General features: G+C 66.3%; 113 protein-coding genes and 4 tRNA genes (2 of these 117 running past the window's edge). 70 read left to right on the top strand and 47 right to left on the bottom strand.

Annotation, left to right across the window (positions count from 1 at the left end; all coding sequences use genetic code 11):
* Nucleotides 1-773, bottom strand: partial view of a bifunctional UDP-N-acetylglucosamine diphosphorylase/glucosamine-1-phosphate N-acetyltransferase GlmU gene (glmU, locus tag GC146_RS15065; RefSeq protein WP_291840421.1) — the 5' portion only. The gene continues 571 nt to the left of window position 1, outside the view; only the first 773 of its 1344 coding nucleotides appear in the window; its start codon is at nt 771-773; its stop codon lies off the left edge, out of view.
* A 117-nt stretch (nt 774-890) separates the two neighbouring features.
* Here glmU and GC146_RS15060 point away from each other — a divergent pair, with 117 nt between their 5' ends.
* Nucleotides 891-1562: an HAD-IA family hydrolase gene (locus tag GC146_RS15060; protein WP_291840418.1), complete on the top strand. Its 672-nt coding sequence runs from the start codon at nt 891-893 to the stop codon at nt 1560-1562.
* On the opposite strand, the gene GC146_RS15055 is transcribed toward GC146_RS15060, so the two are convergent.
* Entirely contained in the window at nt 1544-2851 is a 1308-nt protein-coding gene (locus GC146_RS15055) for an MmgE/PrpD family protein (protein ID WP_291840415.1), read from the bottom strand. The two genes, GC146_RS15060 and GC146_RS15055, sit on opposite strands and share 19 nt — an antisense overlap.
* A 117-nt stretch (nt 2852-2968) precedes the next feature.
* Between GC146_RS15055 and GC146_RS15050 the strand changes: the two genes are divergently transcribed.
* The 34 genes from GC146_RS15050 (at nt 2969) to GC146_RS14885 (ending at nt 35435) form a co-directional block, all read left to right on the top strand.
* Nucleotides 2969-4174: an aminotransferase class I/II-fold pyridoxal phosphate-dependent enzyme gene (locus GC146_RS15050; protein ID WP_291840413.1), complete on the top strand. Its 1206-nt coding sequence runs from the start codon at nt 2969-2971 to the stop codon at nt 4172-4174.
* Nucleotides 4175-4242: 68 nt separating this feature from the next.
* A complete protein-coding gene (locus GC146_RS15045) occupies nt 4243-5406 on the top strand; it encodes an isovaleryl-CoA dehydrogenase (protein WP_291840410.1) in 1164 nt (387 codons plus the stop codon).
* Complete coding sequence (locus tag GC146_RS15040; protein ID WP_291840407.1) at nt 5406-6956, top strand: AMP-binding protein; 1551 nt, start codon at nt 5406-5408, stop codon at nt 6954-6956. The genes GC146_RS15045 and GC146_RS15040 overlap by 1 nt, the downstream gene beginning before the upstream one ends.
* On the top strand, nt 6953-7351 hold the full coding sequence (locus tag GC146_RS15035) for a hypothetical protein (protein ID WP_291840405.1): 399 nt from the start codon (nt 6953-6955) through the stop codon (nt 7349-7351). Before GC146_RS15040 ends, GC146_RS15035 begins: the two co-directional genes overlap by 4 nt.
* A complete protein-coding gene (locus GC146_RS15030) occupies nt 7348-8934 on the top strand; it encodes a carboxyl transferase domain-containing protein (protein ID WP_291840403.1) in 1587 nt (528 codons plus the stop codon). The genes GC146_RS15035 and GC146_RS15030 overlap by 4 nt, the downstream gene beginning before the upstream one ends.
* A 100-nt stretch (nt 8935-9034) precedes the next feature.
* A complete protein-coding gene (locus GC146_RS15025) occupies nt 9035-10966 on the top strand; it encodes a biotin carboxylase N-terminal domain-containing protein (RefSeq protein WP_291840401.1) in 1932 nt (643 codons plus the stop codon).
* Nucleotides 10963-11853 (top strand): hydroxymethylglutaryl-CoA lyase, encoded by an 891-nt coding sequence (locus GC146_RS15020; protein ID WP_291840399.1) that lies wholly within the window; start codon nt 10963-10965, stop codon nt 11851-11853. Before GC146_RS15025 ends, GC146_RS15020 begins: the two co-directional genes overlap by 4 nt.
* The gene (locus tag GC146_RS15015; RefSeq protein ID WP_291840397.1) at nt 11850-12632 is read left to right on the top strand and encodes a crotonase/enoyl-CoA hydratase family protein; all 783 of its coding nucleotides are present in this window, start codon (nt 11850-11852) and stop codon (nt 12630-12632) included. The genes GC146_RS15020 and GC146_RS15015 overlap by 4 nt, the downstream gene beginning before the upstream one ends.
* Entirely contained in the window at nt 12632-13018 is a 387-nt protein-coding gene (locus GC146_RS15010; RefSeq protein ID WP_291840395.1) for a hypothetical protein, read from the top strand. Before GC146_RS15015 ends, GC146_RS15010 begins: the two co-directional genes overlap by 1 nt.
* Before the next feature lie 152 nt (nt 13019-13170).
* Entirely contained in the window at nt 13171-13536 is a 366-nt protein-coding gene (locus GC146_RS15005; protein WP_291840393.1) for an NADH-quinone oxidoreductase subunit A, read from the top strand.
* On the top strand, nt 13536-14060 hold the full coding sequence (locus GC146_RS15000) for an NADH-quinone oxidoreductase subunit B (RefSeq protein ID WP_291840766.1): 525 nt from the start codon (nt 13536-13538) through the stop codon (nt 14058-14060). Before GC146_RS15005 ends, GC146_RS15000 begins: the two co-directional genes overlap by 1 nt.
* Before the next feature lie 5 nt (nt 14061-14065).
* Complete coding sequence (locus GC146_RS14995) at nt 14066-14677, top strand: NADH-quinone oxidoreductase subunit C (protein WP_291840392.1); 612 nt, start codon at nt 14066-14068, stop codon at nt 14675-14677.
* Between the two features lie 3 nt (nt 14678-14680).
* Nucleotides 14681-15583: a sulfotransferase gene (locus GC146_RS14990; protein WP_291840390.1), complete on the top strand. Its 903-nt coding sequence runs from the start codon at nt 14681-14683 to the stop codon at nt 15581-15583.
* On the top strand, nt 15580-16818 hold the full coding sequence (locus GC146_RS14985; protein ID WP_291840388.1) for an NADH-quinone oxidoreductase subunit D: 1239 nt from the start codon (nt 15580-15582) through the stop codon (nt 16816-16818). Before GC146_RS14990 ends, GC146_RS14985 begins: the two co-directional genes overlap by 4 nt.
* A gap of 115 nt (nt 16819-16933) precedes the next feature.
* Complete coding sequence (locus tag GC146_RS14980; protein ID WP_291840386.1) at nt 16934-17209, top strand: hypothetical protein; 276 nt, start codon at nt 16934-16936, stop codon at nt 17207-17209.
* A 74-nt stretch (nt 17210-17283) separates the two neighbouring features.
* Nucleotides 17284-18333, top strand: coding sequence for an NADH-quinone oxidoreductase subunit NuoE (nuoE, locus tag GC146_RS14975; protein WP_291840384.1), 1050 nt, complete (start codon nt 17284-17286; stop codon nt 18331-18333).
* Nucleotides 18334-18486: 153 nt separating this feature from the next.
* Nucleotides 18487-19134, top strand: a complete 648-nt coding sequence (locus tag GC146_RS14970; RefSeq protein ID WP_291840382.1) for a hypothetical protein — start codon at nt 18487-18489, stop codon at nt 19132-19134.
* A gap of 43 nt (nt 19135-19177) precedes the next feature.
* Nucleotides 19178-19393, top strand: a complete 216-nt coding sequence (locus GC146_RS14965; protein WP_291840380.1) for a DUF5337 domain-containing protein — start codon at nt 19178-19180, stop codon at nt 19391-19393.
* Between the two features lie 3 nt (nt 19394-19396).
* Nucleotides 19397-20683, top strand: coding sequence for an NADH-quinone oxidoreductase subunit NuoF (gene nuoF / locus GC146_RS14960; protein ID WP_291840378.1), 1287 nt, complete (start codon nt 19397-19399; stop codon nt 20681-20683).
* Between the two features lie 68 nt (nt 20684-20751).
* Nucleotides 20752-21213: a DUF3291 domain-containing protein gene (locus GC146_RS14955; RefSeq protein ID WP_291840377.1), complete on the top strand. Its 462-nt coding sequence runs from the start codon at nt 20752-20754 to the stop codon at nt 21211-21213.
* 48 nt (nt 21214-21261) lie between these two features.
* Entirely contained in the window at nt 21262-21657 is a 396-nt protein-coding gene (locus GC146_RS14950) for a DUF5333 domain-containing protein (RefSeq protein WP_291840375.1), read from the top strand.
* A gap of 144 nt (nt 21658-21801) precedes the next feature.
* Entirely contained in the window at nt 21802-23823 is a 2022-nt protein-coding gene (nuoG, locus tag GC146_RS14945; protein ID WP_291840373.1) for an NADH-quinone oxidoreductase subunit NuoG, read from the top strand.
* A 43-nt stretch (nt 23824-23866) separates the two neighbouring features.
* Nucleotides 23867-24229, top strand: coding sequence for a hypothetical protein (locus GC146_RS14940; RefSeq protein ID WP_291840763.1), 363 nt, complete (start codon nt 23867-23869; stop codon nt 24227-24229).
* Between the two features lie 16 nt (nt 24230-24245).
* Nucleotides 24246-25286, top strand: coding sequence for an NADH-quinone oxidoreductase subunit NuoH (gene nuoH, locus GC146_RS14935; RefSeq protein ID WP_291840371.1), 1041 nt, complete (start codon nt 24246-24248; stop codon nt 25284-25286).
* Between the two features lies 1 nt (nt 25287).
* The gene (gene nuoI / locus GC146_RS14930) at nt 25288-25782 is read left to right on the top strand and encodes an NADH-quinone oxidoreductase subunit NuoI (RefSeq protein WP_291840368.1); all 495 of its coding nucleotides are present in this window, start codon (nt 25288-25290) and stop codon (nt 25780-25782) included.
* Nucleotides 25779-26189, top strand: a complete 411-nt coding sequence (locus GC146_RS14925; protein ID WP_291840366.1) for a carboxymuconolactone decarboxylase family protein — start codon at nt 25779-25781, stop codon at nt 26187-26189. The genes nuoI and GC146_RS14925 overlap by 4 nt, the downstream gene beginning before the upstream one ends.
* Entirely contained in the window at nt 26186-26791 is a 606-nt protein-coding gene (locus tag GC146_RS14920; RefSeq protein ID WP_291840364.1) for an NADH-quinone oxidoreductase subunit J, read from the top strand. Before GC146_RS14925 ends, GC146_RS14920 begins: the two co-directional genes overlap by 4 nt.
* Before the next feature lie 55 nt (nt 26792-26846).
* Nucleotides 26847-27152, top strand: coding sequence for an NADH-quinone oxidoreductase subunit NuoK (nuoK, locus tag GC146_RS14915; protein WP_291840362.1), 306 nt, complete (start codon nt 26847-26849; stop codon nt 27150-27152).
* Between the two features lie 5 nt (nt 27153-27157).
* Nucleotides 27158-29251, top strand: coding sequence for an NADH-quinone oxidoreductase subunit L (nuoL, locus tag GC146_RS14910; RefSeq protein ID WP_291840360.1), 2094 nt, complete (start codon nt 27158-27160; stop codon nt 29249-29251).
* Nucleotides 29251-30792 (top strand): NADH-quinone oxidoreductase subunit M, encoded by a 1542-nt coding sequence (locus GC146_RS14905; protein ID WP_291840359.1) that lies wholly within the window; start codon nt 29251-29253, stop codon nt 30790-30792. The genes nuoL and GC146_RS14905 overlap by 1 nt, the downstream gene beginning before the upstream one ends.
* A 12-nt stretch (nt 30793-30804) precedes the next feature.
* A complete protein-coding gene (gene nuoN, locus GC146_RS14900; protein ID WP_291840357.1) occupies nt 30805-32241 on the top strand; it encodes an NADH-quinone oxidoreductase subunit NuoN in 1437 nt (478 codons plus the stop codon).
* Nucleotides 32231-32986, top strand: a complete 756-nt coding sequence (locus GC146_RS14895; protein ID WP_291840355.1) for a biotin--[acetyl-CoA-carboxylase] ligase — start codon at nt 32231-32233, stop codon at nt 32984-32986. Before nuoN ends, GC146_RS14895 begins: the two co-directional genes overlap by 11 nt.
* Before the next feature lie 11 nt (nt 32987-32997).
* Nucleotides 32998-33771: a type III pantothenate kinase gene (locus GC146_RS14890; RefSeq protein WP_291840353.1), complete on the top strand. Its 774-nt coding sequence runs from the start codon at nt 32998-33000 to the stop codon at nt 33769-33771.
* On the top strand, nt 33768-35435 hold the full coding sequence (locus tag GC146_RS14885; RefSeq protein ID WP_291840348.1) for a ribonuclease J: 1668 nt from the start codon (nt 33768-33770) through the stop codon (nt 35433-35435). Before GC146_RS14890 ends, GC146_RS14885 begins: the two co-directional genes overlap by 4 nt.
* A gap of 14 nt (nt 35436-35449) precedes the next feature.
* Here the strand turns inward: GC146_RS14885 and GC146_RS14880 are convergent, their stop codons facing one another.
* From GC146_RS14880 to GC146_RS14855, 6 genes are all read right to left on the bottom strand, one after another.
* On the bottom strand, nt 35450-37744 hold the full coding sequence (locus GC146_RS14880) for a S8 family peptidase (RefSeq protein ID WP_291840345.1): 2295 nt from the start codon (nt 37742-37744) through the stop codon (nt 35450-35452).
* 90 nt (nt 37745-37834) lie between these two features.
* On the bottom strand, nt 37835-39340 hold the full coding sequence (locus GC146_RS14875) for a DEAD/DEAH box helicase (protein ID WP_291840342.1): 1506 nt from the start codon (nt 39338-39340) through the stop codon (nt 37835-37837).
* Nucleotides 39341-39511: 171 nt separating this feature from the next.
* On the bottom strand, nt 39512-40276 hold the full coding sequence (locus GC146_RS14870; RefSeq protein WP_291840339.1) for a hypothetical protein: 765 nt from the start codon (nt 40274-40276) through the stop codon (nt 39512-39514).
* 149 nt (nt 40277-40425) lie between these two features.
* Nucleotides 40426-41019, bottom strand: coding sequence for a hypothetical protein (locus GC146_RS14865; protein ID WP_291840337.1), 594 nt, complete (start codon nt 41017-41019; stop codon nt 40426-40428).
* A complete protein-coding gene (locus GC146_RS14860; RefSeq protein WP_291840334.1) occupies nt 41016-42611 on the bottom strand; it encodes a peptide chain release factor 3 in 1596 nt (531 codons plus the stop codon). The genes GC146_RS14865 and GC146_RS14860 overlap by 4 nt, the downstream gene beginning before the upstream one ends.
* Before the next feature lie 35 nt (nt 42612-42646).
* Nucleotides 42647-43660, bottom strand: a complete 1014-nt coding sequence (locus GC146_RS14855; protein ID WP_291840330.1) for a Hint domain-containing protein — start codon at nt 43658-43660, stop codon at nt 42647-42649.
* Between the two features lie 149 nt (nt 43661-43809).
* Here GC146_RS14855 and GC146_RS14850 point away from each other — a divergent pair, with 149 nt between their 5' ends.
* Entirely contained in the window at nt 43810-44589 is a 780-nt protein-coding gene (locus tag GC146_RS14850) for an SDR family oxidoreductase (RefSeq protein WP_291840327.1), read from the top strand.
* 3 nt (nt 44590-44592) lie between these two features.
* Here the strand turns inward: GC146_RS14850 and GC146_RS14845 are convergent, their stop codons facing one another.
* Nucleotides 44593-45282 (bottom strand): YafY family protein, encoded by a 690-nt coding sequence (locus GC146_RS14845; protein ID WP_291840324.1) that lies wholly within the window; start codon nt 45280-45282, stop codon nt 44593-44595.
* Between the two features lie 195 nt (nt 45283-45477).
* Here GC146_RS14845 and GC146_RS14840 point away from each other — a divergent pair, with 195 nt between their 5' ends.
* From GC146_RS14840 to GC146_RS14825, 4 genes are read left to right on the top strand one after another with little or no spacing between them, the layout of a single operon-like run.
* Entirely contained in the window at nt 45478-45684 is a 207-nt protein-coding gene (locus tag GC146_RS14840) for a twin-arginine translocase TatA/TatE family subunit (protein WP_291840321.1), read from the top strand.
* Nucleotides 45685-45733: 49 nt separating this feature from the next.
* Complete coding sequence (gene tatB / locus GC146_RS14835) at nt 45734-46324, top strand: Sec-independent protein translocase protein TatB (RefSeq protein WP_291840316.1); 591 nt, start codon at nt 45734-45736, stop codon at nt 46322-46324.
* The gene (tatC, locus tag GC146_RS14830) at nt 46321-47175 is read left to right on the top strand and encodes a twin-arginine translocase subunit TatC (protein ID WP_291840313.1); all 855 of its coding nucleotides are present in this window, start codon (nt 46321-46323) and stop codon (nt 47173-47175) included. The genes tatB and tatC overlap by 4 nt, the downstream gene beginning before the upstream one ends.
* Complete coding sequence (locus tag GC146_RS14825) at nt 47172-48008, top strand: ATP-binding protein (RefSeq protein WP_291840310.1); 837 nt, start codon at nt 47172-47174, stop codon at nt 48006-48008. The genes tatC and GC146_RS14825 overlap by 4 nt, the downstream gene beginning before the upstream one ends.
* Before the next feature lie 6 nt (nt 48009-48014).
* Here GC146_RS14825 and GC146_RS14820 read toward each other — a convergent pair whose 3' ends face one another.
* From GC146_RS14820 to GC146_RS14800, 5 genes are all read right to left on the bottom strand, one after another.
* Nucleotides 48015-49238 carry a LysM peptidoglycan-binding domain-containing M23 family metallopeptidase gene (locus GC146_RS14820; RefSeq protein WP_291840307.1) on the bottom strand — a complete coding sequence of 408 codons (1224 nt, stop codon included), beginning with the start codon at nt 49236-49238 and terminating at the stop codon, nt 48015-48017.
* Nucleotides 49239-49306: 68 nt separating this feature from the next.
* Nucleotides 49307-49951: a protein-L-isoaspartate(D-aspartate) O-methyltransferase gene (locus tag GC146_RS14815; protein WP_291840304.1), complete on the bottom strand. Its 645-nt coding sequence runs from the start codon at nt 49949-49951 to the stop codon at nt 49307-49309.
* A complete protein-coding gene (gene surE, locus GC146_RS14810; protein ID WP_291840301.1) occupies nt 49948-50745 on the bottom strand; it encodes a 5'/3'-nucleotidase SurE in 798 nt (265 codons plus the stop codon). The genes GC146_RS14815 and surE overlap by 4 nt, the downstream gene beginning before the upstream one ends.
* Before the next feature lie 81 nt (nt 50746-50826).
* A complete protein-coding gene (locus GC146_RS14805) occupies nt 50827-51468 on the bottom strand; it encodes an SDR family NAD(P)-dependent oxidoreductase (RefSeq protein ID WP_291840298.1) in 642 nt (213 codons plus the stop codon).
* 39 nt (nt 51469-51507) lie between these two features.
* Complete coding sequence (locus GC146_RS14800) at nt 51508-51774, bottom strand: hypothetical protein (protein WP_291840295.1); 267 nt, start codon at nt 51772-51774, stop codon at nt 51508-51510.
* A gap of 159 nt (nt 51775-51933) precedes the next feature.
* Here GC146_RS14800 and GC146_RS14795 point away from each other — a divergent pair, with 159 nt between their 5' ends.
* On the top strand, nt 51934-52449 hold the full coding sequence (locus tag GC146_RS14795; RefSeq protein WP_291840291.1) for a hypothetical protein: 516 nt from the start codon (nt 51934-51936) through the stop codon (nt 52447-52449).
* Between the two features lie 2 nt (nt 52450-52451).
* Here the strand turns inward: GC146_RS14795 and GC146_RS14790 are convergent, their stop codons facing one another.
* The 11 genes from GC146_RS14790 to pyrC all read right to left on the bottom strand — a co-directional run bounded on the left by GC146_RS14790 (nt 52452) and on the right by pyrC (nt 63045).
* Complete coding sequence (locus tag GC146_RS14790; protein ID WP_291840289.1) at nt 52452-52823, bottom strand: DUF1801 domain-containing protein; 372 nt, start codon at nt 52821-52823, stop codon at nt 52452-52454.
* A complete protein-coding gene (gene purF, locus GC146_RS14785) occupies nt 52820-54301 on the bottom strand; it encodes an amidophosphoribosyltransferase (protein ID WP_291840286.1) in 1482 nt (493 codons plus the stop codon). The genes GC146_RS14790 and purF overlap by 4 nt, the downstream gene beginning before the upstream one ends.
* Before the next feature lie 104 nt (nt 54302-54405).
* The gene (locus GC146_RS14780) at nt 54406-55020 is read right to left on the bottom strand and encodes a CvpA family protein (protein ID WP_291840283.1); all 615 of its coding nucleotides are present in this window, start codon (nt 55018-55020) and stop codon (nt 54406-54408) included.
* A 25-nt stretch (nt 55021-55045) separates the two neighbouring features.
* A complete protein-coding gene (gene radA, locus GC146_RS14775; protein ID WP_291840280.1) occupies nt 55046-56410 on the bottom strand; it encodes a DNA repair protein RadA in 1365 nt (454 codons plus the stop codon).
* A gap of 2 nt (nt 56411-56412) precedes the next feature.
* Nucleotides 56413-56913: a paraquat-inducible protein A gene (locus tag GC146_RS14770; RefSeq protein WP_291840278.1), complete on the bottom strand. Its 501-nt coding sequence runs from the start codon at nt 56911-56913 to the stop codon at nt 56413-56415.
* Complete coding sequence (locus tag GC146_RS14765; RefSeq protein WP_291840276.1) at nt 56913-57659, bottom strand: ATP-binding cassette domain-containing protein; 747 nt, start codon at nt 57657-57659, stop codon at nt 56913-56915. The genes GC146_RS14770 and GC146_RS14765 overlap by 1 nt, the downstream gene beginning before the upstream one ends.
* Nucleotides 57656-58432 carry an ABC transporter permease gene (locus tag GC146_RS14760; protein WP_291840273.1) on the bottom strand — a complete coding sequence of 259 codons (777 nt, stop codon included), beginning with the start codon at nt 58430-58432 and terminating at the stop codon, nt 57656-57658. Before GC146_RS14760 ends, GC146_RS14765 begins: the two co-directional genes overlap by 4 nt.
* Entirely contained in the window at nt 58429-59469 is a 1041-nt protein-coding gene (alr, locus tag GC146_RS14755) for an alanine racemase (RefSeq protein WP_291840270.1), read from the bottom strand. The genes GC146_RS14760 and alr overlap by 4 nt, the downstream gene beginning before the upstream one ends.
* Nucleotides 59470-59550: 81 nt before the next feature.
* Nucleotides 59551-60993 carry a replicative DNA helicase gene (locus tag GC146_RS14750; RefSeq protein WP_291840759.1) on the bottom strand — a complete coding sequence of 481 codons (1443 nt, stop codon included), beginning with the start codon at nt 60991-60993 and terminating at the stop codon, nt 59551-59553.
* A gap of 258 nt (nt 60994-61251) precedes the next feature.
* A complete protein-coding gene (locus tag GC146_RS14745) occupies nt 61252-61926 on the bottom strand; it encodes an orotate phosphoribosyltransferase (RefSeq protein ID WP_291840267.1) in 675 nt (224 codons plus the stop codon).
* A 69-nt stretch (nt 61927-61995) separates the two neighbouring features.
* On the bottom strand, nt 61996-63045 hold the full coding sequence (gene pyrC, locus GC146_RS14740) for a dihydroorotase (RefSeq protein WP_291840264.1): 1050 nt from the start codon (nt 63043-63045) through the stop codon (nt 61996-61998).
* 112 nt (nt 63046-63157) lie between these two features.
* On the opposite strand from pyrC, the gene GC146_RS14735 reads away from it, so the two are divergent.
* Complete coding sequence (locus GC146_RS14735; protein ID WP_291840262.1) at nt 63158-63442, top strand: hypothetical protein; 285 nt, start codon at nt 63158-63160, stop codon at nt 63440-63442.
* 4 nt (nt 63443-63446) lie between these two features.
* On the opposite strand, the gene GC146_RS14730 is transcribed toward GC146_RS14735, so the two are convergent.
* From GC146_RS14730 to GC146_RS14720, 3 genes are all read right to left on the bottom strand, one after another.
* Nucleotides 63447-64436, bottom strand: coding sequence for a phosphoadenosine phosphosulfate reductase (locus GC146_RS14730; RefSeq protein ID WP_291840257.1), 990 nt, complete (start codon nt 64434-64436; stop codon nt 63447-63449).
* Nucleotides 64437-64557: 121 nt separating this feature from the next.
* Complete coding sequence (locus GC146_RS14725) at nt 64558-65781, bottom strand: acyl-CoA dehydrogenase (RefSeq protein WP_291840255.1); 1224 nt, start codon at nt 65779-65781, stop codon at nt 64558-64560.
* Between the two features lie 86 nt (nt 65782-65867).
* On the bottom strand, nt 65868-67040 hold the full coding sequence (locus tag GC146_RS14720; RefSeq protein ID WP_291840253.1) for a phytanoyl-CoA dioxygenase family protein: 1173 nt from the start codon (nt 67038-67040) through the stop codon (nt 65868-65870).
* 78 nt (nt 67041-67118) lie between these two features.
* On the opposite strand from GC146_RS14720, the gene GC146_RS14715 reads away from it, so the two are divergent.
* The gene (locus tag GC146_RS14715) at nt 67119-68150 is read left to right on the top strand and encodes a LacI family DNA-binding transcriptional regulator (protein WP_291840250.1); all 1032 of its coding nucleotides are present in this window, start codon (nt 67119-67121) and stop codon (nt 68148-68150) included.
* A 58-nt stretch (nt 68151-68208) separates the two neighbouring features.
* On the opposite strand, the gene infC is transcribed toward GC146_RS14715, so the two are convergent.
* A complete protein-coding gene (gene infC / locus GC146_RS14710) occupies nt 68209-68721 on the bottom strand; it encodes a translation initiation factor IF-3 (RefSeq protein ID WP_291840247.1) in 513 nt (170 codons plus the stop codon).
* A 230-nt stretch (nt 68722-68951) separates the two neighbouring features.
* Here infC and GC146_RS14705 point away from each other — a divergent pair, with 230 nt between their 5' ends.
* On the top strand, nt 68952-69617 hold the full coding sequence (locus GC146_RS14705) for a hypothetical protein (RefSeq protein WP_291840244.1): 666 nt from the start codon (nt 68952-68954) through the stop codon (nt 69615-69617).
* Between the two features lie 64 nt (nt 69618-69681).
* Here the strand turns inward: GC146_RS14705 and GC146_RS14700 are convergent, their stop codons facing one another.
* The 6 genes from GC146_RS14700 to cysG form a co-directional block, all read right to left on the bottom strand.
* Entirely contained in the window at nt 69682-70509 is an 828-nt protein-coding gene (locus GC146_RS14700) for a ferredoxin--NADP reductase (protein WP_291840241.1), read from the bottom strand.
* Nucleotides 70510-70581: 72 nt separating this feature from the next.
* The gene (locus GC146_RS14695) at nt 70582-70992 is read right to left on the bottom strand and encodes a DUF934 domain-containing protein (protein WP_291840238.1); all 411 of its coding nucleotides are present in this window, start codon (nt 70990-70992) and stop codon (nt 70582-70584) included.
* Nucleotides 70989-71723: a phosphoadenylyl-sulfate reductase gene (locus GC146_RS14690; RefSeq protein WP_291840235.1), complete on the bottom strand. Its 735-nt coding sequence runs from the start codon at nt 71721-71723 to the stop codon at nt 70989-70991. The genes GC146_RS14695 and GC146_RS14690 overlap by 4 nt, the downstream gene beginning before the upstream one ends.
* Complete coding sequence (locus tag GC146_RS14685) at nt 71713-73371, bottom strand: nitrite/sulfite reductase (RefSeq protein WP_291840232.1); 1659 nt, start codon at nt 73369-73371, stop codon at nt 71713-71715. The genes GC146_RS14690 and GC146_RS14685 overlap by 11 nt, the downstream gene beginning before the upstream one ends.
* Nucleotides 73372-73374: 3 nt before the next feature.
* The gene (locus GC146_RS14680) at nt 73375-73674 is read right to left on the bottom strand and encodes a DUF2849 domain-containing protein (protein ID WP_291840229.1); all 300 of its coding nucleotides are present in this window, start codon (nt 73672-73674) and stop codon (nt 73375-73377) included.
* Nucleotides 73671-75068, bottom strand: a complete 1398-nt coding sequence (gene cysG, locus GC146_RS14675; protein ID WP_291840225.1) for a siroheme synthase CysG — start codon at nt 75066-75068, stop codon at nt 73671-73673. Before cysG ends, GC146_RS14680 begins: the two co-directional genes overlap by 4 nt.
* Nucleotides 75069-75203: 135 nt before the next feature.
* Here cysG and GC146_RS14670 point away from each other — a divergent pair, with 135 nt between their 5' ends.
* Nucleotides 75204-75665 carry an Lrp/AsnC family transcriptional regulator gene (locus GC146_RS14670; protein ID WP_291840222.1) on the top strand — a complete coding sequence of 154 codons (462 nt, stop codon included), beginning with the start codon at nt 75204-75206 and terminating at the stop codon, nt 75663-75665.
* A 62-nt stretch (nt 75666-75727) separates the two neighbouring features.
* Here GC146_RS14670 and GC146_RS14665 read toward each other — a convergent pair whose 3' ends face one another.
* Complete coding sequence (locus GC146_RS14665; protein WP_291840219.1) at nt 75728-76894, bottom strand: cytochrome P450; 1167 nt, start codon at nt 76892-76894, stop codon at nt 75728-75730.
* A gap of 61 nt (nt 76895-76955) precedes the next feature.
* On the opposite strand from GC146_RS14665, the gene GC146_RS14660 reads away from it, so the two are divergent.
* From GC146_RS14660 to GC146_RS14635, 6 genes are all read left to right on the top strand, one after another.
* The gene (locus tag GC146_RS14660) at nt 76956-78734 is read left to right on the top strand and encodes an ATP-binding protein (protein ID WP_291840217.1); all 1779 of its coding nucleotides are present in this window, start codon (nt 76956-76958) and stop codon (nt 78732-78734) included.
* A gap of 169 nt (nt 78735-78903) precedes the next feature.
* A complete protein-coding gene (locus tag GC146_RS14655) occupies nt 78904-80133 on the top strand; it encodes a sigma-54 dependent transcriptional regulator (protein ID WP_291840214.1) in 1230 nt (409 codons plus the stop codon).
* Nucleotides 80130-81662, top strand: coding sequence for a trimethylamine methyltransferase family protein (locus tag GC146_RS14650; protein ID WP_291840212.1), 1533 nt, complete (start codon nt 80130-80132; stop codon nt 81660-81662). The genes GC146_RS14655 and GC146_RS14650 overlap by 4 nt, the downstream gene beginning before the upstream one ends.
* 240 nt (nt 81663-81902) lie before the next feature.
* The gene (locus GC146_RS14645; protein WP_291840209.1) at nt 81903-82913 is read left to right on the top strand and encodes a DctP family TRAP transporter solute-binding subunit; all 1011 of its coding nucleotides are present in this window, start codon (nt 81903-81905) and stop codon (nt 82911-82913) included.
* Between the two features lie 87 nt (nt 82914-83000).
* Complete coding sequence (locus GC146_RS14640; RefSeq protein ID WP_291840206.1) at nt 83001-83684, top strand: TRAP transporter small permease; 684 nt, start codon at nt 83001-83003, stop codon at nt 83682-83684.
* Nucleotide 83685: 1 nt separating this feature from the next.
* Complete coding sequence (locus GC146_RS14635; RefSeq protein WP_291840203.1) at nt 83686-85536, top strand: TRAP transporter large permease; 1851 nt, start codon at nt 83686-83688, stop codon at nt 85534-85536.
* A 55-nt stretch (nt 85537-85591) separates the two neighbouring features.
* Here the strand turns inward: GC146_RS14635 and tpiA are convergent, their stop codons facing one another.
* From tpiA to GC146_RS14620, 3 genes are all read right to left on the bottom strand, one after another.
* Nucleotides 85592-86347: a triose-phosphate isomerase gene (tpiA, locus tag GC146_RS14630; protein WP_291840200.1), complete on the bottom strand. Its 756-nt coding sequence runs from the start codon at nt 86345-86347 to the stop codon at nt 85592-85594.
* 61 nt (nt 86348-86408) lie between these two features.
* Nucleotides 86409-86774 (bottom strand): iron-sulfur cluster assembly accessory protein, encoded by a 366-nt coding sequence (locus GC146_RS14625; protein ID WP_291840197.1) that lies wholly within the window; start codon nt 86772-86774, stop codon nt 86409-86411.
* A complete protein-coding gene (locus GC146_RS14620) occupies nt 86774-87154 on the bottom strand; it encodes an SUF system Fe-S cluster assembly protein (RefSeq protein WP_291840194.1) in 381 nt (126 codons plus the stop codon). Before GC146_RS14620 ends, GC146_RS14625 begins: the two co-directional genes overlap by 1 nt.
* Nucleotides 87155-87275: 121 nt before the next feature.
* Between GC146_RS14620 and GC146_RS14615 the strand changes: the two genes are divergently transcribed.
* Complete coding sequence (locus tag GC146_RS14615) at nt 87276-88187, top strand: sulfotransferase domain-containing protein (RefSeq protein WP_291840192.1); 912 nt, start codon at nt 87276-87278, stop codon at nt 88185-88187.
* Nucleotides 88188-88223: 36 nt separating this feature from the next.
* On the top strand, nt 88224-89351 hold the full coding sequence (tgt, locus tag GC146_RS14610; RefSeq protein ID WP_291840189.1) for a tRNA guanosine(34) transglycosylase Tgt: 1128 nt from the start codon (nt 88224-88226) through the stop codon (nt 89349-89351).
* Nucleotides 89352-89354: 3 nt separating this feature from the next.
* Here the strand turns inward: tgt and GC146_RS14605 are convergent, their stop codons facing one another.
* Nucleotides 89355-89684 (bottom strand): hypothetical protein, encoded by a 330-nt coding sequence (locus GC146_RS14605; RefSeq protein ID WP_291840186.1) that lies wholly within the window; start codon nt 89682-89684, stop codon nt 89355-89357.
* Nucleotides 89681-90463, bottom strand: a complete 783-nt coding sequence (locus tag GC146_RS14600; RefSeq protein WP_291840183.1) for a hypothetical protein — start codon at nt 90461-90463, stop codon at nt 89681-89683. Before GC146_RS14600 ends, GC146_RS14605 begins: the two co-directional genes overlap by 4 nt.
* Nucleotides 90464-90782: 319 nt before the next feature.
* On the opposite strand from GC146_RS14600, the gene lon reads away from it, so the two are divergent.
* Nucleotides 90783-93194 (top strand): endopeptidase La, encoded by a 2412-nt coding sequence (gene lon, locus GC146_RS14595; RefSeq protein WP_291840756.1) that lies wholly within the window; start codon nt 90783-90785, stop codon nt 93192-93194.
* An 89-nt stretch (nt 93195-93283) separates the two neighbouring features.
* On the opposite strand, the gene GC146_RS14590 is transcribed toward lon, so the two are convergent.
* From GC146_RS14590 to GC146_RS14580, 3 genes are read right to left on the bottom strand one after another with little or no spacing between them, the layout of a single operon-like run.
* Entirely contained in the window at nt 93284-93496 is a 213-nt protein-coding gene (locus tag GC146_RS14590; protein WP_291840180.1) for a hypothetical protein, read from the bottom strand.
* A gap of 34 nt (nt 93497-93530) precedes the next feature.
* Nucleotides 93531-93959 (bottom strand): tail fiber domain-containing protein, encoded by a 429-nt coding sequence (locus GC146_RS14585; RefSeq protein ID WP_291840177.1) that lies wholly within the window; start codon nt 93957-93959, stop codon nt 93531-93533.
* Between the two features lie 20 nt (nt 93960-93979).
* Nucleotides 93980-94450, bottom strand: coding sequence for a tail fiber domain-containing protein (locus GC146_RS14580; RefSeq protein ID WP_291840174.1), 471 nt, complete (start codon nt 94448-94450; stop codon nt 93980-93982).
* A gap of 184 nt (nt 94451-94634) precedes the next feature.
* On the opposite strand from GC146_RS14580, the gene GC146_RS14575 reads away from it, so the two are divergent.
* The 7 genes from GC146_RS14575 to GC146_RS14545 all read left to right on the top strand — a co-directional run bounded on the left by GC146_RS14575 (nt 94635) and on the right by GC146_RS14545 (nt 96452).
* Entirely contained in the window at nt 94635-95021 is a 387-nt protein-coding gene (locus GC146_RS14575; RefSeq protein ID WP_291840172.1) for a hypothetical protein, read from the top strand.
* 13 nt (nt 95022-95034) lie between these two features.
* Nucleotides 95035-95109 (top strand) — tRNA-Val (locus tag GC146_RS14570).
* 53 nt (nt 95110-95162) lie between these two features.
* Nucleotides 95163-95750, top strand: coding sequence for a histidine phosphatase family protein (locus GC146_RS14565; protein WP_291840169.1), 588 nt, complete (start codon nt 95163-95165; stop codon nt 95748-95750).
* 47 nt (nt 95751-95797) lie between these two features.
* Nucleotides 95798-95873: transfer RNA gene (locus GC146_RS14560), tRNA-Val, on the top strand.
* Nucleotides 95874-95971: 98 nt separating this feature from the next.
* Nucleotides 95972-96048, top strand: a tRNA-Asp gene (locus GC146_RS14555).
* Nucleotides 96049-96077: 29 nt separating this feature from the next.
* Nucleotides 96078-96154 (top strand) — tRNA-Asp (locus GC146_RS14550).
* Between the two features lie 79 nt (nt 96155-96233).
* On the top strand, nt 96234-96452 hold the full coding sequence (locus GC146_RS14545) for an RND transporter (protein WP_291840166.1): 219 nt from the start codon (nt 96234-96236) through the stop codon (nt 96450-96452).
* 40 nt (nt 96453-96492) lie between these two features.
* Here GC146_RS14545 and GC146_RS14540 read toward each other — a convergent pair whose 3' ends face one another.
* Nucleotides 96493-97884, bottom strand: coding sequence for a M20/M25/M40 family metallo-hydrolase (locus GC146_RS14540; RefSeq protein WP_291840163.1), 1392 nt, complete (start codon nt 97882-97884; stop codon nt 96493-96495).
* A gap of 213 nt (nt 97885-98097) precedes the next feature.
* On the opposite strand from GC146_RS14540, the gene hemA reads away from it, so the two are divergent.
* From hemA to ispG, 3 genes are all read left to right on the top strand, one after another.
* Entirely contained in the window at nt 98098-99321 is a 1224-nt protein-coding gene (gene hemA / locus GC146_RS14535) for a 5-aminolevulinate synthase (RefSeq protein ID WP_291840754.1), read from the top strand.
* A 108-nt stretch (nt 99322-99429) separates the two neighbouring features.
* Nucleotides 99430-100632: a helix-turn-helix domain-containing protein gene (locus tag GC146_RS14530; protein ID WP_291840161.1), complete on the top strand. Its 1203-nt coding sequence runs from the start codon at nt 99430-99432 to the stop codon at nt 100630-100632.
* 77 nt (nt 100633-100709) lie between these two features.
* On the top strand, nt 100710-101843 hold the full coding sequence (gene ispG / locus GC146_RS14525) for a flavodoxin-dependent (E)-4-hydroxy-3-methylbut-2-enyl-diphosphate synthase (protein WP_291840158.1): 1134 nt from the start codon (nt 100710-100712) through the stop codon (nt 101841-101843).
* Nucleotides 101844-101924: 81 nt separating this feature from the next.
* Here ispG and GC146_RS14520 read toward each other — a convergent pair whose 3' ends face one another.
* On the bottom strand, nt 101925-102677 hold the full coding sequence (locus tag GC146_RS14520) for a DsbA family protein (RefSeq protein WP_291840155.1): 753 nt from the start codon (nt 102675-102677) through the stop codon (nt 101925-101927).
* Nucleotides 102678-102816: 139 nt separating this feature from the next.
* Here GC146_RS14520 and GC146_RS14515 point away from each other — a divergent pair, with 139 nt between their 5' ends.
* From GC146_RS14515 to GC146_RS14490, 6 genes are all read left to right on the top strand, one after another.
* Nucleotides 102817-103962 carry an aminotransferase class I/II-fold pyridoxal phosphate-dependent enzyme gene (locus GC146_RS14515; protein WP_291840152.1) on the top strand — a complete coding sequence of 382 codons (1146 nt, stop codon included), beginning with the start codon at nt 102817-102819 and terminating at the stop codon, nt 103960-103962.
* Nucleotides 103959-105176 (top strand): N-acetylmuramoyl-L-alanine amidase, encoded by a 1218-nt coding sequence (locus GC146_RS14510; protein WP_291840149.1) that lies wholly within the window; start codon nt 103959-103961, stop codon nt 105174-105176. Before GC146_RS14515 ends, GC146_RS14510 begins: the two co-directional genes overlap by 4 nt.
* 122 nt (nt 105177-105298) lie before the next feature.
* The gene (locus GC146_RS14505; protein WP_291840147.1) at nt 105299-107812 is read left to right on the top strand and encodes a PBP1A family penicillin-binding protein; all 2514 of its coding nucleotides are present in this window, start codon (nt 105299-105301) and stop codon (nt 107810-107812) included.
* Between the two features lie 88 nt (nt 107813-107900).
* Nucleotides 107901-109028: a peptide chain release factor 2 gene (gene prfB / locus GC146_RS14500; RefSeq protein WP_291840145.1), complete on the top strand. Its 1128-nt coding sequence runs from the start codon at nt 107901-107903 to the stop codon at nt 109026-109028.
* On the top strand, nt 109025-109489 hold the full coding sequence (locus tag GC146_RS14495; protein ID WP_291840142.1) for a GNAT family protein: 465 nt from the start codon (nt 109025-109027) through the stop codon (nt 109487-109489). Before prfB ends, GC146_RS14495 begins: the two co-directional genes overlap by 4 nt.
* A gap of 45 nt (nt 109490-109534) precedes the next feature.
* Nucleotides 109535-110305, top strand: a complete 771-nt coding sequence (locus tag GC146_RS14490) for a DUF2189 domain-containing protein (RefSeq protein ID WP_291840139.1) — start codon at nt 109535-109537, stop codon at nt 110303-110305.
* 3 nt (nt 110306-110308) lie between these two features.
* On the opposite strand, the gene GC146_RS14485 is transcribed toward GC146_RS14490, so the two are convergent.
* Nucleotides 110309-110831: the 3' portion of a 50S ribosomal protein L11 methyltransferase gene (locus tag GC146_RS14485; RefSeq protein ID WP_291840136.1), read on the bottom strand. 140 nt of this gene lie beyond the right edge of the window; only the last 523 of its 663 coding nucleotides appear in the window; the start codon falls outside the window, past its right edge; it ends in the stop codon at nt 110309-110311.

Here is a 110831-nt window from a genome sequence, read left to right as displayed (position 1 = left end):
GTTTCGGGCGCGGTCAAGGTGACGCCATCCTCCAGCGCCTGCGCACGGGCGCGGGCCTGAAAGGCGGCCTCGGCTGCGGCCAGATCGGCGCGGGTGTTGACGCCCAGCGTCTCGGCCTCGGGGCAGGTGACAGCGGTGGCCGACAGTCCCTGCGCACGGGCGATGCCGACGATGTCGGTCAGGTAGTATTCGCCCGCCGCATTATCATTGCCGACCGCGTCGATCAGGGACCAGAGCGTGGCGGCATCGGCGCAGACCACGCCCGAGTTGCACAGCGTGATCGCGCGGGTTGCGGCATCGGCATCCTTGAACTCGACGATCCGTTCCAGCACTTCGCCCGCCATCACCAGCCGGCCATAGCGCGCCGGGTCGGCTGCCTCGAACCCCAGCACGACAACGGCATGGTGGGCGCGCGCGGCCTGCATCCGTTCCAGCGTTTCGGGCGTGACGAAGGGGGTGTCGCCGTAAAGCATGATGATGTCGCCGGAAAACCCCTCCAGCGCCGCGCGGGCCTGCGCCACGGCATGCGCCGTGCCCAGCTGTTCGGCCTGCACGACGACCTGCACCTCCGGGTCCCAGTCGCGGGCGGCGGCGCCAACCGCCTCGGCCCCGGTGCCAGCAACCACGACGGTGCGGTCGGGCGCCAGCGCCGCGCCGGCCTTCATCGCGTGGACCAGCAGCGGCGCGCCCGCCAGCCGGTGCAGCACCTTGGGCGTGTCGGAATTCATCCGCGTGCCCTGGCCTGCCGCCAGGATGATCAGTGCCACTGACATGCTCTTTCCCTCGCCATACGTCGCCGTTCTACAGGGCGTGGGCCATATCGCAAGCGCGGGGGGTTCACATCACCTTTCGATGCGTTACAGACAGGCGGGTGAACGCCGGGAGGGCCGATGCGCACGGTGATCTTCGACCTTGATGGAACGCTTGCCGATACCAGCCGCGACCTGATCGCAGCAGCGAATGCCTGTTTTCGCGACCTCGGGCTTGGCGATGTGCTGGACCCCGCGCGCGATGCGGGCGTGGCGCTGCGCGGCGGGCGGGCGATGCTGACGGCGGGTTTCGCGCGCACCGGCACCCACGGGGCGGAGGAGGTGGACCGGCAATATCCCCGCCTTCTGGAAGCCTATGGGCGCGAAATTGACCGGCACACCACGCTTTACCCCGGCGCGATGGCGGCGGTCGGCGCCCTTCGCGATGCGGGCTACGGCGTGGGCATCTGCACCAACAAGCCCGAGGGGCTGGCCGCGCTGCTGCTCGACCGGCTAGGCGTGCGCAGGGATTTCGCGGCGCTGATCGGCGCCGACACGCTGCCGGTGCGCAAACCGCATCCCGATCCGCTGCGCGAGGCGGTGCGGCGGGCGGGCGGAGACCCGGCGCAGCCCGCGCGCGCGCTGCTGGTGGGCGACACCGTGACCGACCGCGACACCGCCCGCGCCGCCGGGATGGGCCTGATCCTGGTGGGCTTCGGCCCGGCGGGCCAGGACATGGCAGCACTCGCCCCCGACGCGATCATCGGCCATTTCGACGAATTGCCGGGCGTGGTTCAGCGGCTGATCGGCTGAACCAGCAGGTCGGCGAGCGCGGCAAAGGGCGTGGCCGGCAGCGCGTCGATGGCGGCATCGATCCGGTCGGCCCGGTCGCGGCCCAAGGGACCGTCGGCCAGCGCATGGAACTTCGCGCGCATCTCGGCCTCGGTCGCGGGGGCGGTGGCATCCCAGCGCGGCTCCATCCAGTCCGAGGTCAGGCGGCGGCCATCCTTCAGTTGCAGCGTGACCTGTGCCAGCCGCTGCCCCGGAAACACGGCGTTGGCATGGGCATCTTCGGCAAAGACCATGCTGTCCGACAGGCGCAGGACCTCCGGGTCATCCAGTGCGTCGTCGGCGATGTCGGCCGGCGTTACGTCGCCCCGCACCAGCGCCACCGCGCAGGGGAAGGAGGTGGAATATTGCGCGGCATCGCTCTCGGTCGGCCGGCGGGTGGCCAGGCGCACCGATTCGTGGAAGGTCGCCACCTCGATCCGGTCGACCATGTCAGCGGTCAGCCCGTGCGCCCGGCGCAGCGCCAGCACGCCCTCGATAGGCGCCTGCGCCCAACGGCAGACGGGGTAGGGCTTGACGTATTGCTCCAGCAGGTACCAGCGCTGGCCAAGGTCAGCCCAGTAGCCGGGTGCCTCTTCCACGGTGATCGCGGGCGCGCCGGTAAAGCCCGCCTGCGCCAGCAGCGCCGCCGAGACGCCCGCCATCGCGCCCCAGCCAGAGCCGTCCTTGACCATGGTCGGATGGTCGATGCAGCGCATCATCTGGCTGCGCGGCCCGTGGTATTCGGCGATGCCAAGGGCGTGGCGCGTGGTCCCGGTATCCAGCCGCATCAGCCGCGTGCAGGCTGCCGCCGCTGTCACCGCGCCCCAGCTGCCCGAGGTATGGTAATCGGCCACCGTGCCATGCTGCGCCATCGCGGCGCGGGCGCCGAATTCATAACCTATGCAGAGGGTTGTCATGAATTCTTCACCTGATACGTCAAGTTCTGACGCGACCCCTAGCATCGCCGCGAAAAGCGGGCAGCCGATATGGCCCTTGGCGGGGTTGAAGCCGTCATGCGCGTCCAGCCCGTCGATCGTCAGCCCCGCGGCCAGCGCCACGCCCGGCAGGCTGCTGCCGCGTCCGTCGAACATCAGCGGCCGCGCGCCGCCGAACTGCGCCACCGCGAAATCGCGCGCGATCCCCGAGACGCGCTGGCGCGTGCCCGCGGCCCCCACGCCGATCAGGTCAAGCAGATGCAGCGGCGCGCGGGCGCGCACGGTGGCGGGCAGGTCGGGCCAGTGCAGCCCGTGGATCAGGTCAAGCGGTGTCATGGGGCCAGCCTGCGCCCTTCGGCTTTCCCGATCCGGCCTTTCCGCGACATGGAAACGCGTGGACGCGCCACCTGCGCGCCATTGACGGCGGCCCCGCGCGGCAACACTCTGCCGTCCATGAGCGAACGTTTCACCGGCAGTTTCACCCAGCAGGAACCGATCCCCGAAGAAGGGATCGCGGCGGCGCTGGCCGTGCTGCGCCACGGGCGGCTGCACCGCTACAACACCGCGCCGGGCGAGGTGGCCGAGGCCGCCCTTCTGGAAGAGGAATTCGCGGCGCAGACCGGCGCGCGCTATTGCCTCGCTGTCGCCTCGGGCGGCTATGCGCTGGCAACGGCCCTGCGCGCCGTGGGGGTAAAGCCGGGCGACAGGGTGCTGACCAATGCCTTCACGCTGGCCCCGGTGCCGGGCGCCATCGCGGGGCTGGGGGCGGTGCCGGTCTATGTCGGCGTCACCGCGGGGCTGGTGATCGACCTCGATGATCTTGCCGCCAAGGCCGATCAGGCGCAGGTCCTGCTGCTCAGCCACATGCGCGGGCATGTCTGCGACATGGACGCGCTGATGGCGATCTGCGACCGTGCCGGCATCACCGTGATCGAGGATTGCGCGCACACGATGGGCGCGTCATGGCGCGGCACGCCCGCCGGACGCTTTGGCCGCTTCGGGGCCTTCTCGACCCAGACCTACAAGCATGTGAACTCGGGCGAAGGTGGCCTGCTGATTTCCGACGATGCTGAGGCGATGGCCCGCGCGATCATGCTGTCGGGCAGCTACATGCTTTATGAACGTCACCGCGCGGCACCCCCGCCCGAGACATTCGCCCAGATCCGCTACGAGACACCCAACATCTCTGGCCGCATGGACAACCTGCGCGCCGCCATCCTGCGCCCGCAATTGCGCGCGCTGGCGATCCAGGCCGACCGCTGGAACGCGCGCTACCGCATCGTCGAGGCAGGGCTGCGCGATACGCCCGGCCTGACGCTGGTGACCCGGCCCGCGGAGGAGGACTACGTCGCGTCCTCGTTCCAGTTCCTGCTGCTCGATTGGGACGGGTCGCAGGTGGCCGAGGTGGTGGCGCGCTGCGCCGCCCGCGGGGTCGAGCTGAAATGGTTCGGCGCGGCCGAGCCGGTGGGCTTTACCAGCCGCTACGACAGCTGGCGCTATGCGCCGCACCCCGCCATGCCCGCATCCGACAGGGTGCTGGCCGGCATCCTTGACATGCGCCTGCCGCTCACCTTCTCCGAGGAGGACTGCGCGCTGATCGCCCGGATCATCCGCGCCGAGGTGTCGGCCGTCTGGCAGGCCCGCGCCGCCGCGGAATAGGCCGTTGCGGCGTTGACCTTCCCGGCGGCCCGGCACAGGATCGGGCCAACCGCCGGGGAGGGAGGCCCATGTTCACAGCATCCATGCGCTTCGACCTTGGCGAAGAGGTGAACGCGCTGCGCGACATGGTCCACGCCTGGGCGCAAGAGCGGGTCGCGCCACTGGCCGCCGAGATCGACCGCAACAACGCCTTTCCGCCAGAGCTTTGGCCCGAGATGGGCGCGCTGGGCCTGCTGGGCGTCACCGTGCCCGAGGATTACGGCGGCGCGGGCATGGGATACCTCGCCCATGTCGTGGCGGTGGAGGAGGTGGCGCGCGCCTCGGCCTCGGTCTCGCTGTCCTACGGGGCGCATTCGAACCTTTGCGTCAACCAAATTTCGCTGAACGGCACCGAGGCGCAGAAGCGGCGCTACCTGCCGGGGCTGGTTGCGGGCACCCATGTGGGCGCGCTGGCCATGTCCGAGGCCGGCGCGGGCAGCGACGTGGTGTCCATGACCCTGCGCGCCGAGCGGCGCAACGATCATTACCGCCTGAATGGCAGCAAGTACTGGATCACCAACGGCCCCGATGCCGACACGCTGGTCGTCTATGCCAAGACCGACCCGCAGGCGGGCGCCAAGGGCATCACCGCCTTCCTGATCGAGAAGTCGATGACCGGTTTCTCTACCAGCCCGCATTTCGACAAGCTGGGGATGCGCGGCTCGAACACCGCCGAGCTGATCTTTGACGATGTCGCGGTGCCGTTCGAGAACGTGCTGGGCGAGGAGGGGCGCGGTGTGCGCGTCCTGATGTCGGGCCTCGATTACGAACGCGTCGTGCTGGCGGGCATCGGACTGGGCATCATGGCGGCCTGTCTGGACGAGGTGATGCCCTACGTCGCCACTCGCCGCCAGTTCGGCCAGCCGGTGGGCAGTTTCCAGCTGATGCAGGGCAAGATTGCCGACATGTACACCGCGATGAACGCCGCACGGGCCTATGTCTACGAGGTGGCGCGCGCCTGCGACCGCGGCACGGTGACCCGTCAGGATGCCGCCGCCTGCTGCCTTTTCGCCAGCGAGCAGGCGATGGTGCAGGCGCACCAGGCGGTGCAGGCGCTGGGCGGCGCGGGGTTCCTGGCCGATGCGCCCGTCGCGCGGCTGTTCCGCGACGCCAAGCTGATGGAGATCGGCGCGGGCACGTCCGAGATCCGCCGGATGCTGATCGGGCGCGAGTTGATGGGGGCGATGGGGTAATGCTGCAGCCCGCCCCCTCATGGGCCGCTTTGCGCGCCGGGTTCGACTGGGCGCTGCCCGCCCGGCTCAACATGGCCGCGCAGGCCTGCGATGACTGGGCCGCGCGGGATCCGGATCGGCTGGCCATCCTCGACCCCGTGCTGGGCGATGTCAGCAATGCCGGCCTGCGCGCAATGGCCGACGCGCTGGCGCTGGCGATGGCCGGGCGGGGCATCACGCGGGGCGCGCGTGTGGGCGTTTTGCGCAGCCAGTCGGCCTGGACGGCGGCGGCGCATCTGGCGGTGTGGAAGCTGGGCGCGATCTCGATCCCGCTCTTTAAGCTTTTCGGCCCCGACGCGCTGCTGACCCGGTTGAATGATTCCGGGGCGGCGCTGGTTATCGGCGATGTCGAGGGGCATCCGGGGCTGGCGGCCTGGGGCGGGCCGGTGCTGGTGCCGGAAGAGGCGCCGCTGCCGCAGGGCCAGTGCCAGACGGCCGATACCGGCCCCGAGGACCCCGCGGTGCTGATCTACACCTCCGGCACCACCGGCGCACCCAAGGGCGCGCTGCATGGCCACCAGATACTCACCGGCCACCTACCGGGGGTCGAGGCCAGCCACGACTTTCTGGGCCAGCAGGACGACCGGCTCTGGACCCCCGCCGACTGGGCCTGGATCGGCGGGCTGTTCGACGTGTTGATGCCGGGGCTGGCGCTCGGCGTGCCGGTGGTGGCCGCGCGCATGCCGCGCTTCACGGTTGAAGACTGCCTGAGGATCGTCCGTGAAAGCACTGTCCGGAATGTGTTTTTCCCGCCAACCGCGCTGCGCATGCTGAAGGCCGAGGGTGCGCGCCTGCCGGGCCTGCGCTCGGTCGCCTCGGGGGGCGAGCCGCTGGGGGCCGAGATGCTGGATTGGGGGCGCGACGCGCTGGGCCTGACCATCAACGAGTTCTATGGCCAGACCGAATGCAACATGGTCGCCACCTCCTGCGCCGCGATGTTTCCAGCCCGCCCCGGCTGCATCGGGCAGGCCGTGCCGGGCTATGAATTGGCGGTGCTGGACGGTGCGGGCCAGCCCTGCGACGGCGAGGGCGACATAGCTGTGCGGCGCGGCGGGGCCTCGATGATGCTGGGCTACTGGAACCGGCCCGAGGCCACCGCCGAGAAATATCGCGGCGACTGGATGCTGACCGGCGATCGTGGCCAGTGGGAGGGCGATTTCCTGCGCTTCGTCGGCCGCGAGGATGACGTGATCACCTCGGCCGGCTACCGTATCGGCCCCTCGGAAATCGAAGATTGCCTGCTGCGCCACCCCGCCGTCGCCACCGTCGGCGTGGTGGGCAAGCCCGACGCGCTGCGCACCGAGATCGTCAAGGCCTACGTCGTGCCGCGGGCCGGCGTCGCCGCCGATGCCGACCTTGCCCGCGCGTTGCAGGATTTCGTGAAGGAACGCCTTGCAAGGCATTCCTATCCAAGGGAAATCACATTTCTCGATGCACTGCCGATGACGGTGACGGGCAAGATCATCCGCAAGGATCTCAAGGCGATGGCTTGCAGCGAGGCGGGCCAATGACCGGCTGGATCACCCGTCTGGCCAAACGCCGCTGCCCGTCCTGCGCCGCGTTGCAACCGCTTTACGTGGCCTATCGCGGCGGCGCGCCCTTGCCGCGCGGCCCGCAGGATGTGGTGGCCTGTCCCGGCTGCGGCACGCCGCTGCGGCTGGAGGCCAGCACGACCGATCCCGGCGGCGTCAAGGCCGGGATCTTGATGATCGTTGGGCTGACCGCGGCAGTGTTGGCGCTGGTCTACGCCGCCGCGGGTGCCGAGCTTGGCACCGTGACACTGGCGCTGCTGGTGGTGGTTCTCGTCGCTGTCGGCTGGCTGGCCGGCATGCTTTGGAACGGATTGGCGGCGCGCGGACGGCAGGTTGTGGTCGCAGCCCCGCAGGACCGGGGAGAGCGGCCATGACACCGCCACCGGAAGACACCACGGCCAACCGCTCCGCGCATCTGCAGGCCCTTCACCAGGTCGCTGAGGCCGCGCAAGCCGCCGCCGCCGGCGGCGGCGAGGCCGCGCGCGCCCGGCATGTCGCGCGTGGCAAAATGCTGCCGCGCGACAGGGTCGCGGCGCTGCTCGACCCCGGCGCGCCTTTCCTTGAGATCGGCGCGACGGCGGCGCATGGCATGTATGACGGCGCGGCGCCGGGCGCGGGGCTGATCTGTGGCGTGGGCCGGGTGCACGGACGGCAGGTGATGGTTGTGTGCAACGACGCCACCGTGAAGGGCGGCACCTACTATCCGATGACCGTCAAGAAACACCTGCGTGCGCAAGAGGTTGCGGCGCAATGTTCACTTCCCTGCATCTACCTTGTCGACAGCGGCGGCGCCAACCTGCCCAACCAGGACGAGGTGTTCCCCGACCGCGACCATTTCGGGCGCATCTTCTACAACCAGGCGCAGATGTCGGCGAAGGGCATCGCCCAGATCGCCGTTGTCATGGGCTCCTGCACGGCCGGGGGCGCCTATGTCCCGGCGATGGCGGACGTGTCGATCATCGTTCAGGACCAGGGCACGATCTTTCTGGCGGGTCCGCCGCTGGTGAAGGCCGCCACCGGCGAGATCGTCAGCGCCGAGGATCTGGGCGGCGGCGACGTGCACACGCGCCTGTCCGGCGTGGCCGATTACCTTGCCCGCGACGACGCCCACGCGCTGGCGCTGGCGCGGCAGGCCATCGCTTCGCTGGCTGCGCAAACTCCGCCGGGCGTCACGCGGGAACCGCCGGAACCGCCCACCCGCGATCCGGCTGACCTGCTTGACATAGTCCCTGCTGACCTGCGCACGCCCTACGACATCCGCGAGGTGATCGCGCGGATCGTGGACGGCTCGCGGCTGGACGAGTTCAAGGCCCGCTTCGGCGAGACGCTGGTCACGGGCTTTGCCCATATCGACGGCTGGCCTTGCGGCATTATCGCCAATAACGGCGTGCTGTTTTCCGAGGCCGCCCAGAAGGGCGCCCATTTCGTCGAGTTGTGCAGCCAGCGCCGCATCCCGCTGGTCTTCCTGCAGAACATCACCGGCTTCATGGTGGGCCGCAAATACGAGAACGAGGGCATCGCGCGGCACGGCGCCAAGATGGTCACCGCGGTTGCCACCACCGCCGTGCCAAAGATCACGCTAATCGTCGGCGGGTCCTTCGGGGCCGGGAACTATGGCATGGCAGGAAGGGCTTACAGCCCGAACTTTGTCTGGACTTGGCCGAATTCCCGCACTGCCGTGATGGGCGGAGAACAGGCCGCGGGCGTGCTGGCCACCGTGCGCCGCGAGGCGCTGGAACGCGCAGGAAAAGTCCTCTCGCCCGCCGAGGAGGATGCCATCAAGGCCCCTGTCATCGCCCAGTTCGCCGAGCAATCCCACCCGCTTTATGCTTCCGCGCGGCTCTGGGACGACGGCATCATCGACCCGCGCCACAGCCGCGCGGTGTTGGCCCTCAGCCTCGCCGCCGCCTGCAACGCGCCCATCCCCGAGACGCGCTTCGGCGTGTTCCGCATGTGAGGGCGGCGATGCGGCTTCATCTTGCCCGAAATACTCCGGGGGGCGCGCGGCACGCGCGCGGGGGCAGCGCCCCCTCCACCGCAATTCCGGGAGGGCGCCCATGTTCCGCCGCATCCTGATCGCCAACCGCGGCGAGATCGCGCGCCGGATCATCCACACCTGCGACAGGCTGGGGATCGAGACGGTTGCCGTCCATTCCGATGCCGATGCCGAGGCCTTGCACGTCGCGGACGCGACCACCGCCGTGCGGATCGGCCCCGCGCCCGTCGCGGAAAGCTACCTTCGCGGCGAGGCCATTATCGCCGCCGCGCTGCAGACGGGGGCTGAGGCGATCCATCCGGGCTATGGCTTTCTGTCCGAGAATCCCGATTTCGTCGCGGCGGTGGCCGAGGCCGGGCTGATCTTCATCGGCCCGTCCGAGACGGCGATTCGCGCGATGGGGCTGAAGGACGCGGCGAAACGGCTGATGGCCGCGGCCGGCGTGCCGGTGGTGCCGGGCTATCACGGCGCCGATCAGGACCCTGCGCGGCTGGCGTCCGAGGCCGCCGCCATCGGCTATCCCGTCCTGATCAAGGCGGTGGCGGGCGGCGGCGGCAAGGGGATGCGGCTGGTCGAACGGCCGGGGGAGTTCGCCGAGGCGCTGGCCAGCGCCCGGGCCGAGGCACGCGCCGCCTTCGGCAACGAGGCCGTGCTGGTTGAGAAATTCGTGACCCGGCCCCGGCATATCGAGGTGCAGGTGTTCGGCGACGGCACGAAGGCCATTCATCTTTATGAACGCGACTGCTCGCTGCAACGCCGCCACCAGAAGGTGATCGAGGAGGCGCCCGCGCCCGGCATGACGGCCGAGGTCCGCGCGGCGATGGGGCAGGCGGCCGTCCGCGCCGCCGAGGCGATCGGCTATGCCGGGGCGGGGACGGTCGAGTTCATCGTCGATGGTAGCGATGGCCTGCGGCCCGACGGCTTTTGGTTCATGGAGATGAACACGCGGCTTCAGGTCGAACACCCGGTCACCGAGGCGGTGACCGGACTAGACCTTGTCGAATGGCAATTGCGCGTCGCGGCGGGCGAGGGCCTGCCGCTGACGCAGGACGAGGTGCGCCTTGACGGACACGCGATCGAGGCGCGGCTTTACGCCGAGGATGTGCCCGCGGGCTTTCTGCCGGCCACCGGGCGGCTCGCGCACCTGACCTTTCCGCCGGGGCTGCGTGCCGACAGCGCGGTGGGGCCGGGCGACACGATCAGCCCATGGTACGACCCGATGATCGCCAAGCTGATCGCCCATGGGCCGGACCGCGAGACCGCGCTGGCGCGGCTGGCCGAAGGGTTGGCCGCAACGGAAGTGGCCGGCACCGTCACCAACCTGCCGTTCCTGCGCGCGCTGGCAGCAGATGCCGATTTCGTCGCCGCCCGCCTCGATACCGGGCTGATCGGCCGCGGGTTGGACCGCCTTGTCGCCCTGCCGCCGCTGACGCCCGGCGCGCTGGCGCAGGCGGTGCTGATGCTGACCGGGCTGGACCAGGCCGCCGACCCGCTGACCGGCTTCACCCTCTGGGCGCCGCTTGACCGCGCGGTCGAGGTGATGGCGGAGGGGCGGGCGGTGACGGTGGTAATCCGCGCGCAGGGGCCCGACGCGCATGACCTGGTCATCGGGGACCGGACCGTTGCCGCGCGGCGCGGCCGCGACGGCTGGCGCTTCGACGGGGTGCGCGCCCTGCGCGGCCTGCAGCATGGCGACCGCGTGACCTTTCCCGCGACGGGCCATGTCGTGGCGCTGGTCGATCCGCTGGCGCAGGGAGTCGACGTGGCAGGCGGCGATGCCGTGCTGGCGCCGATGCCCGGCCTTGTGCGCGAGGTTGCCGTCGCCGAGGGCGACAGCGTGGTTCTGGGCCAGCGCGTCGCCGTGCTGGAGGCGATGAAGATGGAACATGTCTTGCGCGCCCCCCGCGACGGCACGGTCGCCCGCGTCGTGGTCCGCGCGGGCGAGCAGGTGACAGCCGGCGCGCTGCTGGTGGAACTGGAGCCGGGGGCATGACCGAGCAGGTCCATATCTACGAGGTGGGCCCGCGTGACGGCTTGCAAAACGAACCGGGCGTGATCCCGGTGCAAGGCAAGGTCGCGCTGATCGACGCACTGGGCGCGGCGGGCCTTCCCGCGATCGAGATCGGCTCTTTCGTCAGCCCCCGGCGCGTGCCGCAGATGGCCGATACCGCGCGGGTGATGGAGGGGATCAGCTATGATTTCCCGGCGCGCCTTGGCGTGCTGATCCCCAATAGGGTGGGGTGGGAGGCGTTTCGCGCGGCCTGTGCCCCGCTGGCGCAGGTGCCCGACGAGGTGGCGGTGTTCATCTCGGCCTCGGAAGGGTTTTCGCGTGCCAACCTCAACTGTTCCATCGCCGAAAGCGTGGAAAGGCTGGCGCCCGTCGCCGCCGCCGCGCTGGAGGCCGGGTTTGCCCTGCGCGGCTACATTTCCTGCGTGACCGATTGCCCCTATGACGGCCCGACGCCGCCCGCCGCCGTGGCGCACGCCGCCGAACTGCTGCGCGCGGTCGCGCCGATGCCGCTGTCGCTGGGCGACACCATCGGCAAGGGCCGGCCCGAGACGGTGGCCGCGATGTTGCGCGCTGTGATGGAGGTGGCTCCGCCGGAACAGCTGGCCGGCCATTTCCACGATACCGGAGGCAAGGCGTTGGAGAATGTCGAGGTGGCGCTGGAAATGGGCCTGCGCACCTTCGACGGCGCGGCGGGGGGGCTTGGCGGCTGCCCCTTCGCTCCCGGCGCGCCGGGCAACCTGGCGACCGAGGCGCTGGTCGACCGGGTCGAGGCGCTGGGCTACGTCACCGGGGTCGACCGCGCGGCACTGGCGCGGGCGGCCGAGATGGCGCGCGCGCTGCGCGCCGCGGCGCGGGCGGGGGCCGCGTGATGGATACCCTGGCACTCGACATCGACGGGCGGGGCGTGGCGCGGCTGGTGCTGCGGCGGCCCGAGAAGCGCAACGCGATGGACGCTGCGATGATCGGCGAACTCACGCAGGCGGCAGCGCAACTCGGCGCCGATCCGGCCGTGCGCGTGGTGGTCCTGGCGGCCGAGGGGGCGGCGTTCTGCGCCGGGGGCGATCTGGGCTGGATGCGCGCGCAGATGGCGGCGGACGGGCCTGCCCGCGCGGCCGAGGCGCGGCGGCTGGCGATGATGCTGCGCGCGCTCGACACGCTGCCGCAGCCGCTGATCGGGGCGATCCACGGCGATGCCTTCGGCGGCGGCGTGGGGCTTGCCTGCGTCTGCGACGTGGCGCTGGCCGCCGAATCTGCGCGGTTCGGCCTGACGGAGGTGCGCCTTGGCCTGATCCCGGCGACCATCGGGCCTTACGTGCTGGCCCGGATCGGCCCGGCGATGGCGCGGCGGGTGATGCTGTCGGGCCGGCTTTTCGACGCGGCCGAGGCGGTGCGGCTGGGTGTTGTCGCCCGCGCGCTGCCGCCCGACGGGCTGGAGGCTGCGGTGGAAGATGAGGTCGCCGCGCATTTGGCGGCCGCGCCGGGCGCGGCGGCGGCGGCCAAGCGGCTGGTCCGCGCCCTGGCCCCGCGCGTGGACGAGGCGATGATCGAGGCCAGCATCGCAGCGCTGGTGGAGCGCTGGGAAAGCGCCGAGGCGGCCGAGGGGATTGCCGCCTTCTTTGACCGGCGCAAGCCGGGCTGGGGGCGCTGATGCTGCGGGCGATGGGCTGGGTCTATGTCGGGCTGGCCGGTGTGGTGGCCCTGTTCCAGCTGTCGCTGGCTTTTGGCGCGCCATGGGGCAGCTACACGATGGGCGGCGCAGTGCCGGGTGTGCTGACGCCCGATTTGCGCGTTGCAGCCTTTGCGCAGGCCTTTATCCTGCTGTGGTTTGCCCTCGTGGTGGCAGGGCGCGCGGGCATCGGGCGCCATCCGCTGGCCCCGCCGCGTTTCATCTGGGTGGTGGCGCTCTTCGGGGTGCTGACGCTGGTTGCCAATCTCGCCAGCCCGTCTTTGCCCGAGCGCAATCTTTGGGGCCCGGTTGCCGCGATGATGCTGGCCGCCGTGCTGACCGTCTGGTGGGAGACGCGCAACCGCTAGGCACTGCGCATTTTCAGGGCCCGGAAACCCACCGGGTGCGGCATGGCTTCGGTTGACCCCGGCAAAGGGCAGGGCTAAACCCCCGGATGTCGGCCAGACTGGCCCTAGCCGGGCCGCCGCCGCGATACGTGTTGCCGAAAGGACAAGCCGCCGTGCACGCCATCAGCACAAACTACCTTCCGATCATCATCTTCCTCGGGCTCGCCATCGCGCTGGGCGCGATCCTGGTTCTGGCCGCCGCCATCGTGGCGGTGCGCAACCCCGATCCGGAAAAGGTTTCGGCCTATGAATGCGGCTTCAACGCCTTCGACGACGCACGGATGAAGTTCGACGTGCGGTTCTACCTCGTGTCGATCCTGTTCATCATCTTCGACCTCGAGGTGGCGTTCCTGTTTCCCTGGGCGGTGGCGTTCAAGGATGTCAGCATGGTCGGCTTCTGGTCGATGATGGTGTTCCTTGCGGTCCTGACCATCGGCTTTGCCTACGAGTGGAAGAAGGGGGCGCTGGAATGGCAGTAATGGCTGGCACCAACACCGCCGGGGCCGACATGGACGTGGCCGCCCGCGCGTTGAATACCGAGTTGCAGGACAAGGGCTTCCTCGTCACCTCGACCGCCGACATGATCAACTGGGCGCGCACCGGCTCGCTTCACTGGATGACGTTCGGGCTGGCCTGCTGCGCGGTCGAGATGATGCATACCTCGATGCCGCGTTACGACCTCGAACGTTTCGGCACCGCGCCGCGCGCCTCTCCGCGGCAGTCGGACCTGATGATCGTCGCAGGCACGCTGACCAACAAGATGGCCCCGGCGCTGCGCAAAGTCTACGACCAGATGCCGGAACCGCGCTACGTCATCTCGATGGGCTCCTGCGCCAATGGCGGCGGCTATTATCACTACAGCTATTCGGTGGTGCGGGGCTGTGACCGGATCGTCCCGGTCGATGTCTACGTGCCGGGCTGCCCGCCCACGGCCGAGGCGCTGCTTTATGGAATCCTGCAGTTGCAGCGCAAGATCCGCCGCACCGGCACGATCGTGAGGTAACCCAGATGGCCGACCCGAAAACCGCCGCGCTGACCGATCTGGGCGCGCTGCTGGAAGCCAAGCGCAAGGACAGCGTGCTGTCGTGGGACGTGGCCTTCGGCGAGCTGACCGTCGATGTCGCCCCCTCGGCGCTGGTCGACTTCGTCGAGTTCCTGCAGGCCGATCCGGCCTGTCTGTTCTCGTCGCTGGTCGACATCACCGCCGTCGATCATCCCGGCCGCGCCCGCCGCTTCGACGTGGTCTACCATTTCCTGTCGATGTACCAGAACCACCGCATCCGCCTGCGCGTGGCCGTCCGCGAGGACGAGATGGTGCCCTCGATCACCTCGGTTCATCCCAGCGCCAACTGGTTCGAACGCGAAGTGTTCGACATGTTCGGCATCCTGTTCTCGGGCCATCCCGACCTGCGCCGCATCCTGACCGACTATGGCTTTCGCGGGCATCCGCTGCGCAAGGACTTCCCGACGACCGGCCATACCGAGGTGCGCTATGACGAGGCGCTCAAGCGCGTGGTCTACGAGCCGGTCAAGCTGGTGCAGGAATATCGCCAGTTCGATTTCATGAGCCCCTGGGAAGGCGCGAAATACATCCTTCCCGGCGACGAGAAGAAAGCCTGAGGCGTGGCCGATCCCGCCCTTCTTTACTGCGTCGGCGCGACCAAGGCCGGGACGACCTGGCTTTTCGCCGCCCTGCGCGCGCATCCGCAGGCCCATGTGCCCGCGGTGAAGGAGGCCCATTACTGGGACACCTTCGCGCCGAACGCGCAGGCGGGACAGATCCGCAACCTGCGCCGCCGCCAAGCCGAGTTGGCGCGTGACGCCGCGCGCGCGGCGGTGAACGGTAACGCGGCCCGCGCTGCCAACCTCGACCGGCAGGTGCAGGCGATGGAAGGGCTGATCGGGGTGCTTGGCACCGACCGCACGGCCGAGTCCGATGCCGCCTATTGGCGCTGGCTGTCGAATGGCGCTGGCGAGGCGCGCGTGGTGGCCGACATGACCCCTAGTTATGCGCTGGTCGAAGAGGGGCTGTTCGCCCGAATGCTGGCGCTGCGCCCGGTCGCCAAGGTGATCTACCTTGTACGCGACCCGCTGGCGCGGCTCTGGTCGCATATCCGGATGATGGTCAAGCGCGCGCCGGGCGAGACGGAAAGTTTCGATGAGGCCGCCAACAACCGTCTGCGCGCCTTTGGCCGCGGCGCGGGGCATGCCGATCTTGCCAGTCGAGGCGATTATGTTGCGGCAATCGAGAAGCTGCGCCGTGCGGTGCCCGAGGGCGCGTTGAAGATCGCCTTCACCGAGCGGATGTACGACCCGGAGGGCTGGGGCGGGATCTGCGATTTTCTGGGGATCGCGCACACCGCGCCCAATGCCGCCCGCGTGCACGAAGGCATCGCGGCACGGATGGATGACGAACTCGCGGCGCTGGCGGTCACCCGCTTGCGGCCGCAATACGAATGGGTCGCCGCGAATGTCGGCACTTTGCCGACCCAGTGGCAGGACAGCCTAGCGAGGACACGCGCATGATGGACGGCGATATCCGGGTCAACACTTACGACGACGGCTCGACCGACGCGCAGACGGGCGAGCAGAAGATCCGCAACTTCAACATCAACTTCGGGCCGCAGCACCCCGCCGCGCACGGCGTGCTGCGCCTTGTGCTGGAGCTGGACGGCGAGATCGTGGAACGCTGCGATCCGCATATCGGCCTGCTGCATCGCGGCACCGAAAAGCTGATGGAAAGCCGCACCTACCTGCAGAACCTGCCCTATTTCGACCGGCTCGATTACGTGGCGCCGATGAACCAGGAACATGCCTGGTGCCTGGCGATCGAGAAGCTGACCGGCACGCCGGTGCCGCGCCGCGCCAGCCTGATCCGAGTGCTTTACTCCGAGATTGGCCGGGTGCTGAACCACCTGCTGAACGTCACCACGCAAGCCATGGACGTGGGCGCGCTGACACCGCCGCTCTGGGGCTTCGAGGAACGCGAGAAGCTGATGGTGTTCTATGAACGGGCCTGCGGCGCGCGCCTGCACGCGGCCTATTTCCGTCCCGGCGGTGTGCATCAAGACCTGCCCGATCAATTGGTCGAGGATATCGATCAATGGGCGGTGGAATTCCCCAAGGTGCTGGACGACATCGACGGTCTGCTGACCGAGAACCGCATCTTCAAGCAGCGCAACGTCGATATCGGCGTGGTCAATGAGACCGAGATTCAGGAATGGGGCTTTTCGGGCGTGATGGTGCGCGGTTCGGGTCTGGCCTGGGACCTGCGGCGCGCGCAGCCTTACGAGTGCTATGACGAGTTCGAGTTCCAGATTCCGGTCGGCAAGAACGGCGACTGCTATGATCGCTACCTGTGCCGGATGGAAGAGATGCGTCAGTCGACCCACATCATCCGGCAGGCCTGCGCCAAGCTGCGGGTGGAAAAGGGCGAGGTGATGGCCCGCGGCAAGATGGCACCGCCAACACGCGGCGAGATGAAAACCTCGATGGAGGCGCTGATCCATCACTTCAAGCTGTACACCGAAGGATTCCACGTGCCCGCGGGCGAAGTCTATGCCGCGGTCGAAGCGCCAAAAGGCGAGTTCGGCGTCTACCTCGTGGCCGATGGCACCAACAAGCCGTACCGCGCCAAGCTGCGCGCGCCGGGCTACCTTCACCTTCAGGCGATGGACCATGTGGCCTCCGGCCATCAGCTGGCCGATGTCGCCGCGATCATCGGCTCGCTCGACGTGGTGTTCGGCGAGATTGACCGCTAGTAGGGCGGCGCGGGGACGTTGATATTGGTTATCAAACCGGTTTGACCCATATGCGGAACAACCGGAAAGACCCCGGCGCTGCACCGGAGCGCGAACGAGAACAGGAACGACCGAGATGAAATTGAAACTTGCCCCGACCCTCGCCATCGCCGTGCTGAGCGCGATGATGCCGGTTCTTGCCCGGGCCGACGAGGCGCCCGCCGACAAGCTGCGTGCCGCGATCGTGGACGCGGGCTGTGTTGTGACCGTGCAGAATGGCGACGCGGTTCAAAAGGCGTCCGGCCTGACCGCCGAAGAGGTCAAGGCTGCTGTTGCCGCCCTTTACGCTGCCGGCGAAGTGACGCTTGAACCGGACGGCACGATGAAACTGGTGGGCAACGGCTGTAGCTGAGCCCAAACAAGAGACTGACCATCGGGGGCGGGGCCGTGGGCCTGCGCCCCCCTGAACGCCCGGAGCCTAGACCGATGCTGCGCCGCCTGCACCCTGACCAGCCCGAATCCTTTGCCTTTACGCCCGCCAACCTTGCATGGGCCGAGGCGCAGATCGCGAAGTATCCAGAGGGCCGTCAGGCCAGCGCGATCATCCCGCTGCTCTGGCGCGCGCAGGAGCAGGAAGGCTGGCTGAGCCGTCCGGCCATCGAATATGTCGCCGACATGCTGGGTCTGGCGCATATCCGCGCGCTGGAGGTGGCAACATTCTACTTCATGTTCCAGCTTCAGCCGGTGGGCAGCGTGGCGCATATTCAGGTCTGCGGTACGCTGTCGTGCATGATCTGTGGTGCCGAAGACCTTATCGGCGTTTGCAAGGAAAAGATCGCGCCGAAGGCGCACCAGCTGTCGGCCGATGGCAAGTTCAGCTGGGAAGAGGTGGAATGCCTTGGCGCCTGCGCCAACGCGCCGATGGCCCAGATTGGCAAGGATTACTACGAGGATCTGACCGTTGCGCGTCTGGCCGAGATCATCGACGAGATGGCCGAGGGCAAGGTACCGGTGCCCGGTCCGCAGAACGGGCGCTACGGGTCCGAGCCGAAATCGGGCCTGACATCGTTGGCCGACCACGCGGCCGGCCGTGCGCCGCTAAATGCCAGCGCGACGCTGGCGGTCGAGGTTGGTGACACGCTCAAGCGCATTGACGGTACCGAGGTGCCGCTGCGCGCGCCGTGGCGCGACGGTCCGTCGAAGGCCGCGAAGCCCGCTGCCAAGGCGGCACCCAAGGCGGCTCCGAAAGCGGCTGCGAAACCCGCACCCGCCGACGTTGCGATTGCCGAGGTGCCCGAGGCCGAGCCCGCGCTGCTGAAAGGCCCTCGCGCGGGCGGGGCGGATGATCTCAAGAAGATCTCGGGTGTCGGGCCGAAGCTGGAAAAGATGCTGAACGACCTTGGTATCTGGCACTACGAGCAGATCGCATCCTGGGGTCCTGCCGAAATCTGCTGGGTTGATGCCCGGCTGACCTTCAAGGGACGGATCACCCGGGATGACTGGATCGCGCAGGCGACGGTCCTCGCCAAGGGCTGAGGCGGCGCGCGACACTCGCGCAACGATTCGGGCCAACGGGCGCGGACCGTGTCAGAATGATTGTGCGACAGGTCCGAAATCCTCTAAGAAGGGCGCAACGGGGGTCTGCCCGGCCGGCGGCCCGCCGCTTGCGCGACTGAGGAGGAAGACGCGATGGGACAGACGACAGGTAATCTGCGTTGCACCCTTGGGTGCTTCGTGATGAGTGGGCTGACCGGTGTTCTGGCGGTTGTCCTGCTGGTGCTTCTGGGCGGATTCGCATGGACGCAGGCCATTTTCGTGGGCCTGCTCGTGCTGGTGTTTGGCGGTTTGCTGTTCAAGGCGATGTTCTGCGGCAAGCTGCCGACATTGAACGAGGTGAAGGCGCGCCAGTCTGGCGGGCATGACGCCGTGGTGGCCCCGGCACAAGCGGCCCCCACGCCTGCACCGGCAGCGCCTGCAGCGCCTGCACCGGCACCCGAACCGGCACCTGCCCCTGCCGCTGCGCCTGCCCCTGCCGCGAACACGCCGCAGACCAAGCCCGAGATGCTGAGTGGCCCACGCGAGGGCACCACGGGCGACGACCTGAAGATGATCCGCGGCATCGGGCCGCGCCTTGCGCAGATGCTCAATGGCATGGGCGTTTGGCATTTCGACCAGATCGCCGGCTGGACGGCGACAGAGGTAGCTTGGGTCGATGAAAACCTCGAAGGCTTCAAGGGCCGGGTCAGCCGTGACCGCTGGGTCGATCAGGCCAAGGTTCTTGCCTCCGGGGGCGAGACGGAGTTTTCCGGCCGCGTGAAGAAGGGCGATGTCTACTGACAGGTAGAGCTTCCGCCCCCGCGGGACGACGGGAGAAGGACGCATGACGGACACATCCACGGCGCGCGCCGGGCGCCGCGCGGCTTTGGTCATGGCCGGGGTCGGCCTGTTCTGGATCGCCGCAACGGCGATTGGTGGCTGGTTGGGGCTGGACAACCGGACGCGTGCGCTGTTTGACCTCATTGCGCTTGCGGGGTTCATCTGGGCCCTGTGGTTGACATATCAGCTCTGGCGCGCACGCCGGAACGACGAGGACTAGACGATGCTCAAGGATCAGGACCGTATCTTCACCAACCTCTACGGGATGCACGACCGCAGCCTGAAAGGGGCGCTGGCCCGCGGCCAGTGGGACGGCACGAAGGAAATCCTCGCCAAGGGGCGCGACTGGATCGTCACCGAGATGAAGGCCAGCGGGCTGCGCGGGCGCGGCGGCGCGGGCTTCCCGACCGGGCTGAAATGGTCTTTCATGCCGAAGGAAAGCGACGGGCGTCCGGCCTACCTCGTGGTCAATGCCGACGAATCCGAGCCGGGCACCTGCAAGGACCGCGAGATCATGCGCAACGACCCGCATACGCTGGTCGAAGGGTGCCTGATCGCGTCCTTCGCGATGGGGGCGCATGCCTGCTACATCTACATCCGCGGCGAATACATCCGCGAGAAGGAGGCCCTGCAGGCCGCCATCGACGAAGCCTATGACGCCGGCCTGATCGGCAAGAACGCCTGCAAGTCGGGCTGGGATTTCGACCTTTACCTGCACCACGGCGCGGGCGCCTATATCTGCGGCGAGGAAACCGCCCTTCTGGAAAGCCTCGAAGGCAAGAAGGGCATGCCGCGGATGAAGCCGCCATTCCCGGCAGGCTCCGGCCTTTACGGCAGCCCCACCACGGTCAACAACGTCGAATCGATTGCTGTCGTGCCGACGATCTTGCGTCGTGGCGCCACGTGGTTTGCGGGGTTCGGCCGGCCCAACAACACCGGCACCAAGGTTTTCGCCATCTCGGGCCACGTCAACAATCCTTGTGTCGTGGAAGAGGCAATGTCGATCCCGTTCAAGGAACTGATCGACAAGCATTGCGGTGGTATCCGCGGTGGCTGGAAGAACCTCAAGGCGGTGATCCCGGGTGGGTCGTCGGTGCCGGTGCTGCGCGCCGAGCAAATGGACGACGCGATCATGGATTTCGACTGGCTGCGCGAGCAGCGCTCAGGCCTTGGCACCGCGGCGGTGATCGTGATGGACCAGTCTGTCGACATGGTGAAGGCGATCTGGCGGCTGGCGAAGTTCTACAAGCATGAAAGCTGCGGCCAGTGCACGCCTTGCCGCGAAGGCACCGGCTGGATGATGCGGGTGATGGAGCGGCTGGTGACGGGTGATGCCAGCATCGAGGAAATCGACATGCTGTTCGACGTGACCAAGCAGGTCGAGGGCCACACGATCTGCGCGCTGGGCGATGCCGCGGCCTGGCCGATCCAGGGCCTGATCCGCCAATTCCGCGACGAGATCGAGGACCGTATCAAGCACAAGCGCGGCACGGCCATCGCAGCCGAGTAGGGGGGCTCCGCCCCCCGCGCTGGCGCGCTCCCCCCGGGAGTATTTGAGGCCAGAAGAAGGGCGCCGAAATGCACCTTGCCGAGTTGAACATCGGGCGGCTGGTGGCCGACACGGATGATCCGCGCGTGGCCGAGTTCATGGCGGCGTTGGACAAGGTTAACGGGCTGGGCAAACGGATGCCCGGCTTCGTCTGGATGATGGAGGGCTCGGGCGAGCCCGGCACCGGCAATACCGAGACCAAGATCGGCGGCGATCCACGATTCGTGGCGAATCTCACGGTGTGGGACGACCTGCCAAGCTTGCGCCGTTTCGTCTTCGACACCCTGCATCGCCGCTTTCTGGACCGTCGTGCGGCATGGTTCGAAGTTCTGGGCGAACACCATTTCGTGATGTGGTGGGTGCCCGATGGCCACCGCCCGACGCTGGAAGAGGGGCTTGCGCGGCTGGCGCGGCTTTCCGCCGAAGGTCCGGGGCCGGCGGCCTTCGACTGGAGCTGGCCGGGCGCCGCAGAGCCGGGCGTTATTGCATAACAGCACGTGCGCGCCGATGTCGAAGGCTGAAAAGCCATGGAGCAGGCGATGAAACAGGCAGGATTTGCAGTGCTGGCGGTGCTGGCGATGGGCGCGGCGGCGCGGGCGGATATTCCGCTAAAAGACCAGCCGGCGATCCGCGACGGGCTGATCACCGCAGGCATGGCTATCGAGATCGGGGACAAGTGCCCCAGCCTCTCGGTGCGGATGATCCGCGGCTATTTCTACCTTGAGGATCTCAAGCGTCAGGCGCGCGCGTTGGGCTATTCTGACGACGAGATCAACGCCTACGTGAAAGACAAGGCCGAGAAGGCGCGACTGGAGGACGTGGGCCGCGCACAGCTGCGCGATCTGGGTACGGTCGACGGTGATGCCGAAAGCTATTGCGCGGTCGGCCGTGCGCAGATGGCGGCGGGCACCACGCTGGGCGGGCTGTTACGCTAAGGCGCGTGGCGGGCCCAAAAGGCGTGATTTTCGCGGCAGTGCGGCATGATCACGGCTGGCATCGCGCGACGAGCCGCGTTAGAACCCCGCGACGGTTGCGCAAACAGGCGCGGACGCCTGGGCGCTGATAACGATAGGCTGGCCATGTCCGATCTGAAGAAAATCATCATCGACGGCAACGAACTGGAAGTGCCCGGGGCGATGACCCTGATTCAGGCCTGCGAGGCCGCGGGGATCGAGGTGCCGCGCTTTTGCTATCACGAGCGGCTGTCGATCGCGGGCAACTGCCGGATGTGCCTGGTCGAGGTCGTGGGCGGCCCGCCCAAACCGACCGCCTCTTGCGCTATGCAGGTCAAGGACCTGCGGCCCGGTCCGGAAGGACAGCCGCCTGTCGTCAAGACCAACAGTCCGATGGTCAAAAAAGCCCGCGAGGGCGTGATGGAATTCCTGCTGATCAACCATCCGCTGGACTGTCCGATCTGCGATCAGGGTGGCGAGTGCGACCTGCAGGATCAGGCAATGGCCTACGGCGTGGATTTCAGCCGCTTCCGCGAGGCCAAGCGCGCCGCCGAGGATCTGGATCTTGGCCCGCTGGTCGAGACGCACATGACGCGCTGCATTTCCTGCACCCGCTGTGTGCGATTCACCACCGAGGTTGCTGGCATCACCCAGATGGGCCAGACCGGCCGCGGTGAGGACAGTGAGATTACAAGCTATCTTGGCGAAACGCTGGCCTCGAACCTGCAGGGCAACATCATCGACCTGTGCCCGGTGGGCGCGCTTGTGTCCAAGCCTTACGCCTTTACCGCCCGGCCTTGGGAGCTGACCAAGACCGAGACCATCGACGTGATGGACGCGATGGGCAGCAATATCCGTGTTGATACCAAGGGCCGCGAAGTCATGCGCATCCTGCCGCGCAACAATGACGGCGTGAACGAGGAATGGATTTCCGACAAGACGCGGTTTGTCTGGGATGGCTTGCGGCGCCAGCGCCTTGACGTGCCCTACATCCGCGAAGCCGGCAAGCTGCGCAAGGCAAGCTGGGGCGAGGCGCTGGCCGCAGCCGCGGCGGCAATGAAGGGCAAGAAGGTGGCAGGCCTCGTGGGTGATCTGGCCCCGGTCGAGGCGGCCTTCAGCCTCAAGGCGCTGATCGAAGGCATGGGCGGACATGTGGAATCCCGCACCGATGGCGCAAAGCTGCCCGCCGGTAACCGTTCGGCCTATGTTGGCACGGCGCGGATCGAGGATATCGACGACGCCGAGATGATCCAGCTGATCGGCACCGACCCGCGGACCGAAATGCCGGTGCTGAACGCCCGCCTGCGCAAGGCGTGGAGCCGTGGCGCCACGATCGGGGTGGTCGGCCCGGCGGTGGACCTGACCTATGACTACGTTCATGTCGGCACGGATCGTGCCGCGCTGGAAACGCTCTCCAACCAGAGCATCAGCGACGAGACCAAGGCGAAGAAATCGCTGGTGATCGTGGGGCAGGGCGCGCTGACCGAGGCCGATGGCGTAGCGGTGCTGGCCCATGCGATGCGGCTGGCCGAGAATTCCAATTCGGGCCTTCTGATCCTGCATATTGCCGCCTCGCGCGTCGGGGCACTGGATGTCGGCGCCGTGACCGAGGGCGGCATGGAGGCCGCGCTGGACGGGGCCGAGGTGGTTTTCAACCTTGGTGCCGACGAAGTTGAAGTGGCCGCGGGGGCCTTCGTGATTTATCAAGGCAGCCACGGCGACCGCGGGGCGCACCGGGCCGACATCATCCTGCCAGCTGCGGCTTATACCGAAGAAAACGGCCTTTTCGTCAATACCGAGGGGCGGCCACAACTGGCGCTCCGCGCCGGCTTCCCGCCGGGCGAGGCGAAGGAAAACTGGGCGATTCTGCGTGCGCTATCGGCGGAACTGGGCGCGACACTTGCCTGGGACAGCCTTGCGCAACTTCGCCGGGCGCTGGTCGCGGCGCATCCGCATCTCGCGCGGATCGACGATGTGCCCGAGAATGACTGGCAGCCGCTGCCGCTGGCGACGCTGGGCAAGGCTGATTTCCGCACTGCTTTGCGTGACTTCTACCTGACCAACCCGATCGCGCGCGCATCGCGCCTGATGGCGGAGTTGAGTGCGGCGGCCGCCGCACGGGCCGGGCAGAGGCTGGCGGCAGAGTAGGGCGGGGGTGCGTGGCGTGGCTTCAGTGGCACTGGCGCTGGCGCTGGCGGGATGTGCCGCGCCGCAAGACCCGGCGCAGACGACCCCGCAGTCGGGCTCACCCGACTACATGGGCATCCGGACCGAACTTCTGGATGGCGATCTGGTGCGGTTCAAGGTAGCGATGCGCGGCACCTCCGATCCGCGGGCGGTGACGAAATACGCGGAATGCGCAGCCGCACAGTACACGTTGATCAGGGGCTTTGGTTTTGCCCGACATGTACGAACTCAGGTGTCTGAAGAGGCTGGAATCTGGCGCGCGGATGCTGTTTACACCATCTCGGCAGCCCTGCCTCAGGGCTCGCGAACGATAGACGCCGAAGTGACCGTCGCCGATTGCGGCGCGCAGCACATACCAACGGTGTAAGGCCAAGGGGACGACCATGGTGCATTTCTTCACCCAGACGAACCTCGGGATCGTGCTGATGATACTGGGCGAGTGCCTGCTGGTGCTGGTCCCGCTGCTGGTCGCGTTGGCCTTTCTGATGTACGCTGACCGCAAGATCTGGGCCGCCGTGCAGATGCGGCGCGGGCCCAACGTGGTGGGCGTGTTTGGCCTGCTGCAAAGCTTTGCCGACTTCCTCAAGTACATCGTCAAGGAAATCGTGGTGCCTGCGGGCGCCGACAAGGCGGTGTTCTTTCTTGCGCCGATGATTTCCTTCGTGCTGGCGGTCATCGCCTGGGCAGTGATCCCGTTCAGCGCGGGTTGGCAGGTTGCCAATATCAACGTGGCGATTCTTTACATCTTCGCGGTCTCGTCGCTGGAAGTGTACGGCGTGATCATGGGCGGCTGGGCGTCGAACTCGAAATACCCGTTCCTGGGCAGCCTTCGATCCGCAGCGCAGATGATCTCCTACGAGGTGTCGCTTGGCCTGATCATCATCGGCGTGATCATCTCGACCGGCAGCATGAACTTCGGCGATATCGTCGCGGCGCAGAAGGGCAACTGGGGCCTGTTCAACTGGTACTGGCTGCCACATTTCCCGATGGTGTTCCTGTTCTTCATCTCGGCGCTGGCCGAGACGAACCGCCCGCCCTTCGACCTGCCGGAAGCTGAATCGGAACTAGTGGCGGGCTACCAGGTGGAATATTCCAGCACGCCCTTCCTTCTCTTCATGATCGGCGAGCTGATGGCGGTGGTGCTGATGTGCGCGCTGGTCAGCCTGCTGTTCCTTGGCGGCTGGCTGTCGCCCATTCCCGGCCTGCCCGACGGCGTGCTGTGGATGGTGCTGAAGATGGCCTTTGCCTTCTTCATCTTCTCGATGGTCAAGGCGATCACGCCCCGCTACCGCTACGACCAGCTGATGCGGCTGGGCTGGAAGGTGTTCCTGCCGATGTCGCTGGCCTGGGTCGTGCTTGTGGCGTTCCTTGCGAAATTCGAAGTTCTTGGCGGGTTCTGGGCCCGCTGGGCGATGGGAGGCTGAGATGAGCCAGTTCGACTATACCCGCGCCGCCAAATACTTCCTGCTGCAGGACTTTCTGGCCGGCTTCAAGCTGGGGATGAAATACTTCTTCGCCCCCAAGGCTACTGTGAACTACCCGCACGAGAAGGGCCCGTTGTCGCCGCGGTTCCGGGGCGAACACGCCCTGCGTCGCTATCCCAACGGCGAGGAACGCTGCATCGCCTGCAAGCTTTGCGAGGCGATCTGCCCCGCGCAGGCCATCACCATCGACGCCGAACCGCGTGAGGACGGCAGCCGCCGCACCACGCGCTACGACATCGACATGACGAAATGCATCTATTGCGGCTTCTGCCAGGAGGCCTGCCCGGTCGATGCCATCGTCGAGGGGCCGAATTTCGAGTTCTCGACCGAGACCCGCGAAGAGCTGTTTTACGACAAGGCCAAGCTTCTGGCCAACGGCGACAGATGGGAATCCGAGATTGCCCGCAACCTTGAACTGGACGCGCCCTACCGATGAGCGATCCCGACTTCTTCGCGGCGATGACCCGGATGGGGCAGGATTGGGCCAAGGCGCTCAACCCGGCCCTTGGCGCGCTGACGCCCAAGGGGTTCGAGGCGCTGTGGCCGACTATGCCCAAGGAGATGATGGAGCAGTTCTTCGGCAAGGGACTGAACCCGCAAGGGCTGGACGCCAAGACGCGGCTTTTGCTGACGTTGGCGGGGCTGACGGTGCTGGGCGCACAGGCCGAGGCGCAGATCCGCCTGACCGTGCGCCATCTGACCGAGGCCGGCGCGACGCGCCAGGAGATTGCCGAGACCATTGCCCAGATGGGCATGTTCGGCGGCATCCCGGCGATGACCCGCGCAATGACGCTGGCCACCGAGGTGCTTGACGAAGAAAACGACAAGGAATCAGACGCATGACAGTCGTCCTCTTCACCTTTTATGCCTTTGCCGTCAGTACGCTTCTGGGCGGGTTGATGACCGTGATCAGTCGCAACCCGGTGCATTCGGTGCTGTGGCTGATCCTGTCGTTCCTGTCGGCGGCGGGGCTGTTCGTGCTTCTGGGTGCGGAATTCGTGGCGATGCTTTTGATGATCGTCTACGTGGGCGCGGTCGCGGTGTTGTTCCTGTTCGTCGTGATGATGCTTGACGTCGATTTCGCCGAGCTGAAGGCCGAGATGTCGAAATACATGCCGTTGGCGCTGCTGATCGGGGTGATCATCCTGATGCAGCTGGCGCTGGCATTGGGCGTGTGGGGCTTTTCGGACGGCTATCAGGGCCGGATTCTGGCGCCCGTCGGCACGGCCACCAACACCGCCGCGCTGGGGATGCTGATTTATGACAAATACCTGATCCTGTTCCAGTTGGCGGGCCTGATCCTGCTGGTGGCGATGATCGGGGCGATCGTTCTGACGCTGCGCCACCGCGTGGACATCAAGCGTCAAAGCCCCGTCGCGCAGATGATGCGCGACCCGGCCCTCGCCATGGAACTGAAAGACGTCAAGCCCGGTCAGGGGCTTTGATGCCGGGCCGGGGCACGCGCGTGGCCCGGGAAACGGGAAGGAAGGAAGCGATCCGATGATCGGACTTGAACATTACCTCACGGTGGCGGCGGCGCTGTTCGTCATTGGCATCTTCGGGCTGTTCCTCAACCGCAAGAACATCATCATCCTGCTGATGAGCATCGAGTTGATGCTGCTCGCGGTGAACATCAATTTCGTGGCCTTCTCGGCCTATCTCGGCGATCTGGCGGGGCAGGTCTTTACCCTGTTCGTGCTGACTGTCGCCGCCGCGGAGGCCGCGATTGGCCTTGCAATCCTCGTCTGCTTCTTCCGCACGCGCGGAACCATCGACGTTGAAGACGTCAACGTGATGAAGGGCTGAATTTCATGGCAACGATCATCCTGTTCGCCCCCCTGATCGGGGCCATCATCGCCGGTTTCGGCTGGAAATGGATTGGCGAGACGGCAGCCCAGTGGCTGACGACGGGCCTTCTGTTCCTGTCGTGCCTGCTGTCGTGGGTCATCTTCCTGTCCTTCGACGGTGTGACCCAGCACATCGAGATCCTGCGCTGGATCCAGTCCGGCAGCCTCGATACCTCCTGGGCGATCCGCCTAGACCGGCTTACGGCGATCATGCTGATCGTGGTGACCACCGTCTCGGCGCTCGTCCACCTCTACTCGTTCGGCTACATGGCCCATGACGAGAACTTCGGCGAGCAGGGCACCTACAAGGCTCGCTTCTTCGCCTACCTGTCGCTCTTTACCTTCGCGATGCTGATGCTGGTGACAGCCGACAACCTGGTGCAAATGTTCTTCGGCTGGGAGGGCGTGGGCCTCGCCTCGTACCTGCTGATCGGTTTCTATTATCGCAAGCCCTCGGCCAGTGCCGCCGCGATCAAGGCCTTCGTCGTCAACCGGGTGGGCGATTTCGGCTTTGCGCTGGGCATCTTCGGCCTGTTCTACCTGACCGACTCGATCCGCATGGATGATGTCTTTGCCGCGGCGCCCAAGCTGGCGACGACCGACCTGCATTTCCTCTGGACCACGTGGAACGCCGCGAACCTGCTGGGCGTGCTGCTGTTCATCGGCGCGATGGGCAAGTCCGCGCAGCTGTTCCTGCACACATGGCTGCCCGACGCGATGGAAGGCCCCACGCCTGTTTCCGCGCTGATCCACGCCGCCACGATGGTGACGGCTGGCGTGTTCCTTGTCTGCCGGATGTCGCCGCTGATGGAATACGCGCCGCAAGCCAAGGAAATGATCCTGTGGATCGGCGGCGCGACGGCGTTCTTCGCGGCCACCATCGGCCTTGTGCAGAACGACATCAAGCGCGTGATCGCCTATTCGACCTGCTCGCAGCTGGGCTATATGTTCGTCGCCGCCGGCGCGGGCGTCTATGGCGCGGCGATGTTCCACCTGCTGACGCACGCCTTCTTCAAGGCGATGTTGTTCCTCGGTGCAGGCTCGGTCATCCACGCGATGCATCACGAGCAGGACATGCGCAACTACGGCGGCCTGCGCAAGAAGATCCCCTTCACCTTCTGGGCGATGATGATCGGCACGCTGGCGATCACCGGCGTTGGCATCCCGTTCTCGAAAGAAATCTTCGGCCTGCCGATCGGCTTTGCCGGGTTCCTGTCGAAGGACGCGATCATCGAAAGCGCTTGGGCCAGTGGATCGGGCTTTGCCTTCTGGACGCTGGTCATCGCGGCGGCCTTCACCGCCTTCTACAGCTGGCGGCTGATGTTCATGACCTTCTACGGTCCGCAAAAGGGCAACGCCCATACGCATGACCATGCGCATGAAAGCCCGCTGAACATGCTGATCCCGCTGGGTGTGCTGGCGATTGGCGCGGCGTTTTCGGGGATGGTCTGGTACAATTCGTTCTTCGGTGACCATGCCAAGATGACCGCCTTCTTCGCGATGCCCGAAACCCACGAGGCCGCCAGCGCCGAGGGTGGCGCCAAGGCCGAGACGACGGCCGAGACCACCGCCGAGGCACCCGCCGCGGCCCTGCAGGGCGCGATCTTCATGGGCCCGGACAACCACGTGCTGGAGACGGCGCACGAGGCGCCGACATGGGTCAAGATCAGCCCGTTCATCGCGATGCTGGCGGGTTTCCTGCTGGCCTTCCAGATGTATATCCGCCGGCCCGACCTGCCTGCCAAGCTGGCAGAGGCGCAGCGACCGCTTTACCTCTTCCTGCTCAACAAGTGGTATTTCGACGAGATCTACGACTTTGTCTTCGTGCGGCCGGTCAAGGCGCTGGGGCGCTTCCTGTGGAAAGAGGGTGACGGCAAGATCATCGACGGCGGCATCAACGGTGTGGCCCTTGGCATCGTGCCCTATCTGACCCGCCTGGCAGGACGTGCGCAGTCTGGCTACATCTTCACCTATGCCTTCGCCATGGTGCTGGGCATCACCGCGATCCTGACCTGGATCTCGATCACCGGGGTCATCTCGCTTGGGGGGGCGCAGTGATGAGCAGCATTCTTTCCATCACCACGTTCATCCCGCTGCTGGCCGCCGCGATCCTGGCGCTGTTCCTGCGCGGCGACGACCACGCGGCGCAGATGAACGCCAAGCGCGTGGCACTGGCCGCGACCGTTGTGGTGTTCCTGATTTCGCTTTTCATCCTGTTCGAGTTCGAGCCCAATCAAGCCGGCTTTCAGTTCGTCGAGGACCGGACATGGCTGCTGGGCCTGCATTACAAGATGGGGGTCGATGGCATCTCTGTTCTCTTCGTGATGCTGACCACGTTCCTGATGCCGCTGGTCATCGGCGCTTGCTGGAACGTGGAAACGCGCGTGAAGGAATACATGATCGCCTTCCTCGTGCTGGAAACGCTGATGCTCGGCGTCTTCATGGCGCTGGACCTCGTGCTGTTCTACCTGTTCTTCGAGGCGGGCCTGATCCCGATGTTCCTGATCATCGGCATCTGGGGCGGCAAGGACCGGATCTACGCGAGCTTCAAGTTCTTCCTCTACACCTTCCTGGGCTCTGTGCTGATGCTGGTGGCTATCGTCGCGATGATCGCGATGGCCGGGACCGCCGACATCCCGACGCTGATGACCTACAAGTTCCCCTCCGCCGATTTCAATCTGCTGGGGCTGCACTTCCATGGTGGGATGCAGACGCTGCTTTGGCTCGCGTTCTTCGCAAGTTTCGCGGTGAAGATGCCGATGTGGCCGGTCCATACCTGGCTGCCCGACGCGCACGTGCAGGCGCCGACCGCCGGGTCGGTCGTGCTGGCCGCGATCCTGCTGAAGATGGGCGGTTACGGCTTCCTGCGGTTCAGCCTGCCGATGTTCCCCGTGGGGTCCGAGGTGATGGGGCCGCTGGTCCTGTGGCTCAGCGCCATCGCCATCGTCTACACCTCGCTGGTCGCGCTGGTGCAGGAAGACATGAAAAAGCTGATCGCCTATTCGTCGGTCGCGCACATGGGCTATGTCACGATGGGCATCTTCGCGATGAACCAGCAGGGCCTTGATGGCGCGATCTTCCAGATGCTCAGCCATGGCTTTGTCTCGGGCGCACTCTTCCTCTGCGTCGGCGTCATCTACGACCGGATGCACACGCGCGAGATCGACGCCTATGGCGGCTTGGTGAACCGGATGCCCGCCTATGCGCTGGTCTTCATGTTTTTCACCATGGCCAACGTGGGCCTGCCCGGCACCAGCGGCTTCATCGGTGAGTTCCTGACGCTGATGGGCATCTTCCAGGTCAATACCTGGGTGGCCGCGGTCGCGACCTCGGGCGTGATCCTGTCGGCCTCCTACGCGCTGTGGCTCTATCGCCGGGTGGTGTTCGGTGACCTGATCAAGGAAAGCCTGAAGTCGATCACCGACATGAACGCGCGCGAGAAGCTGATCTTCGCCCCGCTGGTCGCGATGACGCTGCTGCTGGGTGTCTATCCGGCGCTGGTCACCGATATCATCGGTCCGGCGACGCATGGGCTGAGCACGCAGGTCCAGGCCTCGCTGGCCGACTACGCCGCGTCGAACGCGGTTGCCGCGAATTAAGGAGCAAGGCCGATGATGTCCGCCGATCTTACCATTGTCCTGCCGGAGATCCTGCTGGCGCTTTACGCGATGCTGGCGCTTCTGGGCGCGGTCTATACCGGCAAGGACGACACCGCGAGCCTGCTGACATGGCTGACGGGCGGCGTGTTTGTCCTGTTGGCGATTTGGATCGGGACGACAGGCGGCGACCGCGTGACGGCCTTCGATGGCATGTTCATCGCCGACGGATTTGCCCGCTTCGCCAAGGTGACGATCCTGCTTTCCGCCGCTGCGGTCCTGGTGATGAGCCAAGGCTACATGGAGCGCCGGGGACTGCTGCGGTTTGAATACCCCATCCTCGTGGCACTTGCCGTGGTCGGCATGATGGTGATGGTCAGCGCGGGCGACCTGATGGCCCTCTACATGGGGCTGGAGCTGCAATCGCTGGCGCTTTACGTGGTGGCCAGCCTGCGGCGCGACAGCGTGAAATCGACTGAGGCCGGGCTGAAATACTTCATCCTCGGCGCGCTATCCTCGGGCCTGCTGCTTTACGGCGCGTCGCTGACCTACGGGTTTGCGGGCACGACGCTGTTTTCCGGCATCATTGCGGCCACGCAGGGCGGGGTGTCGCTGGGCCTGCTCTTCGGCCTCGTCTTCCTGATCTCGGGCTTTGCCTTCAAGGTATCGGCCGCGCCCTTCCACATGTGGACGCCGGACGTCTACGAAGGCTCGCCCACGCCGGTGACGGCCTTCTTCGCGACCGCGCCCAAGGTTGCCGCGATGGGCCTGTTCGCCCGCGTGGTCTTCGATGCCTTCGGTGGCGTGGTGGGTGAATGGCAGCAGATCGTGGCCTTTCTCTCGGTCGTCTCGATGTTCCTTGGCGCCATCGCCGCGATCGGCCAGACGAATATCAAGCGGCTGATGGCCTATTCCTCGATCGCGCATATGGGCTTTGCGCTGATGGGGCTGGCGGCAGGATCTGCCTTCGGTGTGCAGGCGATGCTGATCTACCTTGCGATCTACGTCACGATGAACATCGGCACCTTCGCCTTCATCATGGCGATGGAGAAGGATGGCCGCCCGGTGGTCGAGATCAAGGCGCTAAGCCTTTATTCCAAGCGCGAACCGCTGCGTGCGTTGGCGATGCTGGTCCTGCTCTTCAGCCTCGCGGGCGTGCCGCCGATGGTGGGTTTCTTCGGGAAGTTCTACGTGCTGCGCGCCGCCTATGATGCCAACCTCGGCTGGCTGGCCGTGGCGGGCGTGATCGCCAGCGTGATCGGCGCGTTCTACTACCTGCGCATCGTCTACTACATGTATTTCGGCGCCGAGACCGAGGCGCTGGACGGGCGGATGTCGCCGGTCCTCTGGACTGCACTGATGGGCAGTGCTGCGATCATGGTGTTCGGTGTCGTCAACCTCTTTGGCATCGAGCCGCTGGCCGCGGCCGCGGCGGCGACGCTTGTCCACTGAGGCCGAGCGGGACGGCTGGCCCGAGGGCTATGACCTCGTCATCCTCGACGAGGTCGACAGCACCATGACCGAGGCGGCGCGCCGCGCCGGCCTGATCGACCGGCCCACCTGGATCATGGCGCGCCACCAGACGGCCGCGCGCGGGCGACGGGGCCGGTCATGGGCGCATCCAGCGGGCAACCTTGCCGCGACGCTGGTCTTTCATCCCGATGCCACCCCGGCCGAGGCCGCTCGGCGGTCTTTCCTTGCGGCCAATGCCCTGTTCGAGGCGCTGGCGATTTACGTCGACCGCGGGCTGATGGGGCTTAAATGGCCCAATGACGTGCTGCTGTCCGGTGGCAAGGTGGCGGGAATCCTGCTGGAAAGCGCGGGCACCGGCCCGTTTATCGACTGGCTGTCGATCGGTGTTGGCGTGAACCTCGTCACTGTGCCTGTTGCGGCCAAAGGCGATTTTCCCCCGGTCAGCCTTCTTGGCGAAGGGGGCGAGTCGGTGGCGCCGGAGGTGTTTCTGACGACGCTGGCCAGTGCCTATGCCACGCAGGAAGACAAGCTGCGCACCTTCGGGTTTGCCCGCATCCGCGCCGACTGGCTGCGCCACGCGGTGCGGCTGGGCGAGACGATTACAGCGCGCACCGCGCGGGACGAGATTACCGGGATCTTCGAGACGGTGGACGATGACGGCGCGCTGGTGCTGCGCGAGGGCGGTACGCGCCATGTCATTCCCGCCGCGGACGTGTATTTCTGAAAGGGCAGGCAATGCTTCTGGCCATTGATTGCGGTAACACCAACACGGTCTTCTCGGTCTGGGACGGGCAGCAGTTTCTGGGCACTTGGCGCACCTCGACCGAGTGGCAGCGCACGGCAGACCAGTATTTCGTCTGGCTGTCCACGCTGATGGCCGCGCGCAAGCTGGACGTGACGATCGACGAGGTGATCATCTCCTCCACCGTGCCGCGCGTCGTCTTCAACCTGCGCGTCCTCTCGGATCGCTACTTCAACTGCCGTCCATTGGTTGTGGGCAAGCCCGATTGCCTGTTGCCAGTCGACCCGCGGGTGGATGCGGGCACGGCCGTCGGCCCCGACCGGCTGGTCAACACGGCCGGCGCATTTGACCGGCATGGCGGCAACCTGATCGTGGTGGATTTCGGCACCGCCACCACCTTCGACGTGGTGGATGATGACGGCGCCTACGTGGGCGGCGTGATCGCGCCCGGCGTCAATACCAGCCTCGAGGCGCTGCATAGCGCCGCCGCCGCGCTGCCCCATGTCGATGTCACCAAGCCGCAGCAGGTGATCGGCACAAACACCGTCGCCTGCATGCAATCGGGCATCTTCTGGGGCTATGTCGGCCTTGTTCGCGGTGTCTGCGACCGGATCGTCGGTGAAAGGGACCGACCGATGCGAATCATTGGCACCGGAGGGCTTGCATCCCTCTTCGCGCAGGGCGATGTGCTGTTCGACAAGGTCGAGGATGACCTGACGATGCACGGCCTGACCGTGATCCACAAATTCAACAAGGAAAACGCATGAGCCATGACCGCCTGATCTACCTGCCGCTAGGAGGCGCCGGCGAGATCGGCATGAACGCCTATGTCTACGGCTTCGGCCCGCCGGAACGCGAGCGGCTGATCGTCGTCGACCTTGGCGTGACCTTCCCGGACATGGACGGCACGCCGGGGGTGGACCTGATCCTGCCCGATATCGCCTGGCTGGAAGAGCGGCGTGACCGGATCGAGGCGATTTTCATCACCCACGCGCACGAGGACCATGTCGGCGCCATCGGCCATTATTGGGAACGCCTTGGCGCGCCTGTTCATGCCCGGGCCTTCACCGCCAACATCGCGCGGCGCAAGCTGGAAGAGCATGGTCTGCCGCCCAAGGTGGTGACCACGGCGAGCATCTGGCCAGAGACGATCAAGGCCGGTCCCTTCACCGTGGGCTTCCTGCCGGTCAGCCATTCCATTCCCGAAAGTTCCGCGCTGGTAATCGACAGCCCCGAGGGGCGGCTGATCCATACCGGCGATTTCAAGATCGACACGACGCCGGTGCTGGGCGACCCCTTCGACCGGGCCTTGTGGGAGGGCGTGGCCAAGGACGGCGTCAAGGCGCTGGTCTGCGATTCCACCAACGTCTTTTCGCCCTTGCCCGGCCGGTCCGAGGCGACGCTGGCCCCCGAGGTCGAAACGCTGATGCGCGAGGCGACGGGAATGGTGGTGGCCACAACCTTCGCCTCCAACGTCGCGCGGCTGAAGACGCTGGCCTATGCCGCCAGCAAGGCCGGCCGGTCTATCTGCCTGCTGGGCCGGGCGATGCGGCGCATGGTCGAGGCGGCGGTCGAGGTGGGTATTCTCACCGATTTCCCGCCCACGGTCAGCCCCGAGGACGCGCAGACCATCCCGCGCGATCACCTGCTATTGCTGGTCACCGGCAGCCAGGGTGAGCGCCGCGCGGCCAGCGCGCAGCTGGCGCAGGGGCCCTACCTTGGCCTGCGGTTGAAGGAAGGGGACACGTTCCTCTTTTCCTCCAAGACGATCCCCGGCAATGAACGCGGCGTGATCCGCATCATGAACCAGCTGAGCGAGCTGGGGGTGGACGTGGTCGATGACGCGGGCGGGCGCTATCACGTCTCGGGCCACGCGAACCGGCCCGACCTGGAGACGATGCACGCCATCGTGCAGCCGCAGATTCTGATCCCCATGCACGGCGAACACCGCCACCTGCGCGAGCATGTCAAGATTGCCCAGTCCAAGGGCATGGCCGGCGTCGTGGCCGTCAACGGCATGATGATCGACCTGTCCGGCAATGCGCCGCGCGTGGTCGACTACGTCGAGACCGGGCGCACCTACCTTGATGGCACGGTGCAGATCGGCGCGCTGGACGGCGTGGTGCGCGACCGCATCCGCATGGCGCTGAACGGGCATGTGACGGTCACGCTGATCATCGACGAGAATGACGAGCCGCTGGGCGATCCGTGGTGCGAGGTGATGGGCCTGCCGGTGACCGGCCGGTCCGATGCCGCGCTGGTCGACGTGCTGGAAGAGGACCTGAGCCAGTTCCTCAACCGCGCCGATGACAAGACGCTGCTGGACGAGACCAAGCTTGAGAAAGAGCTTAAGCGTATCGTGCGGCAGACGGCGCAGGCCGAGATCGGCAAGAAGCCCGAGGTTACCGTGGTGGTCAGCCGCCTGGGCTGAGGCGCACGGGCCCGTCAGAAGCTGACGGAGATGCCAAGGAACCCCGCCACGCCCTGGCGGCCGGCGACGTTGCCCGCGTTGATCTGCGCGGCAAGGCCCATGCGCATGGCCAGCGGGCCGGCCAGAGGGCGCCCGTATTCGAACCCCAGGTCCACCTCGCGCGCGGAGGGGGCCAGATCGGCCGCGGTGCTGGCAAAGGTGGCGCCGTTCGCCGAGAAGGCGACAGGCAGCGTCAGGTCCGCTTGGCCGCGGGTGATCGCCACCGGCGCGCGGGTGAACAGGGTCAGCACGTCGCCTTGGCGCAGCGCGTTGGCGCGGTCCAGCGCAATGCCGAAACGGTTGTAGCCCTGCGCACTGACGCCGCTGACCATGCCGCCCCCCGCGCTGGGGCTGGCCGCGCCGAACTCACCCTCGGCGCGCAGGGCAAGGCCGGGGGCGAGGGGGGCCGCGAATTGCAGGTTCAGCGCGGCTGCCGTGGTGCCGAAGGCCGCCGTCGCGCCGGGGGCGGTCACGCCAAGGGCCGCGCCCTTTTCCGAGAATGCGGAAACGCCCAGCCGAAGTGCCGCGCGCCCGATGTCGAGGTCATGCGAGAGGTTGACGCCGTTAACCCCGTCCGCGCCCCGCAGCGTCTCGATCCGTGTCGCGCCCATCACCACGCCCGGCCCGGTGCCGCCCGCGAAGGTCAGCGCGCCGCTGGCCGTCTCGAACACGTCGCGATGATCGAGGGCGGCGCGCGCCTCTTGCCGCGACAGGGCCGTGCCGTAGCTGACCTGATCGGCGTAAAGCCCGGCATCCTGCAGCCGCGCGCCTTGCAACAGCGACGCCGTACTACCCGGCGAGACGGCCGCAAGCGTGCTGGCGGGTGCGCTGAAATCACCCCCCATCTGGTCAAGGTAGATGACACGCGCGCGGCCTAGCGAGGCGGCGATGGCATTGCCGCTGGCACTGCCGCCCGCGATGGCCGCCTGTCCAGCGGGTAGCCGTCCGCCACTGGCCAAGGGCACCACGACATCACCGATCGGCAGAAGTGCTGCGCGAAGGTCCAGAAACCCCATCCCGAATTCATCGCTGTAGGCGTGGTTGATGCCGTTGACGTTGGTTGTGCCGTCCGCGGTGAAAAAACCGTTATCGGCCGTCACCAACAGCCGGTCGCGCAATTGCTGTGGCGTGAGGTCGGGGAAAGCCTCGGCCAGAAGGCCAAGCGCGCCTGTCACCTGCGGTGCGGCGAACGAGGCGCCCTCGCCGATGGAATAGCCGCTGGGATCGGTCGTGTCGGCGATCACGGTTTGCCCGTTTGCCGTCATGCAATAAGTGGCCGTCTCGGCGCAGGGTGCCGAGATGCGGTCGGCCGAGGCAACGCTTAGGCCATCGCCGTTCATCGTCGGGATGGCGTTGATGACCGTGATCCAACTGGGCGCGAGATCGGGAAACGCGGTGGGCAGGCCTGCGATGGCACTCATCGAGGTGGCGGCATAGTCGTTCTGGGCTGCGAAGACGACAACGCCCGTCGCGGCAAAGCTGCGCAGGTCGGCCAGATAGGTCGCCTGCCCGCCAGTGGAGAAGGTGTTGCTGACATTGGTGTTGGCGACCGTTTCGGACGCAATACCCCATGAATTGTTAACGGCGATCGCACCGGTGCTGGCCGCGTCCAGCATGTATTGGCCCAAGGCATTCCAGTTCAGGTTTGCGCTGTAGTTCAGGTAGCCGTGAAACAGGTTTGCATTGGGCGCAAACCCGATCATCTCGCCGTCCGCGCCGCTGCCGACCATCACCGAGGCGACTGCGTTGCCGTGAAACTCTGACGATGGGTGGGTGGCGGGCGCATTGTCGAGCGTCAACACCTTGTTGCCCAGCTGCGGGTTCGACGTGTCGATCGAATCGTCGATCATGCCAAGGGTCACGCCCGCGCCGGTAAGGCCGGTGGAAAAGGCATAATCGAGATGTGCCTCAAGCAGCGCGTTCGAGGTGACGTTGCGGCCGGAATTGCCATAAACGGGGCTGCCCGCCACCTGCATGCGGTAGGTGACGGTGCTGTTGAGGAACGAAGCCCAGTTGCGCACCGCATCGACCGCTGTGGAATTGAACGCCGTCACGAAATAGCGGTTCCACGGGAATGGGTTGGATCCGATCGGGCCACCACCGGTGATCGCCGTCGCCAGCGCCGTGGCTGGCGTGATCGTCGTCAGGTTGCCCGCACCAGCGGTGTTGCCGCCACTGCTGGATCCGCCGCCGCAGCCAGCCAGAGCCACGCTTGCGCCGATGGCGAGGATCGTGCCGAACCGGTGCGAGGGGCGGACAAGGTTCGGCATGGGCGCGCTCCGAAGCGGGAATGATGCCCCAAGTTTCGGGTGCGCCAGTGGCGTGCGCAAGGCCCAGTTTGGCCCTGCGCCGGGAATTGCTCAGCCCTTGCGCCGCTCGTCGAAGCTGAAGGCGATGAAGCTGGGGACGTCCTCGCCAAGGCCCTGCACGTTCCCGTCGCGCGATGCACGGTCGCGGCCACGTTCCGGTTTGCGTTCGGCTTTCGGCTCGGGTTTGGCGTCCGGCGCGCGTTCGGTCCGGCGCGGCTCGCGGCGCGGTTTCGGCGGTGCGGCTTCGGTCTGCGGAGCGGCACTTTCGGCGACCACTTCAGCAGGGGCCTCGGCGGCCGGTGCCGGAGCGCGGGACGTTTTGCCACGGCCACCACGGCTGCGGCTGCTGCGCGCGGCGGGGGCGGGTGCGTCCGTTTCGGCAGCATCATTCGCAGGCGCGGCGCGATCGCCCAGCGGGTTGGACAGCCGCGGAATGGTGTTCTGCACCAGCCGTTCGATCGCATCGAGGTTCTTTTCGTCGCGGGGTGCGCAGATCATTACCGTCGCACCCTTGCGCCCGGCCCGGCCGGTGCGGCCGATGCGGTGGACATAATCCTCGGCATGGCTCGGCACGTCGTAGTTGAAGACGTGGCTGACGGCCGGAATATCCAGACCCCGCGCGGCCACATCCGACGCGATCAGGAACTTGATTGTTCCGTCGCGAAAGCCGTCAAGCGTGCGCATCCGCTGGCTTTGTTCTAGGTCGCCATGGATCGGCTCGGCGTTATAGCCGTTCTTTTTCAGCGACTTGGCAACGATGTCGACATCGGTCTTGCGGTTGCAGAAGATGATGGCATTGGTGCAGACGTCACCCTCGGCATCGATCAGCGCGCGCAGCAGCGCGCGTTTCTCGGTACCCTCGTTCTCGCGGCGGGACCCGCGGAACATCACCACGCCCTGGCTGATGTTTTCGCCAGTGGTGGCCGCGCGGGCGACCTCGATCTTTTCCGGGTTCGACAGGAACATGTTGGTGATCCGTTCGATCTCGGGCGCCATGGTGGCCGAGAAGAACAGTGTTTGCCGGGTGAACGGGGTCAGGTTGAAGATGCGCTCGATATCGGGGATGAAGCCCATGTCGAGCATCCGGTCAGCCTCGTCCACGACCATGATCTGCACGCCGGTCAGCAGCAGCTTGCCGCGCTCGAAATGGTCAAGCAGGCGTCCGGGCGTGGCAATCAGCACATCCACGCCGCGGTCGATCGCGGCATCCTGCTCCTTGAAGCTGACGCCACCGATCAGCAGCGCCTTTGTCAGCTTGGTGTATTTCGCGTAGGTATCGAAGTTCTCGGCGACTTGGGCGGCAAGTTCGCGCGTCGGGCAAAGCACGAGGCTGCGCGGCATACGCGCGCGCGCGCGCCCGCGTCCCAAGAGGGTGACCATCGGCAACACGAATCCGGCTGTCTTGCCGGTGCCGGTCTGGGCGATGCCCAAGACGTCGCGGCCTTGCAGCGCTGGCGGGATGGCACCTGCCTGGATCGGGGTGGGGGTTTCGTAGCCGGCATCGGCGACGGCCTTGAGAACCTTGGGATCAAGGTTCAGATCGGAAAATTTGGTCATGTACGTCCTGATAATGCGGTATCGGACCGCAAGGGTTCAAGGGACGCAACGAACCGGGCGTCCCGGCGTCTCGAATTGCCCCGGGTGAGGCAGGCTGGCCCTATCGGAAAAACCCGTGCGGGTCAAGGATTGTGCCGCGGCGCGGCGATGGGGCCAGATATCGGGTGCGACTTAACTGCCAGTGCTTTTGGCGGCGCGCATCAGCGACAGACGGCGAAAGAGCGTGCCGGGATCGCGGTTCAGCAGGTCGAGCAGGTGCTGGGCCAGTGGGCCGACCTCGGGCGCCTTTTCGGCAGCGCGCCAGAGCGGGGCCAGCAGGTTCGCCTCCAGATCGCCGCCAAGCAGCGCGAAGCCGGGCATGCCCATCGGCAAGGGCCCGTCGCGCAGCGTGTCGGCTGGAAAGGGCTGATCCGGGGCAAGGCCGGAATATTGTCGTTCGGCCTCGTAAAGTTTCATCAGCGAAAAGAGCACGTTGAAGGATTGGGCAAGGTGGCGGTCGGGAGCGGTACTGGCATGATCGGCGAAGGTGACGATGGCCGAGATCAGCCAGCGCGTGGGCAGCGAATGCAACAGATGCACTTCATGCTCGGCCCAGATCCGGCGGAAAAGAGCGGCGGTGTGGGCCGGCTGGCGGCGTTTGCGCAGGTGCGCGATGGTCAACGCGTGCAGCAGGGCCAGTTCGGAATGGCCTGCCAGTTCGATCATCAGCGCGTGACGTTTGCGGGTGTAGACGCTGGCGCGGGGCGGCAAGGGGGGCGGCGCAGGCGGCAACGGCGTGGCGGCAAGGCGCAAAAGGTCGGTGTCGAGCGGCGGCAGCTCTTCGCCGGGGGCCGGGTTCAGCCGGGCGCGGCGGATCTGCCACTGCGCGATCAGCGTTTCGACCCCGCCCGGAAATGTCTCGGTCTCGCCCAGTCTCAGCCGCTTCGCCCGCGCCATCGTTCCACCGTTTGCCTGTCAGGCACAGGATTGCCGGGCGCGCGGGCAAAGGCAACCGTTGCGCGTGGGGCATGCGGCAGAGAGGGGGCGCTGCCCCCCGGCCCCGTGCCGGGGCCTCCCCCCGGAGTATTTGCGGCCAGAAGAAGGGCTCAGGCGGCGCCGGGGTGAAGGGCCGGGCGATAGCCTGCGGCCAGCGCGGCGATGATGGGGCGGGGCGTGAGAAGCGTGACAGTAGCCGTCGGCGGGCGAACGAGAGGCGCGCCGTAGCCGTCGGGTGCGATCGGGCGCAGGTGAGGGCCGAGAACCAGGTGGGGCTGGCCCTGCCAAAGGATTACGGTGGCGTCGGGCAGGGTGGCGAGCGACGCGGTGGCGCGCGGCCCGGTGCGGGCGGCATGAAGGGCCGCGTCGATTTCGGGGGCCTTGGGCCGCTGGCCTGTGGCCGTGGCCCAAGCCGCCTGGAACGCGGTGAAGGCGGCTCGGCGGCATTCGGCGCAGGGGCGGTGCCCGGCGGCCAGCGCGACCGCCTCGTCAAGAAAGAACAGCTCGGTATAGTGGTGCGGCGCCATGATCTGGCGGTGGCGGTCTTTGAAGGCGAGACGGCAGCAGATCCACGCCTTGTGGGCCCAGCGGCGGGTGATCCGACCCGCCGCGTCATGCAGGATACCCCGGTTGCCCATGAATTGGCCGCGCGCGGGGTGGGCCACGATCTCGCCCGTGGCGAGGACGCGGTTCTGGCGCGTCACACCATCATTTCCTTGGTCGCGGTCAGCCGGATCTCGGGATAGTCGCGCCCGACGCGGTCGATGTCCCATTGCAGGCGGGTGAGATAGACGAGGTCGCCATCATTGTCGGTGGCGATGTGCTGCTTGTTGGCGGCGACGAATTTCTCGACCGCCATTTTCTCGCCCGCGACCCAGCGGGCGGAGGTGAATTGCGACGCCTCGAAGCGGACGGGCAGGCCGTATTCCAGCTCGATCCGGGAGGCCAGCACCTCGAATTGCAGGGCGCCCACGACGCCCACGATGAAGCCAGACCCGAAAGAAGGCTTGAAGACCTTGGCGGCCCCTTCCTCGGCAAATTGCATCAGCGCCTTTTCAAGGTGCTTGGCCTTCATCGGGTCGCCGGCGCGCACGGTCTGCAGCAGTTCCGGCGCAAACGAGGGGATGCCGGTGACGCGGATCGCCTCGCCCTCGGTCAGGGTGTCGCCGATGCGCAACTGGCCGTGGTTGGGGATGCCGATGATGTCGCCGGCCCAGGCTTCTTCGGCCAGCTCACGGTCGGCGGCAAGGAAGAGAACGGGGTTGGTGATTGCCATCTGTTTTTTCGAGCGGACATGCAGCAGCTTCATGCCGCGGGCGAAATGGCCCGAGGCGAGGCGCACGAAGGCCACGCGGTCGCGGTGCTTGGGGTCCATGTTGGCCTGCACCTTGAAGACGAAACCGGCGACCGTCGGCTCTTCCGGGGCAATCGCTCGGGGCTCGGCTCGCTGCACCTGTGGTTCGGGGCCATAGGTGCCGATCCCGTTCATCAATTCGCGCACGCCGAAGGAGTTGATGGCCGAGCCGAACCAGATCGGAGTCATCGAGCCGTTCAGGACGGCGGCCTGATCGAGCTTTGGCAGCAATTCGCGTGCCATCTCGATTTCCTCGAAGAACTGTTCCAGCAAATGCGCGGGGACGTGTTCGCGCAGCTTGGGATCGTCAAGGCCCTCGATCGCGATGGATTCCGCCACGCGGTTGCGATCGGCGCGGTCCATAAGCTCCAGCCGATCGCGCAAGAGGTCGTAGCAACCGATGAAATCGCGCCCCACGCCGATGGGCCAGCTGGCCGGCGTGACGTCGATGGCGAGGTTTTCCTGGATCTCGTCGATGATCTCGAAGGTGTCGCGGCTTTCGCGGTCCATCTTGTTGCAGAAGGTCAGGATCGGCAGGTCGCGCAGCCGGCAAACCTCGAACAGTTTCTGGGTCTGGCTTTCCACACCCTTGGCGCCGTCAATGACCATCACCGCGCAATCGACCGCAGTCAGCGTGCGATACGTGTCCTCGGAAAAGTCCGAGTGGCCGGGCGTGTCGACAAGGTTGAACCGGAACTCCTTGAAATCGAACGACATCGCCGAGGCCGAGACCGAGATGCCGCGGTCCTTTTCCATCTGCATGAAGTCCGACCGCGTACGCCGCGCCTCGCCCTTGGCGCGGACCTGACCGGCCATCTGGATTGCGCCGCCGAACAGCAGGAATTTCTCTGTCAGCGTGGTCTTGCCGGCGTCGGGGTGCGAGATGATCGCGAAGGTCCGGCGGCGGGCGATTTCGGGCGGAAGGGGGGCGCGGTTCGACATGCGCGGCCTATAGCCGGGCGGCGGCGAAAGGGCAATCAGCGACCCGAGGCGCGGCGCAGAAGGGCTGCTGCGTCGCGCTGGCTGAGCAGGCTTTCCTGCACCTCGTATTCGTGGTGCTTGCGGCGGGCGTGGCGGCCGCCGGGGCCCATCGCGCGGCCGGCCTCGTCGGGCAGGGCGGCGCGGGTGCGCGGGTCGATCAGCAGGCTTTCGGTGGCGATGCCTTCGGCGAAGATGATCTGGTGTTCGTCCATCAGGATCTGGAAGTAGTCGACGAATCCTCCCTCTTGCCGGACCACGCTGGTGCCGTTGACGAGGTGACGCGCCTTGACCAGCACCTCGGGCCGGCCGGCGCCAAGGTCATCGTGACGCTGGTAGACGAAGAGGCGCTGTTCGGGGCTGACAACAAGGTCGGCGCTGTTGTGCAGGGCGCCCGCGCGGATCAGCACCGGGGCAAAGCTGCCCACGGCGCGCAGCGTGGTGCTGCCGATCCAGCGGATCGGGCGTGCGCCGTCGTCGCGGGTCAGTACCTTGTCGCCCACCTTCAGCGCCTCGACCGGCACCTGCAGGCCCGAGGCCAAAGCGATGCGCGTGCCGCGGCCGAACGAGACCATCGCGGCTTCGGCAAAGCGGGCGGTGGCGGCGTGCCTGTCGATGCCGACAAGGCGATAGTCCGTATCGGGTGCGATCTGGCCCAGCGGCAGCATGTAAATGGCCGCGGCCGCGTCGTCCTCGACCTCGACCAGCACCAGCGCTTCGAAGGTGAAACCCGACGGGTCCATCAGGGTCAGACAGCTGTCGAGATGGACAGTGTGGCCCGGCGTGCCGGTCGGTGAGGGCCCGGCCACGCGAAAGACGCCACCCTGCGCGGTTGTCTCGATCACAAGGCGCTGCGGCGTGGTGCCGGGCGCGACCTGATAGATATCGTCAGGCTCCAATTCATCGGCAAACCCCAACGGGTCGCCTTGCGCCACGCCTTCGGTCACGCGAAAACTCTCTGCCGGCAGGACGTTGAGGTCTTGTTTTTCGGTCTCCGCGGCCGCGGTCGTCATCGCTCGTCACCTTGTCGCAATCTTTCCGGGTGTCCTTGATACCGCCGCATTGCGGCCAAAGGAGGCCCAAGTCCGGGCAAACCTGCGCCTTTTGTTGCCCGCTCGGAACAAATGTGCGACCCCGGGGACAGGATCAAGGGAGGTCGGACATGGATCTGGGGATCAGGGGAAAGCGGGCGCTGGTCTGCGGAGGCTCAAAAGGGCTGGGACGAGGCTGCGCCGAGGCGCTGGCCGCGGCGGGCGTGGATATCGTGCTGAACGCGCGCGGGGCCGACGTGTTGGAACGCGCGGGCGCACAGATCATCGCGCGCCACGGCGTGACTGTCATCACACTCGCCGCCGACATCACGACACCCGAAGGACAGGCCGAGGTTCTGGACGTCGCCGGCAAGGTCGACATCCTCGTGACCAACGCTGGTGGTCCGCCGCCCGGCGTCTGGTCCGACTGGACGCGTGACGACTATATCCGTGCGCTTGATGCCAACATGCTGACGCCGATCGCGCTGATGACGGCGCTCTTGCCGGGGATGATGGCGCGCGGCTGGGGCCGGATCGTCAACATCACCTCGCAATCGGTGCGGGCGCCGCTGGCCACGCTGGGCCTGTCGAACGCGGCGCGCACCGGGCTGACCGGGTTTGTGGCGGGCACGGCCCGTCAGGTCGCAGGCAGTGGTGTGACCATCAACAACCTGCTGCCGGGCACCCATGCGACCGATCGCGCGGTAGCTCTGGACGCGAACAAGGCGCGGGCCGAGGGTATCAGCGCGGACGAAGCGCGCGCGCGGCGCGAGGCCACCATTCCCGCCGGCCGTTACGGCACGCCGGAAGAATTCGGGCAGGCCTGCGCGTTTCTGTGCAGCCAGCACGCAGGCTTCATCGTGGGGCAGAACATCCTGATCGACGGGGGCGCGACGAACCTGACGATGTGACGCTCAGTCGCCCTGCGCGGCCTCGGTCCGTGCGGCGAGATCGGCCAGCATCTTGCCCGGCTCATCGACGAAAAGCTGCGGCAGGGCGGTGGCGGCCTCGATCCGGTCGGTGCGCAGCTCGCGGAAATCGGCGCGCAATTCGCACCAGACGGTGACGGTCCATAGCCTTCCCCAGTAGTCCAGCCGCAGCGGCCGGACGACCCGTTCAGTCCGGGTGCCGTCGGCGCCGGCGGTGACCAGCCGCAGCTTCTGGCGGGCGCGGATTGCACTGCGGATCAGCGGCATGTGCTGAAATCCGCGCGCGGCGTCCTTGAAGGGATAGACGGCAAGGCCCCAGCCGGTGGGCGGGCCCTTGCGGTCCTCGGGCAGCACAGCGTCGATCTTGGCCGACAAGGCGCGTGCGGCGGCCTGCAGTTCGGGGTCGGCGCCTTCACCTACCACGGCGATGCCGAGGTGCAGCGCCTCAAGCTCGGTCAGTGTTAGGTTCAGGGGCGGCAGGGTGATGGCGGCGGTGGCGCGGTAGCCCAGCCCACGCTCTCCCATCACCGGCACGCCCGAGGCGATCAGCGTGTCCATGTCGCGATAGACAGTTCTGAGTGACACACCGAGACGCTGTGCCAGATCCTCGGCCCGGTGCAGGCGGCCATCGCGAAGAATGCCGATAAGGTCGAAAAGGCGGTCGGTACGGGGCATCGATGACCTGAGAGATGTTGGAATGCATGCAGTATACTGCCAAAAAACTGGCAACTGACAGGTTTTTGACAAAGAATCGTCCGCGGCAGCGTGAATGCAGCGTTTCAAGGCTTTCGCGCCGCCGCGTTGCCGCTTAGATCACAGGTCGGATAACTGGGGGCCGGTGATGCTGGTCCCGTCGAGAGGAGAACGGACATGCTCAACAATATCGGTCTGCCGGGCCTGCTGCTGATCGCGGTCGTGGTGCTGGTGATGTTCGGCCGCGGCAAGATCTCGTCGATCATGGGCGAGGTCGGCAAAGGGATCACTGCGTTCAAGCAGGGTGTCGATGACGGCAAGCGCGAGATCGAGGATCAGGCGAAGTCGGTCAAGGACAGCGCGACCACCAAGGAAGACGCCTGAGGCATCGGAACGGTGCGCGGGCCTGCTGAAATTTCCGGGGTGATCTGACATGTTCGGCATGGGCTGGAGCGAGATGGTGCTGGTCGGCATCGTGGCGCTGATCGTCATCGGGCCAAAAGATCTGCCCAACGTGTTTCGCGCGATGGGCCAGTTCACCGGCAAGGCGCGCGCGATGGCCCGCGAGTTCAGCCGGGCAATGGAAGCGGCGGCCGACGAATCGGGCGTGCGCGACATCACCAAGTCCATTCAGGCTGCGGCGAACCCGGCCAAGTTCGGTCTCGACCGGCTGAAGGATCAGGCGCTGGCGCCGATGAAGCCCGGCGGCGAGACAGAGAAACTGGCAGCCGAACAGGCCGCCAACAAGGCCAAGATCGACGGGATGCTGGCGCAGAAGGCAGAAGAGGCCGCCGCCAAGCGTGCCACCGCCGCTGAAAAAGCCGCCGACGCCGAGATCATCGCCGAGACGGCGCCCGCCAAACCTGCCGCCAAGGCCCCGGCCAAACCGCGCAAGGCAGCAGCGCCAAAGGCCGCGCCGAAGACCGAGGCGAAAGCCGCGAAGGCTCCTGCCGCCAAGGCTGCTTCGCCCAAACCCGCGAAACCGCGCGCACCGCGCAAGACTGCCCCCAAGGGTGACGTATGAGCGATACCGACGAGATCGACAACAGCGCTGCGCCGTTGATCGAACACCTGACCGAGCTACGCCGGCGGCTGATCATCTCTCTTTTCGCCTTCACCGCGGCGATGGTGTTTTGCTTCACCATCTGGAACCCGATCTTCAACTTCATGACGCACCCGCTTTGCCGGGTGATGGCCGCGCGCGGGCAGGAATGCACCACCTACCTGCTGAACGTGCAGGAAGGGTTCTTTCTCGCCATTTCGATCTCGCTTTTCGGCGGGCTGGTGCTGTCCTTCCCGGTGATCAGCTACCAGCTGTGGCGTTTTGTTGCGCCGGGCCTCTACAAGTCCGAGAAGAACGCGTTTTTGCCCTTCATGATCGCCTCGCCCTTCATGTTCGTGCTGGGCGGGCTCTTCGCCTTCTACGGTATCACGCCGCTGGCGTTCAATTTCTTCCTCGGCTTTCAGCAGGCCGGCACGCTGGCCACGGGGCCGGATAGTGCCACGGGCGTGGCCGGGATCGCCTTTCAAGGCTCGGCCCAGGCCTACGTGCTGCTGACGATCAAGTTCATCGTGGCTTTCGGCCTGTGCTTCCAGCTGCCTGTGCTTCTTACGCTTCTTGGCCGGGCGGGGCTGGTCAGCGCGCGCGGGCTGCGTGGTGTGCGCAAATATGCAAGCGTCGGCATCCTGATCCTTGCCGCCATTGCGACGCCACCAGATGTGGTCAGCCAGGTTATCTTGTTCACGGTCATCTACGGGCTTTACGAAGTGTCGATCTGGCTGGTGGCCAGCAACGAGCGCAAGCGCGAGGCGCAGATGCGGGCCGAGGGCCTGCTAGGCCCGAACGAAAGCCTTTACGGAGACGACGACGCGTGAGCGAGGCGGCACTGGAACGGATCGCGGCGGCGCTGGAACGGATCAGCCCGCCACCTTTCGAGGCTCCGGATTTCTCAGCCCCGGCCTTTGTCTGGCACCCCGAGCCGGATCGGCTGGTACCGGTGCACGACGTCAATCGTGTTGATGTGGGCCTGCTGGTCGGCGTCGACCGGGCCCGTGATACCTTGATGGCAAATACCGCGCAGTTCGCCCGCGGCTTGCCCGCCAACAACGCCCTGTTGTGGGGTGCGCGCGGGATGGGAAAATCCAGCCTGGTCAAGGCGGTCCATGGCGCTCTTGTTGCAGAACATGAAGATCTGAAGATCGTCGAGATCCAGCGCGAGGATCTGTCGAGCATCGGCCGCTGCCTGGCCCTGCTGCGCGGTCGGTCAGAGCGGTTTGTGCTCTTTTGCGATGACCTGTCTTTTTCCAGTGATGACGCGCAGTACAAGAGCCTGAAGGCCGTCCTTGATGGCGGGATCGAGGGACGACCGGGCAACGTGGTGCTGTATGCCACGTCCAACCGGCGCCACCTGATGCCCCGCGACATGATCGAGAACGAACGCTCCAGCGCCATCAATCCGGCCGAGGCGGTGGAAGAAAAGGTGTCCTTGTCTGATCGGTTCGGCCTCTGGCTGGGCTTTCATGCCTGCGACCAGGACCAGTACCTTGCGATGATCCGCGGCTATTGCGATGCCTATGGCGTAACGATCGACGACGCGACACTGCGCGCGGAAGCAATCGAGTGGCAGGCCACGCGCGGCAGCCGGTCGGGCCGCGTTGCGTGGCAGTATTTCACTGATCTGGCCGGGCGTCGGGGCGTCAGCCTTTAGCCGTCCTTACGGAAGGTAATCGGACGGATCGACGCTTTCGAGGCCTTGGCGCACCTCGAAATGCAGGAAGCTTGGGCTGCCGGCGCGTACCTTGCCGATGACTTGCCCTTGCGTGACGCTGTCGTTCTTGGCGACCTTCAGGTTTTCGAGGTTAGTATAGACCGTCAGCATGTTGTTGGCATGCTTGATCACCACGATTGCCACGCCGTTGGTGTCGGTCGTGACCGCGGCCACGGTGCCTGCTGCGGCCGCTTTCACGTCGGTACCGGCGGCAACACCAATGTCGATGCCATTATTGCGACCCTTGGAATAGGCCCGGATGATCGAGCCCTGCACCGGGTAGATCAGCGGCTTGGCGGAGGCTGTGGGTGCCGAGGGCGTGACGGTCAGGTCCGGGGCCGGCGGAGCGGCGGGGGACTGCGCGGCTGTCGTGGGCTGCGAGGCAGGGGCATTGGCTGCCGGCAACGGATCGCTTGCCGAGGGCGGCGGCGGCGTGGGGCTGGCCATGCCGGGCGCCGTCAGCGGCTCGTTCGTAGCGCTGCTTGCCGTAGCGGTGGTGGGCACCAGCAGGTATTGGCCCGCGCGCACGGTCAGGTCTGGGCCAAGGCCGTTCCAGTCTGCGATCACGCGCACCGGCACGTTGTAGAGCCGCGCGATGGAATAGGCTGTTTCGCCGCGCTGAACCTGGTGGCGAATCGGTTGGGCACCGCCCGGCATCGCTGAGGGCATGCCGCCGCTGCCGGTCGAGGTGGTGCTTCCGGCGCCTTGGTTGCCGGCACGGTCGATGGCCGCCGAAGCCAGCGTTGTCACGTCAATGGTGCCCGGCAGGATCGGCGCGCTGGACGCGGGCGGCATCCCGCCGGCCGAGGCGACACGGGTGGGCAGGGCAATGATCTCGCCCGCGCGAAGCGATGTCGTCGGGTTGATACCGTTATACTGGCCAAGCGCCGTGGCATCCAAGCCCAGACGCCCAGCGACCGCGCTTACCGTATCGCCGCGCTGTGCAACGACCACCTGGTAATTTGGGTATGAGATGACACCGCGACTGTCAGGCTGGGGCCGCGCGGGAAGGGCCTGTGACGCGCTGCTGCCGGCGGTATTCCCGGTCATGCCCCGCAGGTCGAAATCGGGGATGTCGGCGCAGGCCGTCACCAGTGCGAGCGCGGCACATCCCATCGCCATGCGGACCATCCTGCGGGCCGGTCCGTTCACCAGTTCTGCCGTCGCCATCTGCACGATCCTCTCGTCTGCCTTCTGGCCCCTTGTCGCCGGGGCCTTGTCTATGGGGCCTTGCCCTGTCAGTCGCCCAACCCCTCGACCAACGGGACGAAACGGACGGGGCGCAGTTCATCATAGTCATAGCCGGTCTCGGTCCGGGTGACACGAATCAGGCTTTGGACCGCGTCGGACTGTCCGACGGGCAAAACCATGATACCGCCGATCCGCAACTGGGCCAAGAGGGGGCCGGGCGGGTCTTCGGCCGCGGCGGTGACAAGAATGCGATCAAACGGCGCCTGTTCAGGCAGGCCAAAGCAGCCATCGGCAGCGATCGCGGTGATATTGGTCAGCCCCAGCGCCTCGAAGATGGCGCGCGCCTCGGCGGTCAGGCGGCGGAAACGGTCGATGGTGTAGACCCGCCGCACCAGCTGGCTGAGGATCGCGGCCTGGTAGCCCGAGCCGGTGCCGATCTCCAGCACCTTGTCGCGCGGCTCCAGCCGCAGGGCCTGCGTCATCAGGCCCACGATGGAGGGCTGGCTGATCGTCTGGCCCGCGGCGATGGGTAGCGGCATGTCCTCGTAGGCGCGTGCAGCGAAGAGGCCCTTGACGAATTGTGCGCGGTCAATCCGCTCCATCGCGCCCAGAACGCGTGCATCCGTCACCCCGCGCGAGCGGAGCGCGAACAGGAACTGCATCTTGCGGGTGGCTTCGTCTTCGGCTGTCACGGGGCCGCGTCCTGCAGGCGGCGGGCCAGCGCCGCGACATGGTCATGCGCGGTCAGGTCCGCGCGCATCGGCGTGACCGAGATTGCGCCGGCAAGGTTCGCCGCTGCGTCCGAACCTGGCAGTGTCGCAATCTGCTGGGCTCCGCCCTTGATCCAGAGGAACCGCCGGCCCGAGGGCGATAGGTGCGGCTCGACCGAAAACGACGTGTCGCGCCGGTAGCCCTGCACCGTTACTTCCGTTCCGGTCACCTTGTCGGCGGGGACGGGCGGAAAATTTACATTATAGAACAGGCGGTAATCGCCCGCCTCCCAGTTCCCGTGATCAAGCAGGCGGCGAACCAGTGCCGTGCCGTGAGTGGCGGCTGCTTCGAACGGATCGGGCAGGTGAGCATTGGCGGGGCCCAAGAATTGCGACAGGGCAATCGCGGGCAGGCCCTGCAGCGCGGCCTCGATCGCGGCGCCGATGGTTCCGGAATAAAGCACGTTTTCGGCGGCGTTGTTGCCCCGGTTGACGCCTGACAGAACAAGATCGGGCGGGTTTGCGGCCATCACGTCGTAAAGCCCCGCCAGCACACAATCGGCGGGCGAGCCTTCGGCGGCAAAGCGGCGCGGCCCCAGTTCGGCAATCATCATCGGGTGGGTGTAGCTGATCGCGTGGCCGACGCCGGATTGTTCGAAAGCGGGGGCCACGGTCCAGACTTCACCGGTCGGTCCCGCGATGTCTGCCGCAATGCGTTCCAGCACCTTCAGGCCGGGCGCGTTGATGCCGTCGTCATTGGTGATGAGGATGCGCATCTGCCGTCCTTGCCTTGCCTGCGTCCCTTTCCTAAGCGACGGGGCGCAGGGCGGCAAGCGGGGGTGGAAGCCCGCAGGCCTTCAGCCAAGGATCTCGGGCAGCAGTTGCCGCGCCACGTCGGCAACCGGGGTCAGGGTGCTGCGCTCCTCGCCGGGGTAGAAGCGGGCCCGCGTCGCCGTGGGCATCGGCGGCGGGGTCAGGATCAGGACCCGTGGGCCGATGCGTTGCGTCTCGGTGGCCCAGCTACGCGCAAGCGCGATCTGCGCGGCTTTGCTCGCGCCGTAGCTTCCGAAAAAGGCCTCGCCTCCGCGGGGATCGTCGAAGAACACGGCCCGGCCGGATTGCCCCAAAAGCGGCGCGACATAGGCGATCAGGCGCGCGGTGGCGCTGACATTGACCTTCAGCGATTTTTCCACGTCCTTCATCGCAAGTCCCGGAACCGGGCCCAGCGAGGCCGCCTGCACCGCGGTGTGAATCCACAGGTCCAACTTGCCCCAGCGATCAAATATGCCACGGCAAAGCTGCTGCATGGCGGCATCGACGGTGATGTCCATCGGCGCCAGCGTGGCTTGGCCGCCAGCCGCCTGAATGCGGTCGTCCAGCTCTTCCAGCGCGCCGGTGGTGCGGCCCACGGCGATGACGTGGTGGGTGGGGGCAAGCGCCTCGGCAAGGGCGGCGCCAAGGCCGCGCGAAGCACCGGTGATCAGGGCAGTTTGTGTCATGGCGCCCGTTTGGTCCGTCGGCCCGGGACAGTCAAGCGCCTACCACGCCTCTCCCAGCGGGTAACGCGTGGCCCGGCCCGCTTTGGTCACGGTCACGCCGCCTTCGTCGATGGCCGTCAGGACGGCCGCGCCGATCTGCGTCCCCGGACCGACCCGCACGATCGAGCCATCGGCCAACCGCATCAGCGCGGTGTCACCGGTCGGCGACAGGTGCAGACCGATGACAGTCATCGCGTTGAGCGGCAGTATGGCGGTATCTGTGGCCAGCGTGGTCACGCTGCGGGGTGGGTTTGTGGAATTGGCCATGATGGTTCCAAGGCTGTTGTGCAGTCGTTGCCGATGTCACGTTTCTGCGCTGCAGCAAAGGGGCGGGCTCGGACGCTGGCGGGAAATGGCCCGTTCGGGCGGCGGAAACCTGCCGGGTCCGGGGTTGATCCGGCGCTGCCAAACCCTCACGTTTGGGTCATGACCGATGACGACCTGATCGCGGCGCTCAAGACCCGCCGCAACGTGATGTCCGCGCCGGACGGACGCGCGGCCGATCCGCGACCATTGCTGAACGATGCGCAGGAGGCGGCGAGCCGCGCTGCGCTGGGCTTTGCGCCACCGCCGTTGCTGATGCGGATCTACCGCGAGGTTGCCAATGGCGGGTTTGGCCCCGGCTATGGCCTGATGGGGCTGGAAGGCGGATGGGGCGCCTATCGCGGAATGAACGCGGTTCAGACCTACCTCTGGCTGCGCGAGGAGGATGACGGCGAAGACCTGCAGCCGGGCGAGGCGCTTGCCCCGCCCGAGATCGGGCCGGGCCTCTTGCCGATCTGCCACATGGGCTGCGGCATTTACACGCTGGTCGATTGCAACAGCCCCGACGCGCGGCTGGCCACCTTCGATCCGGCCAATGATGACGCCCCGGTGCAGCCATTGCCCACTGCAACGCTGTTCGAATGGCTGGCGCTATGGGTCGAGGAGACGGCGCGCTGAGGTCAGGCCGACCGCGGCGGCAACCCGGCCTCGGCCAGCCTTGCGTCCAGGATCCGGCCAAGCAGTGCGTCGGGCAGCGGGTGGTCGGGGGTGAAGGTGACGCCTGATTTCGAGGTTCGGAACCCGGCCGCGGCAAGTTCAGCCGCGAAAGACGGGATCACCCCGCCCGAATGCGGGTAAAAGCCGCAATGTCGGGCAAAACCTGCGTATCCGGCGACCATCTTGCCTTGCAGTCGGAAGCCCGGCATCGCGTAGCTGATGACCTCGTCCGCGTCGGGCAAAAGGGCGCGCAGGCGTTGGCGCAGGTCAGCCAGGCAGGCGCGCTGGGCATCGGGCAGGGTGGCGAGGTAACTGTCGACCGCCGCCGCGCTCATTCTGCCGCGGTCTTGGTCTGGAAGCCCTGTTCAATCATGTCCGACGGTGCGACGGGGTACTCGCCCGAGAAGCATGCATCGCAATATTGCGGTTGCGTCGCGTTGCGGCCCATCGCCTCGCCCACGGCCCGGTAAAGCCCGTCAAGCGAGATGAAGCGCAGGGAATCGACGCCCAGATGGTCGCGCATCTCGTCCTCGGACATGGTGGCGGCCAGCAGTTTTTCGCGCTGGGGTGTGTCGACGCCGTAGAAACAGGGCCAAGCGGTGGGGGGGCTCGCGATGCGGAAATGCACCTCGGCCGCGCCGGCCTCGAGGATCATTTCCTTGATCTTGCGGCTGGTCGTCCCGCGCACCACGCTGTCATCGACAAGGATCACCCGCTTGCCACGGATCAGCGCGCGGTTGACGTTCAACTTCAGCCGCACGCCCATGTTGCGGATCTGCTCTGTTGGCTCGATGAAGGTGCGGCCCATGTACTGGTTGCGGATGATCCCCATCGCGTAGGGAATGCCCGCTTCGAGGCTGTAGCCGATCGCCGCGGGCGTGCCACTGTCGGGAACCGGGCAGACAAGGTCGGCCTCGACCGGCGCCTCGCGTGCCAGTTCCCGGCCGATCGCTGCGCGGGTTTCATAAACCGAACGACCGCCGAGGATGGAATCGGGACGGCTGAAATAGACATGTTCGAAGATGCAGAAGCGTGCCGGTCGGGGGCGGAAGGGAAAGTTCGAATCGACGCCTTTGTCGGTGATCACCACCATCTCGCCCGGCGCGATCTCGCGCACGAAGTCGGCGCCGATGATATCAAGCGCGCAGGTTTCCGATGCCAAAGCCCAGCCATCGCCCAGCTTGCCCAGCACCAGCGGGCGCACGCCCAGCGGATCGCGCACGCCGATCAGCTTGGAGCGGGTCATTGCGACGATGGAAAACGCGCCTTCAACCTTGCGCAGCGCCTCTTCCATCCGGTCGGGGATGGTGCGGCCCATCGAGCGCGCCATCAGGTGGATGATGCATTCGCTGTCCGACGAGGACTGGAAGATCGAGCCGCGCTCGATCAATTCCCGCCGGAGGCTGAGCGCATTGGTGATATTGCCGTTATGCGCGATCGCCGCGCCGCCCATGGCGAACTCGCCGAAGAAAGGCTGCACGTCGCGGATCGCGGTCTGGCCTTTCGATCCGGCGGTTGAATAGCGCACGTGGCCAATGCCCAGTGTGCCGGGCAGGGTGGCCATGACCTCGGGCGAGGTGAAGTTATCGCGCACCAGCCCGATGCGCCGGGCCGAGTTGAAGCCGGTTTCGGGATCATGGGTGACAATGCCGCCGGCCTCTTGCCCGCGATGCTGAAGTGCATGCAGACCCAAGGCGATGAAGTTGGCAGCGTCCGATACGCCGATCACGCCGAAGATGCCGCATTCCTCGTGCAACTTGTCGTCGTCGAAGGGATGGGCAGGGGGGAGGCGTTTTGCGGATGGCTCAGGCACGGGCGGGGCAGCTCCGAATCCGGGGGAGGGAATGGCCCCGTCTTAGACGCTTGTTACATCCCTGTCACGTTGCAACCGGCATGCGGCCGGCTGTCGGCCGCCGATCAGTTGCCGGTGCTGCCCGTCGTGGCACCGTTGCTTGCCGGCGCGCCGCCGCTACTGGTCGGGGCGCCGCAATTGCCCACGAGGGTCTGGTATTGGCCGGTGATCCAGCCCAGCGCCGATTCGGGGTCGGAATTGCTGAGAGAGGCCGTCATCTGGCCGAACACCTTGGCAGAGCGGCTGTCATCGATCATCGCCACCTTCTGCGTGTTGAGGATCGTCGCGTAGACGTAAAATCCGACCGCGACCAAAAGGATGCCGCGCGCCACGCCGAAGAGAAAGCCAAGCCCCTGATCGAGGCCGCCCAGCACTGAACGCTGCACCACCGTCGACAGCAGCGGTGTGAAGATCGAGAAGATCACCAGCGCCACGGCAAAAACTGCCGCGAAGGCCGCGATGATGGAAAGTTCGCAACTGTCGCCGATGAACTTTCCCAAGACGGGGATCTGCTGAACCAGCGGTTCGGCGCTGCGGGCAAAGACAAAGCCCACCACCGTGGCCGCGACCCAGCCGGCGATCGCCATCAACTCGCGGGTGAGGCCCCGACTGTATGCAAGAATTGCCGATATTATGATGACGAGGGCGACGATACCGTCGACCAGGGTGAAACCATCCATCCGCGTCCCTTTCGGCGGTCCCGACTTATCGCGGGCCAAAAACCTCGTTCACGAAACCGGGCAAATCCTGCAGCGCGCGCAATGTCAGCCCGGAGGCCGCGCCCGGCTTTGGCTGGTGCGGCACGATGGCCGTGGTGAAACCAAGTTTTTGCGCTTCTTTCAACCGATTTTCGGCCTGCACCACCGGACGAAGCGCCCCAGAGAGGCTGATCTCGCCGAAAACGACGCAATCCGGGGGTATTGTTGCGTCTTCGCGGGCGGAAACCAGCGCGGCGGCGACAGCAAGATCGGCGGCCGGCTCAGAGATGCGCAAGCCGCCAGCGACATTGAGGTAGACATCGAGCCCGGTAAAGGCCACGCCGCAGCGTGATTCCAGTACCGCGAGGATCATCGCCAGACGCCCGCCATCCCAGCCTACGACCGAACGGCGCGGCGTGCCCAGCGGCGACAGCGCAACCAGCGCCTGAATTTCGCACAGCATCGGCCGCGTGCCCTCGATCCCGGCAAAGACGACCGAGCCCGGCGCCGGTTTGCCCCGTTCCGACAGGAACAGGGCCGAAGGATTCTTGACCTCGGCCAGCCCTCGGCCCGTCATCTCGAACACGCCGATCTCGTCGGCAGGGCCAAAGCGGTTCTTGACCGCGCGCAGGATGCGAAACTGGTGGCCGCGCTCGCCTTCGAAATAGAGGACGGTATCGACCATGTGCTCGACCACGCGCGGGCCGGCAAGCGTGCCCTCCTTGGTGACGTGGCCCACCATCACAACCGCCATCGTCCGGCGTTTGGCGAACTGGGTCAGTTCGTGCGCGCAGGCGCGGACCTGCGCAACCGAGCCGGGCGCCGCTTCGACATGGTCTGCCCACATCGTCTGGATCGAATCAATGATGGCGAGGTCCGGCTTTTCCGTCTCCAGCGTCGTTAGGATGTCGCGCAGATTGGTTTCGGCGGCGAGCCGCACCGGGCTTTTCTCCAGCCCCAGCCGTCGGGCGCGCATCTGCACCTGTGCTGCAGATTCTTCGCCCGAGACATAGATCACCTTGATCCCGTTGCGGGCAAAGCGGGCGGCGGCCTGCAACAGCAGGGTGGATTTGCCGATGCCCGGATCGCCGCCCACCAGCAGGGCCGAGGCCTGTACCAACCCGCCACCCAGCACACGGTCAAGCTCTGTGACGCCTGACAGCGTGCGCGGCGGCTCGGCCTCCTGCGTGGCGAGGTCGGTGAGGTGGACGGCGGCGCCGCGCCGGGCACCCAGCGACTTGGCCGCCGGGCCGGCAGCCAGCGGCCGATCCTCCACAATGGTGTTCCACGCACCGCAGGCATCGCAGCGGCCAGACCATTTGGAATGGACGGCGCCGCATTCGCTGCAGGTGAAGGACAGATCCTTGGCCATGTTCACCTTTTGGCCCATCCGGACCGATGTGGCAATGGGGCGCGGGCTTCCCGGGGCGGGCCATACCGCAACGCCCGATGCGTCAGCGCCCCCAGCGCGGCATTGGCCAGGATGCAGAAGGTTAGCAGCCACAGGCCCCATGCGGTTTCGATGCGCACGTGGCCGATGCCCTTGACCAGCACGATGTAGAGCGCCAGCAGGAACACCTCGGCCATAGCGAGCTTGCCCAGCACGTGCAGCGCGGGCAGCGCGCGGTCGGACAGCAGGCGGAACTGCACCAGCGTCAGGCCCAGCGCCTTGGTGTAGGGAATGAAGATGGCGATCGCGGTGACAACAAGGGCAAAGGCCGCGTCCGTCCCCCACAGACTCTGCAGCCCGGAGATGACGGTGATGTCCTTCAGCCCGAAAAGCGGCAGCGCGTAACCCGCACGCAGCAGCGGCGCGAACCACGCCAGCGGCATCAGCAGCAGCAACCCAAGGTTGGCGAACTTCAGCCCCGCCATCAGCGCAACGTCTCGATCGGGCCCTGCGCGCGGCCGTGGATGAACTGCTCGACATAAGGATCGCCCGACCGGTCCAGATCGGTGATCGGGCCGGACCAGCGCACCTTGCCCCCATGCAACATCGCCACGTTGTCGGCGATAGCGCGCACGCTGGTCATGTCATGGGTGATGGTGATGGCGGTTGCGCCCATCTCGGTCACGATCTCGCGGATCAGGTCGTTGATCACCCCGGCCATGATCGGGTCCAGCCCGGTCGTGGGCTCGTCGAAAAAGATGATCTCGGGGTCGGCGGCGATAGCGCGGGCAAGGCCCACGCGCTTTTGCATGCCGCCCGACAGCTCCGCCGGGTAGAGATCGGCCACCTGCGGGCCAAGGCCCACGCGGCGCAGCTTGTCCAGCGCCACCTCTCGCGCCTCGCGCCGGGGCAGGGCGCCCGCGCCGCGCAGCAGGCGAAAGGCCACGTTCTGCCAGACCGGGAGTGAATCGAACAGCGCGGCCCCTTGGAACAGCATGCCGAAGCGGGCAAGGAAGGCATCACGCGGCTGGCGCGTCACCTCGGTGCCGTCCACCGTGATGGTGCCGCCGTCAGGCGTGACAAGGCCGAGAATGCACTTGATCAGCACCGACTTGCCCGTGCCGGACCCGCCGATCACCACCATCGAGCGGCCCCGGCCCACGTCGAGGTCCACCCCTCGCAGGACGTGGTTGGCGCCGAACGCCTTGGTGAGGCCCCGGATCTCGATCATGCCGCGAAAAACGCCTGTGTCAGAAGGAAGTTGGCCGCAAGGATCAGCACCGCCGCCGCCACGACAGAGGCCTTGGTTGCCCGGCCCACGCCCATCGCGCCACGGTCGGACGCCATGCCGTAATAACAGCCCATCAGCGCCGCGATCACGCCAAAGACGGCGCCCTTGACCAGACTAGAGACAATATCCGTCGCCTGCAGGAACGTAGCGGTGTTGTGCAGGTAAGTCGCCGCGTTGAAGCCCAGCTTTTGCGTGCCCACCAGGTAGCCGCCGTAAATCCCGATCACGTCACCCACGCCCACAAGTACCGGCATCACGACAAGGGCGGCCAATACGCGCGGCAGGGTGAGGTATTTCATCGGGTCGGTCGACAGTGTGACGAGGGCGTCGATCTGTTCGGTCACCTTCATCGTGGCGATCTCGGCGGCGATGGACGAGGTCACGCGCGCGGCAATCATCAGCCCGACCAGCACCGGGCCCAGTTCGCGCACCATGCCTATGGCCACGATCTGGGGCACCACCGCCTCGGCCGAGAAGCGCGCGCCGCCGGCATAGATCTGCAGCGCCAGCGCACCGCCGGTGAAAAACGCCGTGAGCGCCACGACCGGCAGGCTGAAATAGCCCACCTGCATCAGCGCATGGCCGAATTCGCGGGGGTAGAATGGCGGGCGGACAAGATGGCTGGCGGTGCGGCCGGCGAAGATGGCGATCCGCCCCAGCGCGGCCAGCAGGCCCAGCGCCGCCGCGCCCAGCCCTGCCAGAAGACGTGTCATCCGCCGGCGAAACTGCGGCGATAGCGCAGGCCGAGGGCCGTGAGCACCTCGTAGCCGATGGTGCCCGCCTGCGCGGCCAGATCGTCGATGCCTTGATGCGAGCCGACCAGAGCCAGCGCGTCGGGCACTTCTTCCAGATCGGTGACGTCGACGGTCAGCAGGTCCATCGAGACACGGCCCACGACCGGGCAGGGCACCGAACCGGCCCACAGCCGCAACCGCCCGCCCAGACTGCGGAAGATGCCATCGGCATAGCCAGCGCCGACCGTGGCGATGCGCGAGGGGCGTTGGGCCTGCCATGTATTGCCGTAGCCCACCACCTCGCCCTGGTCGAGATCGCGAACCTGGATGACCGGCAGGTCGAGCGTGAACACCGCCTGCGCCTCGGTAAAAGGCGCGCCGCCGTAAAGGCCGATACCGGGCCGGGTCACGTCGAAATGATAGTCGGGGCCAAGCAGGATGCCGCCCGTCGCCGCAAGGCTCCGCGGCGCGGTGATGCCGTCGGTCATCTTGCGGAACATGTCCAGCTGGTAGCCGTTCATCGGATGATCGGCCTCGTCGGCACAGGCAAGGTGGCTCATCACCAGAACCGGGTTCTGCTCCAGCACAACGGCGGAAACGGCTTCCCATTCGCTCCATTCCAGACCAAGCCGGTTCATCCCGGTGTCAAGCTGGATGCCGAAGGGCAGGCCGGGCAAAGCCTCGAACTGGCGCGTCAACTGGTCGAGCGAGTTGATCATCGGCACCAGATCGGCCTCGCGCAGGACGTTGACGTCGCGGTCCATGTGGCCGGACAGGACATAGATCGCCGGATCGGGGCCAAGCCGCTGGCGCAGGCGCTTGCCTTCCTCGGGCTGCGCCACGAAGAACTTGCGCGCGCCGGCCGAGGCCAGCGCCTCGCCCACGCGCACCGCGCCCAGGCCATACCCGTTGGCCTTGACCACCGCGCCGGCCTCGGCCTGCCCGGACAGGCGGTTCAACGCCTTCCAGTTGGCGACGATCGCATCCAGATCGGTTCTGAGAATTCCACTGCTCATGGCGGGTCTTTTGACAGACCCCACGGGGCCGGGCAAGTCAGGTTTGTCCCTGATGCCGGGCATTGCGGCACCGTGGTCACCTCAGTCAAAGCCGCGGGTATCGGCGCCCTGCTGCCAGGGCTTGATGAGATTGCCAAACTTGGTGAAGCGGCCTTCGAAAGACAGATCCACCGTTCCGATCGGGCCGTGGCGCTGTTTGCCGATGATGACTTCAGCCTTGCCGTGCAGCTGCTCCATCTCGGCCTGCCACTTGGCCATCTTCTCGGTCTCGTGGTCGCCCGGCTTCTCGCGCGACTTGTAGTATTCCTCGCGGAACACGAACATCACGACGTCGGCGTCCTGCTCGATCGAGCCCGATTCGCGCAGGTCGCTGAGCTGAGGCCGCTTGTCCTCGCGGCTTTCCACCTGCCGGCTGAGCTGCGAGAGAGCCAGTACCGGAATGTCCAGTTCCTTGGCGATCGCCTTCAGGCCCATCGAGATCTCGGAAATCTCGTTGACGCGGTTCTCGGACCGGCCCGAGCCGCGGATCAGCTGCAGGTAGTCGACGACCAGCAGGTCAAGCCCGTGCGTGCGTTTCAGCCGCCGCGCCCGCGCAGCCAGCTGCGCGATCGGCAGCGCGGCGGTGTCGTCGATGTAAAGCGGGCAACTTTCCAGTTCTTTCGCGGCGGCGACGAAACGACGGAATTCCTCCATGTTCAGCTTGCCGCGGCGAATGTCATCCGAGGGCACCTGGCAAGCCTCTGAAAGAATTCGCGTGGCCAGTTGTTCTGCGCTCATCTCGAGGCTGAAAAAGCCTACGACGCCGCCATTTACGGTGCCTTCGCGCCCGTCGGGCAGGCGGCCCTTGCGGTAGGCCTTGGCGATGTTGAAAGCGATATTGGTGGCCAGCGCGGTCTTGCCCATCGAGGGGCGCCCGGCGAGGATCAGCAGGTCCGATCGGTGCAGGCCGCCCAGCCTTGTGTCGAGATCGGCCAGCCCCGTCGCCACACCCGCCAGCCCACCGTCACGCTGGTAGGCGGCATTGGCCACCTTCACGGCATCGGTGACGGCGGCAAGAAAGCTCTGGAACCCGCTTGATGTCGTCCCCTGTTCGGCCAGCCGGTAAAGCGCCTGCTCGGCCTCGACGATCTGCTCCTTGGGTTCCGAGGCAACCTCAACCTTGGTGGCCTTCGCCGAAATATCGCGCCCGACCTGGATCAGCGCGCGGCGGGTCGCGAAATCAAGGATCATCTGCGCATAATCGCGCGCCGCGAAGGCCGAAATCGCGGCACCGGCCAGCCGCACCAGATAGGCCGGGCCGCCCAGCGCCTTGAGCCCTTCGTCGTCCTCAAGGAATGCTTTCAGCGTAACCGGACTGGCCAGCGCGTTCTTGGCGATGCGGGCGGCTGCGGTCTCGAAAATACGGGCATGGACCGGGTCGTAGAAATGCTGTGGCCCGATCAGTTCGGCGACCCGGTCGAAGATGTCGTTGTTGGTCAGGATCGCGCCCAGAAGCTGCTGTTCGGCCTCGATCGAATGCGGCATCGGATCGCCGCCACCGTCGTTTCCGCCGTCCCCGGCGCTGCCCGCGCCCGGCCCGAATGGTGTGATCTCGTTCATCCCCGGCCCCCCGCGTCAGCCTGGCGGCGCCCGCCACGCGTCCCCGGTCAATGCCGCCGGGGTGACCCGGCTGATACGCCAGCCGCGCGCGCGCGACAAATTGTATGTTTCTGGGGATTGCCTGTGGACAAGCCACCAGGCCCCAGATCATGCGACAATGACGTGTCTTGCGTCAATATCTGCTCAGACGTGTGCCGCCGACCAGCCCTCGGGATCGTGAAGATAGGCTTCGACGGCTTCGAGTGTCTTGGTGTCGAAAGCCGCGCGTGCACGCGCTTCGGCCAGCACGTCCCACCAAGTGCACAGATGGATCAGCTTTACCCCGGCAGCAGCCAGCCTGTCCTCCACGCCGTCGAAGATGCCGTAATAGAAGATGACGGCGGTTGCGTCGCAGGTTGCACCGGTTTCGCGGATCGCCTCGACAAAGGACAGTTTCGAGCCGCCATCAGTGGTCAGGTCTTCGACCAGCAGCACCCTCTGGCCTTCATGCATCGCACCCTCGATGCGCGCGTTGCGGCCATAGCCCTTTGGCTTCTTGCGCACATAGGTCATCGGCAGGGCCAACCGTTCTGCCACAAGTGCGGCAAACGGAATGCCGGCGGTTTCGCCACCCGCGATGTTGTCGAAGGCCTCCAGCCCCGCCTCGCGCATCACTGTGACGGCCAGAAAATCCATCAAGACCGACCGGATCCGCGGGAAAGAGATCAGCTTGCGGCAGTCGATATAGGTGGGTGCCTTCTTGCCGCTGGCATGGGTAAAGGGCGTGGCCGCGTTGAAATGCACCGCGCCGATCTCCAGCAGCATGCCGGCACTCAGCCGCGCGATCTCGGCGGCAGGGGGAAACCCCGATGGAATCATGCTCTTGTCCCCTTCATCTTGCCCCACATACTCCCGCCGGAGGCCGCCGGGTTTCGCCAGAAACCCGGATCACGCCGCCCGCCAGTGCAGCGCAAAGCCCGGATCGAACACCGTGACCGGCCCGTCGCCGGTCATCACCGTGGCGTCCGGGGTCCAGGCCTCGCCCTTTTGCAGCGTCATCCTACCCTCGTTCGGCGCCACGCCGTAAAAACGCGCGCCATTGACGGCAACGAAATCCTCCAGCCGTTCGAGGGCGCCCGCGGCCTCGAACACCTCGGCAAGACAGGCCATCGTCACCGGGGCCGAGAAGATGCCCGCGCAGCCGCAGGGCTGCAGCTTGGCCGGGTCCGCATGCGGCGCGCTGTCAGTGCCCAGAAAGAAGCGTTCGTCGCCCGAAACGGCGGCCTGAACCAGCGCAAGGCGGTGGGTTTCGCGCTTGGCCACGGGCAGGCAGTAGTAATGCGGCCTGATACCACCCGCGAGGATCGCATTGCGGTTGATGATCAGGTGATGCGTGGTGATCGTGGCGGCCATGCCCTTGCGGCTGTCGCGCACGTAATCCACGGCGTCCTGCGTGGTGACATGCTCCATCACCACGCGCAACTCCGGCACCTTGCGGCGCAATGGCTTGAGCACGCGGTCAATGAATACCGCCTCGCGGTCGAAGATGTCGATTTCGGGGTCGGTAACCTCGCCATGAACACAAAGAGGCATGCCGATCTCGGCCATCTCTTCGAGCACCGGCAGCACCTTTTCGAAATCGCGCACGCCCGAGTTCGAGTTCGTCGTCGCGCCCGCGGGGTAAAGCTTGACGGCCGTGGCGATGCCCTCGGCATGGGCGCGGGCGACGTCGGCAGGCTCGGTCGCCTCGGTCAGGTAAAGCGTCATCAGCGGCGTGAAATCCGCGTCACGCGGCAGGGCGGCGCGGATGCGGTCTCGATAGGCAATCGCCTGCGCCGCGGTCACGACGGGCGGCACGAGGTTGGGCATGATCAGCGCGCGGGCGAAATCGGCGGTGGTGGCGGGCAAGACGCCGCGCAGCATGGCCCCGTCGCGCAGGTGCAGGTGCCAGTCATCGGGGCGGCGCAGGGTCAGGCGTGTAAGCGTTCTGGTGGGCATGACGCCGCCCTAGCATGGAACGCGGCGTGCTTGCCAGAGGCTTGGCTTTGGCCCGGCTTTGGCGCAGCATGGCAACCGGAAGCGGCCGGGATGCGCCGCGGCGGAGAGGGCTATGCTGGGTTTCATCGTTGCACTGATCGCGGGGTTCGTGACCCCATATATCGAAGAGCCGGTCGCGCGGCCGGTGGCGCAGGCGCTTTCGGGCGCGATCAAGCTCGAATCGGGCGAGATGCGCGCATTCGCCTTCATGCTCATGGCGTTGGCCGCCGGGCTGCTTGCCACGTTGCTGGCCTCTGGCAGCGCGTTCTGGATCGCTGCGGGCACGGTACTTGGCTATTTCGCGACGCGGATTGTGGCGGCCGCCAAGGCCGCGGTCGACGGACGCCCGCGGAGCTGAGCGTCTATTCCGCCGGGTCGGCGAGGCTGGGTTCGGCAGGCAGCGCCGGGCGCGGGGCGGCCGGGGGTACATGTCCGGCTGCCTTAAGCTTGGCCAGCTTCTGCGCGAAGAACGGCTTGTCGCCCTGACGCAGGACGTGTTGGCAGATCCGAGCACTCAGAAGCGGACGCTCTTCCACCTCGGTCACGGCCAGCAGGTGGCGCGCGTAAGGCATGTAGTGCGCCCGGGCCCGCATCAGCCGCGCAAAACTCAGTTGGTCAAGCCGTCCTTCCATTGCCGCCAGCATGGACGGCGCAAGAACGCGCATGCCCGCCAGCGCCTGATCCAGCCGCGGGCCAAGGCGACGGCAGCGCAGCAGCGTCACGTTGGGCTGGGCAAAAAGGGCGGCGTGCATCGCGTCAAGCTGTTCGGCCGGATCAAAGACGATATGGGCGCTTTGCACGGCTTCCAGCATGTCCGGCGCATATCCGAAGCGATCGGTGAAGTTCAGCCGCCGGTGGCGGGCATAGCGTGGATCCCAGCCGGCCAGTTCAGGGTCGAGCGTGGCTTGCGGACGCACGGCCAGTACACGGCATCCCGGCGCGGCCACCGCATAGGCACAAGCCGCATAAGCCCCGCCATCGGCACCGTAAAACAGCACGCTTTCGAAATCCTCGAAAAAGCCGTCGTCGATCAGCCGGTCGAAATGCTGGTAGATCGCCGGGTCGCGGAACCAGCCATCGGCGCGACCGATGATGGCAAGGTGAGACCAGCCATGGCGGCGCACGAATTCGAAACCCAGCGGTTCGTCGCCCTGGTTATGCGCCAGAATGCGCGGCTGGCTCTCGAACGTGACAAGCAGCCGGGGCCCTGCATCAATGAAGGATGCCACATGGTCGGCCCCGAGGACACTGAACGATCCATGCTCCTCGGCCAGTTGATCGAGCGCTGCGATCCAGGTTTCGCCGTCCAGATCAGCCAATGAACGGTCCAGGTCGATGCGGGTGTCGTTCATGCAGTCAGTCCTCTTGGCTTTGCCCGGCCGTGTCCATGTCGACCGCCGGGATATTGCGGCGCAAGGTGGCCGTGCATTCGGGCAAAATTGCGCTGCCCCTGTGCCCGGATCGGGAAATCTCTCAGAAAAACGCCTGCAACCCGGTCTGCGCCCGGCCGAGGATCAGCGCGTGAATGTCGTGCGTGCCTTCGTAGGTATTGACGGTTTCAAGGTTAATCATATGGCGGATCACGCCAAAGTCTTCGGAAATGCCGTTGCCGCCATGCATGTCGCGGGCCGCCCGCGCGATGTCCAGCGCCTTGCCGCAGTTGTTGCGTTTCATCAGGCTGATCATCTCGGGGGCGGCATGGCCCTCTTCCAGCAGCCGGCCCACGCGCAGCGCGCCTTGCAGGCCCAGCGTGATCTCGGTCTGCATGTCGGCGAGTTTCTTCTGGAAAAGCTGGGTCTGCGCCAGCGGGCGGCCGAACTGCTTGCGGTCGAGGCCATACTGGCGGGCAGCGTGCCAGCAGGCTTCGGCCGCGCCCATCACGCCCCAGCTGATGCCGTAGCGCGCGCGGTTGAGACAGCCGAACGGGCCCTTCAGCCCCTCGACGCCGGGCAGCAGCGCGTCTTCGCCCACTTCCACGTCCTTCATCACGATCTCGCCCGTGACGGAGGTGCGCAACGACAGTTTGCCGCCGATCTTGGGCGCGCTCAGCCCCGCCATGCCTTTTTCAAGGACAAAGCCGCGGATCTTGCCGCCATGCGCCTCTGACTTGGCCCAGACGACGAAGACATCGGCGATGGGGGCGTTGGAAATCCACATCTTGGAGCCGTTCAGCACATAGCCATCGGCGGTTTTCTTCGCTGTGGTCTTCATCCCGCCGGGGTCCGATCCGGCATCGGGTTCGGTCAGGCCGAAACAGCCGATCAGGCTGCCCGCGGCAAGGCCGGGCAGGTATTTCTGCCGCTGCGCCTCGGACCCGTAGGCATGGATGGGATACATCACCAGCGAGGATTGCACGCTCATCATGCTGCGATAGCCGCTGTCGACACGCTCGACCTCGCGCGCGATCAGGCCGTAGGTGACATAGCCCGCGCCCAGCCCGCCGTATTCCTCGGGGATCGTCGCGCCCAGAAGCCCGGCCTCGCCCATCAGGGCAAAGATGGCCGGGTCCGCGGCCTCGTCGCGATAGGCGGCGGTGACGCGGGGGGCAAGGGTGGATTCGGCAAAGGCGCGCGCGGCGTCGCGCAGCATCCGCTCGTCCTCGCTCAGCTGGTCCTCCAGCCGGAACGGGTCGGCCCAGTCAAAGGGGCCAAGGTCGGGGCCAAAGCCCGCGGGCGCGAAATTTTCGGGTCTGTTCATGGCGGCCTCCCCAAGCTGTCCCTTGTTAGAACGGAGCCGGGCCGGGGGCAATGGGCGGGCATGGTGCCCGCCCGGCCGATGCGTTATCAGGCCAGCCGCCGCGCCGCCTGCGCGTCAAGTGCTGCCTCGAATGCCGCGGGGGTCATGCCCTCGGCCAGGGCGCGGGTCATCAGCCCGGCCTGCGATTCCGGCGCCAGCCCGCCCACCGGCGGATCGCTGTCGAGGTTGGTGGGGAAGGGGTAGCCCTCGGCGGTGGCTGCGATGGCCGCCGTCACCTCGTCTGGCGCAAGGCCCGCCGCGCCCGAGGCCAGCACGGGGTAGAGCAGGCGGCACATCGCCGTGCGGTCCACCGTCTCGATCGACCGGCCGAAGGCCGAGGAGACCTGCACGAGGTTCACCAGACGCTGCACGTCGGCGGTGTGATTGGCCCCGCCCGCGTGAAAGAGCGCTGGGTTGAAGAAGATCGCGTCGCCCTTGACCAGCGGCAGTTGCACGAAGTTCTCCTCGAAATAGGCGCGGAAGGCGGGCAGGCGCCACGCGGCATAGCCCGCGCGGTAGGCCTGACTGAACGGCAAAAGCTTGGTCGGCCCGGCCTCGACGGGGATGTCGACATGGGCGATGCCGCCCTGCAGCGTCAGCACCGGCGAGAGGTCATGCACATGCGCCGGGTAGGCTGCGGCGACATCTGCGGTCTGGAAGCCAAGGTGATAATCGCGATGCGCCTGCTGGGCCGCGCCGCCGGGGCGCACAAGGTTGACCTGCGCGGTGACCTGGTAATTCGGGCCCAGCCACGCCTCGCTGGCCGCTTGCAGAAAGACGTTGCCGAAATAGCGGGCAAAGACCACCGGATCGGCCTCGCAGAGCTTTTGCAGCGAGTTCCAGACCCGGTCGTTCGCGCCCTTGGCGGCAAAGTGGTCGGCCCCGGTGCCGGTCAGCCGCTCGGCCGCGATGATGCGGTCGTAGATCGCGCTGGCCGCGTCGATGGACGCAGCATCGGCCCACGCCCCGCGGATCACGAACACCCCGCCGCCCCAGCGCAGCAGCCGGGCCCATTCGGCCAAGAGGTCGGCCCGTGCGGTTCGGTCGGCAAGCAATGGCCGCAGCGAAGTGGCATCATAAATCGCCACGTTCTTCTGCACCTCGGTCGCGCGGGGCACGTCATCGGCTGTTACATCTTGCGCACATAGCTCCTGCAGGTCGGCAAGATTGCAGTCCTCGGCGCGAAACCAGGCGGGGGTATGGTCCATCGTGTCTTTCATTGCATCCTCCCATGCTGAACACAGACTAGCAGTGCTGTGGCCTTGTCGGGACGGGGCAAATCCATCAATAATCCATCAATGACCCATCGCTTTCCCGTCAAGGAGATCGCCGCGCAGGCGGGCCTGTCGACCGCGACGGTCGACCGGGTGCTGAACGCGCGCGCCCATGTCGCGCCGCAAACCCGGGCAAGGGTGGCCGCCGCGATCGCCGAACTGGAAGGGCAGGAGGCGCAACTGGCCGCCGCCGGGCGGCGCGTTTTCGTCGATGTGGTGATCGAGGCGCCCGCGCGATTTACCCGCGAGGTGCGCGCGGCAGCCGAAGCGGTGCTGCCGCATCTGGGCGTGGCAGTCGTCAGGCCCCGCTTTGTCACGCACGAGGTGCTGGGCGCAGCCCAGACCGCGGCGCTGCTGGACCGGATCGCGGGGCGGGGCAGCCAGGGCGTCTGCCTGAAGGCCCGTGACGAGGAGCCGGTGCACGCCGCCGTCGCCCGGCTGGCCGAACGGGGTATCCCGGTGGTCACGCTTGTCACTGATCTGCCGGACAGCCGGCGTTTGGCCTATGCCGGGCTCGATAATGCAGCCGCCGGGCGCACGGCGGCGTGGCTGATGGCCGGGATGCTGGCGGCGGATGCGCGCACCGTGGTGACGACCCAAAGCGATGTGGCCTTTTCGGGCGAGGGCGCGCGGGCATCGGCATTTGTCGCGGCACTGGCCGCGGCGCGGCCGGGCTTGCGGCTGGTGGACCTGTCGGGGGGCGCGGGCCTCGATGGCGATACGGCCCGGCGTTTTGCCGCCGGGCTGGCGGCGTGCGGGCCGGTCGCCGGCGTCTATTCCATCGGCGGGGGCAACCGCGCAATCCTCGCAGAGCTTGACCGGGCGGGGCAGCATCCGCAGGTCTTCATCGGCCACGACCTTGACCGCGATAACCGCGCGCTGCTGGCAGAGGGGCGCCTGACGGCCGTGCTGGCACATGATCTTGCCGCCGATATGCGTCACGCCTTCCTGCAAATACTGGCATTTCACAGGCTGCTGCCGCGCGAGGCGCTGCCGCCCCCCTCGGACGTGCGGATCGTCACGCCGCACAACATGCCGCGGCACCCGAACCTTTGACAAAGAAAAAGGGCCGCCGGCATCGCCGCGGCCCCTTGTCAGTCCGTTTTATCGCGCCTTAGCGGGCGGGACCGATCATCATCACCATCTGGCGGCCCTCGACCTTGGGCATCGATTCCACCTTGCCAATTTCCTTGGTGTCCTCTGCCACACGTTCCAGCAACTGCCGGCCAAGATCCTGGTGCGCCATCTCTCGGCCACGGAAGCGCAGGGTGATCTTCACCTTGTCGCCCTCTTCGAGGAACTTGAAGACCGAGCGCATCTTGACCTCGTAATCATGGGTATCGGTGTTCGGGCGGAACTTGATCTCCTTGATCTCGATGATCTTCTGCTTCTTGCGCGCCTCGGCTTCCTTTTTCTGGGTCTCGTACTTGAACTTGCCGTAGTCCATGATCTTGCAGACGGGGGGCGTGGCGTTGGGCGAGATCTCGACCAGGTCCAGCCCGGCCTCTTCCGCCATGCTCAGCGCGCGCTCGGGGCTGACAACGCCAACGTTCTGGCCATCGGCTCCGATCAGCCGGATTTCCGGCGCGCGAATGCGCTCGTTGATGCGGGGGCCGGTCTCACGCACCGGGGGTGCGTTATGGGGTCTGCGTCCTATGGTCTTGTTCCTTTTCAGTTCGCGAAACGTGGCGGCAAATTAAAGGCCCGCGGGCGCGGGTTCAACCGCAAACTATGGGCCAGCCGTGGCCCATCGAAAGCGCAGCGGGCCGCGGGCGCTTTTCACGAAGGCCGCAATCTGACATAGCAACGTAGGAAGGTCCATCGGGGACCGGTTACGAGTAAAGGAAGGGATTACCCATGCGTGCGATTCTCATCATTGTCGTTGTCGCTCTTGTCGGCTGGGGTGGATACACGTGGTATGACGGCCAGCAACGTGCCGCTGCCGAGATGGCCGCGAAAGCCTCGGCCGACGCCAAGGCCGCCGCAGATGCCGAAGCAAAGGCTGCCGCCGATGCCAAGGCTGCTGCTGACGCACAGGCCGCGGCGGACGCCAAGGCTGCCGAGGACAAGGCCGCCGCTGACAAGGCTGCCGCCGATGCGGCGGCACAGGCCGCGGCCGATGCCGCTGCCAAGGCGCTGGCCGATGCTGCCGCGAAGGCTGCCGCCGATGCCGCAGCCGCCGCGGCCCCTCCCGCTGACGCGGCCGCACCTGCTGCTGACGCGGCTGCGCCGGCTGCTGATGCCACCGCGCCTGCCGCTGATGCCGCTGCGCCTGCTGCAGATGCCGCGGCGCCTGCCGCTGATACGGCTGCACCTGCTGCAGATTCGGCAGCGGTCGATCCGGCAAGCCTGCTGACGGCCTCGACCTTCGACGCGGACAAGCTGATTACCTACGTACAGGGGGCCGACAATCTGTCGACCTTGCAGAAGTCCACGCTGACCGCGGCTCTGAAGGCCGCCAAGGACAATCCGGCGCTTGTCGATGCCGCGATCCAGCAGGTCAAGGCTGTCCTGGGTCTGTGAGAGCCTGAAATGACAAGGGCCGCGCCAGTGATGGCGCGGCCCTGATGTTTCTTTCGCGCCGGCCTCAGACGCCGTCGCCGACGAAAGCCTTCTCGATCACGAATTCCTTTGGCTCGGAATTGGCGCCCTCGCGCAGGCCCGCCTTTTCCAGCAGCGCCTTGATGTCGAGGTTGAAGGCCAGGCTGCCGCAGACCATCGCGCGGTCGGTCTCGGGGTTCAGCGGCGGCACGCCCAGGTCGGCAAACAGCGTGCCATTCTCGATCAGCGTGGTGATGCGGCCCATCTTGGGGCTCTGTTCGCGGGTCGTGGTGGGGTAGTAGCGCAGCTTGTCGCCGACGAATTCGCCGATCAGCGGATCGTCGGCCAGGCTTTCGACGATCTCGCGCCCATAGGTCAGCTCGGCCACGTCGCGGCAGGTATGGGTGATGATGACCTGGTCGTAACGCTCGTACGTGTCGGGATCGCGCAGAAGCGAGGCGAAGGGCGCAAACCCGGTGCCGGTCGCGAAGAAGTAGATCCGCTTGCCGGGCAAGAGCGCGTCATGCACCAGCGTGCCCACCGGCTTGGGCCGCAGGATGATCTGGTCGCCGGGCTGGATGTGCTGCAGCCGGCTGGTCAGCGGGCCGTCGGGCACCTTGATGGAATAGAACTCCAGCTCTTCATCCCAGGACGGCGAGGCGATGGAATAGGCGCGCAGCAGCGGCCGGCCATTGTCGTCCAGCAGGCCGATCATCACGAACTCGCCCGAGCGGAACCGCAGGCTTTGCGGGCGCGCGACGCGGAAGGAGAACAGCCGGTCGGTGTAATGGGTGACCTTGGTCACGGTCTGGGCGTCGGGCAGGGCGGGAGCCTTCAGGGCGCGGTCAAGTGTCACTGATTTCAACTCTGTCATATATGATCCGGCCCGTCCTTAGGGCCGCCTTTCGTCATAGTCCTTGATGTGGATCAGGAAAAGCCCGGGCGCTCAGGCGCGCAGCCGCGCCCGGTAATCGAGGTTGCGCCAGTCGGCCCGGGCGCGCCATTGCGCCTCGGGCTGGCGGGCGGCGATCTGGGACGGAATCTCGACCTCGTCGAAGCCCGCACGCCGCGCCATCGCGTATTGATCGGCGATCAGCGGCCCTGCCGCGCGCAGCCGCCCGGCAAAACCCAGCCGCCGCAGCCGCGCGGCCAGCGTAAAGCCGCGCCCGTCGGCGAAACTGGCAAAGCCCACCCGGATGAAGGCCAGCCCCGAAAGGGCCGGCAGGCGCGCCGGATCGACATCGCCCGGCAGGTCCAGCGCGGTTGACGCCGGCGACAGCGTTTCCAGCGTGTCGATCGGCCCGGTGAAGTCGTCGGGCGCAAAGCCCGCGTCGGTGACGATGACGGGCGCGCTCATGCCGAAACCTCGCCGCGCCGCACGATCCGCCCGTCGACGATGTGAATGCCGCATTCCTGCTTGGCGGTGCCGCGCCAGCGGCCCGCGCGCGGCTCCTCGCCGTCGCCCACCCGCGTGGTGCAGGGCGCGCAGCCGATCGAGGGATAGCCGCGCGCCACCAGCGGGTGCCGGGGCAGGCGGTTCTCGGCGATGTAGTCCTGCACGTCGCGGGCCTCCCAATGCGCCAGCGGGTTGACCTTGATCCGCCCCGCGGCGTCGACATCGAAGAAATCCAGCGCGGCACGCTGCCCGCCCTGGTAGCGTTTGCGCCCGGTGATCCAGGCATCGAAATCGGCCAGCGCCCGTTCCAGCGGCGCGGTCTTGCGCAGGGCGCAGCAGGCGTCGGGATCGTGCAGGTGCAACAGCCCTTCGTTGTCATGCACGAAGAGGTCCGTGCGATCGGCCCGGATGATGCGCACGTCGCTCAGGTGCAGCCGCTCGACCAGTTCCATCTGGTAGGTCAGCGTTTCGGCAAACAGCATCTCGGTGTCGATGAAGATGACCGGCGTCGCGCGGTCCATCACCGAGACGAGGTGCAGCAACGCCACCGACTCGGCCCCGAAGGACGAGACCAGCGCGATGCGCCCGACATCGGGGTCTGACAGCGCCCGTTCCAGCACGGCCGTGGCCCCATGATGGCGATAGCGGGTGTTGAGCGCGGCGGCGCGGGCGGTGGGGCTGTCAAGCGGCATCGGCCTGCTCCTGATCGGGGTAAAGCGCGGCCTTGAAGGGCGCAAGGCCCAGCCGGCGATAGGTTTGCAGGAAGGTTTCGGAGGCGTCGTGCCGCAGGTCGAGATAGGCAAGCACGATCCGTTCGATGGCCGGCACGATCTGGTCGGCGCCGAAGCCCGGCCCGGTCTTGTCGCCCAGCGTGGCATCCTCTGTATGATCGCCGCCCAGCGTGATCTGGTAATTCTCGACGCCAGCCCGGTCGAGGCCGAGGATGCCGATATGGCCCACGTGATGATGCCCGCAGGCATTGATGCAGCCCGAGATCTTGATCTTGAGCGGCCCGATCTCGTGCTCCAGCTTCAACTCCTCGAAGTGGCTGGCGATTTCCTGCGCTATTGGAATGCTTCGCGCGGTCGCCAGCCCGCAGAAATCCATGCCGGGGCAGGCGATGATATCGGACACAAGGCCCACGTTGGCACTGGCCAGATCCGCCGTGCGCAGCGCCTGCCACAGCGCGGGCAGGTCGGCACGGTGGACATGCGGCAGGATGATGTTCTGCTCGTGGCTGACGCGTAACTCGCCATGGCCCCAGCGTTCGGCGATGTCGGCCAGCGCGCGCATCTGCGCCGCCGTCGCATCGCCCGGCACCGCGCCGGGTTTCTTCAGCGAGACGGTGACGATGGCATGCGCCGGGTCGCGGTGGGCAGTGAGGTTGGTTTCGACCCAGGCGCGGAAGGCAGGGCTGCCCTCCAGCGGCGGCACGGGCCGATCGCAGAGTATGGGCCCACGGAAAGAATGTTCGATTTGTGCAAGAATTTGCGGCTCAGGACCAGAAAAGTGCGGCAGAATATCCAGAAATTCTGCTTCTACCATCTCGCGGATCGTGTCGATCCCCAGCTCGTGCACGGTGATCTTGATGCGCGCCTTGTACTTGTTGTCGCGCCGGCCCAGCAGGTTCCACGTGCCCACCACGGCCTCGAGATAGGGGAGAAGCTGCGCCTGCGGCAGGAAGGCGCGCAGGACCTGCCCGATCATCGGCGTCCGGCCAAGGCCGCCGCCGACCACCACCTCGAACCCCGGCGCGCCGTCGGCGTCGCGCACCATGCGCAGGCCGATGTCATGGGCGCGGGTCACGGCGCGGTCATGCGGGCTGCCGGTCACGGCGATCTTGAATTTGCGCGGCAAGAACTGGAACTCGGGGTGGTCGGTCGACCATTGCCGGATCAGCTCGGCCACCGGGCGCGGATCGGCGATCTCGTCGGCGGCGGCACCCGCGAAATGATCGGCGGTGACGTTGCGGATGGTGTTGCCCGAGGTCTGGATCGCGTGCAGCCCGACCTCGGCCAGCGCCTCGAGCATGTCGGGCACATCGACAAGGCGCGGCCAGTTGAACTGGATGTTCTGGCGCGTGGTGAAATGGCCATAGCCACGGTCCCACCGCTCGGCCACGTCGGCCAGCCGGCGCATCTGCGCGGGGTTCAGCGTGCCATAGGGAATGGCCACGCGCAGCATGTAGGCGTGAAGCTGCAGGTAAAGCCCGTTCATCAGCCGCAGCGGCCGGAACTCGTCCTCGGTCAGGCTGCCGTCGATCCGGCGGGCGACCTGGTCGCGGAAGCGGGCCACGCGATCGGCCACGAAGGCGGTGTCGAAGTCGTTGTAGGAATACATGTCTTACAGCCCTGCGGATTTGCCGGTTTCGGTGATGGAGGGGCCGTCGCGGCGCAACGCCTCGCGCAGGTGCAACGGTTCGGGGCCGTGCGGGCCCCGGCGCACCTCGGCGAGGTAGGCGCCGACGACGCGGTCGCGCTGCGCCGTGGCCTCGAGCAGGCGGAGCTGCGCATGGGCCTCCTCCTCGATCAGTTCGGCCTCGTGCATGTCGCGGGTCCAGCGGTCGTCAGGTGTCAGCCAGACGGTATCGCCCTCCAGCAGGGCGTTGGCGGTGACGACGCGGGGGGTGAAGGGGCGGCTCATGGCATGGTCTCCAGAAGCGGGGGCGAAAGGGCGGCCTGCGCGGCATGCGGCGCAAGCCCGTAAAGGATCAGGGCCGGGCCGGCTGGCGCGGCATCGGCCAGGGCCGTGGCAAGCGCGCCCAGCGTGGTGGCGATGGTGCGGGCCTCGGGCAGGCTGGCATTCTCGACCACGGTGACGGGCGTGGCGGGATCGGCGCCGTGCATCATCAGGCGGCCTTGCAGGAAACGCGCGGCGCGCTTGCCCATGTATATGCCCGCCACCTCGCCGGGCCGGGCCAGCGCGCGCCAGTCCTGCTCGGCAAAACCCGCCGCATCATGCGCGGTCAGCAGGCGCAGGCCGGAATTGCGCCCGCGGCGCGTCAGGCTTTGGCCGATCTGCGCGGCGGCGGCGGAGGCGGCGGTGACGCCGGGCATGACCTGCCAGGCGATGCCGGCGGCGGCCAGTGCTTCGGTTTCTTCGTCGAGCCGGGCAAAAACCGACGGATCGCCGGCCTTCAGCCGCACCACCGCGCGGCCCGGTCGCGCCTCGGCCAGCAGCAGCGCGTTGATGTCGTCCTGCGCGGTGGAGGTGCCAAACCCCTGCTTGCCGACGTCGATCAGCACGGCCTCGCGCCGGGCAAGCTCGAGGATCGCCGGCGGCACGAGGCGATCGTGCAGGACCACGTCGGCGGTATCGAGCGCCTTGCGCGCCTTGAGCGTCAGCAGATCGGGATCGCCGGGCCCTGCACCGACGAAGGTGACGCTGGCCGGCGCGGGCGTGGCCGTGCGATGGGCCTCCAGCAGCGCCGCGGCGGCCTGCGGCACTGCCGCGAGCCCGTTTTCGGCGATGGTCCGGGGGCCGGTCCGCAGGTAGAAATCGGCCCAGAAGGCACGCCTTGCCCCACCGGGGGCCAGCGTTGCGGCCGCCGCGCGCAGGCCCCGGCCGATCCGCGCCAGCGCCCCAAGGCTGGCCGGCAGCCGCTCTTCCAGATCAGCCTTGATCTGGCGGGCCAGCACCGGGGCCGCGCCCTCGGTCCCGATCGCCACGACAACCGGGTCGCGGTCGACGATGGCGGGGGTGATGAAGGCGCTATCCTGAAGATTATCGACGATGTTGACCAATGCGCCGTCCACGCGCGCAAGGCTGGCCACGCGGGCGTCCTCGGCCGGGTCTTCAGTGGCGGCATAGGCGAGTACGGCGCAAAGCGCATCACCCGGTCCAAAGGCCCGCGCCACCAGCCGCAACCGCCCCTCTTTCGCGAGACGGTGGATGTCTGGGCTGGCATCGCGGGCAAAGACCGTCAGCTGCGCCTCGGTCTTGAGCAGAAGGCGCAGCTTTGCCAGTGCCGTCTCGCCACCGCCGGCCACGACGACGCGCCGCCCCGCGACGGCCAGGAAGATGGGAAAGTGACGCATCGGTATCCCCGTGAAAACCTGCCCCATGATAGAATATTGTTCTGGTATTTGGCCATTCCATGCGCCAGAAAAGGACAAATGTTCTAGCTTGGCGCGAAGCCGGAACGCCTATTCCGGTTTTGAAAGGATCCACGAATGGCTGTCCGTATCGACGAGATGGATCGGAAAATCCTGTCCGAGCTTCAGCAGGATGCAGCCCGCTCTCTGGACGAGATCGCGGCTGCCGTGGGCTCGTCCAAGACGCCGGTCTGGAACCGGATTCGCAAGTTGCGCACGGCCGGGGTGATCGGGCCGCAGGTGGTGCGGCTGGACGCCGAGGCGCTGGGGTTCGAGGCCTGTTTTTTCGTGTTGATCCGCACCTCCGAACACGAGCCGGAATGGCAGCGCCGTTTCCTTCAGGCGCTGCAGGATCGCCCCGAGGTGCAGGAGGCGCACCGGTTGGCGGGCGATATCGATTACATCCTGAAGGTGCGGGTGAAGAACGCCCGCGCCTATGATGCCTTCTATCAGGCGCTGATCTCGGAGGTGCGGGTGCACAACGTCACGGCGCTTTTGTCGATGGAAGAAATCAAGTCGACGCTGGCGCTGCCGCTTTAGCGCGCGGGGGGCTGTCTGCCCCCCGCGACCCCCCGAGAGTATTTCCGGCCAGAAGAAAGGGCTTAGCGCGTGACCATCAGGCGCTCGAGGCCATGGAAATGGTAGACATTGGCATAGCGTGGCGCCTCGGCCAGTTGCAGGTCGGGGCAGCGGGCGAAGAGCGCCTGCAGGGCCAGCGTGATTTCCAGCCGGGCGAGCGGGGCGCCCACGCAGAAATGGATACCGCCACCGAAGCTGGTGTTCTGCGGGCCCTTGCGCGCCGGGTCGAAGCGAGCAGGATCGGGGTAGGCGGCCGGGTCGCGGTTGGCGGCGGCGAGCAGGCAGGCAACCTGGTCGCCACGCTTGAAGTCATGGCCGAAGAGCGTGACATCCTCGTAGACCCAGCGGGTGAACATGTGCAGCGGCGGGTCGTGGCGGATCACCTCTTCGACGACCGCCTCGTCGATGGCGGTGAACCCCTCGCGCAGCAAGGTCGCCACCCCGTTACCCAGCGTGTGCACTGTGGCCTCGTGGCCCGCGTTCAACAGCAGGATGCAGGTGGTGATCAACTCGTCGGTGGTCAGCTTTTCGCCGGCCTCTTCGGCGGCGATAAGCTGGGTGATCAGGTCGTCGCCCGGCGCGCGACGCTTCTCGGCGATGTAGCCGGTGATGAAGGCGGTGAAGGCTTGCGTCGCGGCGACGGCGGCCTCTTCCTCGGCGCGGGTGCGACGGGCCTGATACATCCCGACCATCGCATTCGACCATGCCAGTAGGTCGTCAGCGCGGTCCTCCGGCACGCCCAGAAGGCGGCAGATGATGATGACCGGCAGCGGCCGGGCGAAGGCATCGAGCAGGTCGAACGGGCCGCCTTGCGGGAAACGGTCAATCAGATCATGGGCTAGCCGGGTAATCTCGGGGCCAAGTGCCACGATTCGGCGCGAGGTGAAGGCGCGCAGCACCAGCGCGCGCAGCCGGGTATGGCGGGGCGGTTCCAGTTCCAGCATCGAATGCGCCTCGACCGCATAAAACGGGGCGAGGTGCGGCGGGATCGCGGGCACGATGTCCGGCGGCGCCTCCCGCCCCAGCCGACGGTCCCGCAAGAGCGCGCTGACGGCTCGGTGCGACGTGGCGCAAGGCATGCCGTAATCGTCCCAGAAGAACAGGTCACCGCCGGCACGGGCCCGGTCGTAGAACGGATAGGGGTCTTGCACGAAGGCCGGATCGGTCGGTGATTGAGAGAGCGTCAGCATGGCCGCGACCATGCCGTCTGGGCGCTGGTATTTGCAAGCCGTGCCTTGCTAGATTGCCGCCATGAGACGCGTGCTTGCCCATCCGGCCCTGGCCATCTTCGGCTATCTCGCCTTCGTGGCGCTGCTAGCCGGCGGCGTGGGGCGCTTTGGCTATGTCGCGGCGTTGGAGCAATTGGTACGGCGGGGCGATTCCGACCTTGCTCTGGCCTCGGACCGGTTGACCAGTGAATTGCAGCGCTACCGCGAACTGGCGGTGCTGATGGCCGATCACCCGGCGCTGCGCCCGCTGGTCGAGGGTGGGACCGACAGGGGCGCGGCAAGCGACCTTCTGGTCAGGGTGGCGGACATGACGGGCTCGCTCGACATCGTATTGGTGGCAGCAGATGGCACGCCGCTGGCCGCCGCGCGCGGCCCTGTCGCCGGCAGTCTTGCCGACGCTCCCGAAGTTCGCCGGGCAATGGACGGCGCGCTGGGGGTGGGGCACGGCTTTGATGCAGGCTATGGTCGCCGGACCTTCCGCTTTGCCGCGCCCGTCTTTTCAGAGGCTGGGCCCGTTTCGGGTGCCGTCGTGGTGTCTGTCGATGCCGAGGGGGTCGAGGCAGTGTCGCGCGGTGATCGTCCGGCGATCTTCTTCACCGACGCCGCGGGGGTGGTGTTCCTGTCGAATCGGTCGGAACTGCTTTACCGCAGCCGTGCGGCGGGCCCCGCACTGGCCGAGGCGCTGCGCGAAGTGCCCCCCGACCGGCTGACCCCGTTCGTCGCCCATCGCGATGCGGTGGTGGCGGGGCACGAAATCTGGGATGTCGCGGGTGGGCCCTACCTGCCGACCCGTGCGCTGCACCTGACGCGCGATCTGCCGGTCATCGGGATGACGGCCGAGGCGCTGATTGACGTCGCGCCTGCGCAGCGCCTTGCGCAGCTTCAGGCCGCGTTGACGGCGGCGCTTTGTCTTGTCTTCGGCGCCGCCCTCTTTCTTGCGTTGGCACGGCGGCGCACGCTGGCGCAGGCCAATGCCCAACTTGAACGCCACGTCGCAGATCGCACCGCCGCGCTCAGCCGCGCCAATGCCGATCTGCGCCGCGAGGTTGCCGAACGGACCGCTGCGCAAGCGGCGCTGACCAAGGCACAGGCCGATCTGGTGCAGGCGGGCAAGCTTTCGGCGCTGGGCCAGATGTCGGCAGGCATCAGCCACGAGTTGAACCAGCCGCTGATGGCGATCCGGTCCTTTGCCGAAAATGCCGAGGCGTTTCTGGCCCGTGGCCGGGCCGATGCGGCGGCGGGCAACCTTGCCCGCATCTCAGAACTGGCGCGGCGGATGGGGCGGATTATCCGCAACCTGCGCGCCTTCGCCCGGCAGGAAAGCGAACCGCTGTCGGATGTCGATCTTGTCGCGGCGGTGGAGGCCGCTGTCGAGATGGCCGCCTCCAAGGCGCGTCAGTCGCAGGTGACCGTCCACTGGACGCCGCCCGACGCGCCAGTGATGGTACGTGGTGGCGAGGTGCGGCTGGGGCAGGTCGTGCTGAATCTCGTTTCCAACGCGATCGACGCGATGGAAGGCGCCACGCGGCGTGAGGTCAGCATCGCCATCGCCCAGTCCGGCCCCCGCGTTGAATTGTCGGTGCGCGATACCGGTCCGGGTATCGCCGAACCCGAGAAGATCTTTGACCCGTTCTATACCACCAAGGAGGTCGGCGCCGCCGAGGGCATGGGGCTGGGCCTGTCGATCTCCTATGGCCTTGTGCAAAGCTTCGGCGGTGCGATCCGCGGTCGCAATGCGCCGGGCGGCGGGGCGATCTTCACGGTCGAGCTTGACGCCGCCCCCGAGAGGAAAGCCGCATGACCCCGACCGCCCGCGCCTTTGCCTTGCAAGTATCCTCGGGGGGGAGGCCCCGGCACGGGGCCGGGGGGGCAGACAGCCCCCCTCGCGCCGCCCTGCGGCGCGTCCGCCGCTGCGCGGCGCGGGCCTTCAGGTCCGCGCGCCCTCGCCCCCGCCGCGTCCGGGTCGCGCGATGACCCGGCGTGTGCTGCTTGTCGATGATGACCGCGAGGTGCGCGAGGCGCTGGGCCAGACGCTGGAACTCGCCGATCTCGACCCGGTGCTGGCGGGGTCCTTCATCGAGGCCAAGGACCTGATCGATGCACGTTTCGATGGCGTCGTGCTGAGCGATATCCGTATGCCCGGGCGCGACGGTTTCTTTCTGCTCGACCATGTCCGCGAGATCGACCCCGATCTGCCCGTCATTCTGCTGACCGGCGAAGGTGACATCCCGATGGCCGTGCGGGCGATGGGGGCGGGCGCGCATGGTTTCCTCGAAAAGCCCTGCGCACCCTCCGATCTGGTTGCGGTGGTAGAAAAGGCACTCAAGGCCCGCGCGCTGGTGCTGGAAAACCGCCGCCTGCGGCAGGAGGTGGAAACCGGCGATGCGGCAGCGCGGATGCTTTTCGGCCAGTCGCGGCTGGCGGCCAGCCTGCGCGACCAGGTTCGTGCGGTGGCCCGCGCAGGGGCCGAGGTGCTGATCCTTGGCGAAGCGGGGTCGGGCACGCCCAAGGTGGCCGAAGTCATCCACCTGCTGTCGGCCGCAGCACGCCGCCCCTTCGTGAAACGTGCGGCTGCCGGCCTGACCCCCGAGGCGCTGGAGGCCGCGCTTGCAGATGTCAAGGACGGCACGCTTTACATCGACGAGGTCGGCACGCTGCCCGCAGCGGTGCAGTTCGCCCTGCTGGACCGGCTGGAAAGCGGCATGGCCGTGCGGGTTCTGGCCGGCAGCACGCAGAACATCGACGCAGAGGTCGCGGCCGGGAGGTTCTCTGCCGAACTCTTCTATCGGCTGGACCTGATGCGGGTGCGCATTCCGTCTTTGCGCGAGCGGACCGAGGATATTCCGGTTCTCTTCCGCCACTACGTTGCCCAGGCCTGCGAACAGGCCAACATCGCCGAGCCAGAGATTGGCCCCGAGGTTATCGCTCGGCTGATGGCGCAGGACTGGCCCGGCAATGCCCGGGCGCTGATGAATGCCGCGATGCGCTTTGCTCTGGGTCTGGGCGAGGCTGACCAATCCGAGGGGCTGGGGTTGGCCGAACAGATGGCGCGGGTCGAACGCTCGTTGCTGATCGGGGCACTCAGGCGCCACGGTGGGCGCGCAGGAGAAACGGCGCTGGCGCTGAAGTTGCCGCGCAAGACCTTCTACGACAAGCTTGCCCGCCACAACATCAAGCCAGAAAGCTACCGCACACCATGACCGATGCTCCCGTCCGCCGCGGACGCGCCGCGCGCCAGTCGGCGCCAACCGCACGGCAGGCCGATTACCGGCGCCTTGCCAATCCGTTCCGCCCGCAGGAGGTTTTTTCGGCCGACGCCGTGGCAGCATTGCATTCCAGCGCGCTCGACGTGCTGGAAAACCTCGGACTGTCGATCCTTCTGCCCGAGGCGCGCGAGGTTCTGGCACGTGCCGGCGCGCGGGTGGACGAAGACATGGTTTTCATCGGGCGCGATATCGTCGCCGAGGCGCTGCGCACAGCACCGGGGGCCATGCGGATGCGCGCGCCAAATCCCGCGCGCGAGGTCGATTATGCGCCCGGCTCTTTGATCTTCACGGCCGCGGGCGGCTGTCCCAATGTCTTCGATCATGAGCGTGGCCGTCATCCCGGCTCGGAAGAGACCTTCCGTGACGCGGTCAAGCTGGTGCAAAGCTTTGACGTGCTGCACAAGATGCCCGTCGCGCCGGAACCGCAGGACGTGCCCTTGCACCTGCGCCACCTCGTCACCCTGCAGGCGCAGCTGGAACTGGGTGACAAGCCGCTGACGGTCTATGCCCGCGGACGCGCGCAATTGCGGCAATGCTTCGACGTGATCCGCGAGGCATTGGACCTGTCGGATACGGACTGGACCGACGGGTTCTGGGTGTCGACCGTGATCAATTCGAACTCGCCGCGCAGGCTGGATGGGCCGATGGCGCAAGGCATCCTCGATTTCGCGCGCGAGGGGCAGATGACCATCATCACGCCGTTCTGCCTTGCCGGCGCGATGGCGCCGGTGACGGTGGCGGGCGCGTTGGTGCTGCAGCATGCCGAGGCGCTGGCCGGTATCACGCTGGCGCAGATGGCCCGCCCCGGTGCGCCTGTCAGTTATGGCGGCTTTTCCTCGAACGTGGACATGAAATCGGGCAGTCCCGCCTTCGGCACGCCCGAGCACATGAAGATGCAGCTGGGCGCGGGCCAGTTGGCACGCCATATCGGTCTGCCGTGGCGTTCGGCCGCGGGATCGGCATCGAATGCCGCCGATGCGCAGGGCGCGCATGAAAATATCATGGGTCTATGGGGGGCCGTGATGGGCGGTGCCACGCTGGTGATCCACGCCGCCGGCTGGCTGGAAGGTGGGCTGACCTTCGGCTTTGAAAAGATGATCACCGATCTGGAGGCATTGCAGACAGTGGCAGAGCTTTGCACCCGTCCCGAGGAGGATGAGGCCGCGCGCGCCTACGAGGCCATCGCGGGGGTGCCGCCGGGTGGCCATTTCTTTGCCAGCCCGCACACGATGGAGCGTTTCGACAAGGCCTTCTACGCGCCGCTGGTGGCTGACCTGTCAAATCATGGCAACTGGATACAGGCAGGCGCCCAGACCGCCGAGACTCGGGCGACCGCGATCTGGCAGCGGGTGCTGGCCGAGTTCAAGCCGCCTGCCGGCGCCGAAGAGCGGGCCGCACGCGTCGCACCGCTGATCGCCCGGTTGACGGCAGCGCGCGGTGCCGCACCGATGACGGAGTCGTGAGTGCGGTGTGTGGATTCCCGCACTGTTAGCGGAAACGGCTGTGTGAAAATCCGCTCGTTGCTGCGCTGCCGCATGGTGACTATTTCTGCGGCATGTCGTCAACTATCAGAAACTAATTGGAAAAACCCCCTCAATCGGGATGACCGACTTTGTGCTTGCCGCAAAGTCAGGCAGTTCGACAACTGGTCGTCGTGCGCCGCTTGCGGTGGACCCGATAAAGTCTTGAGGGAGGAGACCCCGATGAAATTCAATTTTGCGCTGGCCGCTGCGGCTGCCGTGGTAATGGCTGCCGGTGTGGCCCAGGCCGATCCGACGAAATGCGATCCCGGCGAGATCGTCGTCAAGTTCAGCCATGTCACCAACACTGACAAGCACCCCAAGGGCATCGCTGCCGAGCTGCTGAAGACCCGCGTCAACGCCGAGATGGACGGCGTGATGTGCATGGAGGTCTATCCCAACTCGACGCTTTACACCGACGAGCAGGTGATCGAGGCGATGCTGCGCGGCGACGTGCAACTGGCCGCGCCTTCGCTGTCGCTCTTCGAGTCGATCACCAAGGCCTACCGCCTGTTCGACCTGCCCTTCATGTTCAAGAACATCGATGCCGTCGACGCCTTCCAGGCCTCCGAGGCCGGCCAGAACATGAAGAACGCGATGCAGCGCCGCGGCATCCAGGGTCTGGAATTCTGGCATAACGGGATGAAGGAAATCTCGGCCAACAAGCCGCTGATCAGCCCGTCTGACGCCAATGGCCTGAAGTTCCGCGTGCAGCCGTCCGACGTGCTTGTCGCGCAGTTCGAGGCGCTGGGCGCGATCCCGCAGGCGATGTCGTTCTCTGAAGTCTACGGCGCGCTGCAGACCGGCGTTGTCGACGGGCAGGAGAACACATGGTCCAACATCTACGGCCAGAAGTTTTACGAAGTGCAGGACGGCATCACCGAAACCAACCACGGCATCATCGACTACCTGGTGATCTCGTCGGTGGACTTCCTCAACAGCCTTCAGCCCGAGGTCCGCGATCAGTTCCTGCAGATCCTGCATGAAGTCACCGTGACGCGGAACGCTGAATCGACCCGCGTGAACGAGGAAGCCAAGCAACTGATCGTCGACGCCGGCGGCGTGATCCGCGAACTGACGCCCGAACAGCGTCAGGCCTGGGTCGATGCGATGAAGCCCGTCTGGGCCAAGTTCGCCGATCAGGTTGGCCAGGACAACATCGACGCCGCGCAGAAGATCAACGACAGCATGTAAGCTGGCGCTGCGCGCAAGCATGGGGTGCGGCCCGGTGGCACGGCGCTACCGGGCCGCACCTGCCTGACAAAACGGGGGGGCGGGCAGATGGCCGGCAAATGGGAACCGCAAACGGGCCTTGGTCGTGTGGTCGACAAGTTCGAAGAGAACGCCATAGCCGTCATACTTGGCCTGATGACGCTTTTGACCTTCGTCAACGTCGTGCGTCGCTACGTCTTCAACACCAGCCTGATCTGGAGCCTCGAAGTGGTTCTGGTGCTGTTTTCGTGGCTGGTGCTGTTCGGCATTTCCTACGGCTTCAAGGTGACGGCGCATCTTGGTGTTGATGCTGTCATCAATATCGTCCCGCGCCGCTGGGCAAGGTTTCTTGGCGTGTTGGCAGCACTGGTCTGCCTTGCCTATGCCCTGCTGATTTTCAAGGGCGCGTGGGATTACTGGGCCCCCTTTGCCGACCTGCCGCCGACCAAGGGGCGCTGGCTGCCCACCGGCATCGACTGGACCGCGCGATCGACCTCGTATTTCGAGACCGACCAGATCCCGATGCCGGGCTTCCTGAGTTTTCTGGCCGACTGGATCAATTACGGCGAGGCCTATGACAAGATGCCCCGCACGATCCCCTACATGATCCTGCCGATCGGTGCGGCGCTGCTGCTGTTTCGGATCGCGCAGGTCAGCCTTCGGCTGATCCTCGGGCGGCAAGACAGCCTTATCGTCAGCCACGAGGCCGAAGACGCGGTCGAGGAAGTGGCCGCCATGAACCGGGAGTCCTGAGATGGATGTCGTCCTGCTTTTCGTGATGATCGTCGCACTGCTGATGATCGGTGTGCCGATCGCGGTCAGCCTTGGCCTGTCGTCCATCATTTTCCTGCTGGCCTTTTCCAATACCTCGCTCGGCACGGTGGCGCAGTCGCTCTATCAGGCGATGGCGGGGCATTACACGCTGCTGGCAATCCCGTTCTTCATCCTTGCCTCGTCGTTCATGTCGACGGGCGGGGTGGCGAAACGGATCATCCGCTTTGCCATCGCCTGCGTGGGCCACCTGCAGGGCGGGCTGGCTATCGCAGGCGTGCTGGCCTGCATGATGTTCGCGGCCCTGTCGGGGTCTTCGCCCGCGACGGTGGTCGCCATCGGCTCGATCGTGATCGCGGCGATGCGGCAGGCGGGCTATTCGCGCGATTTCGCCGCCGGTGTCATCTGCAACGCGGGCACGCTGGGTATCCTGATCCCGCCGTCGATCGTCATGGTCGTTTATGCCAGCGCCACCGACGTGTCGGTCGGGCGGATGTTTCTGGCTGGCGTGGTGCCGGGGATCGTGGCCGGCCTGATGTTGATGGTGGCGATCTACGTCTTCGCGCGCCTGCGCCGGATGCCAAAGGGCGAGTGGAAGGGCTGGGGCGAGGTTTATTCGGCCGGGCGCGACGCATTCTGGGGGCTGATGCTGATCGTGATCATCATGGTGGGCATCTATGGTATTCCCGGCGTGACGGGGGGCATTTTCACGCCAACCGAGGCGGCAGCGGTTTCTGCCGTCTATGCCTTCATCGTGGCGAACTTCGTCTATCGCGACATGGGGCCACTGAAGGGCCGGCCGTTGTTGCCGGGTGCCGCGGCGGACCGGGCGCTTCTGGGCCTGCGGATGGTGGGCGTTGCCGTGGTCGTGGTGCTGACGGCGCTTGGGATCTGGGCGATCCTGGGGTCATCCGGACCGGCGCTGGGGTTTCTGACCGGCGTCGGCCTGCCTGCCATCGGCATGGCGGCGGTGCTGGGCCTTGCCTTTTACGGTATCGCCGGGGCCGGACAGGCGCAGACCGCAAGGGTGGGCGGCGCCGGTCTGGTGGCACTTGCCGCGCTGGTCCTGCCGCAGGCCTTTCCGTTTGCGCAGGGCTCGCTTCTGAGTTTTGCCATCGCAAGTGGTTTTGGCGCGCGGCTGATCGGCGCGGTGCTGGCATTGGTGGTGTCGTTCGGGTTCGCCTACGTCATCCTTGGCCTGTTTTCCAAGCCTGCGATGCTGCTGGCGCGGGCTGGCACAGGTCTTGGCCCCGCTTTGACCGAGGGCGGCGGCGCGGTCTTTGCCGGTCTGCCGCGGATGCTGGGCGTGCTCTGGCACGAGGATACCCGGCGCACCCTTTTCGACGCGGCCAAGTTGACGATGACGCTGATGTTCATCATCGCCAACGCGCTGATCCTTAAACAGGTTCTGACCGATCAGCAGGTGCCGCAAAAGGTGGCCGAAAGCATGCTGGCCGCGGGCCTTGGTCCGGTGATGTTCCTTGTCGTGGTCAACGTGATCCTGCTGATCGGCGGACAGTTCATGGAGCCCTCGGGCCTGATCGTGATCGTGGCGCCGCTGGTCTTTCCGATTGCCGTCAGCCTCGGGATCGATCCGATCCATCTGGGCATCATCATGGTGGTGAACATGGAGATCGGGATGATCACGCCGCCGGTGGGGCTGAACCTGTTCGTGACCTCCGGCGTTGCGGGCATGCCGATCATGGCGGTTGTCCGCGCGGCGGCGCCGTTCCTGGCCGTGCTCTTCGTCTTCCTGATCCTGGTCACCTACGTGCCGTTGCTGTCGACGTGGCTGCCGACGCTGGTGATGGGGCCGGAAGTGCTGGTGAAGTAGGGCCGGGGGGCCAGCCCCCCGGCACCCCCCGGAGTATTTCGGGCCAGAAGAAGGGTCAGGCGTTTTCGAGCGCGGTGATGATCGGCGAGAAATCGGCCGTCGTCAGGCTCGCGCCGCCGACGAGCGCACCATCGACATCGTCCACGGCAAAGATCTCGGCCGCGTTCGTGCCTTTGACCGAGCCGCCGTACAGGATGCGAAATCCCTCGGCCGCGGCGCCGAAGCGGGCTGTCAGCCTTTCGCGGATGAAACCGTGCACCTCGGCGATCTGGGCGGTGGTGGGCACCTTGCCGGTGCCGATGGCCCAGACCGGTTCATAGGCGATGACGCAGTTCTCAGGCGTTGCGATGTCAGGCACCGAACGGTCTAGCTGGGTGCCGACGACCGTGAGCGTCGTGCCCGCCTCACGCTCGGTCAGCGTCTCGCCGATGCAGATGACCGAGATCAGTCCGGCCGCTTCGGCGGCGATGGCCTTGGCGCGGACATCGGCATCCGTCTCGTGGTGGTCGGCGCGGCGCTCGGAATGGCCGAGGATGACATAAGTTGCCCCGGCATCTGCCAGCATGGCAGCGGCAATGTCACCGGTATGGGCGCCGTGGGTCTTGGCGTGGCAATCCTGGCCGCCAAGGGCCAGAGGATGGGTTTTCTTGGCCCAGTTCATCTGCGCGATCAAGGTGGCGGGGGGACAGATCAGCAGGTCGACCTTCGGGTCGGGATGGGCGGCGCTGAGAGCGGCGACCTCGGCCAGAGCGGCCTTGGCGGTGCCGTTCATTTTCCAGTTACCGGCGGCAAGCTTGCGCGGACGTGTCATGGCCTTCTCCCTGTTGGCTGTCCCTGTCCTAGCGGGCTGGACGGCGTCGGAAAAGGGCGGCCTACCCCTTGGCGGTCAGCTTTTCGTCGAACTTGATCGATTCGCCGCAGCCGCAGGCCTCGACGACGTTCGGGTTCTTGAACTTGAACCCCGATTCCAGCAGCGATGTTTCGTAGTCGATCTCGGTGCCGAAAAGGAACATCTGCGCCATCGGTGCGATCATCACCCGCGCGCCGTCCTGCTCGATGACCTCGTCCAACGGGTCGATCTCGGCGGCATAGTCCATGGTATATTCCATGCCAGCGCAGCCGCCCTTCTTGACGCCGATGCGCAGTCCCTTGTGACCGTCGCGCGCCATCAGCCGGGCGATCTGGGTTGCCGCGCGCGGGGTCATGCTGACGGCCTGTTTTCCGGGAATGCCGAACATCACATGAACCCCAGTTCCAGCCGCGCCTCGTCCGACATCATGTCCATGCCCCATTGCGGCTCGAAGGTCATATGGACATCAACCTGTTTCACGCCGGGCAGCGGTTCCACTGCGTCGGCGACCCATCCGGGCATCTCGCCGGCCACGGGACAGCCGGGCGCGGTCAGCGTCATGGTGATGTTGACCGCGTTTTCGTCGTCGATGGCGATGGTGTAGACAAGGCCCAGATCATAGATATTGACCGGGATCTCGGGGTCATAGACGGTGCGGCAAGCCCCGACCACGGCATCATAAAGCGGGTGATCGGTCGACGAGGGCGCGATCAGCGGGGTGCCTTCGGGCTGGGCTGCGGGCGAAAAATTGGTATCAGTCGAGGTCATGCGCGGCTCCGGAACATTCCTGAGTGAACATATAGGGAATGGGGCGGGCAGGTAAAGGGCAGCGTGTTGCGCCATCCTGCCGGCAAGCAGGCAAGACGGCAGCGGAACGGGAGTGCGGCAGATGACGGAACGGCAGGTTCGGGTGACTGCCCCGGCGATGCGGACCTATCGCGGCGGGCTGACTACACCCGAACGATGGGCGACGTGGACACCGCGGGCCGGCGACATTCTCGTCTGCACACCGCCGAAATCCGGCACGACCTGGACCCAGACGATGCTGGCAATGTTGCTGCATGGTGGTCCCGATCTGCCCGACAAGGTGGGCGCGCTGTCGCCTTGGGTCGATTCCGCGCTGGGCGAGGCGGCGGAGGTGACGCGCCGTCTGGCCGCGCAGACCGGCCGCCGCGTGGTCAAGACCCACACGCCGGCCGATGGTTTTCCGGTCTGGGAGGGGGTGACGGTGGTGGCGATCTATCGCCATCCGCTGGATGTCTTCTTCTCGCTGCGAAAACACGCGGTCAACATGAAGCAACCCGAAGATCACCCGATGCGCCTGCCCGTCGCGGCCTCGCTCGATGCGTTCCTGACGGGGCCGGCCGAGCCTGACAACTTCGACCGTGACACGCTGGCGACCGTGGTGTGCCACTATGCCCAGACGGCGCTGTCGGGGCGGGTGCCGGGATTGGTAAAGTTGCATTACGCCGACATGGTCGCGGATCACCACGCGGCGCTGCGCAATTTGGCTGCGGGCGTCGGGCTTCAGGTAAGCGAGGCAGTGATCGACAGGATCGCCGCCGCGACCGACATTGCCGCGATGCGCGCCAAGGCGACCGAGTTTGCCCCGGAGGGCGGCACGGGGCTGTGGGCCAGCGACGCGGCGTTCTTCGATTCGGGCGGCGCGGGCAAGTGGCGGGGGCAAGTCACCGATGAGGCACTGGCGCGCTATCGCGAAAGGTTCGCAGTGCTCCTGCCCGACCCGGCGGCGCGCGCTTGGCTGGAGTGGGGCGAGGGTGCGCTTGGCAAGGACGCCTGAACCGCGGTAGAGGGCGGGCCTTGCAAGGGGACGCGCATGACCGGCTTTTCATTCGATCTGACAGCAACCGACGGCACGGCGCGGACCGGTGTCATTCACACCACGCGTGGCGATATCCGGACGCCGGCCTTCATGCCCGTCGGCACCGCCGGCACCGTCAAGGCGATGCTGCCAGAAAGCGTCCGCGCCACCGGGGCCGACATCCTGTTGGGCAATACCTATCACCTGATGTTGCGGCCGGGGGCCGAGCGGGTGGCGCGGCTGGGCGGCCTTCACAACTTCATGAACTGGGACCGTCCGATCCTGACCGATTCGGGTGGCTTCCAGGTGATGAGCCTGGCGGAGTTGCGCAAGCTGACCGAAGAGGGCGTGACCTTCCGCAGCCATATCGACGGGGCGCGGCATGAACTGACGCCGGAACGCTCGATGGAAATCCAGCGGCTGCTGGGCAGCGACATCGTGATGTGCTTCGACGAATGCCCCGCGCTGCCCGCCGACGAGGCCCGCGTGGCCGAAAGCATGCGCCTGTCGATGCGCTGGGCGCAGCGCAGCCGCGATGCCTTCGGCGACCGGCCGGGGCATGCCCTTTTCGGCATCCAGCAGGGCGGCGTGACGCAGGAGTTGCGCGGCGAAAGTGCCGAGGCGCTGAAGGCAATTGGCTTTGAAGGCTACGCCGTGGGCGGCCTTGCGGTGGGCGAGGGGCAGGAGGCGATGTTCGGCGTGCTGGATTATGCGCCGGGGATGCTGCCTGCGGACAAGCCGCGCTACCTGATGGGCGTGGGCAAGCCCGACGACATCGTCGGTGCCGTGGCGCGTGGCATCGATATGATGGATTGCGTGCTGCCCTCGCGCTCGGGCCGGACCGGGCAGGCCTTTACACGGCACGGCGTGGTCAACATCAAGAACGCGCGCCACCAGGACGATCCGCGGCCCTTGGACGAGGCCTGCACCTGCCCGGCCTGCCGCAACTACAGCCGCGCCTACCTGCACCACGTCTTCCGCGCGGGCGAGATCATCTCGTCGATGCTGCTGACTTGGCATAACCTGCACTACTATCAGGAACTGATGCAGGGGATGCGCGACGCGATCGCCGCCGGGCGGTTCGCCGCCTTCGAGGCGGCGTTCCATGCCCAGCGGGCCGAGGGGGATATTGATCCGTTGTAACGGCTAGCCGCCGCCGTGGGGGACGGGCCGGGCGACCGGGCGCAGCGCGTCTGGCGGCGGTTGCAGCGCGACCAGATCGTGCCGGGGCGGCAGCGCGGGGGGTGTCATCTGGCCCTGAAGCGCGAAGGGCGCCAGTGGCAGCAGCATCAGCATGATGCGCCAGCGTTGCAGCACGAACAGCCCGAAACCCAATAGCACCAGCAAGATCGCACCGCCCACCATCGCGCCCTCGGGCGTGCCGGGCTGGGCCCGGTGCAGCGTGCCGCTGCCCAGCGCCACCAGCGTCAGACCCGACAGCCGCGAAGGGTTCAGCCAGCGGTTGAAAGGGATCATCGCGCGGCTCTGCGCAATGGCAAAAGGCCGGCACGGCGTGCGCCTTGCGGGGCGGGCAGATGTGGCAAGGCACTCAGCCCGTGATCGTCGCGATCCTCGATCCAGTCGCGCAGGGCAAGGCCAAGGGCCATCTCCCGGTCTTCGATGCGGCTGACTGCACGGCAGCGGTCGGGGCCGAGGGATGTCAGCGACAGCTGCACCATCCGCGTTCGCACACCCTCGGGGCCCATCGTTTCGACCTGATAGCGGCAGCCATGCGGCGCAATTGCTTCGATAAAGCTCAGCACCGCTTCGCGCCCGTCGCTGAAGGTCAGATAGAACGTCTCGGGGTCGTCCGGGTCGCGATTGTAGTCGTGCAGCCGTCCGGTCCAGTAGTCGTCCGGGTGGCCTGCGCCGGGCACCAGCGCCGCCCATGCCGCCGAGGCCGGCATCAGCAGTGTCGCGGTTGCCTGACTGCGGCGGATCAATCGCCATGGCAGCCTGTCGGACCAGCCCCGATCAAGCACCGCGGCCCACAGCCCGGTCATCCCAAGCGCCAGCGGCAGCGCCACGGCCGTCGGGGCGGGCAGGAAGGCCGCGCAAACACAGCCCAAGGCCGGTGCATCGGTCAGCCAGCCAAGGTCGGGCCTGTGGCGCGCCAAGGTCACGGCCAAGACAAGGCCCGCAATCGCGCCGCCCGGAACGGCCCAGAACGGGGCGCCACCAAGCACGACAATGTTTGCGCCCCCCAAAGTGGCCAGCGCAATCCGGCGCCGGTGACGGTTCAGTGGGTCGCGCATCCGCGGCCTCCTGTCATTCTGACACATCGGTGTGAGCCCGGACGACACGGCAATGACCGAACGGGCGTAACAGGACCGGTCTAGGGGCCAAATATGGCCGGTCTCGGGCGAGGGAGGGGCCAGCCTGCGGCCCCTGCCTGACAATTTCAGGCATGCTGGCCCTTGCCGGCGACGCGCGGCCCGGTCAGACTGTTGCGCGAGGGGGCAGCTTGAAACCGCGCCAAAGCGGCACCATTTCTAGCAGCCTGAACAGGAGATGCCACAAGGGTTGCCGATGAGCGGGACCAGCGGGCGTCTTGCCAAGAACAAGGATAAGAGCATGTCAGAGCCTCTCAGCCCGTCGTACCCGGTCCTGCCGTTGCGCGACATCGTGGTCTTCCCGCATATGATCGTGCCGCTTTTTGTCGGGCGCGAGAAATCGGTTCGCGCGCTTGAGGAAGTGATGCAGGACGACAAGCAGATCCTGCTGTCGAGCCAGATTGATCCCGGCGAGGATGACCCCGAAACCAGCGGGATCTACAAGGCCGGCGTGCTGGCCAATGTGCTGCAACTGCTGAAACTGCCCGACGGCACCGTGAAGGTGCTGGTCGAGGGCCAGGCGCGCGTGCGTATCACTGAATTTCTGCCCAACGACGCCTTCTTTGAGGCGCGTGCGGAAGAACTGGACGAGATCGCGGGCGACACCGAAGAAGTGCTGGCGCTGACCCGTTCGGTCGCGCAGGAGTTCGAGCGTTACGCCAAGATCCGCAAGAACATCCCCGAAGAAGCGCTGGCCGCCGTCGGCGAGGCGACCGATCCCGCCAAGCTGGCCGATCTTGTGGCCGGTCACCTTGGGATCGACGTCAAGCAAAAGCAGGACCTGCTTGAGACACTGTCGGTCGCCGAGCGGCTGGAGAAGGTCTATGGCCAGATGCAGGGCGAGATGAGCGTTCTGCAGGTCGAAAAGAAGATCAAGACCCGCGTGAAATCGCAGATGGAGCGGACGCAGCGCGAGTATTACCTCAACGAACAGATGAAGGCGATCCAGAAGGAGCTGGGCGACGGCGAGGATGGCAGCAACGAGATTGCCGAACTTGAAAAGCGCATCTCCGAAGTGAAGCTGAGCAAGGAGGCCCGCGAAAAGGCGGAAGCCGAATTGAAAAAGCTCAAGTCGATGAGCCCGATGAGCGCCGAGGCGACCGTCGTGCGCAATTACCTCGACTGGATGCTGGGCCTGCCGTGGGGTGTGAAGTCGCGCACCAAGAAGGATCTTTTCGCCGCGCAAAAGGTGCTCGACAACGACCATTACGGCCTTGAGAAGGTCAAGGAGCGGATCGTCGAGTATCTTGCCGTGCAACAGCGTTCGGCCAAGCTGAAGGGGCCGATCATGTGCCTCGTCGGCCCGCCCGGCGTCGGCAAGACATCGCTGGGCAAGTCGGTGGCACGTGCCACGGGGCGCGAGTTCATCCGCATCAGTCTTGGCGGCGTGCGCGATGAATCCGAGATCCGCGGCCACCGCCGCACCTATATCGGCTCGATGCCCGGCAAGATCATCCAGGCGCTGAAGAAGGCGAAAACCACCAACCCGCTGATCCTGCTCGATGAAATCGACAAGATGGGGCAGGATTTCCGCGGCGACCCGGCCAGTGCGATGCTGGAGGTGCTTGATCCCGAACAGAACGCAACCTTCGTGGATCACTACCTCGAGGTGGAATACGACCTGTCCAACGTGATGTTCATCACTACGGCGAACTCCTACAACATGCCGGGGCCGCTGCTGGACCGGATGGAGATCATCAGCCTTGCCGGCTACACCGAGGATGAAAAGCGCGAGATCGCCAAGCAGCACCTGCTGCCCAAGGTGATGAAGAACCACGGGCTGAAGGCAAAGGAATTTGCCGTGTCCGACGCCGCGCTGACCGAGATGATCCGCACCTATACCCGCGAAGCCGGGGTGCGGAACCTTGAGCGCGAGCTGGCCAAGATCGCCCGCAAGGCGGTGACGAAGATCGTGCGCAAGGATGTCGTCAAGGTTGAAGTAACGCCCGAGAATCTAGGCGATTTCCTTGGTGTGAAGCGGTTCCGTTATGGTCTGGCCGAAACCGAAGATCAGATCGGTGTCGTGACCGGGCTGGCCTGGACGCAAGTCGGGGGCGAGATCCTGCCGATCGAGGCGTTGCGACTGCCCGGCAAGGGCCGGATGAAGACCACCGGCAAGCTGGGCGACGTGATGAAGGAATCGATCGACGCGGCCAGTTCCTACGTCCGCTCGGTCAGTCCGCAACTGGGGGTGAAGCCCACGGTCTTTGACCGGGTCGACATCCACGTCCACGTGCCTGACGGCGCCACGCCCAAGGACGGTCCAAGCGCCGGCCTTGCGATGGTGACCTCCATCGTCTCGGTTCTGACGCAGATCCCGGTGCGTAAGGACATCGCCATGACTGGCGAGGTCAGTTTGCGCGGCAACGCGATGCCGATCGGCGGGCTGAAGGAAAAGTTGCTGGCCGCGCTGCGCGCGGGAATCAAGACGGTGCTGATCCCGGCCGAGAACGAAAAGGACCTGCCGGAGATCCCCGATAACGTGAAGGAGGGGTTGCAGATCATCCCCGTCAAACACGTCTCGGAGGTGCTGCAGCACGCGCTGGTGCGCCAGCCTGTGCCGATCGAGTGGGATTTCGAGGCCGAGGAGGCCGCTGCGGACAAGCGTCTGGCCGCCGGTTCGGAAGATGTTGCGCCGGCGACGGCGCACTGATCACCACGGTCGCCAAATGAATGAAGAAGGGCGCGCCCCAGCGGGCGCGCCCTTCTTGTTTCTTTCGGGCACCTGTGCGCGATTGTGCCTCAGCCGGGCGTTTTGATCGGGTCGCTTGATCCGCTGGCGATCAGGAGGAACGTGATCAGGATCAGCGGGATGATGATGGCGGCCGACGAGGACGACGCCTTGGTTTCCTGCACGATCGGGGCAGGGGCCATTTCAATGGCGGGGGCCATGCCGCCAGCACTGGCGGAGGTGGCGGCAAGCAGCAGCGCAGAGGCGGCAGCGAAACGTTTCATGGTCGGTCTTCCTTTTTCAAATTGTAACAGTTGATTAGTGGATCGTCTTCATTTCGAGGCCGAGCTTGGCATAATTGACCGCGTAAAAGCCGAACCGTTTTGCAACGGCATCGGGACGAACTTTCAGGACATCCTGCGCCATCACGCCTTCATACTCGGTTGTCCGGCCAATGTAGCGGAAGCGGTAAAGCGGCAACCCGTTATGCGCGGTACCGATCCGCCGGATGTCGGTCTTGAGGCGCTCATCGCTGCCCAGCAGCGGCGTCTCGCCGCCCGAGCGCGATGCCAGGACAATCATTGCCGCGAGGATCAGCGGGATGATGATGGCAGCCGACGAGGACGACGCCTTGGTTTCCTGCACGATCGGGGCGGGGGTCATCTGCACCGCGGGTGCCATACCGCCGGCATTGGCGGCAGTTGCTGCGACAAGCGCGAGTGTCGAGGCAGAGGCGGTGCGTTTCATGACGGTATCCTTTCGTGAAGTCAGTGGATGGTCTTCATTTCCAGTCCAAGTTTGCCGTAATCGACAAGGTAATAGCCAAGCCGCTTGATCACCGCGTCGGGGCGCAGTTGCAGCACGTCCTGCGCCATCACGCCTTCATACACGCGGCGGAACCCACGGTAGCGGAACTGGTAGAGCGGCAGGCCATTCGGCGCGGTGCCGGTGCGACGGATGTCGGTCTTCAGCCGCGCGTCGCTGGGTGCGACATAACCGGTGTCGCTGCTGCGCGAGGCCAGCGCGATCAGCGCAATCAGGATCAACGGGATGATGATGGCGGCCGACGAGGACGAGGCCTTCGTCTCCTGAACGATCGGGGCGGGTTGCATCTGGACGGGCGGCGCCATCCCGCCGGCATGGGCGGCAGAGGCCGTGACGAGGGCAAGGGTCGAGGCAGTGGCGGTCAACTTCATCTTGCGCACCGGGGCTGGGGCCGGTCCGGAATGGCCGGCCATCGCGTCCGAACGTGCCGCGCGAGGCCCCTCCTGTCAAAAGGAATCAGCCCGCCAGGCCTGTTTCACCGCCTGTTGGGGCCGCCGAGGCGCAGTTCGCAGGCACGTGGCCATCTTCTCTTTGCGCGCTTTGCTTTGTTCCGGGCAAGCTTGTAGGGTCCGCGTCAGACACCTGAAGGAGTGACTGATGGCCGCCACCAAGCCCCGCACCAAGGCCGCCGCGGCCAAGGATGACCTGCCCGACGACATGCCGGCGCAAACGCCTTCGGACCCGCAGGACAGCGGCGACGGGGGCGAGGTGCAGGTTCTGCGCGTGAAGGATCTGGTCGAGCGCGCGGCGCTTCGTTCGGGGCAGCGCAAGAATGTGGTCAAACCGACACTCGAGGCGGCGCTGGCCGTGCTGGGTGAGGCGCTGGATGCCGGCGAGACGCTGATTATTCCGCCGCTGGGCAAGATCAAGGTGATCCGCAAGCAGGACACCGCGGGCGGCGCCACGCAGCTGCGATTGCAATTGCGCCGGCCCAAGGCGGTTGCCGCCGTCGCCCCCCTTGCAGAGGTCGACGGGGAAGGCTAAACGACCGCGCATCGGGTGATTAGCTCAGCGGTAGAGCGCTTCGTTCACATCGAAGATGTCAGGAGTTCGAATCTCTTATCACCCACCAGAATTCGCGGACGCACCCCTTGGCGGGTGCGTTTTGCTTTCGCGGGGGCGCGGATGAGCGATTGGCCCGAAATCTATGTGCTGCGCCATGGCCAGACCGAATGGAACCGTCAGGGCCGCTGGCAGGGCGACCTCGATTCGCCGTTGACGCCCGAAGGGCAGGCGCAAGCCGAGGCGATGGGTCGTCTGCTGGCCGATCTGGGCGTGACGCCTGCCAGCCACCACTTTTATACCTCGCCCCTTGGTCGGGCCCGGCGCACCGCGGCGCTGGCGCTGGCCGCCCAGGGTACAAAGGGCAGCGCCATCGAGGATGCCCGACTGCGCGAGATATCTGTCGGTCGCTGGACCGGTCGCACCCGCGACGAGATCGTCCACGAAAGCGGGTTGGCCGCCGACGCCCATTTCCTCGAATTCTACGCCGCCGCACCGGGAGGCGAAAGTTTTGCCGAGATCGCTGGCCGGGCCGAGGCATTTCTGTCCGGTCTGGCCGGACCGGCGGTCGTGGTGACACACGGCATCACCAGCCGTTTCCTGCGTCTTGTCGCGTTGGGCTGGGGGATGGCACGGCTTGCCGAGTTGCCGGGCGGGCAGGGGGTGATCCACCGTGTCCATGCCGGGCGGCACGAAGAACTCGCCCCCTGAATGGGCGACTTGCGCCGTCGCGGAAGGGCGGCTAATGACGCCGGCGCGGGTGGTTAGCTCAGTTGGTAGAGCGCTTCGTTTACACCGAAGATGTCGGGGGTTCGAGCCCCTCACCACCCACCAGATTTCGCGCCGCGTTTTTTGCCTGCGCCGCTTGACGCCGGACCCCCTGCCGCATAGAAGCCGCTTCACGTTCGGTGGCAGCACCGGGCGGCAGACGCGCGGTTGTAGCTCAGTCGGTTAGAGTACCGGCCTGTCACGCCGGGGGTCGCGGGTTCGAGCCCCGTCAACCGCGCCACTGCCTGCCCCTGTCACCGTCGCCCATGCGCGGTTGTAGCTCAGTCGGTTAGAGTACCGGCCTGTCACGCCGGGGGTCGCGGGTTCGAGCCCCGTCAACCGCGCCATTTCAACACATTCCATTTTTGGCATGGATTTCCGTTGCGGGCCGCGATATGGCGGGCGCAGCCAAACGGAGACTGCCCCATGTCCTTTCTCGATCAACTGCCGCTGAACCTGCTGATCATCGCGGCCCTCACGCTGGGCCTCGCGCCCTTCATGCCCGAGCCGCATATCGTCGAGAAGCTGCGGATGCTGTTTTCCGGCACGCTGAGCAGGCCCATCGACATCTTCGACCTGCTGCTGCACGCCACGCCCTGGCTGCTGCTGCTGGCCAAGCTCGGCCGCATCGCGACCGCCGGCTGAGGCCCGGGGGCGGGGGCCATGTCGGCCCCCGCGTCAAGGGTCAGCGGCTGACGGCGTCGAGGATGCGCGCCCAGCTGCGGATGCCCTTGTGAAAGCTGCGCAGATCATACTTTTCGTTGGGCGAGTGCAGCTGGTCATCGTCAAGGCCGAAGCCGACCAGCATCGCATCCATGTCCAGTTCGGTCTTGAAATAGCCCGCGATCGGGATCGATCCGCCCGCGCCGACGAAGGCCGCAGGGCGCGGCCATTCCTCCGACAGCGCCGCGCGCGCCTGCGCGAACATCGGGTTGGCCGTGGACATGACAGAGGCCGGCCCCGCGCCGTGTTCGTGGAATTCCACCGTGCAATCGGCGGGCAGGGCGGCGCGGACCATCGCGCGGAAGTTCTCGCGGATCTTGAACGGGTCCTGCGTGCCCACAAGGCGGAAGCTGATCTTGGCGCGGGCCTGGCTGGGCAGCACCGTCTTGAACCCGGCGCCGGCATAGCCGCCCGCAATACCGTTGACCTCGCATGTCGGGCGCGCCCAGATCATTTCCAGCACCGAACGGCCGGCCTCGCCCGCGGGCACCGAAAGGCCCACGTCGGCGAGAAACGCCTGCGCATCAAAGCCCAGGTCTTCCCACTGAGCCTTCAGCGAATTGGAAAGTTCCGGCACGCCGTCGTAAAAGCCCGGCACGGTAACGCGCCCCGTCTCGTCGTGGAGCGAGGCGATGATGCGCGACAGAACGCGGATCGGGTTGATGGCAGCGCCGCCATAGCTGCCCGAGTGCAGGTCCTTGTCGGGGCCGGTGATCACCACCTCCTCGCCCAGAAGGCCGCGCAGCATGGTGACGATGGCGGGCGTGTCGCGGTCGAAAAGGCCTGTGTCGCAGATCATGGCAAGGTCCGCCCCCAACTCGGCGGCGTTCTCTTGCATGAAGGGGATCAGGCTGGGCGAACCCGATTCCTCTTCGCCCTCCAGAAACACGGTGATCTTGCAGGGTAGGGTGCCATGCACCGCCTTCCAGGCGCGGAACGCCTCGACGAAGGTCATCAGCTGGCCCTTGTCGTCGGCGGTGCCGCGGCCGCGGATGACCTTGCCCTTCGGCGTCTCCTCGATCGCGGGATCGAAAGGCGGGCGATTCCAGAGGTCCAGCGGATCGACCGGCTGCACGTCGTAATGGCCATAGAACAGCAGGTGCGGCGCTCCGGCAGGCCCTTCGTGATGAGCCACGACCATCGGGTGACCGGGTGTCGGCCGCTTGGTCGCGTCAAATCCCAGCCCGGCAAGATCGGCCACCAGCCAGTCGGCAGCGCGGTCGCAATCGGCCTTGTGCGCGGGATCGGTCGAAATCGAGGGGATACGCAGCAGGTCGAACAGGCGGTCCGTGGCCGCGTCCAGATCGGCATCGATACGCTCCAGCACGGAAGCGAGGGCAGGTGTGGCTGTCATGGAAGTCCTTTCCGGGTGGGCCCGGTTTCTTGATTCATGTCAAAGCCAACCTACAAGCGGCTTGCGACAAGTCCAGTCACGCACCTTTGAAATGCTTCCAAAGGAGCGGCAATTTGTAACGTGTTGCCTCGCGCGGGTGACGGCTATATCAGCGGCAACGCCTTGGTGCGGACAGGTTTCGGCCCGTTTCGCCACATGGGAAAGGAAGACCTCGTGGACTACAACGCCACTCTCGACGCCGCGATCGGCAAGTTGCATGCAGAAGGCCGCTACCGCACCTTCATCGATATCGAGCGCAAGAAAGGCCAGTTTCCGCACGCCATCTGGCGCAGGCCCGATGGTACCGAGGCGCCGATTACCGTGTGGTGTGGCAATGACTATCTGGGGATGGGCCAGCATCCGGCGGTGCTGCAAGCCATGCACGAAGCGCTGGATGCCACCGGCGCCGGTTCGGGCGGGACGCGCAACATCTCGGGCACCACGGTTTATCACAAGCGGCTGGAGGCGGAACTGGCCGACCTGCACGGCAAAGAGGCGGCGCTGCTTTTCACCTCGGCCTACATCGCCAATGACGCGACACTGTCGACGCTGCCGCAGCTCTTTCCGGGCCTGATCATCTATTCCGACGTGCTCAACCACGCGTCGATGATCGAGGGTATCCGCCGCAATGGCGGGGCCAAGCGCATCTTCCGGCACAACGACGTGGCGCACCTGCGCGATTTGCTGGCCGCCGACGATCCTGCCGCGCCAAAGCTGATCGCCTTCGAATCGGTCTATTCGATGGATGGCGATTTCGGCCCGATTGCCGAGATCCTGGCGCTGGCCGAGGAATTTGGCGCGCTGACCTATCTCGACGAGGTGCACGCGGTGGGCATGTATGGCCCGCGCGGCGCCGGCGTGGCCGAGCGTGACGGGCTGATGGACCGGATCGACATCATCAACGGCACGCTGGGCAAGGCCTTTGGCGTGCAGGGCGGCTATATCGCCACGACTGCGAAAATGGCTGATGCAATAAGGTCTTACGCGCCGGGGTTCATCTTTACCACATCGCTGCCGCCGGCTATTGCCGCTGGCGCCGCGGCCTCGGTTGCGCATCTCAAGACCGACCAAGCGATCCGTTTGCGTCACCAGACGCAGGCCAGCATCCTCAAGACGCGGCTGAAGGGTTTGGGCCTGCCCCTGATTGATCACGGCAGCCACATCGTGCCGGTGATCGTAGGCGATCCCAAACATACCAAGAAACTGTCGGACATGTTGTTGGCAGATCACGGCATTTACGTGCAGCCGATCAACTTTCCGACCGTGCCGCGTGGCACCGAACGGCTGCGCTTCACGCCGTCGCCGGTGCATGGCCCGAACGAAATGGACAAGCTGATCTTCGCCATGGATCGCCTGTGGTCGCATTGTGCGCTGAATCGCGCCGAAATGGCTTCCTGACCATTTTCTGCGGATGCATCGCGAAATCGTGTATGATAGCCCCTGAAGGCAGGGGACGTTCGGTCGAATCGGGCGGTCCCGGTGGGGCAGCAGGCAACAGGACAGCCGATGATCGGTAAAGGCTTCAGGCGCAATCAAGCCGTCGAAGAGGCTCAGGCCAAAGGCTTTGACGACTTCGAACTGCGGCTGGGCGACCTGATGCGGGGCGAACGCGCCACCATGGGCAAAAGCCTTCTGGACGTGCAGCGCGAGCTGAAGATCAAGGCCGCCTACATCGCCGCCATCGAGAACGCCGATCCCACCGCATTCGATACGCCGGGTTTCATCGCGGGTTACGTGCGCTCTTACGCGCGCTATCTCGGCATGGATCCGGACGACGCGTTCGGCAAGTTCTGCATGGAAAGCGGTTTTGCGACCGCGCATGGCATGTCTGCCGCGGCCTCATCGGTAAAACCTTCGCGCGAAGAGCGGCTCGACAACGGGTTGGGCAAGGACATTTTCACGGCCTCGGCCACCCCCTTCGTGCCAGGGCGCGAGGCATTGCTTTCGGGGGTCGAGCCGCGGGCTCTGGGCTCGATCGCGGTGCTGATCGCGCTGATCTCGGGACTGGGCTATGGCGGCTGGATGGTGCTGCAACAGGTGCAGCAGGTGCAGGTCGCCCCGGTCGAACAATCGCCGACTGTCGTCTCGCAGATTGATCCGCTGGCCGGTGGCGCCGTCACGGCCGACGGGCCTGGGACGGCGGTGGTCGCTGCCGCGACGCCAGCCGATTCGCTTGATCGTCTTTATCGACCGCAGGCGCTGGCCGTGCCGGTGATGGTGCCACGCGACGGCCCGATTGCCGCCATCGACCCGGCGGCGACCGGCACGCTTTCGTCGCCGCCCGTGGATCAGGGTGCCGTGAACGCGGCGTTGGCCGATGCGCTGGGGGCCTCCAGCGGCGATACACCCGCTGTTCAGGTCACCGAACCCGCAGCACCCGGGGTGCAGCTTATCGCCGTGCGCCCGGCATGGGTGCGGGTGAAGGCCGCTGATGGCACCGTCCTTTACGAAGGCATCATGAACGCGGGCGACAGCTATGATGTGCCGCCGACGCAGGACCCCGCCACGCTGCGCGTGGGCGATTCGGGTTCGGTCTATTTCGATATCAATGGCAAGCATTACGGGCCGGTAGGCGCGCGCGGCATGGTGACTTCGAATGTCGCATTGACGCCTGACGCGCTGACCCAGCGCTTTGCCGTGGCCGATATCAGCCGTGACAGCGATCTGGCCAAGGTCGTGGCCGTGGCCGAGGCGCAAACCGGTCAGTAACCGCTGCGGGGGCGTTGCCGCCGGGCCGCCGCCGCCTTAGGTTTGCGGCAAGCGTCCCTGCCCAAGGAACAAACCCGATGTCGCACAACCCGATCCGCCCCTGGCGCAACATCGACCGGCGCACGTCGCGCCAGATCATGGTGGGCCGCGTGCCCGTTGGCGGCGGCGCGCCGATCAGCGTCCAGACGATGACCAACACGCTGACCACCGACGTGGCCGCAACCGTGGCACAGGTGCAGGCCGCGGCCGAGGCGGGCGCCGACATCGTCCGCGTCTCCACCCCCGACCAGGACAGCACGCGGGCCTTGCGCGAAATCGTGCGCGAGAGCCCGGTACCGATCGTCGCCGACATCCATTTCCACTACAAGCGCGCCATCGAGGCGGCCGAGGCGGGTGCTGCTTGTCTGCGCATCAACCCCGGCAATATCGGCGATGCGAAACGGGTGGCCGAGGTGGTGCGCGCGGCCCGCGATCACGGCTGTTCGATCCGCATCGGCGTGAACGCGGGCAGCCTTGAAAAGCATCTGCTGGAGAAATACGGCGAGCCCTGCCCCGACGCGATGGTCGAAAGCGGGCTGGACCATATCCGGATCCTGCAGGATGCCGATTTCCACGAGTTCAAGATTTCTGTGAAGGCGTCGGACGTGTTCATGGCCGCCGCGGCCTACCAGCAACTGGCCGAGGCGACCGATGCGCCGCTGCACCTTGGCATCACCGAGGCCGGCGGCCTGCGTACCGGCACGATCAAGTCGGCCATCGGGCTGGGCAGCCTGCTTTGGGCCGGGATCGGTGACACGATCCGCGTCAGCCTCTCGGCCGATCCGGTCGAGGAGGTGAAGGTCGGCTACGAGATCCTGAAATCGCTGGGCCTGCGGCACCGGGGCGTGAACATCATTTCCTGCCCCTCCTGCGCGCGACAGGGCTTTGATGTGATCAAGACGGTCGAGGTGCTGGAAAGCCGCCTGAGCCACATCAAGACGCCGATGAGCCTGTCGATCATCGGCTGCGTGGTCAATGGCCCCGGCGAGGCGCTGATGACCGATGTGGGTTTTACCGGTGGCGGCGCCGGGTCGGGGATGGTCTATCTCGCCGGCAAGCAGAGCCACAAGCTTGGCAACGAGGCGATGGTCGATCACATCGTCGAACAGGTTGAGAAGAAGGCCGCCGAGATCGAGGCGCGGACGGCGGCAGAAGCGGCAGCGGCCGAGTAAGGCGAGGGGGCGCTGCCCCCTCTTGGCCTGCGACCAATTCACCCCCGGAGTATTTGAAGCCAGAAGAAGGGCTTGGCAGCCTTAGTTCGAGCGGATCTGCGAGACCATCTGTTCCATCTGGGCCAGCGGCAGATAGCCGCGCAGCATCTGGTCCTTGACCACGAAGGTGGGGGTTCCGGTGATCTGCAATGTGCCGGCCAGTTGCCGGTTGGCGTTGATCACTGCGGCCACTTCGGGGCTGTTCATCTTGGCCGAGATCGCGTCCATGTCGAGGCCGAGCGTCTGTGCCATGCGGCCAAGGCTCGCCATGGTGATGTCGCTGTTATAGCCCATCAGCGCGTTGTGCACCGTCGCATAGGTCTCGTCCCCCGCGATCTGCTTGACCGCGATGGCGAATTGCGCGGCCAGGACCGATTGCGGCCCGAGGATCGGGAATTCCTTGACGATGTAGCGGATGTTGCCGTCGGTCTTGAGCAACTGGTCGACATCGGGGAAGGCGCGTTTGCAGTAGCCGCAGCGGTAATCCATGAACTCGACCATGGTGATGTCGCCATCCGGGTTGCCGCCGACCCAGGAATGGCCGTCATTGAAGATCGCGCTGGCATTGTCCTGCACCAGTTGCTGGTCGGCGACGGCGGCCGCCTGTTGCTGGCGCTGGTCAAGCTCGTTGATCGCCTCCATCAGCACTTCGGGGTGATCAAGCAGGTAGGCGCGCACCTCCGCCCGAAAAGCGGCGCGGTCGGCATCCGTCATCTGGGTCAGGTCGGTGGCCGCGGCGGGCAGCGCCCATGCAGCCAGGAACGCGGCCAGGGCGGCGAGGCGGGCGATGGTCATGGGCGGTCTCCTTCGGTGAGGGCGGCGTTCAGGCGGCAGAGTGCATATTCCTGCCGCCCTGCCAAGGTCCGACGCATTGGCACATTGACGCGAGGGCCGGCAGGCGGGCAAGACAGAAGGATAAACAAAGAGGCAGGCAATGCGCAACTCGGTCCGGGGCGAGGTGGACCCGTTCATCGTGATGGACGTGATGGAGGCAGCCCGCGCCGCCGAGGCGGCCGGCCGGCACATCGTGCATATGGAAGTGGGCCAGCCCGGCACCGGCGCGCCGCGCGCGGCGCTGGCGCGGCTTGCGGGCGCGATGGAGGCGGGGCCGCTGGGCTATACCGTGGCGCTGGGCCTGCCGGAGCTGCGCGCGCGAATCGCTCGGCATTACGGCGAGTGGTACGGCGTGGATCTTGACCCGGCGCGCGTCGTGGTGACGGCGGGCGCCTCGGGCGCCTTCCTGCTGGCCTTTGCCGCGCTTTTCGACAACGGCGCGCGGGTGGGGCTGGGCGAGCCCTGCTACCCGTCCTACCGGCAGATCCTCAAGGCAATGGGGCTGACCCCGGTGGGCATGCCCACGACGATGGCGGCGCGGCTGCAGCCCGTACCGGCGGACGTGGCGGCGCATCGCCTTGACGGGCTGATCGTGGCCTCGCCCGCCAATCCCACCGGCACGATGCTGGACAAGGAGGCGCTGGCGGCGTTGGCGGCGGCCTGTGGCGCGCAGGGGGCGGCCTTCATCTCGGACGAGATCTACCATGGCATCGGTTACGAGCGCCGCGCGGTCAGCGCGCTGGAGGTCACCGATGAGGTCTATGTCGTCAATTCCTTCTCGAAGTATTTCAGCATGACCGGCTGGCGGGTGGGCTGGATGGTGGTGCCGCCCGACCATGTGCGCCGGGTCGAGCGGCTGGCGCAGAACCTCTTCATCTGCCCCGGCCATGCCGCGCAGGTGCTGGCGCTGGCGGCGATGGACTGCACCGAAGAGCTGGAGGCGAACCTTGCCGTTTACTCCGCCAACCGCGCGCTTCTGATCGAGAGGTTGCCGAAAATCGGGCTGGGCAAGGTCGCGCCGCCCGATGGCGCCTTCTACGTCTATGTCGACGTGAGCGACATCACCACCGACAGCCGCGCACTGGCCGACGAAATCCTGCGCGAGGCGGGGGTGGCGGTGACGCCGGGCCTCGATTTCGACCCGGTGAAGGGGCATCGCTGGCTGCGGCTGTCCTACGCCCAGTCGACCGGGCAGATCGCGCTGGGGCTGGAACGGCTGGGCGCCTTCATGGCGACGCGGGCATGAGCGGCTTGCGGTTTCTTGCGCTGATCTTGCTGCTGGTGGCAGGTGCGGCGCGGGCGCAGGATTTTGCGGGGCTTGCGCGCCTTGATGTTGCCAGCAGCCAGGTGCGCGATGCCGGTGACGGCCTTGTGGTGGACCTCGGGCTGAGCCAGCCGGTGCCCTATCGGGTCTTCACGATGGCCGACCCGGCACGGCTAGTGATGGATTTCAAGCAAGTCGACTGGGGCGCGACCACGCGCACGACCCTGCTGAATGCCGATCACGCGACCGACCTGCGCTTTGGCCAGGTGCGGCCCGGCCTGTCGCGGCTGGTGATCGGTCTTTCCGGGCCGATGCTTGTGAAGCAGGCAGGAATGACAGTGGACCCCACGACCGACCAGGCGCGGATCAGGGTGCAGATGCAGCCCACGACGCCTGCTGCCTTTGCCGCCAGCGTTGGCGCGCCGCCCGATCCGGGCTGGGACGCGGCACCGCCCACAGCGCTGCCGCCGCCCCCGAAGGCGCCCGGTGGGCCGCTGATCGTGATGCTTGACCCCGGCCATGGTGGCATCGACCCCGGCGCGCAGGCCGGCGGCGACAAGGAGGCCGACCTCGTGCTGAAACTGGGCCGCGACCTTGCCGAGGCGATTGACCGGGCAGGCGGGATGAAGGCGGTGCTGACCCGCGACGCCGACGTGTTCGTGCCGCTGGAAGAGCGGATGACGCTGGCGCGCGCGGCAGGCGCCGACGTGATGATCTCGCTGCACGCCGATATCCTGACCGAGGACGACACGACCGGGGGGGCCTCGGTCTATACGCTCAGCCCCGGCGCGCTCGATGCGGCCTCGGAGCGCACGGCAGAGCGTCACGACCGGTCGGACCTTCTGCGCGGACTGGACCTGACCGGGCAGGACGACACGGTTGCGACCGTTCTGATGGACCTCGCCCGGCAGGAAACCGGCCCTGAAAGCGTGATGTTGGCCGATGCGCTGGTCGCCGGGCTGAAGGCGGCAGGGGCCGATGTCAACTCGCGGCCCCGGCGCGAGGCGCCGCTGGCGGTGCTGAAAGCCGCCGATTTTCCCTCGGTGCTGGTCGAGGCAGGGTTCCTGTCGAATCCGCAGGATCGCGCGGCGCTGGAGTCGGAAAAGGGCCGCGCCGCCATCGTGGCGGGTCTAGTGCGCGGCCTGCAGGCTTATGCAGCGCAAATGGAGGCAAAGGCGCCGCTGATCCGTCAATAGGCACGCCACCCGGGCGCGGGAGCGCAAAAACCGGCCGATGCGGCATCTTCGGCTTTTGACCATTGCCCCGGCCATGCCTATAAGCGGTCATTCCAGTCCGGCGTTACGGGAATATCACACGCGTGCTGCGTTTTCTTCTGTCCTTCTTCGGTGGCATCTTCTCGATGCTCACGCTGGGCCTGTTCATGGCGGGTCTGTCGATGGGCGCCGTGTTCTACATGTATGGCCGCAACCTGCCGTCTTACGAGGTGCTGTCGCAGTACACGCCCAAGACAATCAGCCGGATCTATTCCGGTGAGGGCCAGATCATTGACGAATTCGCGACCGAACGACGGCTGTTCACCCCGATCGACGAGATCCCGCCATTGGTGAAAGAGGCCTTTATCTCGGCCGAAGACAAGAACTTCTACATCCACCACGGCTATGACGCGCGCGGCATCATCGCCGCCATCCTTGAAGCCGTGCGGACCCGTGGCCGCGACGTGCGCGGGGCCTCCACGATCACCCAGCAGGTGATGAAGAACTTCCTTCTCGACGGCTCCAAGACGATCGAGCGCAAGATCCAGGAAATCATCCTGGCCACGCGGATCGAGAAGGCGATGAGCAAGGACAAGATCCTCGAGCTTTACCTCAACGAGATCTTCCTTGGGCAAAACTCGTACGGGGTTACAGCTGCGGCGCTGACCTATTTCAACAAGTCGCTGTCGGAACTGACGCCGGGCGAGGCGGCCTATCTTGCCTCGCTGCCCAAATCGCCTTCGAATCGAAACCCGGTCAGGAACCATGACCAGGCTGTCTTCTGGCGCAACAACACGCTGCGCGAGATGTATGAGAACGGCTATATCGACAAGGCCACCTATGACGAGCAGAAGGCCGCACCGCTGCTCTCGGTGCAGGGGGGCGATTATCCCAGCTTCCGCTCCACCCTGCCGCCGCGCGACTATTTCACCGACGAGATCCGCCGTCAGCTGAGCCAGAACTTCGGCGAGCAGGAATTCTTCTCGGGTGGCCTCGCGATCCGCGCTACGGTCGATCCGGAAATGCAGGTCGATGCGGCCCATGCGCTGCAGCGCGCGCTGGAGAATTACGACCGCGCCAAGGGCGTCTGGCGCGGCACCGGCAAGACGATTCCGGCTGCAGACCTGACGGACGAGCAGAAGTGGCGCGACGCGCTGGCCAAGGTGAACGTGCCGCGCGACATCACGCTGGACAACCCCTGGCTGCCTGCCGTGGTGCTGGCCATCGGCGATCAAAAGATGGACCTTGGCATCGAGGGCGTCACCCCCACGGCCGACCAGCCGTCTTCCGTGCCGCGCAAGGACATCAACTGGATCAAGGGCAGCTTCTTCGACAATTTCCACGTGGGCGACGTGGTGCTGGTCCGCAAGGTGACCGCGAATGACGGCTCGTTCCAGAACTGGTCGCTACGGCAGGTGCCCGAGGTCGAGGGCGCGTTCATGGCGATGGACGTGAACACCGGTCGTGTTCTGGCGATGCAGGGTGGCTTCAGCTACCAGACGTCCAGCTTCAACCGCGCGACGCAGGCGATGCGCCAGCCCGGGTCGTCGTTCAAGCCCTTCGTCTATGCGGCTGCCCTCGACAGCGGTTATACCCCCGCCACCATCGTCGTGGATGCGCCGATCGAGGTGCAGACGCCACAGGGCGTGTGGAAGCCGCAGAACTATGAAAAGACCTATTACGGGCCGACCCCCCTGCGAACCGGTATCGAGCATTCGCGCAACCTGATGACGGTGCGGCTGGCGATGGAAGTGGGGATGGATACTGTCGCCCGCTATGCCGAGCGTTTCGGTGTCTACGATCACCTTGAGCCATTCCTGTCCAACGCGCTGGGCGCGCAGGAAACCACGCTGTTCCGCATGGTTGCGGCCTATGCGATGTTCGCCAACGGGGGCGAGCGGGTGGCGCCCACGCTGGTCGACCGGGTGCAGGACCGCTACGGCAAGACGATCTATCGTCATGATCAGCGCGCCTGTCCGCTGTGCTCCGAGGCGGCGCTGCCGCCGGGCGAGGTGCCGCGCATCGAATCGAACCGCGACCGGATCATGAACGCGGTGACTGCGTATGAACTGACCTCGATGATGCAGGGCGTCGTTCAGCGCGGCACCGCGGCTGGCGCAGTGCATCTGCCGGTCCCGGTTGCGGGCAAGACCGGCACCACCAACGACCAGAAGGACGTGTGGTTCGTCGGTTTCACCTCGAACATCGTGGCGGGCTGCTACATCGGCTATGACACACCGAAGAACCTTGGCCATGCCTCGGGCGGAGCCACCTGCGCGCCGGTCTTCCAGACCTTCATGGAGCAGGCCGTCAAGCGCTTTGGCGGCGAGCCGTTCAAGGTTCCGCCAGACTGCAATTTCATCAACATCGACCGCTTTACCGGTGCCCGCCTGCCTGACGGCGCGACCGGCCCGAACGTGCAGCCTGAATGCTTCCGTTCCGGCGAAGAGCCGCTTTTCGGTATCGCCTACGATGGCGGCTTCGCGATGTCGGCGGACCTGCCGCTGGCCGACGAGATCCCGCAAGCCGAACGGCAGGTCATCACCTCGACGGGGTCGACCGCAACCATCGGCGGCAAGGCCACCTACGGCTCGTTGAGTTCGGGCGGTCTCTACTGACCCCAAGTTACGGCCCGGGGGCCCGCCCGCTTGCCCAGCCCGGGCGCGCGGGCTAAGACCCCTCGAAACCACACCGAAAGACCCGTCCATGCGCAGTGAAACCCAGACCATCGTCGCCGAGATCGAGAAATCCCTGCGCCTTCTGGCACAGCGGATGGACCGGCCGATGGCCGATCACCGGCTGGAGGAGTTCAACGCCCGTGTCGAGGATCCGCATCTTTGGGATGACCCCGAGGCCGCACAGAAGCTGATGCGCGAGCGGCAGATGCTGGTCGATGCGATCGCGGCGCATGACGGTATTGCGCGCGAGTTGTCGGACAATGTCGAGCTGATCGAGATGGGCGAGGCCGAAGGCGACGACGATGTCGTCACTGATGCCGAGACGGCGCTGAAGGCGCTGCGCGACCGCGCCGCCCAGAAAGAGATCGAGGCGCTGCTTGATGGCGAGGCCGATGGCAACGACACCTTCCTCGAGATCAACTCGGGCGCGGGCGGCACCGAAAGCAACGACTGGGCCGCGATGCTGGCGCGGATGTATGTCCGTTGGGCCGAACAGCGCGGCTACAAGGTGGAACTGCTGGACGAAAGTGCCGGCGAAGAGGCCGGGATCAAGTCCGCGACCTACAAGATTTCCGGCCACAACGCCTATGGCTGGCTGAAATCGGAAAGCGGCGTGCACCGTCTTGTCCGCATCTCGCCCTATGACAGCGCGGCGCGGCGGCACACCTCGTTCTGCGCGGTCTGGGTTTACCCGGTGATCGACGACACCATCAACATCGAGGTGCAGGACAAGGATATCCGCCTTGATACCATGCGTTCGTCCGGCGCGGGCGGCCAGCACGTCAACAAGACCGACTCGGCCGTGCGGATCACCCACCTGCCCACGGGCATCGTGGTGACATCATCGCTGAAATCGCAGCACCAGAACCGTGAGATCGCGATGAACGCGCTGAAGGCGCGGCTGTACCAACTGGAGCTGGACAAGCGCAACGCGGCGATCAACGCCCAGCACGAGGCCAAGGGCGATGCCGGCTGGGGCAACCAGATCCGGTCCTACGTGCTGCAACCCTACCAGATGGTGAAGGACCTGCGCACCGGGTTCGAAACCTCCGACACGCAGGGCGTGTTGGATGGCGACCTTGACGGGTTCATGGCGGCCACGCTGGCGTTGAACGTCGCGGGCAAGAGCCGGGCCGAGGCCGCGGCGGACGAGTGATCCGTCTTCTGCCTGCGCGCGCGGCCGATTTCGACAATCTTGTCGCTGGACGTGCGCCGGCCGGGCTGTCCCTGCCGCCGGGCGGGCTGGCCGAATCGCGGGCGGTTCTGCGGGCGCTGGCCGGGCTGGGCGCCGGGCCGGACATGGGACAGTTCCTGATCGAGAGGCAGGGCATGCTGGCCGGGCTATGCGGCGTCAAGGGGCCGGTCGCTGACGGGGCGGTTGAAATTGGCTATGGTGTGGCCGAGGCCATGCGCAGACAGGGCGTGGCGACGTCGGCGGTGGGGCTTTTGCTGGCAGCGATTGCGCGCTGGCGGCAGGCCGAAACGGTGCTCGCGTTGACCGACCCGGCGAACCTTGCCTCGCAAAGAGTGCTGCAGCGCAACGGCTTTTCCCGCGTCGGCGACAGGGCCGATCCGGAGCGGCCGCTGCTTGTCTGGCAGCGCCCCGTTCAATTTTGATCTGGATCAATTGATGCGACAAGGCGCCCCGGCAGGATGGGCGGCATGACCGATCCGGCCCCCTCACCGCTTCCCACCATCGGCCGCCTGACATTGGGCGAGCTGTGGGCCTCGCTCAAGGCCGGGGTCTGGGATTTCCGCCGTGCGCCGCAATTCGGGCTGTTCTTCTCGGCGGTCTACGTGCTGGGCGGATTTGCCCTGATCTGGCTGGGCGCGGGCACCGTCAGCTGGACGCTGACGATGAGCCTTGGCTTCCCCCTTGCCGCGCCCTTTGCCGCGGTGGGCCTTTACGAGGTCAGCCGTCGGTTGGAAGACGGCGAGCGGCTCGACTGGGGCCCGATCCTGGCGGTCGTCTGGCGCGAGCGGCAACGGCAAATCCCGTGGCTCGGCGCGATCATCGTGATCTATTTCCTGTTCTGGACCTTCCTTGCCCACATGATCTTTGCCCTTTTCATGGGGCTTTCGACGATGACCAACGTCTCGCGCAGCTGGGACGTGTTCCTTGGGCCTCAGGGGCTGAAGATGGTCGCGGTCGAAATCGTGGTGGGTGGGGTTCTGGCCTTCCTGCTCTTTTCCATGACGGTGGTCAGTCTGCCGCTCCTGCTGGAGCGCGAAGTCGATTTCGTCACCGCGATGCTGCTCAGCATCCGCACGGTGGCCGAGAACCCCGCCGTGATGATGGTCTGGGCCTTCATCATCGCCACGCTGACCATCGTGGCGCTGATTCCGTGGTTTCTGGGCCTGATGGTGGTGTTGCCGGTGCTGGGCCATGCAACTTGGCACCTTTACCGTCGCGCCCTGTACGATGAAGTCTGAACCCTAGTCCCGCAAGGTGTAGACGCCGGCCGACCGGGTCTTGCCCGGACTGTCGCCCATGTCAGGCACCTCGTGTTCTGCCAGTAGGCGCAACGCGGCGAGGGGCAGGGGCGCGCGCCCCGGATCACCGATCAGCACCAGCCGGCCCGCGCCGGCGCAGGCCCGCGCGAAGGCCAGTGTGCCGCATGCCAACGCGTCATCGTAGAACAGATCACCGATCAGGATGACAGGGGCATCCGGCAACGGCCCTGACAGCGCATCGCCAAGGCAGGTCGTGATCGTCACGCCATTTGCACGGGCGTTCAGCCGCACCGTGGCCAGCGCGCGCGTATCACAGTCATGGGCCGTGGCACCGGCGGCTCCTGCCTGCAAGGCCGCGATCGACACCAGGCCCGAGCCTGCACCGATATCAGCGACGGCGCGCCCGGCCACCAGCCCCGGATTGGCCAACAGATACCGGGCAAGCGCGATGCCCCCGGCCCATGGATACGCGAAATAGGGGGGTGGGCCACCCATCCGCCCCAGC

The sequence above is a fragment of the Limimaricola sp. genome, assembly GCF_016125575.1.
Lineage (GTDB): Bacteria > Pseudomonadota > Alphaproteobacteria > Rhodobacterales > Rhodobacteraceae > WGLM01.
Note: the sequence above shows the minus strand (reverse complement) of the source record. Positions and strands in the feature narration are given on the sequence as shown.

Excerpts from the sequence above, each read along its gene's own strand:
- GC146_RS14735 (WP_291840262.1), top strand. The coding sequence starts at position 63,158 with ATGCTGGGTTTCATCGTTGCACTGATCGCGGGGTTCGTGACCCCATAT.
- GC146_RS14615 (WP_291840192.1), top strand. The coding sequence starts at position 87,276 with ATGACGGAACGGCAGGTTCGGGTGACTGCCCCGGCGATGCGGACCTAT.
- GC146_RS14705 (WP_291840244.1), top strand. The coding sequence starts at position 68,952 with ATGCGTGCGATTCTCATCATTGTCGTTGTCGCTCTTGTCGGCTGGGGT.
- GC146_RS14575 (WP_291840172.1), top strand. The coding sequence starts at position 94,635 with ATGGCCGCCACCAAGCCCCGCACCAAGGCCGCCGCGGCCAAGGATGAC.
- GC146_RS14590 (WP_291840180.1), bottom strand. The coding sequence starts at position 93,496 with ATGAAACGTTTCGCTGCCGCCTCTGCGCTGCTGCTTGCCGCCACCTCC.
- GC146_RS14640 (WP_291840206.1), top strand. The coding sequence starts at position 83,001 with ATGGCCGGCAAATGGGAACCGCAAACGGGCCTTGGTCGTGTGGTCGAC.
- alr (WP_291840270.1), bottom strand. The coding sequence starts at position 59,469 with ATGAGCAGTGGAATTCTCAGAACCGATCTGGATGCGATCGTCGCCAAC.
- surE (WP_291840301.1), bottom strand. The coding sequence starts at position 50,745 with ATGCGCATCCTCATCACCAATGACGACGGCATCAACGCGCCCGGCCTG.
- GC146_RS14695 (WP_291840238.1), bottom strand. The coding sequence starts at position 70,992 with ATGAGCGCGCCCGTCATCGTCACCGACGCGGGCTTTGCGCCCGACGAC.
- GC146_RS14870 (WP_291840339.1), bottom strand. The coding sequence starts at position 40,276 with ATGGCGCGGGCGAAGCGGCTGAGACTGGGCGAGACCGAGACATTTCCG.
- GC146_RS14545 (WP_291840166.1), top strand. The coding sequence starts at position 96,234 with ATGTCCTTTCTCGATCAACTGCCGCTGAACCTGCTGATCATCGCGGCC.
- GC146_RS15010 (WP_291840395.1), top strand. The coding sequence starts at position 12,632 with ATGCTGCGGGCGATGGGCTGGGTCTATGTCGGGCTGGCCGGTGTGGTG.
- GC146_RS14700 (WP_291840241.1), bottom strand. The coding sequence starts at position 70,509 with ATGACAGAGTTGAAATCAGTGACACTTGACCGCGCCCTGAAGGCTCCC.
- nuoK (WP_291840362.1), top strand. The coding sequence starts at position 26,847 with ATGATCGGACTTGAACATTACCTCACGGTGGCGGCGGCGCTGTTCGTC.
- GC146_RS14760 (WP_291840273.1), bottom strand. The coding sequence starts at position 58,432 with ATGACACGTCTTCTGGCAGGGCTGGGCGCGGCGGCGCTGGGCCTGCTG.
- GC146_RS14805 (WP_291840298.1), bottom strand. The coding sequence starts at position 51,468 with ATGACACAAACTGCCCTGATCACCGGTGCTTCGCGCGGCCTTGGCGCC.
- GC146_RS14730 (WP_291840257.1), bottom strand. The coding sequence starts at position 64,436 with ATGAACGACACCCGCATCGACCTGGACCGTTCATTGGCTGATCTGGAC.
- GC146_RS14880 (WP_291840345.1), bottom strand. The coding sequence starts at position 37,744 with ATGCCGAACCTTGTCCGCCCCTCGCACCGGTTCGGCACGATCCTCGCC.
- GC146_RS14720 (WP_291840253.1), bottom strand. The coding sequence starts at position 67,040 with ATGAAAGACACGATGGACCATACCCCCGCCTGGTTTCGCGCCGAGGAC.
- GC146_RS14515 (WP_291840152.1), top strand. The coding sequence starts at position 102,817 with ATGCGCAACTCGGTCCGGGGCGAGGTGGACCCGTTCATCGTGATGGAC.
- GC146_RS14985 (WP_291840388.1), top strand. The coding sequence starts at position 15,580 with ATGATGGACGGCGATATCCGGGTCAACACTTACGACGACGGCTCGACC.
- GC146_RS14510 (WP_291840149.1), top strand. The coding sequence starts at position 103,959 with ATGAGCGGCTTGCGGTTTCTTGCGCTGATCTTGCTGCTGGTGGCAGGT.
- GC146_RS14745 (WP_291840267.1), bottom strand. The coding sequence starts at position 61,926 with ATGATTCCATCGGGGTTTCCCCCTGCCGCCGAGATCGCGCGGCTGAGT.
- GC146_RS14685 (WP_291840232.1), bottom strand. The coding sequence starts at position 73,371 with ATGTATTCCTACAACGACTTCGACACCGCCTTCGTGGCCGATCGCGTG.
- tpiA (WP_291840200.1), bottom strand. The coding sequence starts at position 86,347 with ATGACACGTCCGCGCAAGCTTGCCGCCGGTAACTGGAAAATGAACGGC.
- GC146_RS14605 (WP_291840186.1), bottom strand. The coding sequence starts at position 89,684 with ATGATCCCTTTCAACCGCTGGCTGAACCCTTCGCGGCTGTCGGGTCTG.
- nuoG (WP_291840373.1), top strand. The coding sequence starts at position 21,802 with ATGTCCGATCTGAAGAAAATCATCATCGACGGCAACGAACTGGAAGTG.
- GC146_RS14585 (WP_291840177.1), bottom strand. The coding sequence starts at position 93,959 with ATGAAACGCACCGCCTCTGCCTCGACACTCGCGCTTGTCGCAGCAACT.
- GC146_RS14800 (WP_291840295.1), bottom strand. The coding sequence starts at position 51,774 with ATGGCCAATTCCACAAACCCACCCCGCAGCGTGACCACGCTGGCCACA.
- tatB (WP_291840316.1), top strand. The coding sequence starts at position 45,734 with ATGTTCGGCATGGGCTGGAGCGAGATGGTGCTGGTCGGCATCGTGGCG.
- GC146_RS14645 (WP_291840209.1), top strand. The coding sequence starts at position 81,903 with ATGAAATTCAATTTTGCGCTGGCCGCTGCGGCTGCCGTGGTAATGGCT.
- GC146_RS14655 (WP_291840214.1), top strand. The coding sequence starts at position 78,904 with ATGACCCGGCGTGTGCTGCTTGTCGATGATGACCGCGAGGTGCGCGAG.
- nuoL (WP_291840360.1), top strand. The coding sequence starts at position 27,158 with ATGGCAACGATCATCCTGTTCGCCCCCCTGATCGGGGCCATCATCGCC.
- GC146_RS14970 (WP_291840382.1), top strand. The coding sequence starts at position 18,487 with ATGGGACAGACGACAGGTAATCTGCGTTGCACCCTTGGGTGCTTCGTG.
- GC146_RS14635 (WP_291840203.1), top strand. The coding sequence starts at position 83,686 with ATGGATGTCGTCCTGCTTTTCGTGATGATCGTCGCACTGCTGATGATC.
- GC146_RS14520 (WP_291840155.1), bottom strand. The coding sequence starts at position 102,677 with ATGACCATCGCCCGCCTCGCCGCCCTGGCCGCGTTCCTGGCTGCATGG.
- GC146_RS14950 (WP_291840375.1), top strand. The coding sequence starts at position 21,262 with ATGAAACAGGCAGGATTTGCAGTGCTGGCGGTGCTGGCGATGGGCGCG.
- GC146_RS15050 (WP_291840413.1), top strand. The coding sequence starts at position 2,969 with ATGAGCGAACGTTTCACCGGCAGTTTCACCCAGCAGGAACCGATCCCC.
- ispG (WP_291840158.1), top strand. The coding sequence starts at position 100,710 with ATGTCGCACAACCCGATCCGCCCCTGGCGCAACATCGACCGGCGCACG.
- GC146_RS14845 (WP_291840324.1), bottom strand. The coding sequence starts at position 45,282 with ATGCCCCGTACCGACCGCCTTTTCGACCTTATCGGCATTCTTCGCGAT.
- GC146_RS14660 (WP_291840217.1), top strand. The coding sequence starts at position 76,956 with ATGAGACGCGTGCTTGCCCATCCGGCCCTGGCCATCTTCGGCTATCTC.
- GC146_RS14490 (WP_291840139.1), top strand. The coding sequence starts at position 109,535 with ATGACCGATCCGGCCCCCTCACCGCTTCCCACCATCGGCCGCCTGACA.
- GC146_RS14540 (WP_291840163.1), bottom strand. The coding sequence starts at position 97,884 with ATGACAGCCACACCTGCCCTCGCTTCCGTGCTGGAGCGTATCGATGCC.
- nuoF (WP_291840378.1), top strand. The coding sequence starts at position 19,397 with ATGCTCAAGGATCAGGACCGTATCTTCACCAACCTCTACGGGATGCAC.
- GC146_RS15020 (WP_291840399.1), top strand. The coding sequence starts at position 10,963 with ATGACCGAGCAGGTCCATATCTACGAGGTGGGCCCGCGTGACGGCTTG.
- GC146_RS14625 (WP_291840197.1), bottom strand. The coding sequence starts at position 86,774 with ATGTTCGGCATTCCCGGAAAACAGGCCGTCAGCATGACCCCGCGCGCG.
- GC146_RS14665 (WP_291840219.1), bottom strand. The coding sequence starts at position 76,894 with ATGCTGACGCTCTCTCAATCACCGACCGATCCGGCCTTCGTGCAAGAC.
- tatC (WP_291840313.1), top strand. The coding sequence starts at position 46,321 with ATGAGCGATACCGACGAGATCGACAACAGCGCTGCGCCGTTGATCGAA.
- GC146_RS15030 (WP_291840403.1), top strand. The coding sequence starts at position 7,348 with ATGACACCGCCACCGGAAGACACCACGGCCAACCGCTCCGCGCATCTG.
- GC146_RS14565 (WP_291840169.1), top strand. The coding sequence starts at position 95,163 with ATGAGCGATTGGCCCGAAATCTATGTGCTGCGCCATGGCCAGACCGAA.
- GC146_RS14580 (WP_291840174.1), bottom strand. The coding sequence starts at position 94,450 with ATGGCCGGCCATTCCGGACCGGCCCCAGCCCCGGTGCGCAAGATGAAG.
- GC146_RS15025 (WP_291840401.1), top strand. The coding sequence starts at position 9,035 with ATGTTCCGCCGCATCCTGATCGCCAACCGCGGCGAGATCGCGCGCCGG.
- radA (WP_291840280.1), bottom strand. The coding sequence starts at position 56,410 with ATGGCCAAGGATCTGTCCTTCACCTGCAGCGAATGCGGCGCCGTCCAT.
- GC146_RS14965 (WP_291840380.1), top strand. The coding sequence starts at position 19,178 with ATGACGGACACATCCACGGCGCGCGCCGGGCGCCGCGCGGCTTTGGTC.
- GC146_RS14690 (WP_291840235.1), bottom strand. The coding sequence starts at position 71,723 with ATGCCGCTTGACAGCCCCACCGCCCGCGCCGCCGCGCTCAACACCCGC.
- GC146_RS14925 (WP_291840366.1), top strand. The coding sequence starts at position 25,779 with ATGAGCGATCCCGACTTCTTCGCGGCGATGACCCGGATGGGGCAGGAT.
- GC146_RS14765 (WP_291840276.1), bottom strand. The coding sequence starts at position 57,659 with ATGATCGAGATCCGGGGCCTCACCAAGGCGTTCGGCGCCAACCACGTC.
- nuoH (WP_291840371.1), top strand. The coding sequence starts at position 24,246 with ATGGTGCATTTCTTCACCCAGACGAACCTCGGGATCGTGCTGATGATA.
- GC146_RS15040 (WP_291840407.1), top strand. The coding sequence starts at position 5,406 with ATGCTGCAGCCCGCCCCCTCATGGGCCGCTTTGCGCGCCGGGTTCGAC.
- GC146_RS14780 (WP_291840283.1), bottom strand. The coding sequence starts at position 55,020 with ATGGATGGTTTCACCCTGGTCGACGGTATCGTCGCCCTCGTCATCATA.
- GC146_RS15060 (WP_291840418.1), top strand. The coding sequence starts at position 891 with ATGCGCACGGTGATCTTCGACCTTGATGGAACGCTTGCCGATACCAGC.
- GC146_RS14650 (WP_291840212.1), top strand. The coding sequence starts at position 80,130 with ATGACCGATGCTCCCGTCCGCCGCGGACGCGCCGCGCGCCAGTCGGCG.
- nuoI (WP_291840368.1), top strand. The coding sequence starts at position 25,288 with ATGAGCCAGTTCGACTATACCCGCGCCGCCAAATACTTCCTGCTGCAG.
- pyrC (WP_291840264.1), bottom strand. The coding sequence starts at position 63,045 with ATGCCCACCAGAACGCTTACACGCCTGACCCTGCGCCGCCCCGATGAC.
- GC146_RS14840 (WP_291840321.1), top strand. The coding sequence starts at position 45,478 with ATGCTCAACAATATCGGTCTGCCGGGCCTGCTGCTGATCGCGGTCGTG.
- GC146_RS14920 (WP_291840364.1), top strand. The coding sequence starts at position 26,186 with ATGACAGTCGTCCTCTTCACCTTTTATGCCTTTGCCGTCAGTACGCTT.
- GC146_RS14600 (WP_291840183.1), bottom strand. The coding sequence starts at position 90,463 with ATGCGCGACCCACTGAACCGTCACCGGCGCCGGATTGCGCTGGCCACT.
- GC146_RS14955 (WP_291840377.1), top strand. The coding sequence starts at position 20,752 with ATGCACCTTGCCGAGTTGAACATCGGGCGGCTGGTGGCCGACACGGAT.
- tgt (WP_291840189.1), top strand. The coding sequence starts at position 88,224 with ATGACCGGCTTTTCATTCGATCTGACAGCAACCGACGGCACGGCGCGG.
- GC146_RS14980 (WP_291840386.1), top strand. The coding sequence starts at position 16,934 with ATGAAATTGAAACTTGCCCCGACCCTCGCCATCGCCGTGCTGAGCGCG.
- GC146_RS14875 (WP_291840342.1), bottom strand. The coding sequence starts at position 39,340 with ATGACCAAATTTTCCGATCTGAACCTTGATCCCAAGGTTCTCAAGGCC.
- GC146_RS14670 (WP_291840222.1), top strand. The coding sequence starts at position 75,204 with ATGGCTGTCCGTATCGACGAGATGGATCGGAAAATCCTGTCCGAGCTT.
- nuoN (WP_291840357.1), top strand. The coding sequence starts at position 30,805 with ATGATGTCCGCCGATCTTACCATTGTCCTGCCGGAGATCCTGCTGGCG.
- GC146_RS14860 (WP_291840334.1), bottom strand. The coding sequence starts at position 42,611 with ATGTCGAACCGCGCCCCCCTTCCGCCCGAAATCGCCCGCCGCCGGACC.
- GC146_RS15055 (WP_291840415.1), bottom strand. The coding sequence starts at position 2,851 with ATGACACCGCTTGACCTGATCCACGGGCTGCACTGGCCCGACCTGCCC.
- GC146_RS14725 (WP_291840255.1), bottom strand. The coding sequence starts at position 65,781 with ATGAACAGACCCGAAAATTTCGCGCCCGCGGGCTTTGGCCCCGACCTT.
- nuoE (WP_291840384.1), top strand. The coding sequence starts at position 17,284 with ATGCTGCGCCGCCTGCACCCTGACCAGCCCGAATCCTTTGCCTTTACG.
- GC146_RS14680 (WP_291840229.1), bottom strand. The coding sequence starts at position 73,674 with ATGAGCCGCCCCTTCACCCCCCGCGTCGTCACCGCCAACGCCCTGCTG.
- GC146_RS14770 (WP_291840278.1), bottom strand. The coding sequence starts at position 56,913 with ATGGCGGGGCTGAAGTTCGCCAACCTTGGGTTGCTGCTGCTGATGCCG.
- GC146_RS15000 (WP_291840766.1), top strand. The coding sequence starts at position 13,536 with ATGGCTGGCACCAACACCGCCGGGGCCGACATGGACGTGGCCGCCCGC.
- GC146_RS14820 (WP_291840307.1), bottom strand. The coding sequence starts at position 49,238 with ATGGCGACGGCAGAACTGGTGAACGGACCGGCCCGCAGGATGGTCCGC.
- GC146_RS14905 (WP_291840359.1), top strand. The coding sequence starts at position 29,251 with ATGAGCAGCATTCTTTCCATCACCACGTTCATCCCGCTGCTGGCCGCC.
- GC146_RS14530 (WP_291840161.1), top strand. The coding sequence starts at position 99,430 with ATGATCGGTAAAGGCTTCAGGCGCAATCAAGCCGTCGAAGAGGCTCAG.
- GC146_RS14750 (WP_291840759.1), bottom strand. The coding sequence starts at position 60,993 with ATGCCGCATTCGATCGAGGCCGAACAGCAGCTTCTGGGCGCGATCCTG.
- GC146_RS14855 (WP_291840330.1), bottom strand. The coding sequence starts at position 43,660 with ATGACGACCGCGGCCGCGGAGACCGAAAAACAAGACCTCAACGTCCTG.
- GC146_RS14850 (WP_291840327.1), top strand. The coding sequence starts at position 43,810 with ATGGATCTGGGGATCAGGGGAAAGCGGGCGCTGGTCTGCGGAGGCTCA.
- prfB (WP_291840145.1), top strand. The coding sequence starts at position 107,901 with ATGCGCAGTGAAACCCAGACCATCGTCGCCGAGATCGAGAAATCCCTG.
- lon (WP_291840756.1), top strand. The coding sequence starts at position 90,783 with ATGTCAGAGCCTCTCAGCCCGTCGTACCCGGTCCTGCCGTTGCGCGAC.
- GC146_RS15045 (WP_291840410.1), top strand. The coding sequence starts at position 4,243 with ATGTTCACAGCATCCATGCGCTTCGACCTTGGCGAAGAGGTGAACGCG.
- GC146_RS14795 (WP_291840291.1), top strand. The coding sequence starts at position 51,934 with ATGACCGATGACGACCTGATCGCGGCGCTCAAGACCCGCCGCAACGTG.
- GC146_RS14790 (WP_291840289.1), bottom strand. The coding sequence starts at position 52,823 with ATGAGCGCGGCGGCGGTCGACAGTTACCTCGCCACCCTGCCCGATGCC.
- GC146_RS14885 (WP_291840348.1), top strand. The coding sequence starts at position 33,768 with ATGAGCCATGACCGCCTGATCTACCTGCCGCTAGGAGGCGCCGGCGAG.
- GC146_RS14995 (WP_291840392.1), top strand. The coding sequence starts at position 14,066 with ATGGCCGACCCGAAAACCGCCGCGCTGACCGATCTGGGCGCGCTGCTG.
- cysG (WP_291840225.1), bottom strand. The coding sequence starts at position 75,068 with ATGCGTCACTTTCCCATCTTCCTGGCCGTCGCGGGGCGGCGCGTCGTC.
- GC146_RS14620 (WP_291840194.1), bottom strand. The coding sequence starts at position 87,154 with ATGACCTCGACTGATACCAATTTTTCGCCCGCAGCCCAGCCCGAAGGC.
- GC146_RS14715 (WP_291840250.1), top strand. The coding sequence starts at position 67,119 with ATGACCCATCGCTTTCCCGTCAAGGAGATCGCCGCGCAGGCGGGCCTG.
- GC146_RS14890 (WP_291840353.1), top strand. The coding sequence starts at position 32,998 with ATGCTTCTGGCCATTGATTGCGGTAACACCAACACGGTCTTCTCGGTC.
- GC146_RS15035 (WP_291840405.1), top strand. The coding sequence starts at position 6,953 with ATGACCGGCTGGATCACCCGTCTGGCCAAACGCCGCTGCCCGTCCTGC.